This is a genomic window from Shewanella electrica (genome assembly GCF_022321485.1).
GTDB lineage: Bacteria > Pseudomonadota > Gammaproteobacteria > Enterobacterales > Shewanellaceae > Shewanella > Shewanella electrica.
On sequence record NZ_JAKOGG010000004.1, the window covers coordinates 57,672 to 173,014 of the forward strand.

Sequence of the window (115,343 nt, forward strand, 5' to 3'; positions counted from 1 at the left end):
AAAAAACATCACAATAGCCTCCTTGTGGCGGCGAGCGAGTCAACCAATGGTGTTGGTATTTATGCTCAATGCGCTAGTAACTAGCTGCGTGTCAAAGTGAAAGAGAATCAACATGGTCACACCTGCGCCTAAGCGTGCATCTAAACCTACGGCAAAGTCCGCTAACACAAAGGCGACTCAATCCTCTGCTGAGCGAGCAAATAAGCGTGATACAGCGCATCGCAATAACGCTGCTAAAACAGCGGTAACGGCGCTGAAGATGACCACGATAAACAGCGCCGCGGGGCTGCATCAACGTAACCGCCATCGTGGCAGTTATGATTTTACTGCGCTGGTGCAAGCTGAGCCTGCGTTAAAGCGCTTTGTCACGAAAAACCCGCGAGGGCAGGATACCATCCCATTTGCTGATGCTGACGCGGTTAAGTTGCTGAATAAGGCCCTGTTGGCACAGCATTACGGCATTCGCCACTGGGACATTCCAGCAGGGTTCTTGTGTCCACCCATCCCAGGGCGTGCAGATTACATCCACCGTATTGCTGAGCTGCTATATGCTGACTGTCCAGCGCTGCAACAACGGTCGGCGCGGATGCTGGATATCGGCGTGGGCGCTAACTGTATCTATCCGATTATTGCGCGCGTGGAATATGGCTGGCAGGTGGTGGGCAGTGATATCGATCCGCTGTCAGTCAAAAGTGCGCAGACTATTATCAATGCCAATGCCGCGCTTAAGGGCAATATTGAGTGTCGTTTGCAGCAACAACCGCAGCATATTTTTAGCGGCATCATCGCTGCCGATGAGCGTTATATGCTGACCACCTGTAATCCGCCATTCCATAGCTCGTTAGCTGAAGCGCAGCAAGGCGCTCAGCGTAAGCTCAGCAATCTTAGTAAAAACCAACATAAACGTGGCGCTACGGCGGCTCACGATAACGCGAGCGCTAAAGGTAACACTGCACTTAATTTCGGTGGTCAAAAAGCCGAGTTATGGTGCCCCGGTGGTGAGGCGGCGTTTTTGAAAAATATGGCGTTTGAGAGCGCCAAATATGCTGAGCAAGTACTGTGGTTTAGTAGTTTGATCTCCAAGAGCGATAACGTGCGTTGGCTACGCAAGCAGCTTGAAAAGGCGGGCGCGGTGGAAGCAAGAGTCGTTGAGATGGCACAAGGACAAAAGATCAGCCGCTTTGTGATGTGGAGCTTTTTAAATCCCGCGCAGCGGCAGGCATGGGTAATGCAGTAGAGCACATAGCGACTGTGTTTATGGCATAGTCGCTACCGGTTAATTAGCGGCCGCCAGTTTGCTGATCATTATCGTCACTACTATTGCTTGCCGTCATCTGCTCATGTGGTGGAATAGGAGTTTGGCAGGCGAGGGCATCATTGCTTTTCGCCATACGCAATAACATGCGATGACCAATATTGTTGTTCCAGTTAAAGCTGTTTTGCAGCACTACCACGGCGGTTTTTAGGCGTTGATCCATGCCGATATAGCTGGAGAATCCGCCAATAAAGCCGGATTGATACAGAATTTGCTCACCTTCAATCTCATTGCGTAACCAGCCCAACCCTACGGAATCCGCATCTGCAACCTGCAATCTCATGGTGGTTGCATCGGTAAAGGCTTGATTAATTACCTCGTTATCCGTGCCATAGAGATGGGCGCGAGCGTATTGCAGTAGGTCGTTTGCACTGCTCCACAAATTAGCAGCACCGACCATATAACCATGGAATTGCCAATCTGGCACTTGGCTACCGCGAGCAATAAACTTAGGTTGATCCCCCGCATGTCCACGCGCGCGCTGGGCATAACCCGGCAGCAATTCTGGTTGATAGCCGGTGTTTTTTAGTCCCAAAGGTTTAAGCAACAGCTGCTGGGTGAGTTGTTCAACTGGCTCCCCCACACGCTGTTGTATCGCCTCATCTAAAATGCTGTAACCCAAATTAGAATAAATCACGGTTGGCGTGGTGGGTGGCTCAAATGATGCGAGATAGTCGGCAAAGTCGCCGTTATCTAGTTCAGCGTAAAACTGGTTGCCAGTAAACAGATAACCGACAAACTGATGCAGCATGGCGAAGCTGTTTACCTGTCGTGGCAGGCCTGAGGTGTGACTGGCTAACTGCTCTAATGTGACGTGGGATGCGCCATCGCTAAGCGGTGTGTTTGGCAGTAATGCACTGAGTGATTCCTGCCAGCCAAGTTGCTGCTGTGCCACTAACATGGCAACGGTTTCGGCGGTAAAACCTTTGGTCACGGAGCCTACGGCAAACAAGGTATCGCCGGTTAATGGGATCTGCTGTGTTTCGTCGGTATAACCGTAACTGAATACTTGGGTTTGACCTTGTGGAGTCAACACCGCCACCACCATGCCAGCAGAATCTCCTGATTCAATGGATGGCAGCGCCAACGCATCCACTTGCTGCTGTAGTGGTACATGACAATAAGCCAACGGGTTATCTTGATCGACATTGTTGCTGGATAAACTACTACAACCACAAAGTACGCTGCTTATGAGCAGTAAGAGACTGATTCTGTTCAACACTGTTTATTCTTATCGTACGGCAGCACTCTTGTGGAGAGAGCGCTTGATATTAAGAAGACTACAAACGGTACTGTTTATTGTTGTTAACGCTTGCACGATGTCATGATGTCGCTATTAGCAAAGACAAGCCATTTTGTTAAAAGAGGCGTTATTGTCTAGAAACTTTAATCAACAGAGATAACATCATCATTTTTATGGAAAGACACTTCCATGGTCACTGGTCTAATTGCCGCCTTTAATCCATTACTATGCCGCTCGATTTTCCGCTGAGGCGCGCCAGAATATCCTGCATTACACCTTGAAATCTATCTAAATTTGTCTGAGTGATTGTTAATGCTGGAACTATGCGAAATACCTCTAAATTTGGCCGACGCACCACAGAGATTTTTTGCTGTAATAATTGCTGGTGGATTAACGTGGCAAAGGAATATGTGGCATTTGCTTCAAACTGTAGCAAATGCCGCTTTGCATCTCACCGCGATAGTCACGGCTTTTTTGAGTGCGGCAAAAGTCATTTACTCAGCTTAACGGACTGATGACTTTAAACCTAGCGCATGCACTGTCTACGGCAAAAGGTTCTGTAAAACTCATACTCCTCGGCATTTGTTTTGTTTCTTGCACTAATCGCCATGTCATTCACCCTCCTATGGTTGACTCAAATGATGACTGCTGGCAGGTTTAGTTATATCTAAAGTTGAAGCGTGAAATCGTTCGTTGTGTGGTCGAAGGATTAACTGCATCGGAGTTATGCATGAAACTCATTGCCATCATTACTGGCTTGTTACTGGTTATGACCAGTGCAACAGCGTCTGCGACAACGGTTACACCTGCAGCTTTTGCACCGAAGTTGGGGTTAGCAAAATATCAAGTCACATACTTAGATAAGCAGGCACAGCCGATCAGTGTCGGGGATTATCTTGGGCCTTATGATACGCATTTCAGCATGTGGCAGGAGCAAACGACGCGGGCGGTAACGGTTGCGGCTGAACCTTCGAAGCACAACACTCACCCTTTGGCTAACAGCGCAGCGACCTCATTAGCCACAGGTGAGCCTGTTCCTGCCATTCAGGGGAAAAACCTGATGGGGCGTGATGTGAAAGAAGATTGGTCAAGTAAGCAGTTTATATTGCTTAGTACCTTCTCTGTTGATTGCCCCGGTTGTGTAAGAGAGATCCCTGACGTTAAAGCTTTTTCCGAACGGCATGCTAATGTAAAAGTCCTGTATGTCACTTGGGACTCGGTAGAAAACAGCCGCCAGTTTGCTAGTCAGTATGAGTTAGAGGCGCAGGTGATCGCCAACGCCGAACCATGGTTAACGCAAGTAGGTATCAGCACTTATCCCACGTTAATGCTGTTATCTCCCACAGGGCGTCTTCTGTATGCCGATGCGGATTATGATGCCGAAGGGCATGGGCTGCAAAAGATGGCAGAGTTGCTGATCCCCGCGGTGTAGCGCTGCCCGAAGGGTTCATTTAAATGCCTGCTGAACTTGGTTGCGCTAGTTGACTCATTGCCACTGGCTGCGCCTCGCCCATAATGCGGTTGCTTTGAACGAAAATTAAACACTAAAGAGAAGCAGCCTCTAAGGCGGTCAACTGCTCATTCAAATTAGCCCAATGTTGGCAAGCGTCGTAGCATGCTTGGGCCATTTGTGGCAGTTCTTCAAAAGCCGCTGGTAGCCTATCTTCTACCAGATCATGTAATTCACCCGCCCGTTCAGACGCGATACGTTTGGCGCGGCGCACCTCTTTTTGCAGTTGTTCCAATTGTTGTGCCATGATTTGTCCCTTGCTGTTAATCAACTGGTCAATAACGCTTCAAAAAGTAGACCAACGATAATTCCCAATAAATCAGCATATTAATTATCTTATGCACGTAGTAAATGTGACAAACTACCGGCTTTTGGCAGGTTTTCGACAAAGATAACTGAACGTGGCGTATCAGTGAACGACGTGGCATGGTCCGCAAAAGCCCCCGTCAGTTGATATCAATTCGTGGTTGCTAATTGGACATTATTTCACAGCGCCTTACGGCGAACTTTTTTAAAGCCGATACGGCTAAGGATGATACACAGTGGCGTTAAGACGCCATTTATGCCGCTGCGATATGCTGCTAACGGGCTTTTTTCTGCTCACTATTGCAACAATATTTACAATTTGTCGGTGATATTTTGCTAGAGCAAACAGCGTTGATGGGGTAATGTGCGCACCCGTACCGAACTTCAAAATTTTAGCTTGGATTACGGTAGTAGTTGGTCGTGTTTTATCAATCATTGTAGTGAGTTAGCGGGGCCGCGGCGTTGGACGCTGGTGGTGATATTGCAGTGTATTTGCGGCGGTTAAGTCGCGCTTTATCAGCCGCTGAATTGAGTCATGGTGGCTAACCACTGCTCTAGGAGCTGTTGCTGGAGCATAACGACACCGCACACCACCTTCCATGCCTAACTCATGCGCTGCCAGCTGCAACAACAGCCAGCAAAGATAACCATCCCCTAATATCCATAGATTATTTGTTTGAGCTAGTAGACGTTAAAAATGAAGCAATCGATGTGTGGCTGTTGTCATTGGATTGATGCATATGGCGAATGAAGTACTAAAAGTGCTGATGGTTGATAACGCTATGCTGATGTGCGATTTCGTTCACTCTGTGGTGGCGAAAATCGACGGCGTTAGCCTGATTAGGGCAAATAGCTATCGCATGGCTTGCGACATTTTAGCAACGGAATCGGTCGATTTGTTGCTAACGGAAATTAATCTCGATACTCAGGCCTGTCTTGGGTTAGAGCTGGTGGGCCGCCTGCGTTCTGACGAGTTTGAAGCTACGGCTTACAGCATTCCCATTATCGTGTGTTCAAGTGTTGCGCTTCGCAGTGCTGTGCGCGATGCCTTGTTATACGATGTCAGCGACTTTCTTATCAAGCCGATTTCCGCCGATATTGTGAAATCGAAACTGCAATACCATCTCACTCGGCCGAATGAGGTCAAACAAGTGGCGTTTTATGATCGGTTGCATCAATACCGCTTGCAACAGGCAGAAGAGAAGCCAAAGCCAAACAGCGGCTTAAAAGCTTGGATCGTATTGTCTCCTACCAGCGACAGCGAACAAACTCCGTTTGATGACGATGAGAGTGATGATGGGGTGCTCTATCGCATGGAGGAGTTTATTCGCTGGCCAGATGATACTTCTACCGGTAATCAGGCCATTGATAAACATCTGAAAAAACTGGCGTTTCACGTTAATGGTTTATACTTCGCTTATAAACACAATCGTCGCTTGATCGTGCTAGGTAAAGAGCGCGATAACGTCTGCCAAGCTGTGACATTTTTGGTGCAAGTCATCGGCAGAAATTATGTCGAGAATCACACTGATCCGCTATTGCAGCGATTGATGCAGCGCTTGGATAAGCTGGAGCAGATTAACGCTGAGTTGTTGGCGATTGATCTGGTACATCATCGAAAATTAGCGCGGGTGTTACGTGCTATATCGCAATGGTGGATGGCAACTTGTAGTCGGCAATTTATGGAGAAAAAGCCACGCAGGCGTTGATTTAGCCGCTTGTCTCAATTGGCGGTATAACGTTGCATACCATTGTTATCGGCGGCAGCGGGTGAGGTCGATAAGGCCGGTGGTCGATTGTGTTGTCATTCACGGCAATAGCGACTAACGCTGAATAAATTGCCGCCTGAAACGGCATTAAACGCGTGTTTTATGGCGTAGCCTCTGCTTATCTTGTTTGACCAGCGCCACTGGCAGCGCGCTTTTTATCGCGCGGTTAACCTGATTGAATACCCAATATCAACGCTCGATAATCCTTTACTTTTATTAGACAACTCAGCGGCTTATATGTGATTCTTCGCGGTGTTGTTATCCCTCGTTACTGATTGTTGGACTTTTTATGAAGCAGTTACTTATTTTCGTGAGCCTCGTTTGGCTGAGCTGTTCGCCAGTCTATGCCGTAGAGTTAGGTTTTAGCGGTATGACCCAAATTAACGAACATGCGTATCTGGTCGTGCTGGATAAGAAAGTGTTCCACCAAGGGGAACGGGTTGGCATTCTCAATATCGGTAAACACGGCAAACAGAAGTTTAAGCCGGTGACCATTGCTGATTGGCATGATGATGATGGTCAAGCGAGTGACCTCGAATCTGTATGCAAGTTACCGCAAACCGATGATGAATACCTGCTGGCTGAATCGGGTTACTGGCATGGTAAGTTTGGCCGTATTTTTCACATCCAACTAAAGCAACAACAAGCTAAGGTGCTGCATGTTTATCATCTGCCTAACTATGTGAGTAACTCAGAGCAGGTTGACGGTGATAACTTTGAGGGATTGGAGTGTGTGGCTCACGGCCAGCAAACTTATCTGGTACTCGGCGAGCGCGGTGGTAGTGAACTGTACCGTTCCGGCTTACTTAGATTCGGCTTGCTCAATGCTGATAAAACGCAAGTGGATTGGCAATCTTATGCCGACAACGCACTGCCAGTGAGCGCTCCAGGTCAATGGCATAATGTTGATGGCAAGCGCAGTATTGCTGATCTCTATCTCGATCCGCACGGCACCTTATGGGCAGTGGCGACTGAAGATGCTGGTGATCAAGGGCCGTTTCGCTCGGTGATTTACGCCGCCGCCAAATTGGTAGCCCCAACCGCTGAGCAACCATTGCCATTACAACTGACCACGCCAACACAGGCCCAATGGGTTGTTGATGGTTTTAAAGTCGAGGCGTTAGCTGCGCCCACCCAGCGTATTAATAATAGTGTGATGAGCTTTGGTACCGAGGATGAAGACTTCGGTGGCGTCTGGCGCGTGCTATTTGCACCGCTCGAAAATTCAGCGCAGCTGGTTAAATAATATCATTTGTATGACTATATTAGTGATGGCTAAATATCTTTGTTATGTGCTGATATTTAGCTTTTTATATTAAAAAAATCAGCATGTGTTTACTGATGACTTGGTAATCATGCTGATTATGTAGTGAAAACAGCTTGAATATTATTAAGTTACATATCTTTATTTAGTTTTTAATGATATATCGTTGAATTGCCCGCTCACACAATGATGCTAGTCTTCGCAGACGTTTTTTTAACGACCCAGTCACTGGGGGCTTCACCATCCCTTTAAGGGAAATACTAAAAACTCTGCAAGAGCGAGCAATAATAATGAATAGCACTTCTATTTCTGCCAAAGATAAGCGCACGATTAATATCGTGTTCTTTCTCTCAGCGGTGATTATAACGCTGGCCACTCTTCAAAATCAGTTACCGTCAGGGCTCATTGGGGCACTGGGCATCATGGCGGTTGTTGGTTATTTACTTAATCTCATTGGTAACAAGACGCCAATCATCAATCAATTTTTTGGTGGCGGGGCGATCGTGGTTATCTTTGGTTCATCTTACATTTTTCATAGCGGCTGGATGCCACAAGAGACCGTAACCACGGTAACGACCTTCATGAAAGGAGGCGGTTTCTTAGCATTCTTTATCGCCAGTTTGGTCACAGGATCTGTTTTGGGGATGGATTCTAACGTACTGAAAAAGGCCGCACTGAAATATATTCCAGTGATCCTTGGTAGTGTCTTTTTTGCCTTTCTATTTGCCGGTGTTGTGGGGCATTTGTTGGGCGAGGGATTCTTTGAATCCATCATGTTAATTGCGTTGCCGATCATGGGGGGCGGCATGGGCGCTGGCGCGGTGCCGCTAGTGGAAATTATGTCGGGGCAAACTGACATGAGCAGCGAAGCCTTGATGTCTAAAATGGTTCCCGCACTGGCCATTGGTAATGCGATTGCCATTGTCGTCGCTGGGCTGTTGCACAAACTGGGTCAGTACGTGCCATCATTGACGGGTAATGGCCGTCTGATGCGAGATGGCGACGTAAAAGAGCAGATGGAAGAGATACGCGACGCACACACCGTGCAACAACTCGGTCTTGGCGCGCTTTTAGCTATCTCAATGTTTTTTGTTGGCACCTTGTTGGCCTCTGTGATCGACATGCATCCTTATGCATTGATGATCATCTTTGTGGCGCTGATTAAAGTCTCTGGGCTGTTACCACGCGAACTGGAAATTGCTGCACACGGCTGGAGCAAGTTTGTGGTCGATAACCTGACGCCAGCACTGCTGGTGGGCATTGGTGTGGTTTATACCGATTTAGGCCAGATCGCTGCGGCGCTGACGTGGGAAAACTTGCTGATGGTATTTACCACCGTCGTGGGGGCCGTTGTTGGTAGCGCCTTGGTTGGCCGTATGATGGGCTTCTATCCGATTGAAGCGGCTATTACCGGTGGTTTGTGTATGGCAAATATGGGGGGGACCGGCGATGTAGCGGTATTGGCCTCATGCAAACGTATGGAGCTGATGCCATTTGCACAGATCTCCTCTCGCCTTGGCGGTGCGCTGATGTTGATTCTCGCTACGCTGATTTTGCAGCTATTAAGCTCAGTGATGTAACTCCCATTCTTTTGCCCAAACTCCAAGCCTCGGCAGTTGCCGAGGCTTTTTGCTACATAAGGGCTTGCTCAGCCAATATAGACAGATGCTCCCGATGTCATCAACTGCTGTTGCTATGGTCGTTGCGCATCAACTCCGTGTCTGTTCTGTGTCAGCATCCCGTCTTTAGGTGCTAGCGCTGGTTGCTGCCAATGCAGCCCTTAGGCTAAGTGTTCCGCTAATTCACCGTTGCTGCGGGATTGGCGAACGCTTCATCGAATTATGCAAATTGTGCAGCACATTAGCAGCATTCTGTTTTTCGGCTCAAAATTATCAAGTTATAAAAGTGATAAAAATCAGTGTATTAAATATTTACAGTCTGTTGTTTGTTGTTGGCTAGCCGATGTTGTCGCTGCAGAATGAAAAGCGACTCTGAAGAATTAGGCAATAATGGAAGAGGATCAGGCAGAGTAATATCCGCTTGATTTCTGCATAATATCCGCCGTATTTAATACCTGTATTTTTAACTGAAGAGCAATAGGGAATCGATTTTATGAAAACAGTAGGATATGCGGCACACTCAGCCGACTCAGCATTAGTTCCTTATCACTTTGAACGTCGTGACTTACGCGCCAATGACGTGGCTATCGAGATTCTGTATAGCGGCGTATGTCACTCAGATTTGCACACAGTGAACGGTGACTGGGGCCCACAACCCTATCCATTGGTGCCAGGTCACGAAATCGTTGGTGTGGTGAAATCCGTCGGTGCTGACGTTAAAAACTATAAAGTTGGTGACCATGTTGCCGTTGGCTGTATGGTTGATAGCTGCCAAGAGTGTGACCAGTGCCATCACCATGAAGAACAGTATTGCCGCAACGGTATGACTGGCACTTATGGCGCACCTGATCGCCAAACTGGCGATATCACCCAAGGTGGCTACTCCAAGCACATCGTGGTACGTGAAGAGTTTGTCCTGCGCATTCCTGACAACATGGATATCAGCAAAGCTGCGCCAATTCTGTGTGCGGGTATCACTACCTTTTCACCACTGCGTACGTGGAACGTGACTAAAGGCACCCGTGTCGGTGTTATTGGTCTGGGCGGTTTGGGCCACATGGCTGTGAAATTAGCGCATGCTATGGGCGCAGAAGTCACCGCTATCAGCCGTTCTAAAAACAAAGAAAAAGAAGCGATCGCCATGGGCGCTAAAGGCATTTTGGCGTCTACCGATGCTGATGCAATGGCCGCTGCCGCAAACGCATTTGATATCATCATCGATACCGTACCGGTCAAGCACGACGTGACCATGTACGCGCCGCTGTTGGACGTTGACGGAACTATCGTTATCGTCGGCCAAGTCGGTCCGTTGGAAGAGCCGTTGACACTGCCATTGATTCTGGGTCGTCGCCGCATTGCCGGTTCTTTGATCGGTGGCATCAAAGAAACTCAAGAAGTCTTGGATTTCTGTGCCGAGCACAACGTCTATCCAGACTGCGAAATGATCAAAATGGAAGATATCAACAGTGCCTTTGAACGTTTGGCACAAGGTGACTTGGCACACCGCTTCGTTATCGATATGTCTTCGCTGTCTGCTGAGTAAGCAGGATTTAGCACAAAAACGGTAGCCGCGGCTGCCGTTTTTTATGCTTATTTTTGCTGGTGGTTTTTGCAGCTTGCTTAGTTGATGCGTCGCAGGCCGCGCCTCGTTCAGAATGTGTTTAATTTGGATAAAAATTAAACAATAAAAATAAACTGCTCCCAGCAGCATGACGGCCACCAAGGAAAATATTAAGGTAGCAGCGGTATACCTACCCAAAAGCGATAAGGAGTTTTGCTGTGGTAATGGAACAAGTGAATAAGCTGGACCGCGCGCGTGGATGTTTGATTGGCCTTGCAGTAGGCGATGCCATCGGCACTACGGTGGAATTTATGCCGCGCGGCACATTCACCCCAATTGATGATATGCAGGGCGGCGGCCATTTTCAGTTGCAAAAAGGCCAGTGGACCGACGATACCTCAATGGCATTGTGTTTAGGCCACAGTTTGCTGGAACGCAATGGCTTTGATGCCCACGACCAGATGCTGCGTTATTGTGACTGGCATGACAACGGCTACATGAGTAGCACTGGCAGTTGCTTTGATATCGGTAATACCGTACTGGCCGCATTGCAGCGTTTCCAACAAACTGGTGACCCTAACGCCGGGGCCACCAGCCGCTGGAGTTCTGGTAATGGCGCGTTGATGCGAATGGCGCCGATTGCGCTGTATTATCACGATGATGCCAACAAAGCCGCGTTTTATGGCGCCGAAAGCTCACGTACCACGCACGCCTCTGCCTTGTGTCTTGATACCGCACAATACTTCGCCCAGCTGTTAGTCACCTTAATCGACGGCGCTGACAAATCTTGCTGTTTCAGTTTGCACTATCAACCGAAAACCCCTGAGTTAGCCGCCATTATGTCGGCAGAGCTGCTAAGCAAACAGCCTGCGCAATTGCGCGGGAGCGGTTATGTGATGGAATGTTTAGAAGCTGCGTTATGGTGTTTTTTAACGACGGATAGCTTTGCTGCTTGTGTGCTGGCTGCCGCTAATCTCGGTGATGATGCTGATACCACCGCTGCTGTTGCCGGGCAACTTGCTGGCGCGTACTACGGCTATCAAGCGATTCGCGCAGATTGGCGTGCGGCACTTTGCCAACACGATGACATGTTACTGTTGGCCGATGCCTTATGGCATGCTGAAGCCTCACCGTGTGATTAGCCACTATGACCTCAGAGTATGCCGCAGATGCTGCTGAACTACAGCGTTTAACCCAGCTGTGCATTCCCTTTAATCGTTGTAATGTTCCGGCTTGGTTGCTGGCGAGTACCGGCTACCAAGCGCGGCCGATCCCGTTACTGCTAGACAGTATTGTGACTTGGTATCAACCGCTGTTTGATGAGTTAGCCTTATTGCCAGACGCTGGAGCACGTGCCGATGCCTTTGAGCGTTTTATGCAGCAACGGTTTGACTTGAGTACCTTGGCGGATGAACCACCACAACGGGCTAAGCTGCACTATCGACGCATGATCATCGGTTGGCTGTTTGATTCAGACAATGACCAAGGTGCGGCATGGCGGAGCTGGGCCGAATCCCGTTTTGGCTTGCTGACGCAGTTTCATCGTCAGCCGCTGTCAACGCCAGACAGTACCAGTTATGGACGCTATCGCCAGCACAGCTTCGCCGCCACTAACAATAGCAATGAGTTGTTTGAACAACTCGATCTGCTGTATCAATTTTGCCAGCTACAGCTAACGCTGTCACCGCAAGCCCCATCTCACCTGACACTCTATCGCGGTTGTGCTCACTTAGAGGAGTTGAGCGACATCGCCGCTGGCGTGGTGCAGTTTAATAATCTCAGTTCATTTGCGGCAACCGCCGAGAGTGCTGCCCAATTTGGCAGTTGTGTGTATCAAGTTGCGGTACCGCTGAGCAAGATTGTTTGTTACGAGTCGCTATTGCCAAACATCATGACTGGCGAGCAGGAATTTATGGTACTTGGCGGCCTTTATCGCAGTCGCTTATTGCGCGTATAATCTATCATTCACCGCATCTCTAATCTGTAAAATCCATCCATCTAATACGATTTTTAATCCGTGTTACGACTTCATATTGTAAAGCGTCGCTTTTTAGCCAATAGTTATAACTTGTTGAAAGTTTAGGCGGCAAGTTGCTTTTGTTGTGCAACACTTAGGGTCGGTGTAAACAAGTCTTCGCGACGCAGACACGTGCGGGACATTCGCACCCTCCTTAATCGATAGCCAATTGGTGTTCATCACCTTAGGTGTTCATTTGCACGGAGAGCTACAATGCTGAACATTGCTAAATCCCTCGGACGGTTAAACTTTTCGATCCGGGTAACAGTGGTATCAGTATTTATTATCGCTACCTTAATCACTGCATTGGTGGCGTTAACACTGCAATATCATTTTGCCTTCTCGTTAGCCAAAGATAACGTTGAGGATAATTTCCGCGATTTTGGCGAAGAGGTGGGGCAAGCGCTCAAGCAGCTCGATGACTCGGCTGCCAGCACCGTCCGCATCTTAGCCAAGCAACAAACCTATAGCTCCATCGACACTATTCCTGAAAACACCTTAGATCTGTTCGCCGAATTCATGCGCACCAACGCAATGTTTAACGCTATCTACGTTGGTTTTAGCGGTGGCGATATCTATGAAGTGGTGAATCTGGATAGCGCAGCGATTATGCGACGCCAATACGAAGCCGATGCGAACGACCGTTGGTTGATTATCCAAGTGCGCGATATTGATGGTAAGCGTGTGCGACAGATGGCGTTTTTATCTGAGAACTATGAGGTGCGCCATACCCGCGAAGAGCCATCAAACTACTATGCTGATCGACGTTTGTGGTTTCGCCAATCCAACGCGCTAACGGTGAACAAAACCGAGCCTTATCTGTTTCAGAACCTGCAAGCTCCGGGGCAAACCTACTCATTGAAAGTGAATAATGGCCATGCGGTGATCGCGCTCGATATTGCCTTGAGTTCGGTGCTGCAATACTTCGCTACCAATATGAAAAACAGCCATGCCGAGGCGTATATCTATCAGCCCTCGGGGAGTTTGATCGCTGCCGTCAATCAAAAGATAACCGAGAATGATCTGCCGCAGATGCCAAAACTCAATTGGACTGCAGAGCAGCAGCAAATATTGGCGAAATATCCTGAGATCAAAGTGTCCAATGAGACCAATTGGTCGCCAATAGATTTTATGATCTCTGGCGAACCCTCTGGCTACAGCGTCGATTTTCTACGCATGGTGGCGCAGGCGATGGGGGTGCATTTTAATTTTGTGAATGGGGTCAGTTGGTCTGAGTTATTGCAGCTTTACCAGCAAGATGACATCGATATGTTGCAGTCAGTCAATAAGAGTATCGGTAACAGCCATTTGGGAGAGTTCTCCGATGCTTATCTTGACCTGCCATTTGCGCTAGTGACTAGCGATCAACAGCCAGATTTATACAACATCGCCTCCTTGTACGGTAAAACTATCGCCATCCCCCAAGGGTGGACCATAGTGAAATATATTCAGCGCAAATTCCCACAGATCCGCGTGGTTGAATTGCCCACAACTAAAGATGTATTACAAGCGGTGGCGAGTGGCAAAGTATTTGGCGGGATTGATTCTCATGCGGTGCTGAAATATGAAGCCGCTAACTATTTTATCAGTGGCTTACGTTATCAAACGCAGCTCGATCTCAACAGTCTTGGTGTACCCAGTGAGTTACACCTTGTCGTGAAAACCGCCGATGCTGAGCTGTTGCCGCTATTAAACCAAGCAATGAAAGAGGTTAATGCGCGCCACAGCCAACTGCTGAGTAAACATTGGTTAGGTGAGCAATGGCAGCAAGAGCATTCCACCACCGTGCCGTATCAAAAGTTTATTGAGTTTGCTACGGACGCCACTAAGCAAAATCAACTGATTCAGACGGCGGAGCAGGGCAAAGATTTTTTTGTCTACGTCACTCGTGTTGATGAAGCTGAGAGCTACACCCATTATCTGGCGGTATTGCTGCCACGTAATGACTTATTGGAACCAGCAATCAAACGGGTAGCCATTTCGCTGGCGATTACCATCGGCGTGCTGATACTGCTCAGTCCCGCATCGTGGTTATTTTCGGGGCCGATTGTGTCACCCATTCGGCGGTTGGCGATTGAAAACGAAAAAATCCGCAATCGTCAGTATGACAAGTTGGATATTCCCAATAGCAGCATCACTGAAGTGCATAATCTGGGGCAGTCAATTAAAGAGATGGCGAGTGCCATTCAAACACATGAACAGAGCCAGCAAGAGCTGTTAGATGCCTTTATTCAACTGATAGCACAAGCCATTGACTATAAATCGCCTTATACCGCAGGCCATTGTTTACGGGTGCCTGAGCTAGCGTTGATGCTGGCGAAGCAGGCACACGATAGTGATACGCCAGCGTTTGCTGATTTCAAATTCAACACTAACTCGGAGTGGCGTGAATTCCGCGTCGGCGCGTGGTTACACGACTGTGGCAAGATCACCACACCGGAGCATATTGTTGATAAAGGCTCCAAGTTAGAGGTGATTTATAACCGTATCCATGAAGTTCGTATGCGCTTTGAGGTGCTCCTGCGCGATGCCGATATTGAGTACTGGCGAGCATTGAATAAAACACCGGAAAAACAGGCGCTACTGGCGCAGCAGCGCGAAGTTAAGCGCGCACAGATCATGGATGACTTTGCTTTTGTTGCTAAAACCAACGTCGGTGGCGAGCAGCTCAGTGACGCGGATAAGGCGCGCTTAGTCAATATCAGTAAACAAAGTTGGACGCGTCATCTCAGTGATCGCCTCGGTTTGTCGCCATTAGAGGAACGCATGTATCACAGCTTGGAACCGGAAGAGTCGTTACCGGCCACCGAACAGGTGTTGAGTGACAAACCGATCCACGAAGTTCCTCGCTTCCACAGCACGGATTATCCAGAACATCTCGGTATCAAAATGGATATTCCTAAGCTGCTGTATCATCGTGGGGAGTTGCATAACTTAATGATTGAACGCGGCACCTTAACCGCCGAAGATCGCTTCAAAATCAATGAGCATATTGTGAATACGATTCAGATGCTCGACACCTTGCCGTTCCCGCCAGAACTGAGCAAAGTGCCACGTTACGCCTCAACCCACCATGAAACTTTAGACGGCCGCGGTTATCCACGTAAGCTCACCGCCGATGACCTGTCGGTGCCTGAACGCATCATGGTATTGGCCGATATTTTTGAAGCGCTTACCGCGAATGATCGTCCTTATAAAAAGGCCAAACCCGTCAGCGTGTCGCTCAAGATTTTGGCGCAGATGGTCAAAGATGGGCATGTGGATGAAGACGTCTTTAAACTGTTTTTAAGCTCCGGTATCTATCTCGATTATGCGCGCCGTTATTTGGCGCCAGAACAGATTGATGCGGTGGATATTGAGCAGTTTATGGATGTTAAATGGCGCAAAGATTAGCGTGAATTTGGCGCTGAGCAGCAGCTGCAATTTTTACCCGCTTGTCGGCAGATATTGCAGTCTTTAAACGCATAGAAACTACGGGTTTTTATTTATTTTCATAAATATCATATAGATAATAAGTTGGCATGATGTTGGCTCCTGCTTAAGTGACCGCAACAACTTGAGCAAAGGAGTCTCATTATGGCAACTACAACAACTGCTAAGAAAACTACCGCCGCTGCTGAAGATAAAGCACACAGCAACATTGATCGTGCAGCAAACGCGGCGCATAACGGGGTTGATAAAGCGGCAGATGTCGCTCAGTCAGGCCAAGAGAAAGTGCAAGATGTCGCGCAACAGATTTCAGCGCAAGCGCACCATATGGCCGAACAGGCAAAGCAGCAATCTGAGCGAGTCTCTGACGCCGTGTCCAATTACACCAAGGAACATCCAGTGAAATCCGTGGGTATCGCCTTCTTGGCAGGTGCTGTCGCGGCTGGCTTGTTGCTGCGTCGTCACTAATCGGCTTGTCGCTGGAGGCCAGTGATGTCTGAATCAACTTCCACCAACGAGCAACCACTCACGGCATTATGGGCGAGCCATAAACGATGGCTCGCCAAGCTGTTGCAGCTGGGGGCGCTGGAAAGCAAAATTTGGCTGACATCGAGCGCACAGTTACTGGCGCTGATGTGCGGCATGCTGATGTTACTTACCAGCGCGTGGCTGCTGACATTGGCTATGGTGGCAGTGTTGTTGTGGCAGGCTGGCCTACCGCTGGTGGCCGTCATGGCGTTAATGGTGTTGCTGCTGTTACTCAGCGCCGTGCTGGTTTACGGTGTCATTCGGCTAACATTGCAGCGCATGGATATTAGTCGTTCGCTAGAGTTGTTACTGCATAGTCAGGAGGATGAGTGATGGGGCCGATGAAATCGTTACTGCGCCAACGTAAGTTACTGCATGCAGAACTGAACCTAGCCGCTGAGCAGGCTAAGCTGCGACGCCAACAGGCCTATTATGCTGTTGAACAACAGCTAAGTAAGCCGGAATCCTTGTTCGCCAGTTTCGCGCTTGGTTGGTGTTCCTCTGCGGCGGGTCCGCGACTCGGCCGCTTGAATCTACTTACCAAGCTGTCACCACTCCTGTGGCAATTCAGTTTGCAACAGCTATTACAGCAAGACCGTACCACTCAAGTATCAAAGAATGAACCATAACGGCGAACATTACTGTTCAAAAGCTACGCAATGAAATAATTTGCTTTATTTGTTACGCATTGGAGATTATTTTTATCGAAAGCCCCGTCATTGGATGCCGTAATGAAGCTGGATAATACCGATAAAACGCTCCTCAACCTGTTACAACAAGACGCCACCATCTCGCTTAATGAGCTGGCTGAGCAGGTTAACCTCACCACTACACCTTGTTGGAAACGCCTAAAACGGCTAGAAGAAGCGGGCGTTATTGCCAAGCGTGTGGCGCTGCTCGATCCGGAAAAACTCGGTCTAGAACTCACTGCGTTCGTGTTGGTGGTCACCAATAATCACTCGCACGAGTGGTATCAGTGCTTCGTGGATAAGGTCAGCGAATTTGCCGAAGTGATGGAATTTTACCGTATGGCGGGTGAGTACGATTACATGATGAAAGTGCAAGTCGCGGATATGAAAAGCTTTGATGAGTTTTACAAGAAGCTGGTCAACAACGTTGCGGGCATTTCTAAGGTCACCTCGACATTCGCTATGGAGTCGCTCAAATACTCCACAGCGTTGCCAGTGTAAAGATTACAGCGCTTTTTGCACCATGATGTCGAGGATCTGTTGATCGGTGTGCATCATGGCGCCGTTCGCCAATGCCGACAGGTTGCGAATGGAACTATCAACATCGTTAGCCACAATCCCTTCTTCACCTGTCACACAGATGTTATCTATCGCCATCAGGCTCGATTTCATCGCGGCACCTGCAGAAGATGAAACCTTCATGGCGCAGGCGTTTTTAGCGCCGTCACAAATCACTCCCGCCACATCACCAATCATGCTGCTTACGGCATAGCTGATCTGCTGATAGCTGCCGCCCAGCAGGTAAGTGATGCCCGCTGCCGAGCCCATGGCCGCAGTGGTTACCGCACACAACGCCGACAGCTTGTGCTGATGATGTTTGATATAGATGGCGAGCAGGTGCGACAGCATCAATGCACGCAACAATTGCTCATGGGTGGCTTTGAGATATTCAGCGGCGACGACCACCGGCATGGTGGCGGCAATGCCTTGGTTACCTGAGCCTGAGTTGCTCATGGCCGGTAACATGGCACCGCCCATGCGCGCATCAGATGCCGCAGCGGAACGGCTAATCACATCAGTGAGCAGGCCGCCGCTGATCAAACCGCGATCCACGTGACGTTGCAGCGTTGCCCCCACTTGTAAACCGTAGTCGGCGTTAAGCCCTTCCACGGACAACGCTTCGTTCAGCACTTTGGCTTGCTCAATAAAAGCAATCTCTGCCACGGGAACTTGGGTAATAAATTGGTAGATGTCCTGCACCGTGGTGTGCTGCGGCAACTTCACCGGACTTGCAACATCGCTGTGGCGGTCACTGGGTTGTACTAAGAACGTGGTAATACCATTCTCTTCAATCGACACCACGTGGGTGTGTTCATCAGCAATGGTGACGCGCACCGACTTGCCATTGGCAAATACAGTGACTTGCGCGAACAGTACCCGTTGTGTTGTTGCAACACTGACTTTGACCTTACCAATATCCATTAATGCCTTGGCTTGCTGTACATGGATAGGCGTTAAGGCGTGAAACACTTCTAAACCCGCTTCAGCATCACCGCCAAAAGCGCCCACCGCCGCGGCAATGGCGAGGCCATTCATTCCCGTTCCGGGCACTTTTACCCCCATACCATTTTTCATCAAGTTGGGGGATACCTGCGCTTGAATACTTTGCGGTACGGCATTGAGTTTCTGACGCGCGATAGCGGCCGCGAGGCCAACAGAGACCGGTTCGGTACATCCCAATGCAGGCAAAACTTCTGCCTTTACCGTGTTAATAAAAGTGGTCCATTGTGGGTTGGTCATCTACGTGCCTCAGCGTATCAGTTAATGAGCAACAAGATAGCGCGAATAGCAGAGAATTAAATTGCTATGTTTTCTAACTTTCCCGATTTTGGTAGTAAAAAATTCTACTTTTATCCAACAATGTAGGCTCGTGGTTGTTATTTCAGTAGGTGGTGATATTTGCTAGCGCTGGATGATAGCTCGGCCAAACGTCTGTTTAAAAAAACGTCATAAATTTGGCGAGATCGTTATCCCTTTCCTAAACTGCTTATATATCAAACAAAACATGGAACGTTTGGGAGCTAACTCGATGCGTCTACAATCCATCAGAATCAAAATGATCCTTCCGATAGCCTTTCTGGCCGTCATCCTCATTGGTTTGTTCGCATTTATGGCCATTATGGGCACAGTGCAAGCCAACGCCATGAAACGTCAGGCTGAAACCTATTTTGAAGCGATCGCCGTGGTGCTCAATGCCGACCGCGACATCTATCAAGCACGTTTGGCCCAAGAACGTTTACTCAACGGTGAAGGCGAGCGCGAGGCCAATCAAAAAGATTTCAACGACAACGCCGACCAAGTTTATGAGCGCTTTCACAAGTACCTCGATTACCTCGCGGATGAGCCTGAAGTCATTGCACCATTTGGTAACTTTGAAGGGCTATTTCAGCAGTGGGTGCAAGCCAGCGCTACCGTGATGGATACCTCACAAGCATCGGTCTCGTTAGTGCAGGAGATGAAGCTGGGCGATACCGAGTTTATGCAGATGCGTAACATGTTGGATAAAGCTGGCGAAGCGTTGCGCGCTCACGCACAAGATGCGGAAAAGTACCAAACTGCGGATATTTCGGTATATGTGGAAGCGATGGCGGAAGTCTTAAACGCCGACCGCGACATCTATCAAGCTCGGTTAGCATTACAAAAGTTGTTGCATCATGAAGGGGATTTTCAAGCTAACAAAGACTTCTTTGAGGAAAACGCAAAACAAGTGATTCAGCGTTTTCATAACTTTCGCAGTTTTATGGTGCGCAATCCTCAGCTATTAGAGCCGTACGCCAACTTTGATAGCTTATATAACAAGTGGTACGACAACAGTAAAACCTTGATTGCCTCACCAGATACGCTCAAGCAGCAAAGTTTGCCTGCAGATCAAGTGGTGATGGAGCAAAAATTTGCTGCCATCCGTAGCGTACTTGATAAAGCCGGTGAGGCGGTGCGGCTGCATGCGCGTGATGTGAAAGATCAAATAACCGCCAAAGTCGCTGGTTATCAGAAAATTGCTATGGTGGTGATCAGCATCGCTTTCGTCTTAGCTTTGATTGTCGGTTATATCGTGCCATTAAGGTTGACCCGTGAAGTGGAACATATCTCCACACGGATTAAGGAGATCGCCGCGGGCGATGGTGATCTCACCCAACGTATCAACAGTCGTGCTAAAGACGAATTGGGGGATTTAGCGGGAGAATTTGATGGTTTTGTTGAACATTTGCGCCATATCATCGGCAACATCCAGCAACAGTCTAGTGCGCTTGGTGCGACAACGGGTGAACTGAACCGAGCCTCGGAGCAGGCGGGCGGTATCACTGCCGGATTAGTCCAAGCGTCTGAAGCGATTGTCAGCGCCGGTAGTGAAATGAATATGGCGAATCAGCAGATGGCTGAACTGGCGAAAGGCACGGCCGATGAGGCTTACAACTCCAGTAGTTTGACCCAAACCGGTGTGTTAGCGGTCACCGCCTCCAATAAAGCGATCGATAGCCTAGTGAGAGATATTGAGATCGCGCTGGAACGTTCTAATGTGCTGGAGCAAAGTTCGGCCGCGATTGCGTCGGTACTTGAAGTGATCCGCAAAATTGCCGAGCAAACTAACTTATTAGCTTTGAACGCCGCTATTGAAGCGGCCCGCGCGGGCGAACAAGGACGCGGTTTTGCGGTGGTGGCGGACGAAGTGCGTGTACTCGCCACGCGTACCCAAAGCAGTACTGACGAAATTGAAACCATGATTGAACGGCTAAAACTCAGTGTGAAAGAAGCATCTGAAGCGATTCGTAATAGTCGCGTCAACGCCGACAGTACCGTAACCAACTTTGAAGAGGTGATGCGCATTTTTGAAGGCCTGAGTGACTCCTCCGATAAAGTACAAGGCATGGCCGCACAGACCGCCCAAGCGACGCAAGAGCAATCCACTGTCGCTAATCATATCAATCAGAATTTGGTGGAGCTGAAAGACCAAACCGAAGGCGTCAATCAGATGGCTGATCTGGTGCAACAACAGTCTTATCGTATCAATGAGCTGTATCAGTCGCTCAATAAACAAGTCGATAGTTTTAAAGTGTAAGGGCAATTATTGCGGTAGCGGCGCTCGGTCGTTACCGCATTTTGCGTTATGATGACGCATCATTCCTTATCTCATGCAACTCATGGCTTGCGACGCGTGTGTTAGTGACGTATTCAAACAAAAAATCGGCCGCTGCAAAACCTGCATGTGGCAGCTGACCGTACTGTCTGTGGTTTGTTGGCCGAGTTGGTTTTATTTCTTTTACGACCAGCCAACATCGGTAAACTCCATCGCCTTGCTGTTTTTTAGCGGTGCCTTTACTGGCTTACTCACGTTGCACTTGTTGGTCTTGAGTTGGCGCAAGCTAACCGGGCGACAATAGTTGCTCATCAGCGGCCGTTGATGACCGCCGATAACCGATACTGCTGGCCTTCTCATCCGTAATTTTGCCATTCAGCAATCAATAATTTGCAGTGTTTAATGCTTGCAGTTGCTCCCAACGAATCCCGAATTTTGCCAGATACTTTTGCAACCGTGATGAATCATTGCTGCTGGCTTTTTGGGTGCGGCTCACATCAAACAACGCCCGTCCAGCCGCAGCGAGTGATGGCTGCTGCATACAGATGCTCAACACATAGTCGAGCTGATGGCGATCGAATTGATCGAGCTGCGCATCTGCTTCAGCGGTGAGTAACTGCTTACTTAAACTCTCAATTGATGTGCTGCTTTGCTGCCAGTCTTGCGTCAGCCGCGCAGTTTCATCCTGCACATCTTGCTCGGCAATGCGTGATGAATCCGCCAGCGTACACAGCCGCGTAATCGATGACGCTAAGTCGCGAAAGTTGCCGCGCCACTGCGAGCTGGGCGCGTGGGCAAAACGCAAATACTGCTGTTTGGCTTCTTTATTAAAGCGGATGCGATTGCCTTGCTCGCGGCTAAAACGCTCCAGTTCAAAGTCGATATTGGCGTCGATATCTTCGCGACGATCTTTCAGCCCCGGCAGTTGATAACTCCACAGATTGATCCGCGCCAGCAAATCTTCACGAAATTCGCCGTTGGCAACGCTGGCGCGCAGATCGCGATTGGTGCCAGCAATCAGTTGAAAGTTACTCTGCACCTCTTTGTCGCTGCCGACTGGATGGAAGGCACGGTTTTCAATGGCGCGCAGTAGCATAGCTTGTTCTTCTAACCCCAGTTCGCCCACTTCATCGAGAAACAGCAAACCGTTATTGGCGGCGCGCAGGAAACCGTCGCGCGCGCTGGCGGCACCAGTAAAGGCGCCTTTGGTGTGGCCAAACAGCGCCGCCATGGCGTTTTCACCTTTGAGCGTGGCGCAGTTCACCGTGACTAACTCACCGGTAACCGTGCCGCGGCGCTTTTTCAGTTGATAGATCCGCTGTGCCAGTTGGCTTTTACCCGCGCCGGTAGGGCCGGTTAACAGAATCGGCGCAGCGGAGCGAATGGCAACCTTTTCAATTTGGGCGATCATGCGGTTGAAGTGAGTATTTTGGGTGGCGATGCCACCTTTCAAAAACTCGGTGCCTTGCTCGTGCTCGGCATCAAAACGGGTGGCAAGTTGATCGTATTTGGACAGATCTAAATCGATGATCTGTGCATGACCGCGCGCTTTATCTTCTGGTTGGCGGCTGGGTGATGTTTGGATTAAACGACCAGGGAAGTGGCGACTCTCGGTCAGCAAAAAACTACAGATCTGCGCCACGTGGGTGCCGGTGGTGATGTGGAACAGATAATCGTTGTTATCAATATCAAACTGAAACTTGGCACAAAAATCATATAACTTGGCGTACACCTCGCCAAAATCCCACGGGTCGTCCAACTCCAACGTATGCAACTGCACTTGGGTTTCTGGTGACACGGTTTCGATATCCACTGCCACATTATTTGCTAAGCGCCAACTCTGTTGGTTGTGCAGCAAGTGCAGCTCATCAATCACTAACTGCTCTTGGCTCACCAAGCTGATATTTGGCCGCCAGCGCTCCCAACGTTTTTTGCCTTTACCGACCGAGTCGAGCTGCGTTCCGAGCAAACTAATTGCAATAGTCTTTCTCATTGGTCTATCCAAATAGATATTTAACTATCTTAATTTCATCATTTTATCGTTTATGTGGCAATGGGGAATCTATGGTTATTTGTCTTGGTTAAATTTATTGTCATTTAAAATCAATTGCTTGAGATTTTGTTTTACTGTTTATGCAGAAGTTGGCACGTGGGTTGTAATAGTTAAGTCGTGTTTCGATACAACACGCTGGTGCGGCGGGCAATGCCTGAGCCGTATGCCAGAGAGGTTTAAGACTCAGTCGGTGAGCATATTGGGTTCGAGTCCCAGCTTAAACACCAAATGGATAGCTCAACTGGTAGAGCAACGAACAGTTAATTCGTCTGTCGTGGGTTCGATTCCCACTCCAACTATATAAAACCCGGTGCATAAGTCCGTGGTCACCAATGATTTAAGCTCGCTGTTTTACAGCGTGTCACAGCAAACAGGACGCTCCCTGTGACATTAGGTGATTTAGCCAGCTTTAACCAAGTGATTAACCCTTATCACCAACCCTAACGGGCATAAAAGGATAAATAACAATATGTTTAATAAAAAAATTGTAGTAGCTGATAACGAACGCGTATTGGTTTTTAAAGCAAAACAGCTGGTGAATGTACTGCAACCCGGCGAACACAAATTACGTGGTTTTGGCGATATGCCAGAGCTGAAAACTTACGATATCGGCGATCTGTACTTCGCCGAAGAAAACACCGTACGTTGGTTTAACAAATATCCGTTGCTGGCGGAGCACATTGCGCATTTTCATGTGACTGAGCAGCAAACTGGCTTGCTGTATTTGGATGATCAGTTAAAAGGCATTGTGACCCCAGGTTGCCATCTGTACCTGTGGCGCGAAGCGGGTGATATCCGTTTGGATACCTTTGATATCGCCAACAACTTAGTGGTGGATGAAGCCACATTAACCGCGATTAAAAAAGTCGGCGCCAACAGCGCGCAGAAGTTGATTAGAAGCAGCCGCACTCAAGCCATCATACCGGTGAAGGAGTTGACTGTACCGATGGAGCAAGCGGCACTGCTGTATGTTGATGGTAAATATGTGCGTCAGTTGGGCGCCGGTCGTTACGGCTTCTGGCAGTTCCAGCACGATATCGTGGTGAAAACCATCGATTTACGCCATCAATTGCTGGAGGTTTCCGGCCAAGAGATCCTCAGTAAAGATCGCGTCAGCTTGCGCATCAACCTCAACGCCAACGTGCGGGTATTTGATGCCGAATTGGCGTTAATGAGCACTGAGAAAGTGATGGATTACGTCTACAACCAACTGCAATTAGCGCTGCGTGAAGCGGTGGGTGTGAAGACTTTAGATGACTTGCTGTTGGATAAACTGTACGTCAACGAAACCGTGAAAGAGCTGGTGGTTGAACCGCTCAAGCAAGTGGGCGTTGAGTTAATGAGCGTTGGTATGAAAGACATCATTTTGCCGGGCGATATGAAGGCGATTTTGAACCAAGTGGTCGAAGCGCAAAAAGCGGCCGAAGCCAACGTGATCAAACGCCGTGAAGAAACCGCCGCCACCCGCAGCCTGCATAACACCGCCAAAATGATGGAAAACAACCCAACATTGATGCGTTTGAAAGAGCTGGAATCGTTAGAAAAAGTGGCCGAGAAAATCGAAAACTTAACGGTTTACGGTGGCTTAGAAGGTTTGATGAATGGCGTGGTGAAAATCGCCTAAGCGGTAGAAATAAGGAGATATTGTGCGCTGCACCAGCGGCGCGCTGAAAGGAATAATTATGTGTGAACATCACTACAACACGATTACTGCGGCCAACCACACGCCAATTAAAGCGTGGACTAAAGGCGTGCTGTTTGAAGATAAAGCATTACAACAACTCAACAACGTTGCGGCGTTGAACATTGTCCATAGTCATATCGCGGTAATGCCCGATGTGCATTTAGGTAAAGGTGCCACCATCGGCAGCGTGATCCCCTCCGTTAACGCGGTCATTCCCGCCGCGGTTGGCGTGGATATCGGCTGTGGCATGGTGGCGGTGCGTACTACGCTGAAGGCCTCGCAACTGCCGGATAACTTAAGTGCTATTCGTCACGCGTTTGAGGCGGCGGTGCCACACGGGCGAACGTCTGGCCGTGGCAAGACTGACCGCGGTGCGTGGAGCAATATCCCTGATATTGTCGCCAGTGAGTGGCAAACATTGGCGGCACGTTTTGATGCCATTTGCGCCAAACATCCCGCAATTGCCAAGAGTAACCATGTTAATCATCTTGGCACCATGGGTACCGGTAACCACTTTTTGGAGCTGTGTTTGGACGAGTTTGACCATGTGTGGTTGATGTTGCACTCCGGTAGTCGCGGTGTCGGCAATCGTATTGGTAGTTACTTTATTGAGTTGGCGCGTAAAGAGATGGAGCGCCACCAACGCCAATTACCAGATATGAATTTGGCCTATTTGGAAGAGGGCTGTGACTACTTCGACGATTACGTGGAAGCGGTAGAGTGGGCACAAGATTTTGCCGCCAAAAACCGTGAAATTATGATGAATAATGCCATTGCCGCATTGCGCAAGCAGATGCCCATTGCTTTTGCAACGCACGATATTGCGGTCAACTGTCACCATAACTATGTCTCGCGTGAGCACCATTTTGGTAAGGATTGTTATGTTACCCGTAAAGGCGCTGTGCGGGCACGGCAAGGCGAGTTAGGGATTATTCCCGGTAGCATGGGCGCAAAATCATTTATCGTGCGCGGCTTAGGTAACCCGGAAAGCTTTAACAGCTGTAGCCATGGTGCGGGGCGAGTGATGTCGCGTACTGAAGCCAAAAAGGTGTACAGCGTGCAAGACCAAATTGCTGCCACGCAAGGCGTCGAATGCCGTAAGGATGCGGCGGTGATCGATGAGATCCCCCACGCTTACAAAGATATTGAAGCGGTGATGCAAGCGCAAAACGATCTGGTTGAAGTGGTGCACACTCTAAAACAAGTGGTGTGTGTCAAAGGATGAAGCAAAAAATGATAACCATTGATGGCGCCCAAGGTGAGGGCGGCGGGCAGGTATTGCGTTCAGCACTAACGATTGCGCTACTTACCGGTACTCCGCTGGAGGTAATCAATATTCGTGCGGGCCGTCATCAGCCGGGACTATTGCGGCAACATTTAGCTTGTGTGCGAGCGGCGCAGGCGATCAGCAACGGCCACTGTGAAGGGGCCGCACTTGGCTCGCAGCATATTCGCTTTACGCCAAAGGCAGTTAATGCAGGCAACTATCAATTTGCCATTGGCTCAGCGGGCAGTACTGTGCTGGTGTGCCAGACCATTCTGCTGCCGTTGGCGTTAGCGAATGGCGTCTCGCAGGTGCAATTTGCTGGTGGCACCCATAATGGTTGGTCGCCGTCGCTGACTTTTTTTGAGCGCAGCTTTTTACCGCTGCTGCGTACCATGGGGGTACAAGCTGAGGTAACGGTAGAGCAGCTGGGCTTTCATCCCGCAGGCGGTGGTCGCTGGCAATTGACCATTAAGCCTTGTCAGCAGTTACAACCGTTGAGGTTAACTGAGGGAATTGCTGAACGAGCCGCGCGGATGGAATATTGCGCCATTGATGTGATTCAGGCCGAGCTGCCTGCGTCGATTGTTCAGCGTGAAATTGCCACCACTCAGCAGCAACTTAACTGGGCTGATGCCGCGACCAATGTGCAGCGTGTTACCGCAGCATGCCCCGGGAATAGCTTGCACTTGTCGGTGGCATGTGCGGATTATCACTTGATGGTAGAGCAGATTGGTGAGCGTCGCTTGAGCGCTGAAACATTAGCGAAAACTACTGCCACACAGCTACAGGCCTTGATAAAGGCCAATGTGGCGGTGGATGAGTATCTTGCCGATCAGCTGCTATTGCCTATCGCCATTGCTGGTGAAGGCAGTTTTACTACGGTGCAACCGAGTTTGCATACTCAAACCAATATCGCGGTCATTGCGCAAATGCTGGGTAAACAATTTTCCGTGACAGAGTTTGGTGACAACCGCTGGCGAATCGCATTGGCAGCTGATGGCTAACTGAAAGCGTTATCTCTTAAGCACTGTTGTGAGAGCCTTGATGTTTGTGTTGTAAGGAGTGACAGAATGAAACAAGTAGTTGATGCACGATTGCAGCAGGCAATCGATGAGTCGGTGAGGCAAGAGATATTACGCCGTATCGCGGCGGCAGAGCGGGAGCATGATGTCACCGTGTTGTATGCGGTCGAGTCCGGTAGTCGCGCTTGGGGATTTGCCTCTCCCAACAGCGATTATGATGTGCGTTTTATCTACGCCCATAAGCCGGACTGGTACTTGAGTGTCGATTTAGAGGCTAAGCGCGATGTAATCGAGTACCCAATAGTGGATGAAATCGATATCAACGGTTGGGATGTGCGCAAGGCGTTGCAGTTATTCAACAAATCCAATCCTGCCATAGTGGAATGGTTACAGTCGCCACTGGTGTATGGTGATGACGGTTATTTTGCGGCGCAGCTACGGCCGTTGTTAGCCAGCGGTTATTCGCTTAATAAAGGGGTTTATCACTACCTGCATATGGCGAAAACCAACTATCGCGGTTACCTCAAAGGCAGCGAAGTGCGGCTGAAAAAGTACTTTTATGTGCTGCGGCCATTGTTAGCCATCCGTTGGTTGCTGGCGCATCGTACCGTGGCACCGATTGAGTTTGCTCGATTGTTGACCATGCTGACTGAGGAAGCCGTGCGTACTGAAGTCGATAAACTGTTGGCGGTTAAAATGCGCAGCGATGAGCTACAAACTGGCCCGCAAGTGCAAGTGCTGAACCAGTTTATCGAAACTGAATTGGCGCGTTATGAGCAGTTCACCCCTCTTGATAATAACAATCGGCTGGATATGACGGAGTTGAATCGTATCCTGCGTGGATCGATGGCTGTTCGTTGATGCTTGTTGATGAACTTAGGTGGGTACTTGAGCCATACTGAGGTGGTGCCGTCGGCGCCCCTCTGTGGCCGAGTACTAAGTTCTTAGGGGCTGTTTATCTTTGCTGATTGTTTTTACAGCAGGCAGAGCGTGATTTAGGCAAGGCCGATGATGGGCCGTCTCTTCTTGCGGTGCATATCGCCTTGAGCACAGCTATTTTATACAACACCTGCGTAACACCAATATTATTGCCCTCGTCATGGCTGTTATTTAGCTTCCGCCTCGTTGTTTATATTCGGCATCACAATTATTTCAAACTACGCGTGTTAGTCACTGCGTCCGTATATCGAGTGTAGCCAACCGTTTTTTATTGTTGTCCTTATATAAATTATTAATAGAAAGCCATTAATTAGGTTTGCTTGGATCTGTGTTTATATTTAAAAACAGTGGTGTTGTATGTGGTCATCGTGAGAGGTGTTTGTTTTTTGTTCTTATTTGTTAACTTTTTGGATTTCCATGGCGGATGTTTAATTCTTCAGTTGTAACTATTTATTTCGTTTGTAACTGTTTGTTATTATTTGGTTTGTTGAATTTTATCTATTTATTTTCGTGTTGTTCTGTATGTTATTTGTACTATCTTGTTGCCAGCTTGAGTTGTTTTCAATGTCATCATAAAAACATATGTGATAGATATGTAGTCGACTTTGTCATAATTAAACATTAATTTTTCAAAGCAATATGGATATAAAAAACACTAAAGACATTAATAGCAAATTGACTTTGTTATTGGTGCTTTTATTTGCTTAAAGGGAACAAACTGATGCGCAAATCCTTAATTGCACTAAGCGTCACTGCTGCAATGTTGGCGGGATGTGGTGGTGATGGTCATAATAATAGTGCTCCGATTGCTACTGATTTAACGCTCACTGCGATGCAGTCCGTAGCTCTGACTGGACAATTACCTGCAACTGATGCCGATGGCGACACGCTACAATTTGCGATTGTCGATCCGAGCCAAGTGAAATTTGGCACACTCGAAATTACCAATGCCACAACCGGGGCGTTTACTTATCTGTCTGATAGCTTGGAAGGCTCGGAAGCCATTGATTTTCGCGTGAGTGACGGGGAAGACGTTGCAACCGCTACCTTATTTATCAATATCGAAGGCGGGGATCCGCTCTATAGCTACCAATGGCATCTTAAAAACACTGGCCAAAGTGCATTTTCCGCTTCCCATGGTGTGGCAGGTGAAGACATCAACGTTAGCGCCGCTATCGCCGGTGGCACGACTGGGCGTGGCGTAACTGTTGCGGTCGTCGATGATGGTTTAGAGATTACCCATCCGGATTTGGTGGATAATGTTGTATCAGGTGGTTCATTTAACCTCATTACTGGTACTGTTGATCCCACACCTTTTGACGATGGTTCTGCACACGGTACCGCGGTGGGCGGTATTATTGCAGCGAAAGGCTGGAACAATATTGGTGGTCGCGGTGTTGCACCGGATGCACATTTGATTGGTTTCAACTTTCTTGATGCCGATCCTACAGGTGCAGTTGCGTCAGTGCAGACCTTTGAAAATTTTGCACTGTCACACGGTGCGAGTGCGTACAGCGATGTCGCGCGCGTGTTTAACCAAAGTTATGGCTACAGCGCGCCATTCCCTCATGGCTTCGATGAGGATGAAAATGATGTCTATCAAGCCATTGCTACCGGCAGCCATAACAATTTAGGCAGTATCTTTGTTAAATCCGCTGGTAATGGTTTTGAATACTACAATTATGGCGGTGTAATCTGGGTACCTGCGGATTACTTTACCGTTGCTGATGGCGAAACATTTAACCACGGCTTGCCATTCCATAACGCTAACATGTCAACCGACAACGCCAACGTTTACAACTTAGTTGTTTCTGCAATTAATGCGAGCGGTAAACTCTCAAGTTACTCTTCTGTCGGATCAAACATCTTCGTGACCGCACCAGGCGGACAATACGGTACTGCGGCTCCAGCAATTGTCACCACTGATCGTGCTGGCTGTGATAAAGGCTGGGAAGTGACTGAAGAGCGTCCATCAACCCCATTTGGTGGTGGTTTAAATCCTCTTAACCAGCAATGTGATTACACTTCTACCATGAACGGTACGTCTTCCGCTGCACCTAATACTTCAGGTGCTGTTGCGATGATTATGAGTGCTAATCCCAGCTTAACTTGGCGCGATGTTCGCTATATTTTAGCGTCGACCGCAACCAAAGTTGACCCAGACTTTGCCCCAATCACGGTGAAGGTTGGTGAGGGTGATGATGCGCCTGAGTATGAAGCGGTATCTGCTTGGCAAGATAACGCGGCGGGATTCCATTTCAATGAGTTTTATGGTTTTGGTCGTGTAGATGTCAGTGCTGCGGTTGAAATGGCGAAGAACTACTCACAGAATTTAGGTGAGTACGTTGTTACTGAATGGCAATCCGACGACGAGTTGAATAAGCCGATTCCTGATGCCAGCATCACCGGTGCGGCTGATGCAATGACGGTTGAAGATGACTTAATCATTGAAGCCGTACAAATTGAAGTCACTGCTGATCACTTACGTTTACCTGACTTATCTGTCGAGCTGATTTCTCCAGCGGGTACCCGCAGTGTATTGATGACGCCATATAATGGCATGGTATATCAAGGTGTGATGGACCCAACTGATCCTAGCGATTTTGTGCCAGGGTTCGAGAACACACCAATGTTGTCTAACGCATTTTATGGTGAAAGCAGTAAAGGTGAATGGACGCTAAAAGTCATTGATGTGAATGGTGGCGAGTATAGTTTCGTACTATATCCATTGGCGGAAGTACCGATTCCAAACGAAGCACAAGGCGTGCTGAAAGGTTGGTCAATCCGTTTCCATGGGCATAAAGCCGCCTAGCATCTTAAGGAGTGAGAAATGAAAAATTCAATGATGATTTTGGCTATCGGTATGTTCATCGGTTCAACCTCCGCGATGGCTAGCCCTAAATTGCCTACAGTGGCATTGCAAGGGCATGCGCCAACAGGACTGAAGTCCGCATGGGAAGGCAGTGAACTGTTGTATGTCAAAAGTGGCCAGAAAGTTCAACGGGCACAACGTGTGCAAAAGGGGACTGAATTGGTGACTGCAACAGGAAAGCCTCTCGCGGTACTCACTGGAAAAGTGGTGGTTAAGCTGAAGGATAATGCCAATGCCGCTACCGTTGCCGCCGCTCATGATCTTAAAGTTGATTGGACCGGTCCGGCAAATCTGGTGATTTTCACCGGTAATGACAATACCGAATTGCTTGCCTTAGTTGAGCAACTTCAACAAGATCCCCAGATCGAGCGCGTTAAGCTTGATCGAGCCGTAGACAAGCAACAACCGATGTAATCTTTGTTGTGTGCAAGAGCCCCCGCTGGGGGCTCTTTTCAATTACTCTGCTAAATTCCTTTCAAACAGATAGATATCGGCATCCGGTTTCAGTTGATACAGCTGGGCAGGGCGCTTGCCGGTGCTTACCTTTTCATCCACGGCGATAAACATGTCGGAGGCTTCGATGCGGCGCATCAAGCTTTTGCGTTGAATTGGCCGTTCGATAATCGCTTCAATCACCGTCATGAGTTCGGTCACGGTAAACTGAGCTGGCAGGCAATACACCGGCACTAATGAATACAGCGCTTTTTGTTTTAGGCGGGCGACCGCTTCCGCAATGATGGTTTGATGATCAAAGGCGAGCGGATAGTCCTGCAACTGATGCACTGGCAGCCACTGCGCATCATGCACTGTATCGATATGGCTTTGTGCCGCTTGCTCACCCATCAAGGCATAAAACGCTAATGTCACCGCAAAGCCGCGTGGATCGCGTTGATGACCAGAAAACACTTTTAACTGCTCTAAGTAACTCGGTGCCACACCGGTTTTTTCCTGCAGCTTGCGTCGCGCGCAGGCTTCTACGCTGGCATCCAACAGTGGATCAACAAAACCGCCAGGCAGCGACCATTGGTCGATAAACGGCTCGATGGCGCGTTTCACCAACAACACTTTTAGCTCAGCTTGCGCCACAGTAAATAGCACGTTGTCGATGGTAAACAGCGGATTTTGATATTGCTCCATGGCGTTGAACTCTTTTTAAGTGTCCTAATGACATTTATTTTTAATCAAATTTCAATTGCTTACAAGCTTTGCAGTAAAACTCGCCAAAATAGTGCTTTACATTAAATGTCATAGGGACATATATTAAATGTGTCAAAGGGACATTTAATAAGGAGCCACACCATGTTAGGTATTAAATTCTATAAAGCTGACCCTTCAACTTTTGTCATGCTGTTTAAAAACGGCAAAGTCACTAAACAGGGCGCAGGCACCAGTTTCTACTACTACGCCCCGTCATCATCGCTGGTGGCGGTACCGCTAAGCAGCTGTGAAGTGCCATTTGCCTTTCGCATGAAAACTGAGGATTTCCAAGAAATCACCCTGCAAGGGCAAGTCACCTTCCGCATTGCCGAACCACAGCAAGCCGCCACCATGGTGAACTTTACCTTGGATGTTGCCGGGCGTTATGTCAGTGAAGACCCAGAAAAACTGGAAGAGCGCGTGCTACGCAGTGTGCAGGTGGTGATCCGCAACCAGATTGAAACCATGAGCTTGCAACAGGCGCTGCGGGCGAGTCGCTCACTCACCGAGTTGCTGCAGCAAAATCTGCCAGAGCGGCACTCGCTTAAAAACCTTGGCATTGATATTACCGAAGTGTCGTTGACCTCGATTGTGCCCAATCCTGAAACGGCTAAAGCACTGGAAGCGGATGTGCGTGAGCAACTGCTGAAAGATGCCGATTCCGCCATTTATACCCGTCGTTTAGCCAGTATCGACCAAGAGAAACAGGTGCAGGAACGCGAGCTAGAAACTGAAAAAGCCATCAACAAACAACAGCAAGAGTTGGAGCAACAAAAGTTGCAGGCTGAGCAGGAAAAAATGCGCAAGAAGTTCGCTATGGATGAAGAAGCATTAACCGCGAAGACCGAGGCTGAACGCCGTCGCAATGAATTGGTTGAACTGGAAGCGGTGAATACCCGCGCCCGCAGCGACGCCAAAGCGTATGACATTCGCAGCCAGTTGCAAGCTTATGAGGCGATTGATATTGAACGCTTAAAAGTGATGAGCATGAGCGGCATGAAACCGGAAACCTTGATTGCCCAAGCGCTGGAAAACCTCACCAAAGGTGAAAACCGCGTTGGTAACTTAAACATCTCCCCTGAGTTGCTGCAATCATTAGTGCGCTAAGGAGTGACCTATGCTGACCGATAGAAAACTGGTGTTAGTCACCCGTAAAACTCGCTTACAGGAGTTAAAAGAGCGCTACGGTACGCTGGGACAAGCCAAATTTTATCTGGAACATTTGGGCGAGTCGTTCGCCCAATATGAGGATGAACACAATCGCTTTGAGGCCTGCCGCCGCCAAGTGGTGCAACTGCTCGGCAGTATCGGTAAGTTGCAACAGCTAGAACGCGGCGTACTGCCAACCTATCGCTTCGACGCGCAGGATATTATCTGCGTGTTGGGGCAGGACGGTTTAGTGGCTAACACGCTCAAATATCTGCGTGGTCAGCCGGTGATTGGTATCAATCCGTTGCCGGACTTGTTCGACGGTAAATTGCTGCCGTTTAACGTCAATGAGTTAAAAGCGATCCTCCAGCATGTGTTAGCTGCTGAAGCGCAAACACGGGCGGTGACGTTAGCGCAGGTGGATACCAATTTAGGCGAATCACTGTTGGCGGTAAATGATCTGTTTATCGGCCCGCGCAGCCATAGCTCAGCACGTTATTTGCTGAATTATCAGCAACAAATGGAGGAGCAAAGCTCCAGCGGTATTATTGTCTCCACTGGGCTGGGCTCTACTGGTTGGTTCCGCAGTATTATCGCTGGCGCCAGTGGTGTGGCAGGTAAACCGGTGCAGGCAAACATAGCTAACGGTTTTCCATGGGAAGCGCCGTATTTATATTATTCAGTGCGCGAGCCGTTTCCATCTCGCAGCACCTCATGTAAGCAAGTGTTTGGCCGTATTGAGCAGGGCAAAGCATTGAAGTTGACTTCGCGCATGCCCGACAGCGGGGTGATCTTCTCTGACGGTATGGAAAGCGACGCCATCAGCTTTAGTGCTGGCACCATTGCTGATATTCATGTGAGTGATATTCAAGGAGCTTTGGTGAGCGGCTAACGCCGAAAGGTTAGTGTTTACCAACTGCCGCTTTCATCACTTCAGCGGCAAATAAATATCCGTCTGTAAGTCACATTCATCCACTTGATGGACAAAGTTGAGCCAATGGAAAAAACAGGGAAAATCACCCAGCTCCTTGCCACTTTGCGGTAACCAATCGCGGTACAGCTGATACACGCTGTCACTTAAGTTATCGTGGCTGCCGTAATGGCGCAGCACAGCAAAACGACCGCCGGGAATTGTGCCCGTTTGTACGCCAAAATCATTGGCTGGCACATCGCCCTTAATTGTTCCGGCAATATCAAATCGAAATTCATCTGGTGCAACGGTATTGGGATCGGCGTAGGGAATACCGAACGTATCACTGCTGGCGATAGGCGATAACCCCGTTTGTTTACGCCAAGCGATGAATTGCGCTGAGGTGGCTAACACACGCTCAGGCGCACCTAGATGACTGAGATACGCGATTTTCTGATTCGGTTTGGTGACGATGTTGACTTGCATAAGTTCAGCTCCCGCCAAGATATGTGGCAATTGAAAAAGATGTTGCCATTGAGTCCAGTCCGGTTGCTGCCGAAAAGCCGTTGGGGTTTGGCCAACGGTTTTCTTAAAGCTGCGGGCAAATGCTTCTGGGCTGGCAAAGCCCGCAAGCAGCGCAATATCAATCACTTTTAGCGGCTCAAATGCCAGTTGGTAAGAGGCTCGTTTCAACTTAGCCAACTGAATGTAGCGCGTGGCACTCATGCCAGTATGCGCCACAAACAGCCGATGAAAGTGAAACCGCGAGCAAGCCGCAATATTGCTCAATTGCTCTGGCGTTAGCGCTTCATCTAAATGCTGCTGAATATATTCACATACTTGCACAATACGTTGATATGGCGCGGCCATTGGCGGTTGGCTCCTTCGGCGTTTTAGGAATGACTCAATAGCGGCGCTTAGTGTGGCGCGAAGGCCACGGAAAAACCTGATTCAAATTGCGCAGTTATCGAACCAAAACGCGTTACAGCCAGCGATGGCGATAGAAAAACCACAACTGCACCGCCACAATCAGCACTAAACCAGTACAGAATGCAGTGAAAGCCCATGGCGTTTCTGCCCCCGGAATACCGGCGATGTTGACGCCAAGTAAGCCAGTGAGAAAACCTAACGGCAGAAACACCGCACTGATCAAGGACAGGAAATACAAGCGCTGGTTAACCGCTTCCGATTGATGGTTTTGCAACTCTTCTTGCGCTACGGTAGCGCGCTCGCGTACCGAGTCTAGGTCTTCAATGCCGCGGACTAAGGTATCGTTCACTTCGTTAAATGCTAGCCGTTGGTGTTCATCATAAATACCGGCGGAGTCGTTCAGCAGTTTACTGAAGGCATCGCGTTGCGGCGCGAGGTAACGTCGTACCACCACGGTTTGGCGGCGCAATTCGGCAATATCGGTGCGCAGATCGCGGCGATCACCATCAAGCAGTTTGTCTTCCAACTCGTCTAAACGTTCTTCTAATTGATCAATAAAGGTGACATTACGGTCGGTCAAACGCTCACACATACTTAGCAAAAAACCACCACTGTTATCGGGGCCATTACCTGCAACAATATCTTGCGCTAGTCCTTTTACCGACAGCAAGTCGCGGCAGCTGGTAGTGATAATGCGATGTTGCGATACATATAGCCGCAGCGACACCATATCCTCCGGGTCGGCTCCCGGGTTTAAGTTAATGCCGCGCAATGCCAACAGTAAGCCGTCGCCGGAGCGCAAAATACGTGGGCGGGTGTCTTGTGCGAGCAAGGCATCGGTTTCCAACATGGTTAAACCACTTTCTTCAGTTAACCAACGTTCAGTTGCTGGATGTTTGTAGTTGAAGTGCAGCCAAACTAGCCCTTGTTCGGGCGGGAAATCGAGCGCTTGTTGTTTGGACATCTGCATCGGCGCACCATTACCGCTGAGCAGCACTGCATTAACTAATCCATCTGGCATAGTGTTATCTCCTGAGTGAACTGTGAGCGGAGCACATAGTGAGTCTTAACAAAATCGCGCGGCTCCAGCTTGGGTCACGCTAACCTAATATCGCAATATTGAGAAGTGAAGAATGATTCCTGAGGCAATCTATAGCGGCCTAGATTAAACTAGAAATAACCGTACCAAACCAGAGAATCTCCATGGAATATGAATTTAGACGCGATATGCTGAGTGGCACGCCAGGTGCCAGTTTCAGTATGGAACATCAGGTAATGGGGCAGTGGTTTTCTGAAGAATTAGGCAATGATGTTGAGCGTTGTGCGCAAGTGAATCAGGCGATTGTGTCATTGCAGCAAGGCAAGCTGAACGAGTGGCAGTTGGTGGGGGGCGATCTCACCTTGCAGATGGATGCTGAGCAAGTGCGCATTTACGCCAATGTGCTTGATTTTGAAAATGATACTGAACTAGATGAAGACCTGTCGTTATATGATGCAGAGTCAGAAGCCTTTTGTGGATTAGAGGATTTCCAACAAGTGATGGCAAGCTGGCAGCAGTTTATTGCTGAGCATTAATCCTCAATAACAATGCTCCAAAACCAAAGCCCAAATGTTGCCATTTGGGCTTTTTGCTATTCAGCGCTGGTGGTTTCACGTCGGGCAGTGTTGTCGCCAAATGTTAGCGATTCAAATACCTTACTGCCATCTCAGTGCGTGATTTGGCATTGGCTTTGCGCAGGAGATTTTTCACATGCACTTTAACCGTGCCTTCGCTGATATGCAGCACTTCGGAAATCATGCGGTTACTCAATCCTTCGGCAAGATTTTGCAGAATTTGCAGCTCTCTTGGGGTTAACTCTCCCACCCACTCCGTTTCATCCGCCGCACTGGCTAATTCGTCTAGATAGGGCGCGATTTCAGGGCTGATAACGGTTCTGCCCGACATCGCCTGTTTTAACTGAGTCAGTAATAAATCGGGTTCAGTATCTTTCAGCAGGTAACCATCGGCGCCCGCTTTGAGCAGACGCAGCACATCTTGTTTAGCGTCAGATACGGTTAAGATAATGATTTTACAGGTAACGTCTTCTTGGCGCAGCGCATTGAGTGTATCCAGACCCGACATGCCTTTCATATTGAGGTCGAGTAAGACGATATCTGGTTCATCTTCTGCTAACGCAGATAGAGCTTCAATGCCACTGCCCGCTTCACCAAATAGGCGGAACTGCTGATCGGATTCAAGTAGTTGACAGATCCCCCGTCGCAGCAGCGGATGATCATCCACTACTAATACCGAATACACATCACCCATTGTCTGACTCCTGTTGTGGTGGAAACTCTAATGTCACGCAAGCCCCACCATTGGGGTTAGCTGAGAAGGTCACTTTCCCTGATAATCGATTGGCACGTTCGTGCATAATTCCTAAGCCAAAATGCTGTTCGCGTTCTTGGATATGGTCAAGGCCGATGCCGTCATCACAGATGCGGATCACCGCCATGTTAGCAGCATTCTTTTCACAAGACACATCGATATGACGCGCTTTTGCGTGCTTAATCGCATTGAGCGTGGCTTCTCTAGTGAGTTGTAAAATATGGATATGTTGGTGGGCTGCCAATAGGTGTGATGGTAAACGGTAATTTAGGCTGATCTCAACATCGGTTTGCGATCTGAGCTGTTCTAACATGCTTTCAAGGGCGATACGCAGGTTAGGTTCTTTTACCGTGAGGCGGAAAGTCGACAGTAGCTCGCGCAGCTGTGAATAGGCTAAATTGACACCTTGATTGAGTTCGGTGAGCTGTTGGTCAACTTTGTCAGCGTAACCTTGTTCGTCCAATGCTTTGCGTAGCAAGCTGATCTGAATTTTTAGAAATGACAGTAATTGTCCGAGTGAGTCATGCAGCTCGCGGGCAATCACTGCGCGCTCCTCTAACAGTGCCAACTGCTGGCGCTCCTCCGAGGCGTTATGAATGATGATCGAGCGAGCCAGCATCAGAGCATAGTTTAAAAACAGTGCCTCGTTAACGCCGTTATCGCAGATCACTTCCAAATAGCCTAAGCGCTGCTGTTCAAACGTCACCGGAAAACAGGTACTACTGGCATTTGCGGGCCAGTCTTCAGTGGCGGAGATCACCTCCATCTCTTCATCATCTTGTTGAATGATGAGCCGTAGATAACTCAATTGTTGGTAATCTTTTAACTGTATCAGCGACTCTTGCAGCAGTTTTAAGTTGAGTTGCCCCGAGTTGAGCATAATCGCTTTGTCGTACAGAAAGGTTAGCTCGTTATTGGCTTTAGTCAGCGCCAGTGTTTTCTCTTTGACTTGCGACTCTAGATCGCCATATATCGATGCGAGCTGTTTTACTGTGTAAGTTAGCGCTTCAGAGAGAGTGCTTAGTTCATTGTATTCCGAGGTGGGAATCGCCACGTCAAAGCGGCCTTGGGCGATGATATTGGCGGACTGCATCATCTCGCCCAGTGGTTGGGCGACTTTTCGACGCATAAAACGCACGGTAACAAAGGCGATGACAATCATCATGCTTAAGCCGATAACTTGCAGGATCACTAACAGCCGTAGTTTAAAGGCAGCATGGTGTTCCATCTCCAGCACCAGCTTATCAATGGTATCAACAAAATCTTTGACCGAGGCGGCGTAAGCGCGGGAGTTCTCCTGCTCGGCGTAAGTTTTCATCTGCTGCCACTTTTCGATGACCAGTTGATACTGTGCTTTTAGTGCTTGCGGTGATGACCAATCGAGTGAGCGAGTGAGGGCATCCGAATGCAACGTTTGCTCGAACTCTTGGATCTTGTCATCGGTAGCCTCACTGCCACTGTTGGCATAAAACAGTAAACGATAACTCTGCATCCGCAGTGAGCCCGAAGCATTAATCGCCCGGGCATCTCCCACGCTGTAGGACAGGTTCACAATCGAGAATGTGGCCAGACCGCTCGATAACAAAATTAACAGCATCATCATGCCCAGTATCGTGGCGGTTAAACTCCTTTTTATCATTAAAATAAAACCTTTTAGTCTTTATGGTTATATTACATCTTTATGAAAATAAAAGATTATCTGTATCGTTGGCTATACTTTTCTTGCTTGGCGCTTAGCTTGTTGTGCTTCCGTTTTATCAGTGGTTGCTAAACTTACTTAACATTTCGTTAAAATTGTGAGCTGGGTCGTGTGAGCAATTTGATCTCACGCAAGTTTACGTTTGTATATTCCCTAAGAGGTATATATCCGACCATAGCAAAGGACTACTTTTCATGGCGAAGTCGTCGCTCATGCAGCGCCACAATGAACATAACACGGAGATGAAATGGTGAAAAACTTCAGCAGAAAATCTATCGCGGCTAGCTTGCTCATGGCTACCTCAGTGATGGCTGCCGGCACCTTCGCCAGCGATAAAACTGAACCTCGTAGTGAGGTTTATCAAAACAAATTTAAACAGCAGTATGCCTCTTGGCATGCCACAGAGGAAAGCAAAGACAACACCGATTTACTGGCAGCAGATCCTAACTTGGTCGTGTTGTGGGCGGGTTATGGTTTTGCCAAAGATTACCGTGCGCCTCGCGGCCATATGTATGCGGTGACAGATGTGCGTGCAACATTGCGTACTGGTGCACCACATGCGGCAGGAGAAGGTCCAATGCCGATGGCCTGCTGGAGCTGTAAAAGCCCTGACGTGCCACGTGTGATTGAAGAGCAAGGTGAAGACGGTTATTTCACTGGTAAATGGTACAAAGGCGGTGAAGAGATCAGCAACACTATCGGCTGCTCTGATTGCCACGAAAAAGGCACCGCGAAACTGCGTATTAGCCGCCCATTCGCGGAGCGTGCTTTTGACACCATTGGTAAGCCATTTGATAAGGCATCACGTAACGAGAAACAATCGTTAGTCTGTTCACAATGCCACGTCGAGTACTACTTCGAAAAGACCGAAGATCGTAATGGCTTCGTGAAGTTTCCATGGGATGACGGTACCTCCGTTGAAGCGATGGAGAACTACTATGACAACATCCATTTTGCAGACTGGACGCACAAAATCTCCAAAACGCCGATGTTAAAAGCACAGCATCCGGGATATGAAACATGGTCAACCAGTGTCCATGGGGTTAACAATGTCTCTTGCGTCGATTGCCATATGCCTAAAGTGACCAATGCGGAAGGCCGTAAATTCACCGATCATAAAGTCGGTAACCCATTTGATCGGTTTGAAGATACCTGCGCTCGCTGCCATACCCAAAGCAAAGAGTTCATGGTCGGGCAATATGAGAAAGGCAAAGCAAAAGTGCTGGAATTGAAAGCGGCGGCTGAAACCCAGTTGGTGCATGCTCACTTTGAAGCCGGTGCAGCTTGGCAAGCGGGAGCGACTGAAGCTGAAATGACACCGATTCTCGAAGATATCCGTCACGCACAATGGCGTTGGGATTTTTCAATCGCATCGCATGGTGTTTATGCTCATAACCCAACTGAAGCGTTGCGTATTCTGGGGACCGCGGTAGATAAAGCGGCTTCAGCCCGCATCAAGCTGGCGCAGTTACTGGCGCAAAAAGGGGTTAAACAACCGGTAGCCATTCCAGATATTTCTACCAAGGCGAAAGCGCAGGCGGCTATCGGCCTAGATATGGATCAGCTAAACGCAGAGAAAGAGAAATTTAAGCAGGAAGTCTTGCCTAAATGGGATGCTGCCGCGAAAAAACGTGAAGCAACGTATTAATTCAGTCGACCAGCATATCCAGTGCACAATAGTTGCTTGGTTTGAGTAACGACTCAACTTTAATACGTTAATTTAGTGATAAAAGCCCTCAGAATGTTGAGGGCTTTTTGCTATTAATCGGTAGCGTTTTAAGTGAGCACCATCGATGTGCAAATGTTCATAAATGGTGATCTATTGTTATTATCATCAACTAACAGTGTGGGTTATCGCTCCGTAATCTCTATGCCTCAACATCCTCTATACGCACTCGCTAATCTATTGATTTAGCCTATATCAACTGAATTGATTGACTCACGCTTCGCCATCGTCTCCGACATGATTGCTTGGTAAATGTTGCGGAAAATTTACCAAGCAATCACCGTCATTACTCGTGCTCGCTTGTGGTGCATTTCTCGCGGTTGTGACCACTAATGGTGCAAATGTTTTGAACCAAATTGGTATGTTTGTATGTAAGCCTTTGTAAAACAAAAAATTAACATTTTGGCCTAATGCTTGAATTACAAAACAACAAAACACTACTTATTAAGGCGATTGGAGGTCTGGATGAAACTAGTCAGCGCAATCATCAAGCCATTTAAACTTGATGATGTCCGCGAGGCAATTGCGGCTATCGGGATTGAAGGCATGACTGTCACAGAGGTTAAAGGGTTTGGTCGTCAAAAAGGCCACACTGAACTTTACCGTGGTGCGGAATATCAGGTTGATTTTCTCCCTAAAGTAAAACTGGAGATCGCAACCAAGGCTGAAAATCTTGATCATTTATTAGAAGCAATAACCAACGCCGCCCACACCGGCAAAATTGGCGATGGCAAGATTTTCGTAACCGATCTGGAGCAAGTCATCCGTATCCGTACGGGTGAAACTGACTCCGAAGCGCTTTAAAGGGGATAATAATAATGGAAGAGTTAACCAAATTGGGGACTTCAGTATCAGAGCTGAGTTTTGCACTGAATACTTTCTATTTTTTAGTGTCTGGGGCGTTGGTCATGTGGATGGCCGCCGGATTTGCCATGCTGGAAGCTGGCCTAGTACGCGCTAAAAATACCACCGAAATTTTGACAAAAAACTTTGTGTTGTACGCCATCGCTTGTGTGACTTTCTTGCTGGTGGGTTACAACATTATGTATGTCGATAACGTTGCCGGTGGTTGGTTGCCATCGTTTGGTGCCTTAATTGGTTCCCAAGCGGCTGATGCTAATCATGCACTGGAATCTGACTTTTTCTTCCAAGTAGTGTTTGTGGCAACCGCCATGTCAGTCGTCTCTGGTGCCGTTGCTGAACGTATGAAACTGTGGGCGTTCCTGATCTTCGCTGTAGTGTTGACCGCAGTACTGTACCCAGTTGAAGGTTACTGGACGTGGGGTGCTGGCTTCTTGAATGCGGCAGGTTTCTCTGACTTTGCTGGTAGTGGCATTGTGCACATGGCAGGGGCTTCAGCAGCATTGGCTGGCGTATTGTTACTTGGCCCACGCAAAGGTAAATATGGCCCTAACGGTCAAGTTAACCCAATTCAAGGTTGTAACTTGCCTTTGGCAACATTAGGTACCTTTATTTTGTGGTTCGGTTGGTTCGGCTTCAACGGCGGTTCACAGCTGGCTGTTGCCGATGCAGAAAATGCGTCTGCCGTAGCTAAAGTGTTCGTAAACACTAACTCAGCAGCAGCGTTTGGTGCCGTATCAGCGCTGATTGTTTGTAAAATGGTTTGGGGTAAAGCCGACTTAACCATGGTACTGAATGGTGCTTTAGCTGGTCTGGTTGCTATCACCGCTGATCCTGCCAGCCCTTCACTGGTGATGGCTGGTATCATCGGCTTGATCGCTGGTGCTCTGGTGGTGTTCTCAATTGTTGGCTTTGACCGCATTAAGATTGACGACCCAGTGGGTGCTTGTTCGGTACACGGCGTTGCGGGCTTGTTTGGTGTAATGGTTGTGCCGGTATCAAATGCTGAAGCCACCTTTGGTGCACAAGCATTAGGTGCAGTTACTATCTTCGCTTGGATGTTTGGTACTTCATTGATTGTATGGGGCATCCTCAAAGTCACTATGGGTATTCGCGTCACCGAAGAAGAAGAATATAACGGTGTTGATGCATACGATTGTGGCGTTGATGCTTATCCTGAGTTTGTTACCGTTAAAAACGCGTAATTACAACGCATTAGCAATAAAAACAGGGCGCAAGCCCTGTTTTTTTATGCTTAAAAAATAACCTAAAAAATCACCATTATTTAGCTATGGTGCTTATGATTTTTTAATAAAAAAGCGGTTTTTATTGGTGGATTTACTTGTGTGAACTGTGATTTAATAAATTTTATTCAATATATTCACTGAATCGCTTGAAAGCCTAATTTTAGCTTTCGTTTGTGTTGAATGTCAGAGGCTCACAAAAACATGTTGTACCAGAATGATGATATAAGAATTAATGAAGTTAAAGAGTTATTACCACCTATTGCCATTCTGGAGCGATTTCCGGCGACTGCTGCAGCATCTGAAACGGTGTTTAATTCCCGTAAGAGTATTCACAATATTCTGAAAGGGGTTGATGACCGTTTATTAGTGATTATTGGGCCGTGTTCAATCCATGATCCAGCATCTGCATTGGAATACGGGCGTCGTCTGAGTGTGTTGCGCGAGAAGTACCAAGATCAGCTAGAAGTGGTGATGCGAGTCTATTTTGAAAAACCACGTACTACGGTGGGTTGGAAAGGGCTGATCAACGACCCCTACATGGATAAGAGCTTCGACATCAACGATGGCTTACGCAAAGCTCGCCGCTTGCTGTTAGAAGTGAACGATGCCGGCATGCCAACTGCGGGTGAATTTCTCGATATGATTACACCGCAATACTTAGCGGACTTAATGTGTTGGGGAGCCATTGGTGCGAGAACGACTGAGTCGCAAGTGCATCGCGAGCTGGCATCTGGTTTATCTTGCCCCGTAGGCTTTAAAAATGGCACCGACGGCAATGTAAAAATTGCGATTGACGCGATTGGCGCTGCGAGTGCGTCACACTATTTCTTGTCAGTGACTAAGTTTGGTCACTCAGCGATTGTTTCGACGAAAGGTAATCAAGACTGCCACATTATTTTACGTGGTGGCAAAGCGCCTAACTACAGTGAGACTCATGTACAAGAAACCAGTGCTAAGCTGAAAAAGGCGGGGTTACGGCCGAATATTATGATTGATTTCAGCCACGCTAATTCGAACAAAGATTACAAACGTCAGCTCGTGGTTGCCGAAGATATTCAGCAACAGATGGCGAAAGGTGAAACAGCCATTTTCGGCATCATGGTTGAGAGTCATTTGATCGAAGGTCGGCAAGATATGCAGCCGGGTGAGCCGTTACGTTATGGTCAAAGTATTACTGATGCGTGTCTTGGCTGGGAAGATACCGAAACGTTATTGGCGATGATGAATGATGCGGTGCTTGCTCGTCGACAAGCGACCAAGTAAATCAAGCTGAAGATAAAAAAGCAAAGGCGCCTTTAAGGTGCCTTTGTTGTTTGTAGCTGTTGGTGAACATAATCATTTGCTTTGGCGAGGCTGCCAAAGCAGTTTATAAGATTATTTTTACCTTTCTCGCGGATCTCGGGTGTATTGGATTCCACCATCATCCAAACCCATGTTTGTACGAGCGGGAGAGGTGGGTATTTTGTTTGCGTATCCGGCATATAAGAACCTTGTTAACTTTTATTGTTACAGACTCACGCCCAGTTTCCTCGTTCGTGTTATCACTCCATTGTCTCGTCTGCGGCGATAGATTAGCAAAGAATTTGCGCCACGATAACCCAGAGAATGGCGTTATATTCAAAAAATATGACAGTTTATTTCGATTGGGGATCAACAACAGCAGCATCTCTAAAATAACCTATTGTTGAAAGAATGTTATCACGAGTTAGATTCAGTACTGATTCAGCATCGGCTATTTAGTATGAATTCGTGGTAAATGGTGAATATCAGGAGGATACACATGGAAAACATCTCTTTGTTAGTGAGCCTAGAAGGAACACAACATCAGGTCACTACCGACTGGCGTAGTTTGGCGGCTACGTTGGAAAAGCGCGGCGTTGATGTTCTTGCACTGAATAAACTGCACACAGAACTTCGGGCTGGGTTAATTGTTACAACACGTGGTTTAACGTTAGCGATGAAATCTGAGAAGAAGTTGGGTGGGATTAATTATGAAGCACTCTACGCATCGCTGAGTAAAGAAAAGAAATTCGAAAACCATCCGCAATAATAGCGGATGGTTTTTTATTTGCCTTGAGAAGGTTCTTTCTCCCAGCCGTCACAAAGTAAGTGTTTGCAGTTGTCTGCCTCATTCATCGGCGTTAGAGCTGTTATTTTGCCGCCGCGATAACACAACAGTTCACCTTCAATTTCAATCATACGATTGCAGCTTCTGCAGCTAAAGGATGTCTCTTTGACGTGCTCTGCGTTGGGCGTCTGACTCGCGTATGTAGGCTTCATTCTCGTTCCTTGAATACTTCGTCACGTGACTTTAGACGTGCATAGTATCATTTTTGTGAGGTGGCGCACAATGTAGAGCGGCGTCAGATATTGCTAACGCTCCAGATGTCTATAACTGTCATCTAACGCTTGGGTGAATCCCGTCTCAGTAACGATGCGAATATGCCTTGGCGATAGCTCTCGAGGATCATGAATGCCACACGTGTGTGCCAACATGCCCAAGTCATGATGCAGTGCATGATGATAGTTGGCGACTCGTACCGACTTATCGCGCGGATCGAGCCCTTGTTGTAAGCGCTTATTGTGCGTTGTTATCCCTGTTGGACAGGTGTCTTTATTACATTGCATTGCTTGAATACAGCCTAAAGCGAACAAATTACCTCGTGCAGATGCGATAAAATCGGCGCCTAAGGCGAGTGCCCAAGCGATACGAGAAGGTGTGATCAATTTGCCTGAGGCGATGACTTTTATACGATGCTTGAGCCCATTCTGTTTTAACAGTGCGACCACAATCGGCAGACTCTCCTTGAGTGGCAGGCCAACGTAATCCATCAAAGGTTGTGGTGCCGCACCGGTACCGCCCTCGGCACCATCAATGGTGATGAAATCAGGTGCAGATGCTTCGCCGCGATGGTTTATTTCGGCAAAGAATGATTGCAGCCATTGCTGTTCGCCCAGCACGAACTTAATGCCAACAGGTTTTCCTGTGACTTTGCGTACCGTATTGATCATATCGACAATATCGCTGACGCTCTGAAACTCGATATGTCCATTAGGACTGATCGAATCCTCACCTACGGGGATCCCACGGATCTGCGCAATCTCTTCGGTCACTTTCACTCCCGGAAGAATGCCGCCTTTACCGGGTTTCGCCCCTTGGCTCATCTTTATTTCAAACATTTTTACTTGCGGGTAGTTCGCCAACTGTTTCAGCTTGGCATGATCGAGATGGCCTTTGCTATTTCTAACGCCGTATTTAGCGGTGCCAATTTGAAACACTAAATCGCAGTTGCCTTTTAAATGGTATGGGCTGAGACCACCTTCACCGGTATTTAGCCAGCAGCCCGCCATGGCGGCACCGTGAGATAAGGCGGTGATGGCTGGGCGAGACAGGGCGCCGAAGCTCATGGCTGAAATATGGCAGATGCGGTCGGTACTGTAAGGCTGTGGGCAATCAGGGCCGATGGTCAGCGTTGATGGCGGCACACTCTCTTCGTCGACATTGGGAAATGCTGTATTGAGAAAAATGATACTGCCATTAGCTTCAAGTGGTCGTGTCGAGCCAAAGGCAATAGTGCGGTCGACATTTTTGGCGGCGCGATATACCCAACTTCTTTCTGAACGATTAAATGGTAGCTCCTCACGATCCATGGCGAAGAAATACTGCCTGAAGAATTCGCCCTGTTTTTCGAAAAAATAGCGAAATCGACCAACAATCGGGTAGTTGTGTCTTACTGCTTGTTTGGTCTGCCAGCGGTCGGCGATATACATGTAAACCAATAGCAGCAATACACAGCCAATTACGATCAAGAATAAACTTGAAAACAGCTCCAACCCCAAGATGAACCAGTTGCTATCTGCCATGCGGCTTCCTTCTATTATGCTATCGACGAAAAATTGTTCTCTGCCATCATACGCATGCCATGCTGCTTTACTAAACTGGATATAAGGCTAAAGTTGTGCAAAAAATGGCCGATAACGAATTGGGTATGAGTCATTGGGTGCTTATTATGGATATTCAAAATCACGGCTATCAGGTGTCACAAGTAGCAAAAGATAAGACGGCAACGGTGGATGGCAACCACGGTAAGGCGGTGTCGGAGGTCGCAAGCAACAAAAGTAGCTACGCGCAGGGGCAGCAACTGAAAAATGCGGCAATTCTTGCGGCACAGGAAGATGTGGCGATCAGCTCTGGCGATCAGTCGCTGGCCTTGCTGTACCGTACCGCGTTGGAGGCGATCAATGAAGAGTTAGCGCCTTATATGGGTAATAACGCTGTACAAAATAGCGTTGCTACTGGCATGGATTATTCGCCGGAAGCGACGGCAGGCCGAATTGTCGATTTCGCCACCCAGTTTTTTTCAGTTTATCAGCAACAGAACCGCGGTTTAGCATTTGAAGATCAGCTTAATGGTTTTATGAATATCATTGGCGGTGCAATTGACCAAGGTTTTGGCGAGGCCAAAGATATTCTCGACCGATTACAGGTACTCAACGGGGATGTTGCCGCTGGCGTCGATGAAACCTATCAACATGTGCAATCTGGGCTACAAGCGTTTTACGAGCGAATGTTGCCGCCGAAGGACAGCGAAACCGAGGCGACTAGCTCCACAGATGCACAATAGCGTTGCTCCTTGCTTAACCCTCTGGTCGCCAATCACCACCGCTATCTTTGGATACAGTGGTCGGGATTGGCGATATCGCCTTATTGCTTGCCTAATTTTGGTCGATATTGATAACAGCTTTACAGCAACAGAGTTGAATTTTTGAGCAAATTGCCAGATGCTCCATTAATCAACATTCATCGCCTTCGAGATTATGGCCGACATGCATGATGTTATGAGCGTGCCGTTTGCTTATGTGGTGATCATTAATGTCACCGCCTTACCGATAAATTTATGCTAACTTGTTTATAAATTTATAATTAATCTGCAGTGATCGATTAACTTTTTGCTCAAGAAGCGGATAATGTTGCCGAATTAAGTTCAGATTAAAAGGTAGCTTGATGGATATGCTCGATATGCCACGTGAACAACTGGGAGTGTGTGCCGAAGGAAATCTGCACAGCGTCTATTTAATGTTTAATGCCGTAGAAGGTGCCGAAGCTCAGCTACGGCCATGTTTGGCTAGTATTGCTCAACACATCTATGACCTTGCCGATCAATACGCTGACAGCGCATTTAATGGCTTTATTGCCATCGGTGCTAACTTCTGGGACAGCTTATATGCTGGCGAACGTCCAGCGCTGTTACGACCATTTCCAGCAATGGAAGAGGGCAATCGTGATGCACCCGCGATTGAATATGATCTGTTCGTGCAGTTGCGTTGTGATCGTTTAGATATCCTCCATCTGGTTGCCAACGAAGTCTACGATATGTTGGAAGATGTGGCAGAGTTGCAGGATGAAGAACGCGGCTTCCGTTACATGGACAGCCGAGATTTGACTGGGTTTGTCGATGGCACTGAAAATCCTAAAGGCCGCCATCGTCAAGAGGTTGCCTTGGTTGGTGATGAAGACTATGCGTTTCGCAGCGGTAGTTATATTCACGTGCAAAAGTACGTGCATAATCTGCGCAAGTGGCAACGTGTACCGATGAAAAAGCAGGAAGATATTATTGGCCGCACCAAGCTAGATAATATTGAATATGCTTCTGCAGATAAGCCGTTAACCAGTCATATCAAGCGGGTGAATCTTAAAGATGAACAGGGCGCATCAATGGAGATCCTGCGGCAAAGCATGCCGTATGGCTCGTTGAAACAGCAAGGTTTGATGTTTATCTCTACCTGCAAAACGCCGGTGCATTTTGAAAAAATGCTGGCGAGCATGATCCATAGTGATAGCGCGGGCAATCATGATCACATGCTGCATTTTACCCAAGCGGTGAGTGGCTCCTCCTTTTTTGCGCCATCGTTGGATTTTCTTATCCAGTATGATGATTAACAGCGGCTGATATGCAGTTGCATGTTTTGCCGCTGACAGCGGGGCGTTAAAAGGGAGATGCCGTTACTCGCTACTCATTGCCTTTAAATAAAAAACGCACTTGAAGTGCGTTTTTTATTAGGCGTTTCGTAATTACTCAGAGTAATTGAATAGCGATTTTACCGTCTCCAGCGTGTCATCAATGCTTTTGATATTCGCCGGGCAGATGAAAATCGTGTCATCCCCGGCAATGGTACCGAGAATGCCTTCAGGTTTGCCGATAGAATCGAGCAGACGTGCAATCAACTGAGCGGCGCCGGGGCTGGTACGCACCACAATCATGGCTTGGTTATGGTCAACATCCAATACCAAATTCTTAAGTGGGCTACCGGCGGTTGGCACGCCTAATTCAGCGGGCAAGCAGTAAACCATCTCTTGTTTAGCATTGCGGGTACGCACTGCGCCAAACTTGCTCAGCATACGTGATACTTTGGATTGGTTCACGTTGCCGAAACCTTCGGTTTGAAGTGCGTTAACTATTTCACCCTGAGAACCGAACCGCTCTTCTTTGAGTAGTGCTTTGAATGTCTTAATCAGATCATCCTGGCTTTTTGCTGTTTTCATTATATCTGTTCCAGGTATTCATTAAATCGCGCCAATACTGCATACAGCTGGAAGCTAAGTCAACTTCCACGCATTCACAGTGAATAAAAATGCATTATGCCACTGTAAGCTTTTATAAACATCCTGATTTGTAACTATTGAACTTTTAAATTCATGGAGCCAATCATGTGACTAAGGGATAATTGATATTTTTGTGATCGTAGCCTAAATTTTCTCCTGCCTAAAGTTGGATCTGGCTCACAAAAAAGTCCGATAATTGACGGAGTAAGACATATGAAAGTTGCTGTTCTTGGTGCTGCCGGTGGAATTGGTCAGGCGCTCGCCCTTTTACTGAAAACTCAATTGCCTGCTGGTTCTCAGTTATCTCTATATGATATTGCGCCAGTGACTCCAGGTGTTGCGGTTGATCTTAGCCATATCCCAACCGCTGTGGATGTAAAAGGCTTTGCTGGGGAAGATCCTACTCCTGCACTAGAAGGCGCTGATGTTGTTTTGATTTCTGCCGGGGTAGCACGTAAGCCGGGAATGGATCGTTCCGATCTATTTAATATTAATGCAGGGATTGTGCGTAACCTTATCGAAAAGGTTGCCGTGACTTGTCCGAAAGCGCTCGTTGGTGTGATTACCAACCCAGTAAATACCACTGTTGCTATTGCTGCCGAAGTACTGAAAAAAGCCGGTGTGTATGACAAGAATCGTTTATTTGGGGTAACCACCCTAGATGTGATCCGTTCAGAAACCTTTGTGGCTGAATTAAAAGGTAAGAACGTTGCCGACGTTAAAGTGAACGTGATTGGTGGTCACAGTGGCGTGACGATTTTACCGCTGTTATCACAAATTGACGGCGTGTCCTTTACCGAAGACGAAGTGGCTGCGTTAACGAAACGTATTCAAAATGCCGGTACTGAAGTGGTAGAAGCGAAAGCCGGTGGCGGCAGTGCAACATTGTCGATGGGCCAAGCGGCGTGTCGTTTTGGATTATCGTTGGTGCGCGCGCTTAATGGCGAAAGCAATGTGGTTGAATGTGCCTATGTTGATGGTGGTAGCGAGCATGCGGCGCTGTTTGCTCAGCCAGTGCTGCTTGGCAAGAATGGTATCGAAAAAGTGCTGCCTTATGGTGAGCTGAGTGCCTTTGAAGCCCAAGCTCGTGACAGTATGTTAGATACGCTGAAGGCAGATATCCAATTGGGTGTGGACTTCGTTAAATAGACGGACAGTTTACTAACCATAGATACAAAAATGCGGAGCTAGGCTCCGCATTTTTTATGGGTATCATGCAACGATTAGTGGGTGCGAGATACTGAGATTTTCGCCAGTGCGATCAGTGCTTGTTTGAAGTCACTTTCGGGGATTGGTGCTAATGCAGCAATCGCTCGCTCAGATTCTTCAAGGGCACGTTGGTAGGTATAATCCAACGCACCACAATCATGCAGCGCTGCAACGATGGTATCGATTTGGTCAGTACCGTCACCTTGCTCAATCGCGGTGCGGATAATCTGCTGCGCAGTCGCATCACCATGAGATATGGCATAAATCAGTGGCAGCGTTGGTTTGCCTTCTGCTAAGTCATCACCGATATTTTTACCTAGCTCTTCAGTATCGGCAGTGTAATCGAGAAGATCATCGATTAGCTGGAAGGCGGTACCAAGGTATTTACCGTAATCAGCCATGGCTTGTTCGATTTTACTGTCACATCCCGCTACAACAGCAGCGAGTTGGGTAGCAGCTTCAAACAACTTAGCGGTTTTACAGTAGATAACCCGCATGTAGGTTTCTTCTTTGGTATCTGGGTCGTTGCAGTTCATTAACTGCAATACTTCCCCTTCGGCCAGCACGTTGGTAGTGTCGGCCAGTACCCGTAATACTTTCATTGACTCGAGTTCGGTCATCATTTGAAAGGAGCGGGTATAAAGGAAGTCACCTACTAATACACTGGCACTATTACCAAACAAGGCATTAGCGGTTTCTCGCCCGCGGCGCAGGGTTGATTCATCAACCACATCATCATGTAGTAAAGATGCGGTATGAATGAACTCGACAATAGCAGCGAGCTTAACGTGTAAATCACCTTGGTAATCAACCGCACGCGCCGCTAGTACCGACAGCAGCGGGCGCATGCGTTTTCCACCACCATTGATGATGTAAAAACCGAGTTGATTAATTAAGGCAACATCTGATTCAAGTTGTTTATAAATCAGTTGATTGACTGCTTGCATGTCAGCGTCGGCTAACTGACGAATTGCGGTTAAATCCATATCAGACTCTAAGTTTGACGGATAACTAGCTATCCGGATTGCTTGTTTGGCTGTGTATCTGCTGCGGGATTTTACCTAAAATCGACTGTTAAGACAGTACTTAAGCAACAGATGTGTGTAATTAACTACTGTTTTTAATATCTGTGCTAATTAGGGCTTGCCTGTGTAGGATTCTTCGCGTAGAATCCGCGCCCATTGTCATTAAAGTTTTTATGGCGCCTAGTGGTATTATATTTGCCTGGGTGCTGAGAATTTCGGAGTAAAATAGCTATGTACGCTGTTTTTCAAAGTGGTGGTAAGCAACACCGTGTTGCTGAAGGTCACACTGTACGATTAGAAAAAATTGAAGTTGCTACAGGCGAAACCATTGAGTTTGATCAGGTTCTGCTGGTTGCTAACGGTGAAGACGTTAAAGTAGGTACTCCTTTGGTTGCTGGCGGTAAAGTGGTTGCTACTGTTGTTAGCCACGGTCGCGGTGAAAAGGTTACTATCCAAAAGTTCAACCGTCGTAAACACCACGAAAAGAAAACTGGCCATCGCCAGTGGTTCACTGAAGTTAAAATCACTGCTATCAACGCTTAATAGGAGTCTGACTCATGGCACACAAAAAAGCTGGCGGTTCTACTCGTAACGGCCGCGATTCAGAAAGTAAACGTCTTGGTGTTAAGCGCTTTGGCGGTGAATCTGTACTTGCTGGTAACATCATCGTTCGTCAACGTGGTACTAAATTCCACGCTGGTGTAAACGTAGGTATTGGTCGTGACCATACCCTGTTTGCCCTGACTGACGGCAAAGTGAAGTTCGAAGTTAAAGGTCCTAACAACCGTAAATTCGTAAGCATCGAAGATTAAGGTTTAGTTCCTTTAGTACTTAAGCCCCGCCATTGGTGGGGCTTTTGTTTTATAAGAATGGTTGTTTTGGCAGCTACTCACAGGGCACTATATAATTTGTCCGGTACAACGGCGGCCAGGAGAATGTATGAAGTTTGTTGATGAGGCAGTGATCCGCGTTGAAGCGGGTGACGGCGGTAACGGTTGTGTCAGCTTCCGTCGCGAGAAATATCTTCCAGATGGTGGCCCAGATGGTGGTGACGGTGGCGACGGCGGTAGCGTCTACCTGCTTGCCGATGAAAACCTAAACACCTTGATTGACTATCGCTTTGAGCGTTTTCATGCTGCTGAGCGTGGTGAGAATGGTCGTAGCCGCGACTGTACTGGCCATAGTGGTGGCGACTTGGTTCTACGTGTACCTGTTGGTACGCGCGCCGTTGATGAAGATACGGATGAAGTGCTGGGTGACTTAACCACTCACGGCCAAAAGATGTTGGTGGCTAAAGGTGGTTTTCATGGTCTAGGTAATACTCGTTTTAAGAGTAGTACCAACCGAGCGCCACGCCAAAAAACCATGGGCACACCAGGTGAAGTACGCAGCTTGCGCTTAGAGCTGTTACTGTTGGCTGACGTAGGTTTGTTAGGCATGCCAAACGCCGGTAAGTCGACCTTTATTCGTGCGGTATCTCGTGCTACGCCAAAAGTGGCTGATTATCCGTTTACGACCTTAGTGCCTAACCTCGGGGTGGCTAACCCTCGTCCGGGGCAGAGCTTCGTCGTTGCCGATATTCCTGGGCTAATTGAAGGCGCTGCCGAAGGCGCTGGCCTTGGTATCCGCTTCCTCAAGCACTTAGAGCGTTGTCGTATTCTGTTGCACGTGGTGGATATTGAACCTATTGATGGTTCAAATCCGGCTGAAGCAGCAACAGCAATTGTGGCTGAACTTGAGAAATATTCACCAAAACTGGCAGCTAAGCCACGCTGGTTGGTATTTAACAAATCTGATCTGCTGCTCAAAGAAGAGCTGAACGAGAAGATTGCTCAGGTCGTCAAAGAGATCGGCTGGGAAGGTGACGTGTATACCATGTCTGCCTATACTCGCGAAGGCACCGCCGAACTGGCTGAAAAACTGTACGATTTCATCTCTAGTTTGCCAGATGATGAAATTGAGAAGGATGGCGAAGACGAGGTTGAATTCAAGTGGGATAATTACCACAAAGAAAGTGTTGAAGACCTCAACCCTGACTATGATGATGAGTTTGACGACGACTTCGACGACGACGATTACGATGTTGAGGTTATTTATCAACGCTGATAACTAAGTGAGAGCCTGACTTCCTGTGTACGCTGATACCCAAAATGATATCACCCGGCAGGTCGTCCGGGCTGCGCAGTTATTATTGGCCTATGGGGCCGAGTCTGATCTGGTTGAGGAACTCAGCCAGCGACTTGGCCGAGCCCTTGGGCTTGCCAGTGTTGAGTTATCCATTTCAGCTAACGCTTTGGTCATGACCAGCTTGGTGCATGGCCGTTGCGTTACTACCACCCGTCGTATCCGTGAACACGGTATCAATATGGCGGTGGTCTGCGAGTTACAGCGTATCTGTTTACTGGCAGAAAAAGGGCTCTACGGCCCGAATGAAGTACGCAAACGGCTTGCCCGCATTCACCCGCGTACTTATCCTCGCTGGGCACTTATTCCCACCATTGCTTTATCCTGTGCCAGCTTTTGTCACCTTTCTGGTGGCGATCTATTTGCCTGCTTAATTACTTTTCTTGCGTCGAGTGTCGGCATGTATGTGCGCTTGCTGTTGGCGGCGAGACATTTCAATGTGCTGATTAACTTTGCGGTGACGGCGTTTGTGACCACCCTCATTGCGCAATTGGGTTACTTTCAACCGATCACGGAAACACCACGTTTGGCAATGGCGGCTGCGGTGTTGATGTTGGTGCCTGGCTTTCCGATGATCAACGCTATCTCCGATATGGTGAAAGGCCATTTGAATGTGGGCATTTCGCGCTGGGGCCAGGCGACGTTAATGACGGTATCTTCTGTCATCGGTATGACCATTGCGATGCAGCTGGGAGGTTTATTGTGATGGAGCTGCTGCTGGTTTTATTGAATGATGCGTTTTTTTCAGCGATCCCTGCGGTTGGCTTTGCCATGTTGTTTAATGTGCCGCGCCGTTTTTTAGTGTTTTGTGCTATCGCTGGCTCAATCGGCCATTGCGCACGTACCATTATGATGCGAGGCGGATTACCGATCGAATGGTCCACCTTTGCCGCCGCTGCGATCATTGGCGTTATTACTATCGCCTTTGCTAAGCGCCATTTAGCGCCGCCACTGTTATACGCAGTAGCGGCGATTATCCCGATGATCCCCGGTTCATATGCCTACAATACGGTTATCGCCATTGTGCAATTAACCGCGAGCCAGTCGTTGCAGCCAGAATTACTCAATAGTGCAGTTACTAACGGATTGAAAACTATTTTTATTTTGGGAGCCTTGTCTGTTGGCTTGGCAATGCCCGCCTTAGTGTATTACCGTACACGCCCTATTATTTAACAGGATAAGCTAATGCATATCGCGATGATTGCCGCCATGGCACATAACCGAGTGATTGGAAAAGATAATCAAATGCCATGGCATCTGCCGGAAGATTTACGGCACTTTAAGGCGATGACATTGGGTAAGCCGATTATTATGGGACGTCGTACTTTTGAGTCTATTGGGCGTCCACTGCCGGGCAGAGTCAATATTGTTATCAGTCGGCAAACTGACTATCACGCTGACGGTATTACGCTGGTGTCATCGTTAAATGATGCATTGTTAGCGGCAGGGGAGGTGGAAGAGGTTGTCATCATTGGTGGCGGTCAACTTTATCGCGAAGCGTTGCCACTGGCGCAGCGTTTGTATATCACAGAAATCGATTTAGTGGTGGAGGGTGATACGACATTTCCGGAATGGGATGACGGAACTTGGACCTTAGAAAGTGAAGTGCCCGGAAAAAGTGTATCAGGATTAGTATTTTGCTTTAAAAGCTTACATAAGAAGTGTTAAATTCTGCAGGGTTTGAAAACCCTGATTAACAAAGGCTTAGGCTTTTAATAACGACAAATACATTTAAGGAGTGAATGATGCGCTTGTTTCCAGTTGCATTAGCGCTAGTTGTTGTATCCTCATCTATACTGCCTGTCTCCAAAGCTGTTGCTGAAGATTCTATTGCCGTCGGCATTTGCACCGAAGTTCAGGCCGATAATAAAATGCGTTTACGCAAAGAATTGAAAGACAATCGTTTAAAACTACGCAATATCTACGGTTCTGTTGCTTGTAACGGCGAAAGTATCTTACGTTTTGCTTATCATTCTAACGCGAACGATACCGGTGAATTCATTGCTCAACGTCTGCTGACCGATCAATTACAAGCCGCAGAAAGCGATGGTAAATCTATCCTTGATTGGGCCAATGCGAACGGTTTTGGTGATAGCCCTATTACTAAAGCAATCAAAGAACGCTTGGGTGGCTAACGCTAACTTTTAGTATCAAAATGAACGGGCTAATAGTGCAATCTATCAGCCCGTTTTTTGTGCGCTCATTTGAGGGCTGCTTCCGACGCAGCTAGCGACTGCTGTAAACGTTTACGATTGCGCTTTATGCGGGTTCGTCGGCGATCAGTGGCGGCGCGTTTGAACGATAACGCACGCGAAAGTAACAGACCGATAATCCCCGCGACGACCAGCATAATCTGTTGCTGACGCATGTTTTGCTCATGTGCGGCTTGGATTTCGTTAAAGAACAGTCGTGGATTGAGCCGAACTTCGACAAATCCTAAGTTATCGTTACCTTGAATAATTGCCTCTACATAAGGTGGGTACGGCGCTAACAGTGCCGTTAGCTGTGGATCGTCGGGGGCAAGTTCCTCTTTATTGATATCCTGCGCAAAGGATACCCGCACACCTTCTGCGTTATAAATAGTGGCCGCCATCACCTTAGGGTCTTGCACTAACGCAGATGTGAGCCACTGTAGTTGCTCATCATTTTGCAATTGTAACGCTGGCGCGGCGCCATAAGCGGTTTGCTGCACCATTAATCGCGCCATCTTTTCCGTTTGATTCTTTAGAAGCTGCTGGCCTTGTAGTAGGCTGGTCTGCCACAATTGCACCAAGGCGACAATTAACACAATTGCCAGTGCTATTTGCAGCAAACGTATGATGGTTTGCGTCGCTTTAAGGCCTTTAAATAATAACACTTTGTACCTTAGTTAACTGCTGGTGGTTTGTTAATCATAATGGATAATCACGCCAGCGCACAGCCGGAGATATTTAGAGTATGGTCGCAGCATTTTCCCACTTAACACGGATATCCCACGAAGGGCTTGATTGCTTTGCAGCAGAAGGCCATCAATGGCGTATTCATGATGAAGGAGAGTTTGCTACCGCTGCTCGATTACGCTTAGTGTTCGAGGCCGCATCTGAGCCTGCTGTGGTAAAGCTGTTGGCGACATTACCTATTGCCAGTATGGCGCAATTAGTGCGTCAGCAATCGCTGCTGGGGTTGGAGTTAGTGCTAGTGAATCCCCTTTCCGCGGCACAGCAACAAAGTGTTACTGCATTAAGCAACGTTGAAGTGTTGCCGATTGCAGAACATCAGCATTTGCCCTTGTTACGCACGCCGGGACTGTTGGTGATGGATATGGACTCCACCGCGATCCAGATTGAGTGTATCGACGAGTTAGCCGCTGCTGCGGGTGTGGGACAAGAGGTTGCTGCTGTCACCGAGCGAGCGATGCAAGGCGAGCTAGATTTTGAGCAAAGCTTACGGGCGCGTGTGGCAAAGTTAGCTGGTGCGCCAAGCCGTATTATCGACGAACTCTGTGAACGCCTGCCATTAAGCCCAGGGCTGGAGCCCATGATTGCTGAACTGCAACAGTACCAGTGGCGCACAGTGGTGGCCTCTGGCGGATTCACGCCGTTTGTCGGCCATCTCAAGCAGCTACTCACTTTAGATGCTGCCTACGCTAATGAATTGGTACTGAAAGATGAGCAGTTCACCGGTGAGGTGACTGGGACGATTGTCGATGCACAATTTAAAGCTGATACCGTGACTCACTGTGCTAAACAGTGGCAAATCGCAGCGCCGCAAACCGTAGCCATTGGCGATGGCGCTAATGATATTCCGATGGTTGCCACCGCCGCTTTTGGTATTGCCTATCATGCAAAACCTAAATTGGCGGCTGCGGCTGATGCGAGCATCAAACAACTGAACTTAGCGGTGTTGCCTTATTTTCTGCAAGCCTAGCCGCTCTAGGTGGGGGTTATGAGTGTAGCTCGGGGTAGCGCCACGGGACTTCGGCGGAAATATCGGTGATCTCGCCAATGCCGATAATACGCCACAACATCTGCTCAAGTTGTTTTTCACGATGAGCAGCATGAATGCGTATATAGGCTAATTCGCGTTGTAGATATGACATATCGGGCTTGCCTGTGGCGGCTCGATAGATCTTAAATGCGACAAACTCGCCGATAAGTTGTGCCTGCTTAATGTAGGCAATCTCTTCATCAATGCTGCTAAACTCGTGAGCATATTTGCAGCGGATAAGTTGTGGCTGTTGATTCATGTTGACCGCTACGGCAAACAACTCAACATGCTTGGTATTCTGCTGCGGTGTCATCTGCCGAATAGGGGCAACGATCTCTTGTCTGAGGTGACCGCCGCTGAATAATGGCGACAGATCAAACAGCAGTTTACGCTCGCGGTCACAGGCAAATCTGTCACTGATAGGGTCACGTTGCATGCCAATACCGATACAGGCTATTTGAAACGAACTACTGGTTTTCTCTACCATAAATGGCACTGAATTTAAGTGTCTCACCAGTTGGTTCTTCAACCCGTCAGCCAGTTCTTTCGCTTCAATATTGTGCTCGGCTAATTGGGATAATTTTTCACGATTGTGAATAATCAGACGGTTAAGAAAATCCACGCCAGTATGGATATCATGACCAATCACCGCACATAGATGTAAGGTTTTGCCCTCTTTGCGCTGTTTAACCAGTCGATAGGCCAAGGCCTGCAGCTTAGTTTTAGGCGATAGTTCCTGTAATTTCGGAAAACTGACGGTAAACTCTTTTGTGCTTTCAAAGTCGTTCAGGTCATTCAGATCGAGTTGTAAGCCACGGCTCGAAATGTCATGAGTTATTCCGCTGATCTCCTTTCCATCCTGCAATAAGGTCACCTGTGTTTTGAATGCGTAACGCGGTTCTTGGCGCCGTTCACTGAATTGTAGTGATACCGGATGCACACAAGTGCGAGTTAATTTGGTTTGCCCGAAGCGCTTTAACTCGTTGACCTTATCGTTTGTTTGCCAGCGTTGATAACGCTGTTGGGCGCTAGCAGAGGTGCAATCAAACAGCTGCACGATATGGCTGTAGTGCGCTAGTTGCTGCTCAGTAAGTGCTGAGTAGGTGAGATCATCCCCCGGTAAAATCGATGCTTTGTAGCTTTGGTTGTGATCAATCGGATTGACATATAAACGATAAACATGCCAATTGGATTTACTGGCGCCGTAGCTAAGAAATAGCGCGAGCAGATCGTGTTGCTGTAGCTCTGCCAGTGATGCTGAGTAAAAAAATACACTGTTATTAATCTGGTAGGTAAAGCTGAAAAACAGCGTGTGCGCCAGTTCATCAGGATGATTGATTGCCGCTTGCAACCGCTCGCTGGTTAGCATAGCAGGCAGTTGGTTGATCTCTTGTTCGTCCACAAAATGGTGCAGCAAACGTTGGTTGTCGCGTGTGAGTAGCAAGGTATTGATACGATATTGCTGTTCATCATCGCGTTCAACAAACAGTGGCAAGTGGGGATAATGGGGCAGATAATGGCGCTCAAAGCCCATGCCACTGGCATTGACTAGCACATCGTTAATATCCACTTTGTAGCGAAATTTAAAGCCGCGAATGAGGTTTGCCAACATCTCCGCCAGTTTTTGGCTGCCACTGATACGCTTCAAACGCAAAATGCAGTCATCGCCTTTGGTTTGCGCATCGGCGACCTGATATTCCACCCCTTGTTGCAGATCTTCAAAATAGAACTCATCCCCCAGCTCACTGAGTTTGACTAACAATGGTTGGTTGAGATTAAAGTTATGCTCTGCAGGCAGTTTAATGCGCGCACCGCTGACGGACAGATCTAAGGTGGAACCGACTAATTCGCGCCGCTGCGGCTGCGACACCAAAATCTTGATGCTGTAGTTCATGCGTTCTTCGGTGCGGCGAATGTAATTGCCCAGAATGACGCCGGGGACTTTGAACTGCTCGTCTACTTGTTCAACTTCATTGGGGAGCGAACGTTGTCTACGTCGGCGTTCTTGATGCATGTTGATCACATGCTCATACACGCCCATCGTGTAGTTGTTGCGATAGAGGGCAAGGGCCGTTTCAAAGTCTTGTCTGGCGGCTTCATCGAGAAAATGGCGTTGTTCGCCAAAATTCACTTCAAAGCAGGGACTGTCGGACTTATCACGTAGATCGATGAGGCGCAGGCACGGGGAAGCGAGACGATTAACTTCCATCTTAAGCAGAAAACGGGTCGAGTTAGATTCTTTAGCCGTGAGTTTGCTAAAAATCTCGTCAAAATTCGGCTCCATCATCATGGGCTTAAGTTGTTCAATCAGATTCGCGTTCGCTTCCGAATTCATCGAGTGATCCTAAAAGAATGTTACACTGGCCCGGCTTATTATATTTTGTCGGCGGATCTCAAGGTAACTAAAGTCGTTTTTGTAGATTTCCTGCCGCTAACTTAACGTTATTTCATGTTTTTTTCACCCAATTGATCAAGCTGATGCTCTATGGCCAAAAATAAGACTGCCTACGTCTGCAATGAGTGCGGACAAGATTTCCCCCGCTGGCAAGGACAGTGTAGCGCTTGCCACGAATGGAACACGATTACTGAGGTACGACTCGGTGCGGTAACTGCGGCTAAAAGCCAGAAATTTAGCGGCTATGCTGGTAACACTGGCAGTACGGTGCAAACCTTAGATCAGATTGATTTGAACGAGTTACCACGTATTGCCACTAGCTTTACTGAGTTTGACCGAGTACTGGGTGGCGGTATTGTTCCGGGTAGCGCTATCTTGATTGGTGGGCATCCAGGGGCTGGTAAAAGTACGCTGCTGCTGCAAACATTATGTGCTTTGGCGCAAACCATGCCAGCGTTGTACGTCACCGGTGAGGAATCGCTACAGCAAGTGGCGATGCGGGCGCATCGATTGGGATTACCGACCGACAAACTGAAAATGTTGTCGGAAACGAGTGTCGATGTCATCTGCGAAATCGCGTTGCGCGAGAAGCCAAAAATCATCGTTATCGACTCCATTCAAGTCATGCATATCAGCGATGTACAATCGTCCCCCGGTAGTGTGGCGCAAGTGCGTGAATCCGCAGCGTTTTTAACGCGCTTTGCCAAGCAGAATGATATCGCCATCATCATGGTGGGCCATGTCACCAAAGACGGTAGCTTGGCTGGCCCCAAAGTGCTAGAGCACTGTATCGACTGTTCGGTGATGTTTGAAGGCGACTCGGATAACCGCTACCGCACACTGCGTTCTCACAAAAACCGTTTCGGGGCAATTAACGAGTTAGGCGTGTTCGCCATGACCGAGCGTGGCCTGCGCGAAGTGGCAAACCCATCGGCCATCTTTTTATCACGGGCGGATGACGCTGCGCCCGGTTCAGTAGTGATGGTCGTTTGGGAAGGCACTCGACCATTGCTGGTCGAATTGCAGGTGCTGGTGGATCAATCGATGGTGGGTCATCCTCGCCGTATCGCCGTGGGAACTGATGGTAACCGCCTAGCCATGTTGCTGGCGGTGATGCATCGTCATGGCGGCTTGCAGATGTCAGATCAAGACGTGTTTGTTAACGTGGTGGGTGGCGTCAAAGTGACTGAAACCAGTGCCGATTTAACTTTGTTATTGTCGATGGTTTCGAGTTTTCGTTCTATCGTTCTACCACGTGATCTGGTGGTGTTTGGTGAGGTCGGTTTGTCTGGAGAGATCCGCCCAGTCCCCAACGGCACTGAGCGGTTAATTGAAGCGGCTAAGCACGGTTTTACTCGAGCCATTGTCCCGAAAGCCAATGTGCCGAAGAAGCCCCCTCAAGGCATGACCGTTATCGGGGTGACTAAGCTGAGCGAGGCGCTTGAAGCATTAGTTGATTAACGTCGACCCGCGCGACCATGCTAGGGGCGGCTGCTGGAGAATAACTAAATGGCACATCACCTGCCTTGTCTAAATCACGCTTTGCCAGTTGCAAAAACAACCAGCAAAGATCAACAGCCGCTAGGGATTTGCTTGGTCGTGCTCTGCAATAAATTGGCTCAATTCGCGGTTTAACAAAGAGGAATCGCCAGTATTGAGTTCAAGTAAACGGCGTAAATGGGTGATGCTATCAACATCAATAAAGGCGCATTTTAGACCGAGAAAACCGCCGCGTTGATACATCACATCTGCTGGCATACGCACTTCAATGTCAGAGCCTGGCAAGGTAAAGACCAACTCCAACGGATCGGTACTGGTAAAACCTGCGGGTTGTTCCACCATGGCGCCATTTAGGCATAAATCGTGTAACCGTGTGTGCCACTCGCCGTTGGAGGTGTGAAGATGGGCCTTAGCGTCGAATAGGATCCGCGAGAATTTGCGCTTTTCTTCCATTGGTAATGTCTGCCTGTTCCTCTGCAATGATTAAATTGTAGACATAAATTGCCAAGAGAAACATAGCGGTGAAGAAGTTTTGTTTGGTGTGGTTGATGACTCGGGGACTAACTACCACAGGTTTGATCATCATCACCGTAACGGATCATGCCACTGCTGCTGACATTAATACTGCGTGAGCCGCTGCGTTCGCCGTTAGGACAATAGATGAAGCTGACTTGAGCGGTATTGCTGGTCAGCCCGTCAGGACGAAATACGATTTTCCCTCCAGCGATACGATCACTGCTATTGAAGCCTTCCACGACTTTAAGCACTTTGCTCACCGTTGCGGTATCGGCCGTGGTGGTGGCGTAAATCAGTAAGCCAGATTGCCAGTCGCTGCCACAGCTTGTGCCATTGTTATTGGGACATACGGCGACCGGTGCACCATAGCTGATGGCTTGGTTTCTGGCAAAAGACAGCGCTTGCTGAATGCGGCTGATTTCGGAATTCCCGCGGTAGGCATCGTATAGTGACTTCAATGACGGCACGCCCACGGTGAGCAAAATAGCGGCAACCGCAATAGTGACCATGAGTTCCACTAAGGTGAAGCCATTGGGCATTTTGCGCATACCACTCTCCATAACTTACCAATATCTTGGCTAAGTATAGGGAGAGCTGTGGGGCAATGAAATATAAAACTAACAATCTGTGATGTCGCTAAGATGAATGCGTCCCGCTTGGTTCACCTTAATGGACTGCGGCGCTATTCCATCGTCATGGGGGCAATAGCTTAACGTGCCATTCATGCCACTGGCTAATCCTGTGGGTAAAAAGCGAATTGCTTGGCGATTGAAGAAGATATCCGCCGGTGCGCTAAATTCGCCAGACTCATATAACATTGGCTCGCCCTCATCGTGCTGGTAATTGCCGTTGATATCGACAAATACCGTCACGCCTTGCTGCCACTGGGTAGGAATACAACTATTATTATCCAAATGGCAGAGCGTGGTGCGCGCGCCATAGCTGATTGCTTGATTGCGTGCCAGCCAGATGGCATGACGTAACTGTTGTAGCGTGGTGGCGGATTGATAATGAACCATTAAGGTTTTTAGCGAGGGCACGCCAATACCTAAGATGATGCTGGCAACACTAATAGTGACCATCAGCTCCACTAAGGTGAAGCCGTCGTGGGTGTGTTTCATAGACAAATCCTTTGTCGTTGCGGTCTGCATCCTGCAAACTCGGCTACCAGTCTAGGGGCTATCAGTGGCAATGAAAACGGTATTTTTAGACGATTATCTAATAACCAAAAGCGTGCGTTATAGTTAAATTTACGCTTAGGCTGGCAGCTTTCCTCATTAGCTGCGTGTTAAGCTAGTGAAAAATTGAAATAAAGGCTTAAGGAGTACCTGATGAAAAAAGTGGAAGCGATAATCAAGCCATTCAAACTTGACGATGTGCGTGAAGCGCTGGCTGAGATCGGTATTACCGGCATGACAGTGGTAGAAGTAAAAGGCTTCGGACGTCAAAAAGGGCACACTGAACTCTATCGCGGTGCTGAATATATGGTAGATTTTTTGCCAAAAGTAAAAATCGAAGTAGTGATTAAAGAAGAGTTGGTAGAGCAAACCGTTGATGTGATTGTTGATGTCGCGCGCACCGGCAAAATTGGTGATGGCAAGATCTTTGTAACGGATGTGGAACGTGTGATCCGCATTCGTACCGGCGAAGAAAACGAAGAAGCGGTTTAAGCGGTAACTGCATGAATACAAAAGGGCTGGTCAGTGACCAGCCCTTCTTTTTTATTCGGTGCTTGCGCTACCATCATGAAGATGCGGTGCCGCTATTACTCCCACTTGGTGTTCAGATACTCTGTCTCCATATGTTCGTCATAGTAACGGCGTTTAGTGTCGCGACGACGCTGCTTTACTTTCTTGCTGCGTTGTTTGCCGCGCAGCTGTTCATCATCATCGTTCCATGAAGTGTCATCTTCATCAAAATAGTATTCGCGTGACATGTTACAGGTCCAATCAATAGTGCAAATATTGCACCTGATCTTTTTACCCAAAGCTGTTGCTAAGCTAAAGCGAAATATTTAACGCTTATCGGTAAGAATTTTTTGCCGTTGCAAATTGACCTGTATGGCAACCCGGATTTGGATGATTACGCTACCCGTCGCAGTCGCGCAACAAACATCCCATCACTATCTGCTTCAAAAGGCCAGATAGTCAGGTATTGTGTGGCGCTCTTTGTGAAAGGATGTATCACAGTTTCTAACGTAAACTCAGGGTGTTGTTGCAAAAAATTTTCAACAATCTGCTGGTTTTCGGTCACGGTGATAGAGCAGGTGGCATAGACCAACACGCCCGCTGGTTTAACTGCTGCCGCTGCGCGCTGTAGGATCTGTTGTTGCAGTTCGGCACTATGGTTGACGACTGTTTCCTCATCCAACCAACGCTGATCTGGGTTACGGCGCCATGTGCCGATGCAGCTGCAGGGCGCATCAACTAACACACCATCAAAACTGTCTGCATCAACCGGCAGCTGTTCATTCTGCCAAGGCGCGCTGCTGATGTTGTTAAAACCAGCACGTTGTGCCCGTTTTTGTAGCTCGGCCATGGCGGCGGGCCGCACATCGGATACCACAATTTCACTCGCCACCGGGCCCGCTTGTTCCATGAGTGACGCCAGTTGCAGTGTTTTCCCCCCCGCACCACAGCAAGCATCCCACCAACGTTCTCCCGCTTTAGGTGCGCAGATCTGTCCGATCACTTGTGAGGCAAGATCTTGCACTTCCAAATGTCCATCGCGATACAACGGCACCTGCTGCAAGTTAATGCTTTTGTGGCCTAAATTAATGGTGTCGTCAAAGTGGCCAGCCGTTGCGGCAATCTCATTGGCATGCAGCTGCGCCATGGCGTCGGTTCGGTGCATGCGTTGAATACGTGCCCAAATCGGCGGCCGCTGGCACAGTGATTCGATTAACGCCTCTTTCGCGCTGAATTCCGCGGGCAAGTATTGCCATAACCAATCAGGCACTAACTGCTCTAAGGTAAATAGTCGAGGGGCAAAACTGTTATTGAGCCATTGGCAGGCAGCCTGCGGACTGTCGATCTCTGCTGCGTAATATTGGCTGTCGGCCAGAGTGGCCCAGGCTTCGGCAATATCTGGCCAAGGATGCTGCTCAATTTGGCTGGTAAGATAGAGCAATAGGGTGCGAGCTGAACTATCGGTTTGCTCCGCTTGCAACTGCTGTAGCCAACCCCACCAGCGGAATAGCCCAAACAGTGTTTCGCGAATAATGCGGCGGTCTTTAGCACCATGTTTTTTGGTGGCACGAAAATACTCCGCAATGACACGGTCAGCATTCTTCTTTGAAGTGAAGATCTCATCAAATAAGCCATTGATGGTGGTGGCGTAACTTAAGGCGCGCTTTTCTACTGGAGTCATCACGGGTTCCGGCTTGGGCTGAAATTTTAGGGCGCGGAGTATAGCAAACTTCCTGCCCCGCCACTTAATAATCGAGTTCGAGCGCAAAACAGAGATAGCCCATCAGTTTTTGCACCGCTTGAAACTCTTGGGCGCAAAATTCGACGAAGTCTGGGCTACACACTTGTTGCGGGCTCAAACTTTTAATGGCGATAAAGTCTTTGCGTTTAAGTTCTTCAATTAATGGGTGTTGTTTATCAAAGCCTTTGGGCGGCCGTTGCAGTGAATCACCGTCCAAGTTAAATCCACCTGCTGTGAGCTGTTCAACTGCTTTAAGGTAACTGTTGGGATTATCATCGATACATTGGCGGATTTTATTCAGCTCTGGCCCTGCGGGATGCCAACAACCTGCAGCTAGAAAACATTCCTCCTCAGCAATATGCACATACATACCGGGCGCATGCACATCACCAGCTTGAAAGTGGCGGAACTGGATACCCACATTGAGTTTGTAAGGTGATTTATTATGGCTAAACCGGGTGTCGCGCTGTGGCCGCATTAAACTGCCACCGACTTTTTTAGCAACGGCAGTCATGCGTGGTGACATTGCCTGAATATGTGGCTGCATCTGCTCAATAAATTGCAGTGCTGGGGTGCGCACATTGTCTTCGTAGGTTTGTTGGTGTTCTTTAAACCAGCTACGTTCGTTGTTGTGTTTCAGCGCTCGAAGAAATGCAAAACTTTGGTCGGAAAACATCTTTATCCCTTGCTGATGACGGCACTATTTCACGGCGATATCGGCTTCCAGTTCGATATCGGTACAGCCTTTAACGCAGCTAATTTTGCCAAGTATGTCGCCCTTGCTATTGGGTAACTTAGCGCTAAGCGCTTTACCACAGTGTTCGCAAAGCATGGTTTTGCCTGCTAACAACGCTTTGATCATGCGCTGCTGCTGTTTAAAGGACAGGCTGGTGCGTTGGTTGAGTTCGCTAAAATTTGGCTCGGTCATTGAATTGATCATCGTTAAACGTCAGTTACCGATGATTATACGGGGCAGGTGCTAGCCTCGGCAAACCGAGAACTCATTCTGTTGCTGCTTGGGTGGGGGGGGCGAATCTTTGCTTACAAATCCGACTAGAGCGCATACCCAACTTATTGGTACCTTCCTTGGGCTGTTGGTGGCGAATAACTACACGGCACATCACCTGCCTTGCCTAAATCGTGCTCTGCCAGCTGCAAAAAATAATCAGCAAAGATAAACCGTCCCTAAGGAAGGTGCGAACAAGTCTTCGCGACGCTCTGGATTTGTAAGCCATAGCAGTTCAAGGCAGCTAACTGCGGGCATGCTGGAGCATGGCAAAGTTAGCTAACGAAGAAATGCATGAGCTTACAAATCCCCGTAGGGCGTGGCCTACAGCTTCATCTGCTACGTTGCAGTTTTTGCAAAGGGCTCACCATTCGCGGCAAACTGCGCCTTGCATCTGAAAGCTGTATGCTTACGCAGAGCTCGCACGGGACTTATTCGCACCTTCCCTAGCACCATGGGATGGTTGCTTCTTGTTTATGGCTCACATTTTTAGATTGTTTTTTTGATGGGTTTTAGATAGTTTTCACACGATTTTTCAGAGTGTTGAGTGAAATTCTTATCGCTTTTACCGTATGCCGACCAAATTAATTCAGTCACTCATTAATTAACTGGGGTGATTTGGTCGCTTTTCAATAAAGGCGTCTTAATTTCTAGCACGCTTTTTCCTCAGCTATTGTTTAAGGATAGTTATGCTAACGATGTTTAAGAATTGGTCGCTGAAAGTGAAAATTACCGTCACTTCGGCGTTACTGTTGGCACTACTCAGCGTATTGCTGATTTGGCAGAGCCTGACGGCACTAAATAGTACGATTAACACGACGTTGGATGCAGACATTGATGGTTTTGCGCAGTCGTTGTCGGTCAATTTAGGCAACTGGATGAATGACCGTATTCAAGCTATTGAAGGAACTGCTGATTCACTTGCCTTAAACAAGGACATTGCGCCGCATATTTTGCTGCAACAAACTAATCAGGCGATGCGTTTTCGTATCACTTATCTTGGTACGGTAGACGGCCAGATGTTGCAAAATGACCCTAACGTGATCCTTAAAGATTATGATCCGCGCACGCGCAGCTGGTACAAAGGTGCAGTTGCTAATAACGATGTGTTTATTAGTGATCCTTACACCTCGTTGACCTCGGGTAAATATGTGGTAACCATCGCTTATCCGGTGAAGCGTAACGGCCAACTGATCGGTGTCATCGGTGGCAACTTAACCTTAGATGCTCTGACGGAAACCATTGGGCAATTGAGTATCGCAGGTAATGGCTATGCTTTACTGATTGATGATAGTGACCAGTTGATCGCTCACCCGGAAGAGCGTTGGCGCCGTAAAGCCGCCTCGGAGTTTTCCGCCAATCTGGCACCTGCCAAACTGCAACAATTGGCGGCACAACGTAACATCGAATCCGCAGATATTGCTGGGCAAGATAGCTTAATCTATGCGGTGAAAATTCCGCACACGCGTTGGACCTTTGTGATGGTGATGGATCGCGCTACAGTCATGGCACCGCTGCATCACCAGCTTTGGGTACAACTCGGGATTGGCGCCATCATCTTGCTCGCTGCCACGCTGTTACTGGCGTTTATGGCAAGTATTCTTTTCCGTGATTTAGAGCAGATTCGTAAAAATCTTAACGCCATTGCCTCAGGCAACGGTGACCTTACACAAAGACTGCCGATCACCAGCAAAGATGAAATTGGCCAACTGGCCAGTAGTTTCAACCGTTTTATTGAACAGTTGCATGGCATTATCTCTACCCTGAAAGTAACTTCACAATCGTTACAACAGGAATCGGAGTCTTCCGCGGCTTCGGCACAGTTGCAACATAGTCGGTTGCAGAAACATCAGTCTGAGCTGCATATGGTGGCGACCGCCGTGACCGAGATGGCGTCCGCAACCCAAGAGATTTCCGCTAATGCTGAAACCACCTCGCAGCAGGCGATGGATGCGGTTGCTTTGGGTGAGCACGGCCGTGAACAGGTGGGGCGTAGCCGTCAATCCGTCTCTGAATTGGCGACCGAACTGAATCAAGCCAGTGCGATTATCGATAAGTTGCACCAACATTCTCAGGCGATCAGTTCGATTCTTGCCACCATTGCGGGGATCGCCGACCAAACCAATTTGCTGGCACTCAATGCGGCTATTGAAGCGGCGAGAGCAGGCGAGCACGGCCGTGGTTTTGCGGTGGTTGCTGACGAAGTGCGGGTGTTGTCACAACGCACGCATCAATCCACCCAAGAGATTGAAGCGATGATTGCGGAACTGCAACAAGCCACCGTTGCGGCGGTCACTGCGATGACTGAGGCCAGTGAAAAAGCCGATGGCAGTGTGGCTGATGCGGAAGCCGCTAGCCAAATTTTGCAGCAGATCAGCGATGCGGTAAGCAGTATCAATGACATGGCGGCGCAGATTGCTTCGGCAGCGGAAGAACAAGCCTCAGTGACGATTGAGATCAACCAAAATACTGAAACCATTCGTGAAGTGGGCGATGAGATGTCTCGCAGTAGTGAAGCGGCATCGGCGGGCGCGATCACCTTAAAAGAACTCGGCAGTGATATCAGCCGTGAAGTAAATAAGTTTGTGCTGTAACGATAAATCGCATAAAAAAATGGCCTCGCATGAGGCCATTTTTGTGGGCGTTGGTGCGGGATGTTATCCCATCACTGCGCCGTAATTACATCGCATTTTTGAAGATTTGGCAGATCTCTTCATGTGTTGCTTGTTTAGGGTTGGTTAGACCGCAAGCATCTTTCAGCGCGTTAGTTGCCAGTGTTGGAATATCTTCCGCTTTTACCCCAATAGTGGTCAGGTTAGCTGGAATATTGATATCTTTTGCCAGTGCTTTAATGGTGTTGATTGCTGCTTGAGCGCCTTCTGCATCGCTCATCGCGGTAACATCGACCCCCAGCGCTTTGGCGACGTCTTTCAGACGAGGCGCCGCCACCTGTGCGTTGTACTCTTGTACAAATGGCAACAGCAGTGCGTTACATACACCGTGCGGTAAGTCGTAGAAACCACCGAGTTGGTGCGCCATTGCATGTACATAGCCCAAGCTGGCGTTGTTGAATGCCATACCTGCCAAGAACTGGGCATACGCCATCTGTTCACGTGCTTCGATATTGCTACCTTCGTTTACGGCGGTGCGCAGGTTGTCACGAATAATTTCAATCGCCTTAATCGCGCATGCATCAGTAATTGGGGTGGCAGCAGTAGACACGTACGCTTCTACTGCGTGAGTCAGTGCGTCCATACCGGTTGCAGCGGTCAAACCTTTTGGTTTTTTCAGCATCAACTCAGGGTCATTCACTGACAGAATTGGGGTAACGTGCTTGTCCACAATCGCCATTTTGATATGACGTTTTTCATCGGTGATGATGCAAAAACGGGTCATTTCACTGGCGGTACCCGCGGTAGTGTTAATCGAAATCAATGGCAGTTGTGGTTTTGCTGATTGGTCTAGGCCTTCATAGTCAGCAATATTGCCGCCGTTAGAAGCGACTAAGGCAATACCTTTGGCACAATCGTGAGGAGAACCACCACCAAGAGAAATCACACAATCGCATTTGTTGGCGTGCAGCAGTTTTAAACCAGCTTCAACGTTAGATACCGTGGGATTAGGATGTACGCCATCATAAACGGTGGCAGCTAAGCCCGCATTGCCTAATTTTTCTGCAACGCTGCCAACGATCCCGATATCAACCAATGGCTTATCAGTAACGATCAGCGCGTGCTTGAAGCCAAATGATTTGATATCACTGACAGCCTCGTCTAGTGAACCTTTACCAAGAACGTTTACAGATGGAATGAAGAATTTTGTAGCCATGATTACACCTCCTAGTGTTTGGGCTTTCTCCGCTCTCGCGTGGCAGTTGGTTTAGCAAAAAGTTTAATACACGCAAACTTTATGAAATGTGCTCTGGTTATCAGATAATCGCAAAGCACTGCCTGAGAGCATTTACCTATATCTCGTTTAACTTGTTCAATTTTATGAAAATAACGCAAGATAAGACGGAATGGGTGGACGATATCCTTGTGGCGCAAGGCTAACGGAGTTTTTTACCAAGCGGTTATTAGATTTTGGTATAATCGCGATCCACTGCTCGTTACTATGAGTTTTCTTCACTAATTCAAGCCAGAGTTGTCGCTGTTCATGGAAAAACATCAATTACTGTTAATTTCACTGCGCAAAATTATTCGTGCCATCGACTTACATAGCCGACAGTTGAGTAAGCATTCGGGGTTAACGGGGCCACAGTTGATGGTGATGCAGCAGATTAGCTCGTTGGGTAATCCGTTGCTGAAACAGATTGCCGCGGAGATCAATCTCAGCCCAGCTACCGTGACCTCCATCATTGATCGTCTAGAGGCGAAAGGTTTTGTCAGCCGTGAACGTTCGCTAACGGATAAACGTAAGGTGCATCTGCTGCTAAGCGAGACTGGTAAAGCATTACTCGCGAATGCACCGTTGCCACTACAAGAGCATTTTATTAAGCATTATCAATCGCTCGAAGCGTGGGAGCAAAGTCAGTTGCTGTCGGCTGTCGAACGTATCGCCTCGATGATGAATGCCGAGGCACTTGATGCCGCGCCGATGTTGCTGGTGGGGCAAATTGCTGATGAGAAATCTGATGTAAAATAGCTGCCGACCAACTGCTAGCTTATCTTTTTCGTCAGAGTGTGTCATTGGGCGCACTCGTCATGATCCCGTGCTGTTACGAAAGCTAATACGTTGCTTCGTTCAGCAAGGTTGCCACTTTCCCTCTTATCCATTGCTGGCGGTTTTGGACTGCTAAATCCTGAGCATCGCGCAGACTTGCGCGCCTTCCGTTGCTAATCACTAAATTAATGGCTTGTGCTACAAGTAGTTAACTTATCTCCGCCGTGCTTGCACTTGAATGGTGATCTGTTGCACAGTTTTATGTCATTTTTTGCACCACGTGTTACCGTCATAGTGTCATAAATTGGTGCAATTATGCTTTATAAAACGGCTAATGCGCTGATTTGTAATGGTTAGTATTGAAGAGATTGTTGCAAGGTAACTATTTGGCAAAATTGAGATTTGCTTATGGCATGTAACCTGCTCAATAATTGTCTTTCGACTTTGTCACGGAGAACTATGGATGGATCTGGACAAGCTGCTCTACCTGCAAGGTGTTGGCAACGGTTTTACGGACTGTAATGGCGTCTATCACGAGACGCCCACGTCTGAGCGTGAATATTTGCTTAGAACGATGTGTTATGAGCAACTGGCTCAAGTGAGTGCAGCTGATTACCCGCAATGGGTTGCTTCCAGAATTGACGAATTGGATGCCCAACCGTGGACCAAGTTACTGCGTCCATTACAGTGGGCAGATGTTGAACATCCCGTGGTTACCTTTCAAGTTCCTGCCCAGTTTTCAGGTAAGTTAACCTTAACGTTGAGCGCCGAGCAGCAAGCGCCCATCGTGCTGACTTTTGATGTACAAGCCGCGCATGTGAGCGGTGATTACTTCACCCGAGGTCAAAGTTATTTAGAAAGAAAACTCTCGTTAGCGCCCTTGTTGGCTGCTATCGATGAGGCGTCACCGAGCATGGGCTACCATCAACTGAATTTGGCCTACGCCGATGATGCATCCTCTGCCGAACAAGGTGTGCTGTTGCTTGCTCCCGCTCAAGTTTATGGCGCTGATTTGGCCCGTATCGCGCCGCAAAAACGTCCGTGGGGCGTGAGCTTACAAGTCTTTTCTTTATGGAATGCAGCGGCTAATGATGCAATACCAACGGCTTTTGGCGATTTTGCCGCATTAGCCGATACCATCAAGATCTTGGCTGCTCAAGGCGCAGATTTCTTGCTGCTTAATCCATTGCACGCATTGCCGCTTCATGAACCGGAAGCGGCCAGTCCATACAGTCCCTATGACCGCCGCCGATTACATTGTTTGTACATTAGCCCCAGTTTGTCGGCCGAAGGGCAAAACCCGCTGTGGCACGAGTTGCTACCGAAGCGGATGCCCAAAGCGGATAAAGGTGATTGGTGGGTTGATTACACGCAAGCAGCGCACTACAAAGCTGCCGAGTTAAAGGCGATGTTTAAGGTGTTTGATAGCTATCCAGCGGATCATCCTCGTCGCCTCGCTTTTACCGAATTTTTGGATGTTGAAGGGGCGGCGCTGCAACACTATGCGATACAGCAAGCGGCGGAAGCTAAAACCCCATGGCTAAAAAATAGCGAATTTTACTGTTACCTGCAGTTTGTCGCCGAAGAGCAACTGGCGCAGTGTCAGCAGTTAGCGAGTGACAGCGGTATGGCGATTGGCTTAATCCGCGATCTTGCGGTCGGGGCGGTGGGCAGTGGCGTAGAAGTGTCACAAGAGACAGAACAGTTTTGCACTCGAGCCAGCATCGGTGCGCCACCCGATCCGTTTGCACCGCAAGGGCAAAACTGGGGGCTGACGCCATTAGATCCTATCGGTTTGAAACAGCATAACTTCCAACATTTTATTGAGATGCTGCGCTGTAATATGCGCCATTGTGGTGCATTGCGTATCGACCATTTTATGGGGCTATTTCGTTTGTGGTGGTGGCCGATTGCTGAATCTGGTCAGCCGCAACCCGCTGGCGCCTATATCTATTATCCATTTGAATTGATGATGGCGATTTTGCGACTCGAGAGCCACCGTGCCGCCTGTATGGTGATCGGTGAAGATCTCGGTATTGTACCGCCAGAAATCAAAGCGCCTATGACCGATGCGGGCATCTATTCCAACGAGTTATTCTACTTTTGCAGCGATGGTTATCGTTATCCGCAATACGCCGGTTTTAAAGCGCCCCACGACTATAAGTCACACGCTTTAATGATGCTGGCAAACCACGATGTACCAACCATGGCGGCTTGGTGGCAGGGGCAAGATCTGCTCAAGCGCCATGAGCTAAACCTATTAAGCCAACAAGAGTTACAGCAAGCGCAAATCGAGCGCGAACAACAACGGCAAGGCGTATTGCACTGGCTCAAAGATATGGCGGGATGGGCGGAGTCTGACACCACGCTGGACGCTATTTTGCCCGCTTGGGCTAAAACCGTTGCCTCCGGTAATTCGCAGCTTTATAGCATTGCGCTAGCTGATTTATTGGCTGAGGTCGACGCGATTAATATCCCAGGTACCAGCAGTGAATATCCCAATTGGCGACGGCGTTATTCCGTCCCCGTTTCCCAATTTGCGGCCAAGAATTTATTCGTAGACGTGCTGACCGCGGTGAGGTCAGTGCGTAACACTCATAATTAATGACGTTTTGACAGGAGGAGCAGGAGATGAAGCAGGAGATGTCTGAACCAGTTACCGAAAACGCTGTGTCTGGCGAGTCCATCGGCAACACTCCAAACGATGTCTGTCCGGAATATGGTTGTGCTCGGGCGTTAGCGGAAGGCCGTCACGGAGATCCGTTCAGTTGGCTAGGTATGCACGTTGTTGGTAGTGAAAAGCCAACTCTGGTGGTGCGGGCGGTATTACCCGGCGCCACCAAGGTGGATGTATTAGATAAGAAGACGGGCAAAAAAGTGGCCTCTCTAGCGGCGGTATCTGGCGCTGAGCCGCTATTTGTCGGCAAAATGCCGCGGCGCGTGAAGCCGTTTCCCTATCTGCTGCAAGTGAGCTATCCCGCAGCGGAGCATACTGTCAGCGACCCTTACGCATTCTCATCTTTACTCAATGACGATGATACCTATCTGTTTAATGAGGGGCGCCAACAACAAGCGTGGCACTTTCTTGGTGCTAACTGGCATGAGGTGGATGGTGAACTTGGCATCCAATTTTGTGTTTGGGCGCCCAATGCGCAATCGGTATCGGTGGTGGCGGATTTTAACTGCTGGGACAAACGCCGCCATAGTATGCGCAAACATCCCGCTTCGGGGATTTGGGAGATTTTTATCCCCGGCTTAGTCGGGCTTGAACACTACAAATTTGCCATTCAAACCGCCGGTGGCGGTTGGCATGAAAAAGCCGACCCCTATGCGCGCAGCATGGAGCCACCACCATATAACGCCTCCATTGTACCGCCACGTGAGCAATGGCAGTGGCACGACAGCCAATGGATGAAACGTCGCGCCAAAACCGCATGGCACCAAGCACCGGTGAGTATCTATGAGGTGCATCTTGGTTCGTGGCGGCGTAAAGGTGATGACGGCCGCGACTATATCAGCTATCAAGATGCGGTGAGCCACCTCATTCCTTATGTTAAGGAGTTGGGCTTTACCCATGTCGAATTTATGCCGCTGAGCGAGTTTCCATTTGATGGCTCTTGGGGTTATCAACCAGTGGGTATGTATGCGCCAACTTACCGTTTTGGTGATGCAGCTGGGCTGAAGATGATGATCGATGCCTTTCACCAAGAGGGCATTGGCGTGCTGCTTGATTGGGTGCCAGCGCACTTTCCTAAAGATCCGCACGGCTTGGGCAATTTTGATGGCACCTGCCTGTATGAGCACCAAGACCCGCAACGCGGTAGCCATCCCGACTGGGATACGCTGATTTACAACTACGGCCGTAAAGAGGTGCAAAGCTTCCTGTTGAGTAATGCCTGTTACTGGTTACAGGAGTTCCATATCGATGGCCTGCGGCTTGATGCGGTGTCATCTATGTTGTATCTCGATTACAGCCGTAAAGCGGGTGAGTGGTCGCCTAACAAGTTTGGTGGCCGCGAAAACTTAGAAGCTATTGAACTACTGCAAGAACTGAATACGCGCCTGTATGCCAGTTATCCCGGCATCATGATGATTGCTGAAGAGTCGACCGCGTGGGGCGGTGTCAGCCGTGCCGTCAGTGCTGGTGGTCTGGGCTTCGGTTTCAAATGGAATATGGGCTGGATGCACGACACCTTGTGTTATCTCGGCCGCGATCCGGTGCACCGGAGCTTTCATCATCACGAGATGACCTTCTCGATGGTGTATGCCTACACCGAGCAGTTCATTCTATCGCTGAGCCACGATGAAGTGGTGCATGGCAAACGGGCGCTGCTGGAAAAAATCCCCGGTGACGACTGGCAAAAGTTTGCCACCTTGCGCGCTTATTACGGTTTTATGTGGGCACATCCCGGCAAGAAACTGCTGTTTATGGGCAATGAATTTGCCCAGCGACGCGAGTGGCAGCATGACTACAGCTTAGATTGGCATCTGCTGCAATACGCTCCACACCAACAGATGAAACAGTGGGTGGCGGATCTCAACCATGCTTACACTGAATTACCACCGTTGTGGCAATGCGATATGGAAGGCAGTGGTTTTGCTTGGCTCGATTGTACTGACGTTGGTAATAGTGTGCTGGCCTTCTGTCGCTTTGATGCCAAAGGTCGCCCTGTAGTGGTGGTGTGTAACTTCACCCCAACGGTACGCGAAGGTTATCGCATCGGCTTGCCGCAAGGCGGGCATTATCGTGAACGGCTCAACAGTGATAGCCACTTTTATGGTGGTGCCGATGTCGGTAATAGCGGCACTATCGTCAGTGAATATCAGCCATGGCAGGGCATGAAACATTCTGCCGTGATCACCTTGCCGCCGTTAGCGACCTTGTACTTCACATTGGAGAACTAATCATGTTCATGCGTCCGGGACAACCCTATCCGTTGGGCAGTTCGGTGGTGAAAGATGAACAAGGCCAAGTGTTAGGGGTAAATTTTGCACTGTTCTCTGCCAATGCCACTGAAGTGGAGTTGTGTTGCTACGAGCAGGATGGCAGCGGCCATTGGCGTGAATTAGGCCGCTTTGTCTTGCCTGAATATCGGCAACAAATCTGGTGTGGTTTTCTCGCTGGCGCCGAAGCCGGCTTGTGTTATGGCTATCGGGTCAAAGGGCCATATCAACCGCACTTGGGGCATCGATTTAATCCCAAAAAATTGCTGATGGATCCGTATGCACGTTGGCTTAAAGGCTCGTTACAACCGGGACCGTGGATGCTCGGCTATGCACGCATTGATGAGAACGGCAAGCCACTGGATGTTGAGTGTTTACTGGAATCGCCAGAGTTTGAAAGCGAGTTAGCGCAAACGCAGGGCGTATCGGCGGATGGCAATATCGGCGACGACACGTTACTCAACTGTGTCGATAACGCTTGGGCGGTGCCGCGTTCGGTGGTGGTGGACGAACAACCATTTAGCGGTAAACGCTTAGCGCCACAGCCATTAAGTGCTGAGGTGATCCTTGAACTACACGTTAAAGGTTTTACCCAGCAGTTTCCCGATTTAGCCGATGAATTACGTGGCACCTATGCTGGGCTAGGTAGCCCACAAGTGATTGAATATCTGCAATCATTGGGCGTTACCAGCGTAGAATTGCTGCCCGTTCATAGTTTTTTTTCTGAACCATTTCTCGATGACAAGGGCATGAGTAACTACTGGGGCTACAACAGTGTGGCTTTCTTCTGCCCGCATCGCAGTTACTGCGCCACCGACGATGGTATTGCTGAGTTTCAACAGATGGTGGACAACTTCCACCAAGCGGGCATTCGCGTGCTGTTGGATGTGGTGTACAACCACACCGCCGAAGGCAATCGTCTTGGCCCCTGTTACAACTTCCGCGGTATCGATAACCTCAGCTATTACCGGCTGCATCCCAACGATAAACGTTTCTATATCAACGACACCGGCTGCGGCAACTGCCTCGATATCAGTCATCCGCGAGTGTTGCAGTTAGTGATGGACTCGCTGCGTTATTGGGTGTCGGTGATGGGCGTTGATGGCTTCCGCTTTGATTTGGCTAGTTGTCTTGGCCGGGAACCCAAAGGGTTTGACGCTGGCGCTGGCTTTTTTGATGCGCTGCTGCAAGACCCGATTTTAAGTGGCGCAGCGATGATTGCCGAGCCTTGGGATATCGGCCCCGGCGGCTATCAGTTAGGGCAGTTTCCGTTGCCATTTTCTGAGTGGAATGACCGCTATCGCGATACGGTGCGCCGTTTCTGGCGCGGCGACCATGGCATGTTGCCAGAACTGGCGAAGCGGTTACACGGTTCTGGCGATCTGTTTGAGCATTCCGGTCGTGGTCCATGCAGTTCGGTCAACTTCATCACCAGCCATGACGGCTTCACCTTGAACGATGTGGTCAGTTATGAGCAGCGTCACAACGAGGCCAACGGTGAAGAAAATCGTGATGGTCACCACGAGAATTTTAGCGCCAATTATGGCGTGGAAGGTGACACAGACGACCCGGAAATTGTCGCCATTCGTCAGCAGCAACAACGCAACATTATGGCGACGTTATTGCTGTCTCAAGGCGTGCCGATGTTGCTCGCCGGTGATGAGCAAGGCAACAGTCAGCGCGGTAACAACAACGCTTATTGCCAAGACAGCGACATCGGCTGGCTAGATTGGCGCCAAGATGACGCGGCGCAGAATATGCGCAGTTTTTGCCAGCGTTTGATCAGCCTGCGACGTCAGTCGGCGGTGTTTCAAACCCGCGAGTTTATTCACTCTGCTAACCCCAAAGATGAGCATGCCTTGGGCTGGTATGACCGCCATGGCGATGAAATGACGTGGAAACATTGGGCCGAAGGTAACTGCCGTAGCCTACAGTTATTAATGAAAACCACTGAGCCAGATGGTCATGTGGAGATGTTGCTCATCATGATGCACGCCAGCGAAGAGGAGAGTGAGTTCGTTATTCCACAGATTGTCGAGGGTTGCCGTTGGCAGGCACTGCTAACCACCAGTTCGGCAATTGGATTACCCGATGACATTGAAAGCTGCTTTGATGCAGGCACAACGTTGTCGGTATCAGCAAGATCGTTAACTTTATTCGGGGCGGTAATGCCCGGAAAACAGGGATATGGAAGAAGGAGTAATGCATGACTGAAGCGTCAAAGAAAGCCCCGGCCAAACGTCCGGCCAAGCGCGCCACACCTGCAAAAACGACTGCTGCCAAAGGAGAAACACCGGTTGTTAGCTCGGGCTGCGAGCCTTGCGACTCATTGAAAGACGCCTTTGAACGTCAGTTGAGATACGACTTAACGCGGGATGACCAATCGGAATCAGGGATGTTTCACGCCTTGGCAATCGCCGTTAAGGAGCAGTTGCTCGATAACTGGCGCGATACTCGCAAAGCCGATATTGAACAGCAGAAAAAACACGTGTCCTATCTGTCATTGGAGTTTTTGATGGGGCGCGCATTGGGCAATGCGTTACTCAATATGGATATGACCGATGAATGTCGCACCGTGTTAAACAACTATGCGGTGTCACTCGAAGCACTGGAGCAGCAAGAGCACGATGCTGGCCTCGGTAACGGTGGTTTGGGGCGTCTAGCGGCGTGTTTCTTGGATAGCTGCGCGACGTTAGATCTGGCGGTCACCGGTTACGGTATCCGCTACGAATACGGCATGTTCCTGCAAAAAATTGTTGATGGTTATCAGGTGGAGCAGCCGGACCGCTGGCTACGTGATGGCAACCCGTGGGAAGTACGTGTACCGCAGCACAATGTCACGGTGAAGTTTTTTGGTCATACCCACAGCTATGTAGATGCCACAGGCCGCCGTCACATGTTGTGGAGTGATACCCAAGACGTCGCCGCCGTTGCCTACGATATGCCGGTACCGGGTTATCGCAATGGTCGCGTCAACACGCTGCGATTGTGGAAAGCAGAAGCGACCAACGAGTTTGATTTGGCCGAGTTTAACCAAGGTGATTACACCGAAGCGGTGGCGGCGAAAAACTTGGCTGAACAGATCACTATGGTGCTCTATCCCAACGACAGCAGTGAAAACGGCAAAGAGCTGCGTCTCAGACAGCAGTACTTCTTGTCATCCGCCAGTCTGCAAGATTTGCTGCGTAACTGGGTACTCAATCATGGCATGGATTTCAGCAAGTTCGCCGAGCTGAATGCGATTCAATTGAATGACACACATCCCGCCATTGCCGTACCTGAGTTGATGCGTTTGCTGGTGGATGTCTATGAAATGGATTGGGAGCCATCTTGGGCGATTGTTAGCAAATGTATGGCTTATACCAACCACACACTGTTGCCCGAAGCGCTGGAGCGTTGGCCGGTCCGCATGTTCAAACACATGTTGCCGCGCATCATGGAGATCATCTACGAAATCAACGCGCGTTACCTCGATGAAGTGGCGCATCGCTGGCCGGGAAATACCAGCAAACTGCGCGATATGTCGATCATCGAAGAGGGGCCAGATCCGCACGTGCGTATGGCTTACTTGGCGATTGTGGCCTCGTTCTCGGTCAATGGCGTCGCGGCGCTGCACACTGAGTTGCTGATGAGTGGCTTGTTCCGTGACTTCTACGAATTGTGGCCGCATAAATTCAATAACCGCACCAATGGTGTCACACCTCGACGTTGGCTGGCCTACTGCAACCCCAAACTGTCGGCGCTGATTTCTAGCAAATTAGGCGACGGCTGGGTGACCGACTTAACCAAGCTCGAAGGGCTGAAAAAGCTGGCAGATAACAAGACCTTTGCCGATGCTTGGTATCAAGTGAAGCAAGAGAATAAAGCCGCGTTGGCTGAATTGGTGGCGCAGCGCTGCCATGTGCAGTTTGATACCTCAATGCTGTTTGATGTGCAGGTGAAACGTATTCATGAATACAAACGCCAACTGCTCAACGTATTGCATGTGATTCATCTGTATCAGCGCATCATCAATGGCGACACCCAAGGCATGCAACCGCGGTGTGTGTTGATTGGTGGTAAAGCCGCGCCGGGGTATGCCATTGCCAAGTTGATCATTAAGTTAGCTAACAACGTGGCCCATATGATCAACTGCGATCCTAAGGTGAATAAATGGCTGCGCTTTGCATTCCTGCCGGATTACAACGTATCGGCGATGGAAGTTATCTGCCCGGGGACGGATCTATCTGAGCAGATTTCTACCGCAGGTAAGGAAGCCTCTGGCACCGGTAACATGAAGTTTATGATGAATGGCGCAATGACGATTGGCACCTTAGACGGCGCCAATATTGAGATGCTAGAGCAGGTGGGCGATGAAAACTTCTTTCTGTTTGGGCTGAACGCTAAACAGGTGGATGAACTGCGTCGCCATTACCGCCCATGGGAATATATCGCAGCCTCTGAGGCGTTATCTGGCGTGATGTCACTACTGAAAAGTGGTCATTTCAATCTGCAGGAACCCGGTATTTTTGATCCGTTGATGATGGCGATTGAGTCTCCTACCGATCCGTGGATGTTAGCCGCGGACTTTGAAGCGTTCAGAATTGCGCAACTTGATGCGGCTAACGCCTATCAAGATCGCCAACGCTGGACTGCCATGAGTATTCGCAATACTGCCGCAAGTGGACGATTCTCAAGCGATTTCACCATCGCTGGATATAGGGACAATATCTGGAACGCCTAGTGGGCGTTCCGTCAAATTTTTGGGGAGACCGAGCTATATGCCAAATTCCAGTCCGCGTTATATTAGTAATTTAACTCGCGATACTTATGCGTTGATTCTCGCAGGCGGCCGGGGGAGCCGTCTGCATGAATTAACCGACTGGCGTGCGAAACCCGCGTTATATTTTGGTGGCAAATTCCGCATTATCGATTTTCCACTGTCAAACTGCATCAACTCAGGTATTCGCCGAGTTGGAGTGGTGACGCAGTATAAGTCCCACTCACTTATCCGCCACATCATGCGTGGTTGGGGGCATTTCAAGAAAGAGTTAGGCGAGTCGGTTGAGGTGCTGCCAGCATCGCAGCGTTTCTCCGACAACTGGTATCAAGGCACTGCCGATGCCGTATTTCAAAACATCGATATTATTCGCCATGAATTACCACGTTATGTGATGGTGCTGTCGGGCGACCACGTTTATCGCATGGATTACGCTGGCTTGCTGGCGGCACATGCTGAATCTGGTGCCGATATGACCTGCTGCTGCATGGAAGTGCCGATTGAAGAAGCGGCTAACTCCTTTGGGGTGATGGAGGTTGACCAGAACAACCGCATTTTAGGCTTTCAAGAAAAACCCGCCCATCCTAAACCTGTGCCTGATAATCCTGAGTTGTGCCTCGCGTCGATGGGCAACTATGTGTTCAATACCGAGTTTTTGTTCGAGCAGTTGAAGAAAGACGCCAAAAACGAAGCCTCTCGCCGAGACTTCGGCATGGATATTATTCCGTCGATCATTGAACATCATAATGTGTTTGCTTATCCGTTCCGCAGTGCCTTCCCCAATGAACCCGCTTATTGGCGCGATGTGGGCACCTTGGATTCGTTCTGGTTAGCCAATATGGAACTACTCTATCCAACGCCAGCGCTGAATCTATACGATGCCAAATGGCCTATTTGGACTTATCAAGAGCAGTTGCCACCCGCCAAATTTGTCTTTGACGATGATGGCCGCCGTGGTATGGCGGTGGATTCAGTCGTTTCCAGCGGCTGTATTATTTCCGGAGCGACCGTGCGTCACTGTGTATTGTTTAACGAAGTGCGCGTGTGCTCTTACTCCATTGTCGAGGATTCCGTTATTCTGCCAGACGTGGTGGTGTTGCGTAACTGTCGCATTAAAAAGGCAATTATTGATCGTGGCTGTATTATTCCCGAAGGGATGGAAATCGGTTATAACCATGATCATGACCGCGCCAAAGGCTTCAGGGTTTCCAAAGACGGCGTAGTCCTAGTCACACGAGATATGCTTGGTTTGCCGGTAGGATATGAATAATGCAGCAATCGCCTAAAGCGCGTGAAGTTTTGATGTTGGCGGCAGAAAATGCCGCCTTAAAAGGTGGCAAAGTGGGTGGCATGGCGGATGTGATTCGGGATCTCCCCGCCGCCTTAGCCAAGCAAGGAGTAACCGCGCATATCATCATGCCGGATTACGGTTTTCTCGCCAGAGAGCAGCAAGCCGAGTTTATGTGTGAGTTTCCAGTGCATTTTGACAGTGGCCACTTTCTGATCAAAATGTTCCGTTTACCTAACCCGCTGCAACCGCTGGCGTGGATTTATCTGTTAGCCCATCAGCAGTTTATTTCACCCGGTCACGGCATCTACACCCAAGATGCCGCTGGTCGGCCATTTGCTACCGATGCTGGCAAGTTCGCGCTGTTTTGTACGGCGGTTGCCACGGCGTTATGCGGTGGCTTATTGCCGTTGCCTGAGCGGTTACATCTGCACGATTGGCATTGCGGTTTTTTTACCATGCTGCGCCATTACATGCAGGAGTACGCCACGCTTAAACAGATCCCGGTGATCCTCACCATCCACAATCTCGCCATGCAAGGTATTCGCCCCTTGCACGGCGATATTTCTTCGCTAGAAGCGTGGTTTCCAGAACTCTCAAAAAAGACGCCGCATCAGTTAGCTAACATTATTGATCCGCGTTATCCCGAATGTGTTAACCCACTCAGAGCGGCGATTAACCTGTCGGATTCGGTGCATCTGGTGTCGCCCGGTTACGCTGAAGAGGTACTGCAACCATCGCAACATGAGCAGGGTTTTTTCGGCGGTGAAGGGTTGGAGTATGACCTGCAGCAAGTGCAGCGCCGTGGCAAGCTGTACGGCATTCTTAATGGCTGTGAATATCCGCCATTGCGCGAAGACTCGCCCAGTCGTGATGAGTTAAAGCGTCAACTGGTGTCGTTAGCCAACGAGGCTTTGTTGTACAAATTGGGTTTTAGCGAAAACGTGCATCCATCAGAGTTGATTGCGCAAATTCGTTTGTTCCAACAAGGACGGCCGAAAGCATTTTTGCTGACGTCTGTCGGTCGCTTAACCGATCAAAAGATGTTGCTGCTACGTCAGCCATGGCAAGGCAAAATTGTGCTCGACGGCATTTTAGCGCGGTTAAAAGCGTGGAACCCCAAGGCCCGCTTTTGGTTGTTGGGCAGCGGCGATGATGCCATTGCGCGCCAGTTCAGTGAGGTGGCGGCGAGGCACGATAACTTCCTATTTGTGAATGGCTATCACGAAGAGTTATCTGACGCGCTGTACGCTTGCGGCGATCTATTTTTAATGCCGAGTTCGTTTGAGCCTTGTGGTATCAGCCAGATGTTGGCGCTGCGCGGGGCGCAACCTTGTTTAGTGCATAGCATCGGCGGTCTGCGCGATACCGTGGTGGACGGTAAAAATGGCTTTAGCTTTAGTGGTGATAACCTACAAGAACAAGCCAATGAACTGCTGAACACCTTAGATCGCGCACTGGCGTTATATGGTAGTGAGCCGTGGCTGGTGATGGTGAAAAATGCGGTGAGTTGTCGCTTTGATTGGCAAACCAGTGCGAAACGTTATGTCACTGAGCTTTACGGCATGGTTGAATAACATCATACGATTCAATGCTATGCTAAACTGAAGTATTCCTCCTTAAACTTTCAGTTAGTGAGCCACCAATGACACAAGGGATCTTGTTGGCACTTGTCCAAAACGCCGCATTGTTATTGGTGCTCGCTATTGTCTATGAAGCGGTTCCGCTACGAAAATCCCGTCAATATAAACTGGCATGGCGCGTACTTGCTGGTGCGTTAATCGGCGGTCTCGCCATGGCGATGATGCTCACGCCGTGGAACGTACAACCCGGTATTATCTATGATGCCCGCAGCATTTTGCTGTGCATGACTGGCTTGTTTTTTGGTGTTATTCCCACGGTTGTTGCTGCGGTTATTGCCACCTTGTATCGGCTGTATTTAGGTGGTCTAGGCATGTGGATCGGCGTGATGGTGATTTGGTCCGCCGCCTTGTTTGGGCTAGGCTGGCGCTTTTGGCGACACTGGCGCCAAGTACCATTGCAGGATATTTCTGTTGCCGAAATGCTGCTGGTGTCTTTTGCGGTACAAGTGCCGATTATTCTATGTAATTTGATACTGCCGCTCGAACTCGCCATGAATGTAATGTTCGATTTGGCGGTGCCATTTTTTACACTCTTTCCGTTAGCGAATGCGGGGCTGGGCTATCTACTCGCGCAGCGCTTGCAGCATGAGCAAGACCAACGCATCAAGTTACAAGATGACTTTCTGTTCCGTTCCCAATTTGATAGCGGCAATATCGGCATTTCTATTGCTTCGGTCGATATGCATTGGCTAAAAGTTAACCCCAGCTTATGCAAGATCCTCGGGTATCGTGAAGCGGAACTGCTGCAAATGACATGGGCCGAATTGACCCACCCGGAAGATCTCGCTACCGATTTACAGCACTATCACCAGATGATGTGCGGCACTATTGATGGCTATGAGTTAGAAAAACGTTTTATCCATAAAAATGGTGACGCTGTGTACTGCAAAATTACCGTGTCCTGTAAGCGCGTGCATGGCGCAGTGCAGTTGGTGATTGCTGGGTATATCAATGTGACCGACGCTAAGCTGGCCGAACAGCAGCTCAAAAACAGCTACCAACAATTAGAACTGGTATTAGCTAGCTCTGGGCAAGGCTATTGGGTGTGGGATATCCCCACCGATAAACTGATGTTAGATGCGCGTTCTGCTGAGATGTTGGGTTGCTCGGAGCAAGCCTTGGCAGAGGGCGGGCGGCAACTTTGGTATAGCGCGATTGAGCGCGCAGATCTGCCCCATGTACTCGCTGAGCTGGAGCGCCATTTTGCTGGTGACAGCGCCAGTTTCCACTGTGAATATCGCTTTAACCGACTCGATGGCGTGCAACGTTGGTTTCGAGTACATGGCAAGGTGATCGAGCGCAATGAGCAAGGCTCGGCAATCAAAATGTGCGGTGTACATGAAGATATTACTGAGCATAAGCAGCGGGAAAGCTCGTTAAAACTGGCGGCTTCGGTATACAAAAATAGCACGGAAGCAATGGCGGTGGTGAACGACAAGGGCCGCATCATTACCATCAATCCGGCGTTTAGTCAGATCACGGGGTATCGTGAAACCGATATTTTGGGGCACAGTATTCGGCTGTTGCGTAGCGTGCAACATGCGGCTATCGATTATCGGCATATCCGCGCGGAGCTGAAGCGGGAGAAATGTTGGCAGGGCGAACTGTGGCTCAAGTGCCGCAACAACCGTGAAATTGTCGTCTGGCTGTCAATCAATTTACTCGCCGATGATGGGGCTCAGGCGCACCGCTGGGTGATGTTGTTCTCTGATATCACTGAGAAGAAAAACACTGAGCAGGTCATTTGGCAGCAGGCCAATTACGACCCACTTACTGGTCTGCCTAATCGGCGCATGTTCATTGAACAGCTAAATCAGGAGATCCGCCAAGCGCAGCGGCGCCATGCGAAATTTGCGCTGCTGTTTTTGGACCTAGATTTCTTCAAAGAGGTTAACGATACATTGGGCCATGATATGGGCGATCTGCTGCTGCGTGACACCGCCGAGCGGCTGCGCAGTTGTGTGCGTGAAACTGACTTTGTCGCGCGTCTTGGCGGTGACGAATTTACCTTGCTGTTACTCAATGCGCAAAGTAGCAAAGATGTGGAGCGCGTGGCACAACAGATTTTGAAACGCCTCGCTGAACCATTCCAGTTAGGTGAAGAAAATGCCTATATCAGCGGTAGCATCGGCATCACTATGTTTCCTGATGATGGCCACAATGAAGAGCTATTGCTGAAACATGCCGACCAAGCAATGTATGCCGCCAAATCTCAAGGACGTAACCGTTTCAATTACTTTACCTCGTCGATGCAGTTGCAAGCCAAGTACCGCATGAAGTTAATTCAGGATTTGCGTGCTGCGGTACAAGCGGACAGTTTTGAATTGTGCTATCAACCGATCGTTAATCTCACCACTAATCAGGTCGACAAAGTGGAAGGTCTACTGCGCTGGTCAACGGCCGAACGTGGCCCCGTATCGCCGGCGGAGTTTATTCCTGTGGCAGAAGATACTGGCATGATCCTCGATATTGGCGACTGGGTATTTCGCCAAGCGGTAGATCAATGCGCTCGCTGGCAACAGCGCTATCAGATCGATATGCAGATCAGCATTAACAAATCGCCGATCCAGTTTCGCGATGAGGGCGCCCGCTTTGAACAGTGGCTGGATTACCTCAAGCAAAAATCGGTGGCGGGATGTTGTATCTGTATCGAAATCACCGAAGGCTTGCTGCTGGAGGCCAATGAAACTATCTCTAACAAGCTACTTACTTATCGCGATATTGGTATTCAAGTATCACTGGATGATTTTGGCACTGGCTATTCATCACTGGCGTATTTGAAACGGTTTGATATTGATTACCTGAAAATTGACCGCTCCTTTACCAACCAAATCGACGTGGACGAAAACAACGTCACTCTCTGCGAAGCCATCATAGTGATGGCGCATAAATTGGGGATCAAAGTGATTGCGGAAGGGGTCGAGAATGCCGAGCAAGCGGCGATTCTCCAACGCATGGGTTGCGATTATGCGCAAGGCTATTTTTACTCACAAGCGGTGACGGCTAGCCAGTTTGAGCAGCAGTATCTACACCGTAACAGCAGCATCTCCTCGTCATAGTTAATGCAAGTGAATAGGTAGCGGCGGTGGCTTGCGCACAATATTAGCATCCGGTAAATCTTGGTATATCATCGCTGCGGCCTCCGCGAGGTTTTCAGCATAAAACCCGCCACAGCAATGCTCTTGCGATGAAATCAGGTTACACTTGCGCCTGCTTAAATTGAGGGGCGCATTATGATTCAAGCCAATATTCCTACCCATGTGATCACCGGTTTTCTCGGTGCCGGCAAAACCACGTTTATTCAAGCGTTATTACAGGCAAAACCCACTAACGAAACGTGGGCGGTATTGGTTAATGAGTTTGGCGAAATAGGTATTGATGCCGAATTGCTGCCGCAAACCGAGGGCATAGTGATCCGCGAAGTTGCTGGCGGTTGTTTGTGCTGCGCCGCGGGTGTGCCGTTACAAGTTGCAGTGACACAACTTGTTGCTAAGGCCAAACCGCAGCGGCTGTTGATTGAACCAACTGGCTTAGGTCACCCGCAACAGATTTTACGCTTGTTAAGTTCAGCGCAATTTGCCCATATTTTATCGCTGCGTGGCAGTTGTTGTGTGCTTGACCCACGCAAGCTAGCGGATGCCAAGTACCTTGAACACGATACCTTTTTACAGCAACTGCACAGCAGTGATCTGTTGCTGCTGTCTAAAGCCGATTTGTGGCGTGACGCGGTCAACCTGCCCGAGTTACTCGCCAAGCTGCCTGTTGCCGTGCAGCAAAAACCACAGTTTCACTGGTCTCGTGGTGATGCCATTCCTGCGGCCTTAATGACCGCCATGGCGCAGCCGCGTGCCGTAGCAAGTCGTCCAAACATGATGTCAGCGGCCAACGGCTTGCTACAACCGCCGCTAAGTGATGAGGCGGTGTTGCCTGAGGATGAGTATGACGCGCAAGGCATTATCTTTAAGCAGCAACACAGCGACGGTTATTACAGCTATGGTTGGCGCTTTGATGCCAATTGGGTGTTTGCATGTGATGCACTATTTGCGTGGTTGGCGTCGGTCAATAGCGAGCGCCTCAAAGCGGTAATGATCACCGATGAAGGTATTGCCGCTATCAATCGCCTCGGGCAAGAGCAAACGGTCACTGAATTAGATGATGCGATGGAATCCCGCATCGAATTTATCTCACAGACCGCCCTAGATGCTGATGCATTGCAGCACGCATTGGGCCTGTGCCGTTGGCAGGAAGATTACCGCTGATATGAGTCACACATCCCACGCTGTTGATATGGCGCAGCAGCCAATTGGCAAACTGTTTTGGCGTTACGCCGTGCCGACCATTGTCTCTATGTTAGCCACTGGCGTGTATGTCACCGTCGATGGCATGTTTATCGGCCATTTTCTGGGGGAGCAGGGGCTGGCGGCAATCACGCTGGCTTATCCCGTCGGCGCAGTGATTTATGCCATTGGCGCGCTTATCGGCATGGGCGGCGCCGCGCTAGCGTCACTGCAACTGGGTAAAGGACAGCTGCAGGCCGCTAAGCAGATTGTGGCGAATACCTTACTCCTCGGGCTGGTAGCAGGACTGTTAGTTGCGGTGCTGGGTATTAGCTTACGAGAACCGGTGCTGCGGTTGCTGGGCGTGAGCGGCGATATTCTCAACTATGCCAAAACTTATCTGTTTTGGTATTTCCTGTGTGGTGTGCTGCCGATTCTGTCGATGTCATTCTCCGCCATGCTACGCAATGATGGCTTTCCCGGCCGCGTGACGTGGATTCAGATTGGCTGTGGCGTACTCAATATCGTGCTCGATTGGCTGTTGATTGTGGTCATTCCGCTGGAGTTTGCCGGGGTGGCGATTGCCACGATGTTGTGCCAAGGCGTGGCGGCATGGTTGTGTTTACGGCATTTCTTTAGTGAGAAAACGCAATTACGACTGACTCGCGCCCAGCTCAAATTTAGCTGGTTGTGGGTCAAGTCGATTTTACGCTTGGGCTTGCCGAGCATGATGATGAGCTTGTATTTGTCGGTAGTATTGACGCTGCATAACATCGCTTTTTTATGGCAGGGCGAGCCCATTCACATTGCCGCCTATGGTGTGGTGAGTTACACCGAGGCGATGTTCTACCTGATTTTTGAAGGCATCGCTCTCGGCGCACAACCGATTATGAGTTTTAATGCTGGTGCAGGGCTGATGCAGCGCGTACGGCAGATTGCATTGTTGGCTTTTGGCGTGACAGCGACGATTGCGCTGTTAGGCATGTTGTTGATCTACAGCAAACCCGAGTGGATGGTGTATCTGTTTGCTGGTGATAACCCCACGTTGGCACCGTACGCCATCGAGGGGCTGTATCTCTACTTTTGGGGCTTAGCCTTTGAAGGCTTACTGTTGGTGGGCGCGAGTTTATTTCAGGCGATGGATCGACCGAAAGAAGCCAACATGCTTACGGGCAGCAAGCTGGTGTTGATTGGCATCTTAATCTTCTCGCTCGGCAAGTTATTTGGCGTGACTGGCGTATGGTTGGCGATGTCCTGTTGCAGCAGTGTGTTAGTCATCTGGATGCTGCGGCGTTTTATCAGGCTTAATCGGCGCCTGTTGGCAAGCTAGCTGTCCAACTGATCATCTGTTCGTAGAATTAAATGTAGCTATCATGCTTATCTGATAGGTCATTCGACTAGCAAAATGTGATATAAGTAACATAATTTTTGAGTGATTCATGGGGTAAAAAAGTCGTGACCGCTAACAGAATCGTTATTGTCGGAGGTGGCGCTGGTGGCCTAGCGTTAGCCTCTAAACTTGGTCGTAAGCTTGGCTTGTCTGGCGAGGCGGAAATTTGTTTGGTTGATAAAAGCCCAGTGCACATTTGGAAACCCAAATTACATGAGGTGGCGGTGGGGGTTATCGACCAATCGGTTGAAGGCTTGCTCTATCGCGACCATGGATTGAAAAATGGCTATCGCTTTTTACGTGGCGAGCTGGCGGGTTGCGATCCGCAAAACAAATCTATCACCCTGTCGAGTGTATTAAATGACGACGGTGAAGAGCTAATTGGTCAGCGTGAAATTGAATATGATTATTTAGTGCTGGCAATTGGTGGTATCTCCAACAGCTTTAATACGCCTGGGGCGGAAGAACACTGCATCTTCTTGGACAACTTGGAAAGCGCTAACCGTTTTCACCAGAAGTTGCTCGACGATCTGTTACTGCTGGACGAAACCAATGAAAAACTCAGCATCGGTATTGTCGGCGCTGGCGCGACTGGGGTTGAACTGGCGGCTGAGCTGCATCACGTGCTGGAGTCGGTGAAAGATTTTGGTTATCTCAATATCGATAAGTCGCACTTAGAGATCCATCTGATTGAGGCGGCACAAAAAATTCTGCCTGCGTTGCCGGATAAAGTCAGTGCGCGGGCACAAACCGTGTTAGACCATATCGGCGTGCGCCTGCATATTGGCGTGCAGGTAAAAGAAGTGGTTAAAGAGGGGTTTGTGACCCAAGATGGCGTGTTGATTGCCTCTGGCCTGAAAGTCTGGGCTGCTGGCGTTAAAGGCCCTGATGCTCTGGCACGATTAACCGAGTTGCCAATTAGCAAGCGTAACCAAGTGGAAGTGGATGCGTGTATGCGCGTGAAAGGCCAAGAACATATCTACGCCATAGGCGATTGCGCCATGTTGATCCAAGATAGCGGTCGTCCAGTGCCACCACGGGCACAAGCAGCGTCGCAGATGGCAGAAACCTTGTATAAAAATCTGCTTAACCGATTGAAAGGAAAGGCGGAAAAACCATTTGTCTACCAAGATTATGGCTCTTTGGTATCACTAAGCCGCTTCTCCGCCGTGGGTAACTTGATGGGCAACTTGCGGTCACGCTCGCTGTTTATTGAAGGTTACTTAGCCCGCATGATGTATATGTCGCTCTATCAGCGTCATTTAGCCAGCCTCTACGGCTGGTTCTCGGCGGCAATTTACAGCTTAGCGCAGCGGTTACTCAAGTGGCAGCGGCCTAAGTTGAAGCTGCATTAATACCGTGAAGGGGAGCATCAGTTCCCCTTTTTTATGGGCAAAGCACACCATCTCCCCTTGTTGACCTTGAGACGTGCGGTTTGCGCAACACCTCCTCGTTGGTGGTAATAAACATCGGTTAAGGTCAATCTGTCGCAGTGTTTGCTTAAAAAAACTGCAGTTGACGAATAAATGACAATCTGGTGTCTGGTTAATCACAGTTGTTACGGTTTTGTATTTTTATTCGTGAATGAAACAGGGTATAACTACGGGCAAGGGAAAAGCGCTTCCTGATTTTTGATGACATAAAACTTAGAGAAAAAAGCCCTCAAGGAGCTTGAAATGACCCAAGCAATTGCATTGTTAGATCCAGCAAAACATGCCGATCTTAAATTTAAGAAACCTTCTTTTGAGCATGTGGCTGATCAGCATTTGATGCCAGTGAGCCTGCACGAAGTAATGTACGCAGCCACCGATGTACCTGTCGTATTTGTTAAGTCCAACGAAGAAGCTAACGAGTTCCAAGCGGTGATGATGTTGGGCCTGAAGCCACAACAAAACCTGCGCGTAAAAGACGGCGAGTGGACCGGGACTTATGTACCTAACGTACTGCGTGATTATCCGCTGACCGTGGTGTTGGACCCTGAGCAAACTGACCGTGTATGGTTTGGTGTTCGTGAAGGTAGCGACCAACTGAGCAAGGAAGAAGGCGTGGCGCTGTTTGAAAACGGCGAAGAAACGCCAGCGCTGAAAGAGCGCCGCGAACAACTTCTGCGTCACTTCGAGCAAGATCAACAATCACGTAATGTGTTGAAATTCTTGGCTGAAAAAGAGCTGCTGATCCAACAAACACTGACCGTGGAAGTGAAAGGCGAAAAACGCAACATCAATGGTATTTTCCTGATCGATGAGCGTAAGCTGGCTGAGCTGAGCGATGAAGATTATTTGGATCTGCGTAAGAAAGGCCTGTTAGGTCCGATCTACAGCCACCTGACTTCACTGAACCAAATCCCACGTTTGGTTCTGGCTGAAACTGCGCTGTAATTATTTATCGCAGTTTGCAAAAAGGCGGTATTTACCGCCTTTTTTACTGCCTGAGGCAGGCTACTGTGCTTTGTCGAAATAGTAAAATGTGGGCGCCGACCAACTAAAGCGAATCGCTAACAAACGTAAGCTAAAGCCTAGCCACAGGCTCACGCCTAAACTGATCCATGCATTGGTGTCCGTCATCTGCAATATCACGTAACAGCTGGCGGTGACGATGGAGACAATGCCATACAATTCCTTATGGAAGATCAGCGGAATTTCATTACAAAGAATATCGCGGATCACCCCACCAAATACGCCAGTAATCACGCCCATCACAATCGCCACCGATGGACCAAAACCTAATGCTAAGGTTTTTTGCGCGCCAATGACCGAAAACACCGCCAGTCCCAGCGCATCAATGGTGAGGAACAAACGCGTCAGATAACGCATCAGCGGTGCCACCACCACGGTAACCAATGAGGCGAAGATGATGGCTAACAAAAACTGCGAGTGCTGGATCCAGATTAGCGGATAGTTGCCCAGCAGCACGTCACGCAGCGTGCCACCGCCAATAGCTGTAGCGCAGCCGACAATCATCACGCCAAACAGATCCATGCGTTTGCGGCCTGCGGCGAGGGCGCCAGTCATCGCTTCTGCGATAATACCGACAAACCATAACACCATGACAAATTGAGTCTCTTGCATTGCATCAATCCGCAAAATTAAAGGGGCGCATTTTGGCGTAATCAGCGGTGAATGAACAATGAAAAGTTTTAATTTAGTGATAAGAAAATCTAATCTGATGTCGCACGCTGCAACGGCTGGATTCGTGCGCTTGAAAGTTAACCGGTGAGTGCAAACACCGCCGCTGACTGTACAGCGTTTCCACTGCAAGGTAGAGTGTTGCTTTTCGCCCGCATTAGTTAATTGAAATGATTGATTTAAGAAGTGATACCGTTACCCAGCCCACCAGTGACATGCGTAAAGCGATGGCTGCGGCTGAGGTTGGCGATGATGTATATGGTGATGACCCAAGTGTTAACCGCTTGCAGCATCTGGCGGCAGAAATGCTCGGGTTTGAAGATGCGCTGTTTACTAGCTCAGGCACCCAAGCCAACTTGTTGGCGTTGATGTCGCATTGTGGTCGCGGTGATGAATATATTTGCGGCCAGCAAGCGCATAACTACAAGTTTGAAGCGGGCGGCGCGGCGGTGCTCGGCAGTATTCAGCCGCAACCGCTGGCGAACCAAGCTGATGGCACTATCGCGTTAACGGAAGTGGTAGCTGCTATTAAACCGGATGATATTCACTTTGCTCGCACTAAGTTGCTCAGTTTAGAGAACACCATTGGCGGTAAAGTGCTGCCGCAGCATTATTTGGCGGAAGCACAGCAACTGGCGTTTTATCACGGTCTGAAAATCCATCTGGATGGTGCGCGTATTGCGAACGCTGCGGTAGCGCAAGGACTCAAAATCGCCGATATCGCGCAGCATTTTGATTCGGTGTCGGTGTGTTTATCTAAAGGCTTGTGTGCGCCAGTTGGCTCGCTGTTGCTCGGTGATGAACACTTTATTGCGCGGGCGCGTCGCTGGCGTAAAATGCTCGGTGGCGGTATGCGTCAGGTGGGAATTCTCGCCGCAGCGGCCGAGATTGCGTTGACGCAGCAGGTAGAGCGTTTGGCGGATGACCATGCCAACGCGCAAACTCTGGCGGCCGGCTTAGCACAAATTGATGAGTTGGCCGGCAGCGTTGAAGTGCATACCAACATGGTGTTTGCCAACTTGCCCGCGGCGTTAGTACCGCAGCTTTTGGTGGAAACCTTAGCCGAGCAGGGCATTCGCATCTCAGCCGCGAAACGGCTGCGTTTGGTGACCCATAACGATGTTACAGCGGCAGACGTTACCAAGGTGATTGCTGCGGTTAAGCAGTTCTTTGCGGCGCAACCTAAATAGTGTCGTACTACAAATAACCATGAAAAAAGCCATCGACAACGATGGCTTTTTGTTATCCGCAAGTGCGGCAGCTATTCCAGCTCTTCTTTGACCGATTTCACCGCATCGCGCGATGCATGACCAATCTCGCGCGTAGCATCACGGGTGGCGTGACCAATGGCGGTGGTGGTCTTTTTGGTCGCATGGCCAATATCTTGGCCGGCATGTTTTAAATCGGCGCAGCCACTCAATACTAACAAGGCAAACAGGGGAACTAACTTACTCATGTTGGTCTCCTTAGTTACTGTGGGCCGCGTGCGACTTACAAACGGCCGGTCAGTTTGGCGTATTTTACCAGCAATTCGTCTTGCGATTCGACTTGCTCTGGATCGTTATCGATACAGTCGATCGGACATACCGACACGCAGGTTGGTTTGTCGTAATGACCAACACACTCAGTGCAGCGCTCAGGATCAATTTCATAGATCTCGTCGCCCATGCTGATGGCCTGATTAGGACACTCAGGCTCACACATATCGCAATTGATGCAGCTATCGTCGATTAACAGCGCCATTTACTGAGTCTCAGCCTGCCTGATGCGGATTGCGAGTATCTTGACCTTCGGTCAGATTACGCAGCAGAATCGCATGAGTTACATCCACTTCTGCTGGTACTGGCAGATACACAGTGTGGCCGTTACCTGGGCCGCAATCAATCTGCTCACCTTTACGGTTTTCTAGGGTGTCGATGGTCAAGCTGATATTGCCTTGTGGCGTCATCAGTTCCACGCTATCGCCCACGCCAAATTTGTTTTTCACGTCGATTTCAGCCATACCCGCCGCGTTGCGTTTGCCGGTCAGTTCACCACAGAACTGTTGGCTGTCACTGACAGAATAGCCGTAATCGTAGTTTTGGTATTCATCATGTACGTGGCGACGCAAGAAACCTTCGGTGTAACCACGGTGCGCCAAGCCTTCCAGCTGCAGCATCAGGTTCGGGTCAAAACCACGGCCTGAAGCGGCGTCATCAATCGCTTTACGATACAGCTGCGCAGTACGCGCCACGTAATAGAAGGATTTAGTGCGGCCTTCAATTTTCAGTGAGTTAACGCCCATCTTGGCTAAGCGTTCTACGTGTTGAATGGCGCGCAGATCTTTAGAGTTCATGATGTAGGTGCCGTGCTCATCTTCAAACGCAGGCATATATTCGCCTGGGCGATTGCCTTCTTGCAGCAGGAAGATGCGGTCAGTGGCTGGGCCATCACCTAAGGTTGGTTGTGGTTGTTCAATCTGCACCGGATTGGCGGCAACAACGTCGCCAGTTTCGTTTTCTTTGGCTTCGTGTACGTCGTACTTCCAACGGCAAGCATTGGTGCAAGTACCTTGGTTCGGGTCACGTTTGTTGATGTAACCAGACAGCAGACAACGGCCTGAGTACGCCATACACAGTGCGCCGTGGACAAACACTTCCAGCTCGATATCAGGGCAACGTTGGCGGATCTCTTCGATTTCATCCAGTGACAGTTCGCGTGACAAAATCACCCGTTTGATGCCTTGAGACTCCCAAAACTTCACTGACGCCCAGTTAATGGCGTTCGCTTGTACAGAAAGGTGTACCACTTGCTCAGGAAATGCTTCACGCACCATCATGATCAAACCTGGGTCAGACATGATCAGCGCATCTGGCTTCATGTTCACCACAGGTTCCATGTCTTTAATATAGGTTTTCAACTTGGCGTTATGCGGCGCAATGTTGCTTACTACATACAGTTTCTTGCCCAGCGCGTGCGCTTCTTCGATACCGGTAGCCAAGTTTTCCATCTTGAAATCGTTGTTACGTACCCGCAAGCTGTAGCGCGGCTGACCGGCATAAACCGCATCGGCACCGTAAGCAAAGGCATAGCGCATATTTTTTAAGGTCCCAGCAGGGGACAACAGCTCAGGTTTGAACATAACACTCTCTCAATGATGTGAATTAGGCAGCGACGACATGTCAGTATTAGTGCTTAGCACCGCAGGCGCGGCATTTTACTTAACATTGGTCAAGTGATGCAAATCAAAAAGTTGATTAAATTAGTCTGGTTTATAGCTGGCGGTTACTAGCGTGGTAAAAAGCGCGGTTGCCCACTTCGTTCGTCCGATCACAATGTTAATAGATAGCATCGCGATAGATGAAATCGATCAAAGTCTACTTAACAGTTTATAAAGCTAGATGTGGTTCAAATCCTTAATAATTATGGTTGGATTAGCACCATGATTGGATTATCTTTCCGTTGATTATTTTTAGAACTGATATACTTGATAAACGAATTTTAACAATTGGGGTGTGCATGTCTACTGAACACCAGCTGTTGGTCGGCCTACTTAAAAAACTAAAAAGCGATACGCTGGTTTTACCCACTTTGCCGGAAGTGGCGATTCGAGTACAAGAAGTGGTTGGACAATCAAAATCCGGCCTCAAAGATGTCGCTGAAGTGATTGGGCAAGATGCCGCGATTTCTGCACGTCTGATCAAAGTTGCCAACAGTGCGTTATATAGTCGCGGCGTCAAAGCGGAAAACATTAACAACGCGGTCACGCGCATCGGCTTGACGCAGATTAAGTCGATCGTGACTTCGATTGCGATGGAGCAACTGTTTATCTCTACTAATGAGATGGTGTGGGAGGTGATGGATGAAGTGTGGACCACCTCGATTGAAGTGACGTCAGCCGCCTGCGCCATGTTGCAAATCTATAAAGTGCAACACCCTAAATCCCCACTGAATTACGATACGCTCACCTTGGCGGGCTTAGTGCATAACATCGGCGCCTTGCCAGTATTGACCGAAGCTGAGTCGCATCCCGAGCTGTTCTCTAGCGTTGAGCAGTTGCGTGCGCTGGTGAGAAAACTGCAAGGGCCGATTGGCCGTGCGGTGCTTAACAGTTGGGACTTTGCACCAGACGTGACCGAAGTGGTTGAACGCTGGGCGGATTTGCACTATCTGCCGGAACATGTCACTTATCTCGACTTTATTCGGGCGGCAGCATTTTATGTTGGCGAGTTACGCGCGGGGAACGAACTGGAACAGCGCTTAGATGTGTTTGCCAGTAAAGGTTTGCCCGTTACGCCAGATGAACTTGCGGATGAGCAATTTTTAGAACAGTACCATTCAATTAAAGCGAGTTACCATTAGCCACAATCATCGGTATGCTGTCTTGGTTAATTGATGACTGCATTTGGCTTAGCAAGGGGCGCGTAAGTTGAGCCTGTTGCCGAGCATAAACGGCGACGCACCGTCATACGCTAAGTCGCCCAGAGGACTTGATGATATACCTGCTAATTGGCGTGTTAGTGTTATTGAGCTTAGTGATGGCTGTCAGTATTTGGCGGCACTACCGGCTCAAGCGTTTTATCCATCGTCTTGCCAACCATGTACGTGAGCAGACCGAACACACGTTACCACTCGATTTTACCGATGTGCCAGCGCTGATGTTACCGCTGTATACCGCGTTCAAAGCTTTGCTACGGCAACTGCCCGCCAATATTGGTCGTGACCCACTGACAGGCTTACCAAACCGCGCCAATTTGAAAAAGACCTTAGCGCCGTTAATGCCGCTCACTCACGGTGCGCTGGTGCTGCTCAATATTGAGCAGTTCCGTTTCGTCAACGATCTGTTTGGTTTTCATACCGGTGACAAAGTGCTGCAAGCGTTTGCACTGCGCTTGCGTCAGTTTTCGTCGCAACCAAGGTTTATTGCCCGTATGGGCGGTGACGAGTTTTTACTATTTTTTGACACAGTGGTGGAGCAAACACAGCTGCTGACGTTGCAGCAACTGTTGCAGCAGCCGTATTTAGTCGGCAATGCGCCGATTGGTTTGAAAGTGAAAATAGGTGTGTTGCAGTTAGCCACTGACCACGCCGACGTATCACAGATGTTGCGCCGAGTGGATTTGGCGCTGAAAAAGGCAACGCAACCACCGTTTATCGCCCAGTATCAGCACGGTGATGACCAAGCTAATCAGCGTGAAATGAGCATCATCAATAGCTTGCCCAAAGCATTACAGCAGCAACAACTTTATCTGGTATATCAACCTAAACAAGCGTTGGTGAGCGGTCAGTGCGTACAGGCAGAAGCGCTGATGCGCTGGGAACATCCTGAGCTTGGCCGTATCTCACCGGCGGAGTTTATTCCACTAGCGGAATGCGCTGGTATGTTGGGGGTAGTCAGCGATTGGGTGTTAGATGCCGCAGTTGCACAATTGGCGCGTTGGCAACAGCAGGGCATACGCTTGCCACTGGCGATTAATCTCAGTAGCAGTGACTTTGAGCAAGATGTGGTCGGTAAAATCAGCGCGAAATTAGCCGAATATCAAGTGGATGCGAGTTTGTTAGCACTGGAGCTGACCGAGCGTACCTTAGTGGCTAACCTGCCAGATACTCAGCAAAAATTACGCGAATTACGCGCCTTGGGTATCAAGGTGGCGATTGATGATTTTGGTACGGGTCATTCGTCGTTGGCGTATCTCAAAGATCTGCCAGTGGATGAAATCAAGATTGATAAAGCGTTTTTGGATGATCTACTGATCAACCCTAATGCGCTAAAAATAATGCGTTGTAGTATTCAACTGGCACACCAATTAGGCTTTAGCGTCACCGTTGAAGGCGTGGAAACCGCAGCGCAGCGTCAGTTATTGGTGAAACTCGGCGTTGATGTGATCCAAGGTCTTATCTTCGCCAAGCCGATGCGTGCTGCTGAGTTGGTTTGTCATGCGGAAAAACTACACCTGTTCTCAAATATGGACGGTGATATTTAACCGTTAGCCATTATTCCAATCTATAGCACTTACCTTGCCAGCAGGCATTGTTGGCCGCTAACTGTACAGAAATTATATAAAAGCAGCGGTTTTTTGCTATTCAGTCGCCGCTAAGTGGTCCGCTCTGTGGCGAAATTGTATGACTTTATCAAACATATTACTGAATAACGCTATACATAGCTGTTCTGTTATGCGTATAATCTTTGTCCATGATGTTGAGGCAACTTGGACGAGCTTTAATATCGCTGAATGTCAGTGACGTTTGTAACTCAAGTGTCAGAGTTACCGGCTATTGGCGCTGCATTCTGTTGGTTGCCATGGCGACCAACTTCCCCGATGAGATTGTCGGTTTTTTTACCCTGAGTGAAAAAAAGGGATGCCTAACGGCATCCCTTTTCTTTTAGGCAAACAATCCGTTTAGGCGTCGTTTGTGGGCGTTGTGGTACTTGGCTTTTGTTGCTCCAGCGCCTGCTGTAACTGCTGCTCCACCCAACCCGGTGATTTGGTGTTATAGGATAACAAGCGGTACATCGCGGGGATGACAAACAGGGTAATCACGGTGGCGAACGCCATACCGAAGAACACCACAGTACCGACTGCGATGCGGCTTTCCGCCCCTGCGCCAGTCGAGAGAATCAACGGAATTGCACCTACCAAGGTGGTAAATGCTGTCATCAGGATTGGCCGTAATCGACGCGCAGCGGCATCGATAATTGCTTGTTCAAACGGCAAACCACGGTCGCGCAGTTGGTTAGCAAATTCCACAATCAAAATACCGTTCTTGGTCACCATACCAATCAACATGATCATGCCAATTTGGCTGTAGATGTTCATGCCTTGATGGGTAAACCACAAACCTAAGAAGCCACCAAACACGCCCATCGGCACGGTAAACATCACCACCAGCGGGTTGATAAAGCTTTCAAACTGTGCTGCCAGAACCAAATACGCCACCAACAGCGCTAAGCCAAACACAATCAAAATACTGCTTTGGTTTTCTTTGTAGTCTTTTGACTCACCTGAGTAACTGACGCTGATGTCGCCGGGCAGTTTCTCAATCACCAGGTTGTCCAAGAAATTGAGCGCTTCCCCTAAGGTGTGACCGTCAGCAACGTTGGCGGCGAGGGTGATCGATTTTTTCTTGTCGGTATGTGCCAGACGTTGTGCCGAGGCTTCTTCGCGGATTTGTGCCACGGAGTCGAGCGTGACCAACGCGCCACTGCGAGTACGCACGTAGATTTGGCTCATATCGGTCATGCTGTTGAAGTGCTCTTCGTCACCACGCAAATAGACATCGTATTCTTCACCGCGTTCCACATAAGTGGTTTGGCGGCGACCACCGAGCATCACTTCCAAGGTGTTGGCGATATCGGCGACGCTGACGCCTAGTTCAGCTGCGCGTTCGCGATTGATGCGCACCATCAACTCTGGGGTGGTTTCAGCGTAGTTGAGGTCGGCGCCAGTCATAATGCCGCTTTGTGTCGCTTCGGCTTGCAGCAGTTGCGCCCATTTAAACAGCTCGCTGTAATCTGAGCCGCCAATCACAAACTGTACTGATTCATTTGAACTACCACGGAAGCCCGGCAGCATCGGCCGTACCATGATGTCTGGAATATCTTTAAGTGCCGTTTGGATCTGGCTTAGTGCTTGCGCAGCAGATACCGAGCGGGTTTTCCAATCTTCCAAGCGCATGATGATAAAGCCCGTTTGGTCACCGGCTGCACCACCAAACGCTGGGGTTTCGAGGCTGAATGAACGCAACACACCTTGGCCCAACATTGGCATTAACCGCTGTTGGATGATGTCCATGTTGGCTGACATGCGGTTGTAACTGGTACCTTCAGCGCCTTTGATGAAAGCGTAGATAACGCCGCGGTCTTCCGGTGGTGCCAACTGCGCTGGCACGTTATTCATCAAGGAAAAGCTGCCACCAATACAGGCCAGAATCACAATCGGTGCGGCGTATTTATGCTTCACACAATATTGCACGCCACGGCGATAATGGCGCTCTAAGCGACCAAAAATGCTGTCCAACACTCGGTTGAGTGCACTGTGCTGTTGGTGGGGTTTTAACAGTTTGCTGCCGAGCACTGGCGTGAGCGTCAGTGCCACAATCGAGGAGAAGATCACCGATACCGCCAGCAATACCGAGAATTCGGTAAACAGCAGCCCCACCATGCCTTCCATAAAGGAGATTGGCAGAAACACCATCACCAGTACGGCGGTGGTGGCGATAACCGCAAAGCCGACTTCACGAGTACCTTTGTAGGCGGCCACTAATGGCGGCTCACCTTGCTCAATATGGTGGAAGATGTTTTCCACCACCACAATGGCGTCATCCACCACCAAGCCGATGGCGAGGATCAGTGCCATCAAGGTCAGCAGGTTGATAGAAAAGCCAAAGAAGTAGGCGGCCATAAAGGCGGAGATCAGCGATACCGGCACGGTTACGGCGGGGATTAGCGTAGCGCGTACTTGGCCGATGAACACATACAGCACCAAAATCACCAAAATACCGGTGACATACAAAGTGCTGTAAACCTCATCAATCGCTTGATCGATAAAAATGGTTGAGTCGTAGTCGATGGCTAAGCTAGTGCCTTTGGGCAGAAACTTCTGCATCGCAGCCACTTGCTCGCGCACGCCTTTGGCGACTTCCAGCGGGTTGGCATCGGATTGCGGCACGATACCTAAACTCACGTTAGACACACCATTGCTGCGGTAGGTGGAGTTTTCGTTCTGCGCGCCAATGTACACCTCGGCAATATCTTTCAGATACACCGGCGTACCGTCACTGGCGGCGCGCACTTGCAGGTAATCAAAATCATCCGGTTGCATGTACAGCCGGGCGGTACGCACGGTCATGGTGGTGGCATCGTTACGGATTTGGCCGCCGGGTGATTCTAAGTTTTCGTTATTCAGCGCGGTAATCACATCGCTCACGGTGATCTGGCGGCCCGCCATCTCTTCCGGTTTGAGCTTGATATACATTACTTGCGTTAAACCACCGGAGATGTTGATCGAACTGACACCGCTGATCAGGTTGAACTTATCTTCCAGCACGCGGCGCGAGTAGTCGGTTAACTGGGTACGGTCCATCTCACTGGAGCGCAAGCGGATGTAAATAGCAGGACGGCCAGAACCGTTATCTTTGTAGACGATCGGTTCATCGGCTTCTTCTGGTAGACGACGTTGGGCGCGTGATACCGCATCGCGCACGTCACTGACGCCTTCCATGATGTCCCAACCGATTTTGAAGTTCACCGTGATACGTGACGAGCCGTTGCGGCTGACCGAAGTGATCTGGTCGATGCCGCTAATGCCGGTTAATTGATCTTCAATATTTTTAGTAACTTGGCTCTCCATAATCGCAGCAGAGGCGCCGCTGTAGGAGGTGCGAATACTGACCACCGGATTTTCTACATCCGGCATCTCGCGCACTGACAACTTACTAAACGACACAATGCCAAACACACACAGCAGCAAGCTCAGTACAATGGCCACAATTGGCCGTTTGACTGATACATCAGACAGCAACATCGCTTGGCTCCTGCGTTTCAGTTTTGCCAGTTTCGGTCACAGGCTTGGTGGGCTTGAGTGGTTTTACCAGCATGCCATCGCGAATATTGACTAAGCCTTGCACCACAATGGTGTCGCCAACTTGCACGCCGTCGGTGATCAGCACTTCGTTGTTAACGCGGGTGCCAAGGTGTACTTCGGTGCGATGGGCGATATTTTTGCCGTCCAGCTTATAGACATAACGTTTGGTACCTGAGTATTCCAACGCTTGTACGGGAATCACCGGCATAGAAACCGGTGGAAATTGAATGGTGGTATTGAGCATCATGCCCGGGCGCAGTTTGTGCGACAGGTTAGGGAACTTCACACGCGTACGCACGTTGAGGGTTTCTTCGTTAATGCGCGGGTCGATGGCGGTGACTTTGCCGTCAAAGTTTTCACTCGGCCACGCGGCGCTTTCTGCCGCAACGTCCATGCCTAAACTCAGTTGCGCTAGGCGCGATTCAGGAATTTGCAGGTCAACACGTAATTCACTCAGGTCATCCAGTGTGAGCAGCTCATCACCTTGTGACACCATCTTGCCGCGGCTAAAGCTGACTAAGCCAATCACGCCATCAAACGGTGCTTTGATGTAGTGGTAATCCAGATCGGCTTTGACTGAGGCTAAACGGGCAGCAGCGATATCTACGCTGGCGCGCTGTGCGTCAATTTCGGTTTGGGTGATGGCGTCACTGTGCGCCAGTTTTTCATATTCGCGCAGTTTACGGGCTTCATCGGCCAGATAGGCTTCGGCTTCCATCACCGCGGCTTTGGCTTTGGCATCATCCAGCACAATCAATGTTTGCCCAGCTTTCACTTGTTCATTAGAACGCACCGCGACTTTTTCAATTTTGCCAGCCACTTGTGGCGCAATAAAGACGGAATGCTCGGCGGTGAGTTTGCCGATCAAACGTAGATCGGCTGACAGTGGATGCTCACTGACAGTGTCGGTCACCACTGGAATGGTGTGTTCTTCCGGCCCTTGCGCATTGCCACTGGCTGGGGCTTGAAGCGTTCGATAAATGGCGGCGCCGCCTAGCGCACAAATGATAAGTGCGATGATGAGTTTTTTCATAAAAGCCGTCTTGAGATCTTCCCCCGGGATCGATGGCGATATTCTATGGAAGCGGCGGCTAAAAGCTAAGTGACTTAGGTGGGAAAAGTGTAAATAAATACTCTGTAAAACTGCATTTATTTACATTTGTCGCAAAGGTGCACCGTAGCGCAGCCTGTGTGGGCATTAAGGTGTGACAGCGGCCAAGAAAAACGGGAGCTGGCGCTCCCGTTCATATGCTGAATTATTTTGACATACGTTTGTATTTCAAACGGTGTGGTTCAATCACATCCGCGCCAAAATGTTCTTTCAACCACGTTGAGTATTCGGTGTAGTTACCTTCGTAGAAGTTCACTTTACCTTCGTCACGGTAGTCGAGAATATGGGTACAGATACGGTCGAGGAACCAACGGTCGTGCGAGATCACCATGGCGCAGCCTGGGAACTCAACTAACGCTTCTTCCAGCGCGCGCAGGGTTTCTACGTCGAGGTCGTTGGTCGGTTCGTCAAGCAGCAACACGTTACCGCCAGATTGCAGCAATTTGGCCAAGTGGACACGGTTACGTTCACCGCCTGACAGGCTGCCGATAATCTTTTGCTGGTCGCCACCACGGAAGTTAAAGCGGCCTACATAAGCGCGGCTTGGGATTTCAGTGCCGTGAATACGGATGATATCTTGGCCGCCGGAGATCTCTTGCCAGACAGTGTTTTTGTCGTTCATCTCGTCGCGGAACTGGTCCACCGACGCGATCTGTACCGTGTCACCTACATCAACTTCACCGCTATCAGGTTGTTCGGCACCGGTCAGCATACGGAACAGAGTAGATTTACCCGCACCGTTCGGGCCGATAATCCCCACGATAGCGCCTTTCGGCATGGAGAAGCTCAAGTCGTCAATCAATACGCGGTCGCCATAACTCTTGGTCAGGTTACGCACTTCAATCACCTTGTCGCCCAAACGTGGGCCAGGTGGAATGAACAGTTCGTTGGTTTCGTTACGGCGTTGGTAATCTTGGCTGCTCAACTCTTCAAAGCGAGACAGACGCGCCTTACCTTTTGACTGACGGCCTTTGCTACCTTGGCGTACCCATTCCAACTCTTTGGCGATGGTTTTCTGGCGGGCGCTTTCAGTGGCGGCTTCATGTTGCAGACGTTGGTCTTTCTGCTCCAACCAAGAGGAGTAGTTACCTTCCCATGGAATACCTTCGCCACGGTCAAGTTCCAAAATCCAGCCAGCGGCGTTATCGAGGAAGTAACGGTCGTGGGTAATCGCTACCACGGTGCCTGCATATTCATGCAGGAAGTTCTCCAGCCACGCCACGGATTCGGCATCCAAGTGGTTGGTCGGTTCGTCGAGCAGCAGCATCTCTGGCTTTTCTAGCAGCAGACGACACAGTGCCACACGGCGGCGCTCACCACCTGATAACACGCCAATTTTGGCATCCCACTCAGGTAAACGCAGCGCATCGGCCGCGCGTTCCAAAATGTGGTCAAGGTTGTGGGCGTCAGTGGTTTGAATAATTGCTTCCAGCTTGGCTTGCTCAGCGGCTAACGCATCAAAGTCGGCATCGGGCTCGGCATAAGCGGCGTACACTTCATCCAAACGTGTTAACGCACCTTTGGCTTCGCCCACGGCTTCTTCAATCGCTTCACGTACGGTTTGGTTGACGTCCAGTTGCGGTTCCTGTGGCAGATAACCGATTTTCAAGCCCGGCATTGGCCGTGCTTCACCTTCGATTTCAGTATCGATGCCCGCCATAATGCGCAGCAAGGTGGATTTACCGGAGCCGTTCAGACCCAGCACACCAATCTTGGCGCCGGGGAAGAAACTTAACGAAATATCTTTCAAAATCTGCTTTTTAGGCGGAACGATTTTTCCCACCCGCAGCATGCTGTAGACAAACTGTGCCATAAACATTCCTAGGTTTTTTCTGCTGGCGGAAGTTTACTAAATTGCGTCAAAGGCTGCCAACGACATTAGTCATCCAAAGGTCTATCCGCTGCGTATTTGTTAGTGTGGTGTGTCCGCTTGAGGCTCGGAGTTGCACGCTGATGGGGTAACCCGCGCCGATGAAGCTTTATATCTCGCCAAAACTCAAGGACGTAACCGGATTCTCTGGTCGCAGCAACCTGATTGAATTAGCCCTCAATAAAACAGCCCGCGACTGCGGGCTGCTTACTTTCAAGCGTTGAGCAACAAACCTTAGAGTGGTTTTAGCATCTCAGACAGATAATCTTTGCTACCTTCAATGCGTACCAAGTGCGGATATTTCAGCCCTTGGTGATAATCGATTTTGATGGTGCGGTACTGATCAAAATCTTTTACCAGCAGTTCGATGGGCGCTTTGCTGTCTTTGGCGTCGGTGACCGCATCTTGCAAACGTTCGGCTTGATAGCTTTCACCGTTGACGGCAATCAGCGTCATGCTGGGCGAAAGACCAGCGTTAAACGCTGGGCTATCCCACAATACATCGCTGAGTTCACCTTTTTTGTTGGTGCTAAAGCCCAGCGAATAGGTGAAGTCGATACGTTTGTAACGATCTTCCATCGCTTTGACTGCCGCAGATGGCTGGTCGTTATACACCAGTTGCCAACCTTGGTCTTTGAGCGAGTCAGACAAGTTCACATGGCCTTTCAAACGGGCGTTGATGAACTCGGCCCAGTCGAATTTTTGCAGGCCGTTTAGCGTCGCAACCACATCATCAAAGGTATAAGTGTTGATGTCCCACGCGCCGGGATGCACACCAAAGAAGGCTTTAGCAAAGTCGTTGACTGACACTTTGTTGTCGGTCAGATTACGCAGTTTGGCATCAATCGCGTACCAAATAAGCTGACCACCTTGATAGTAATCTTCGCTCATTTGATAGTTGCGGAACGCCAATGGCGCACGCTGAGCAATGGTCGGATCGTTGGTGGTATCGAGCACATTGCGCCATTGCATGCCGGGACGACCTTTATCGTAGGTCGCGCCGAGCAGCGCCAGCATATCCATGGTGTTGTCATGGCTCATCAAGCCTGAACGGGCAGACACAATGTAACCCCAGAATTGGGTTTGGCCTTCATAGACCCACAAGCCCATGTTGCGTTTGACTTGGTTGTAAGTTGGCGTCCATAACTCAGCTGGACGGCGATATTTACCATCCCACGAGTGGTTAAATTCGTGCGCCAGCAGATCGCGGCCTAACCAAGATTTGTCCCACTTAGTGAAATAATCTTGCTTGGCGCTGTTTTCGCTAGAGCGGTGATGCTCCAACCCGATGCCGCCGAGTTTATCGGTCAACGCTAGCAAGAAGTCATAATGGTTGTAGTGATGCGCGCCGTACAGTTTGTACATCTGCTGCACCAGCTCGCGGTGTGCTTTTAAGCCTTCGTCGCTGATGTCGAGATCTTTAGCGCGGTCAGCAAATACGTTCAGGTGGACTGGCGTATCGGCACCGGGATTCAAATCCACGCGTTTGTAGTATTTGCCGGCAAACATTGGCGAATCGACCAAGTTTTCAAAATCGATGGTGTTAAAGCAGTAGCTGTTGCCTTTGCTGCTTTTGTTTTCCAATGCGGTGGCGTAATGCCAATCTTGCGGCAGCGTCACACAGGCATCGACCGGAATTTGGCGGGTGTAATACCCAGCAGGGTAGAGCGCGACGGTGTTCCATTGCAGGTTAAGCATTTCTGGCGTCATCACTACGCGGCCTTGGCCGGGATTTTGTGGTGACAGGAACTTAAAGCTCACTTCAACTTTATTAGCGCCTTTTGGCACATTGATGTGGAAGGCGTTGACGTTGCCCGCATCGCGTTCCCATGTCAGCACTTTGCCATTGGCTTTAAATTCAAAGCCAGCGGCTTTATCAATCGGGCCGGTAGGCGAGTGGTGGCCAGGGATCCATGAAGGATACAACAAGGTCAGTGGACCCGCTTTGGCAGGAATAACTTCAGTAATGTTGAAAATGCGATGGGATAAATCAGTGGCATCTACATGCAGTTGAATATTGCCAGCGTAAGGGGTATCTACCGGTGCAGGGACTTCAGCGTTTGCTGAAAATTGCACGCCAGATAATACCGTCCCTACCGCGAGGGCGATGGCAGCATTTTTCACAAGGGCTCCTAATTTTTAAGCTAGAGGACGTTCATTGACGCCTTTTATTTTTTGGTTGAGCACAACAAGACAAATAGTGCTCGCTGGTTAGTTTAATGGTTGCTAATGCAACGCATCACAGCGCTGACACAATAGCGCCGACGCCCATCGATTGAAAGCCGCAAGCCGTTAGCATGTGTTGCTGTATGTTTCGATACTTAGCATCAAGGGAAACGTGTGTTGGCGGTGAAACGGTGGAATCTAATACCGTTGTCGCAATAAAAAAACGCCAGCCGAAGCTGACGTTTTCTATAGGGGCTGTTTATCTTTATGGTTTAATTTTTGTTCAAATTGAACACCTTATGAACGAGGCGCGGCCTGCGACGCTTAGTCAACTAAGCAAGCTGGGGGCAACAAAGTTCAAGAGGCGTTTAAATGAACCCTTCGGGCAGCGACAGAGCGAAATTTATTCAGCGTTAGGTGCTGTTTGTGGAGAATAACTACACGGCACATCACCTGCCTTGCCTAAATCACGCTCTGTCTGCCGCAAAAACAATCAGCAAATGTAAATAGCCCCTAGGGATGACCTTAGTCTTTGATTTTACCCGGCAGCATAGATTGCAGGCTTTTATCTTTGTCGATGAAATAGTGTTTCAAAGCAAAGAATACGTGCCCGGCAATGACCAGCAGCAACCCGTAGGTCAGCACTTCATGGATTTCCGCAAAAACCGCTTGTAGCTCAGGAGATTTGCCCAGCAGCGGTGGCAGATAAAACAGCCCCGCGACAGGGATTGGATAACCAGCGGCAGAACTAAACGCCCAGCCTGAAATTGGCACCAATACCATCAGCAGATACAGCAGATGGTGCCCACCATGGGCGGCCTTTTGCATAAATTTGCTCATACCGACGAGTTCTGGTGGACGATGTGTCGCACGCCAGATGATACGCAGCACAATCAGAAAGATACTGACGGTAGCAATCTGCTTATGCAGCGTGATCATCTCGCCTTTGGCGGCGTCATGAGCGGCATCAATACCGTAGCTCATAAACAATGCCGCATAAGCCCCAATCGCCATAGCGACCAGAATCACTGCGGCCATTGTCCAGTGCAATAGCTTAGCAATGCCAGTATAAGAACGTTGAGTAGTCATTGATTAACATCCTGTAACATTAAGTTGGCGGCATATTACCTTCGAATAAGCCGTAAGAATACAGCATTAAATTGAAGTAATAGGTGTATTTTTTCGATGATATCTGCGTATAACGAATACTGCTGCTGCGCGGGATAGCGGCTGCGTAGAACTCATGAACCGCTTGGTGGCGATCGCGCGCCTGCGCACCAGTCATTCATCAGTTTAGCTGCTTATTGGTTATGCAGTCGTCCTTGAACAATGCGGCGGCCAATCGCTGCACAAGGTGCTCATGCGCCACAATGATAGGAATTCGCGACAGATTAGGTCACAATGTCCGCCGCCATTTTTTCAGTGATTTATTGCATGGAACATTTCAACGCATTATTTGTTTGGTATCCCTTCTTTGGGCTGCCTACCGCCATTGTTGGTTTAGCTATTTGGTGGCGTAATCAGCGCCGCGCGGAACTGTTTGTTTGGGATTGGGGCTTACTGTTCGTGCCGTTCCTGATTTGGGCGTTGCTGTCCGCCGTTGATATGCGCGGTAAATCGTTGGCTAACTTGGTGGAGTTGGCGTACATGAGCGGCTTTACTATGCTGGTGATGTTGCTACGGGTACGCTTGGCGTTGCAACAACCGGCCAAGGCCATGTTTTACAGCAAGCTGGCGTTGTTAGTTGCCAGCGCGTCAGCCGTATTACTGTGGGGCATAGTGCCTCCGTTAGCGGAGTAAATCAGTCGATGCATATTTGGGTAGATGCCGACGCATGTCCGGTGGTGATTAAAGAGGTGTTGTTTCGCGCCGCCGAGCGTTGCCAAGTGATGGTGACCTTAGTCGCTAACCAGTCGCTGCGTATTCCTAAATCCAAGTTCATCAGCACACTGCAAGTGATGAAGGGCTTTGATGTGGCCGACAACGAGATTGTCGCGCGGGCGCAAGCGGGCGATTTAGTGATCACCAGTGATATCCCGCTGGCCGCCGATGTGCTTGCCAAAGGCGCACTGGCGCTGACGCCACGTGGTGAGCAATACACCGATGACAACATAAAATCTCGCCTGACGATGCGCGATTTTATGGATACCTTGCGCGCCAGTGGCATTGAGTCTGGCGGCCCGCCAGCGTTGAGTCAGGCAGATCGCCAAGCGTTTGCCAATAAGCTCGATACCATTTTGGCGAAGCAGGCACGACCAAAAAGCTAAATTGCATTGCGTCTTGTGGTGTGTCGGCAGTTGTTGCAAAACACACTACAAGAGCTTGCACCGCTAGCGACTTCGCATTTGATTTGCTGCCGCAACCCGCAACCCGCAACCCGCAACCCGCAACCCGCAACCCGCAACCCGCAACCCGCAACCCGCAACCCGCAACCCGCTTGTCATATTTCGAAACGGTTAAGTTTTTGTATAAATTATGCGGTTATGGAAAGGTATAGCCATTCCGCCGCAATGCCGCGCATTGCATCGCCAACCATAACGACGCGACTCATCGATGAAATTATTCCAGCCACTTATTTTAACCTGTTGTCTCTCTGCTATTTTTGCTGTCTCTCACGCCACCGCGGTGCAGGCTGCCGCAAGCGCTCAGGCGGATAACACCGCGGTATCGGCGGCGCAGTTGCAAGCTAGTGTGAACTTGCGAAAAAACTGGCAAGGGCTTACGCGGGATATTGCTTTCCCGGCGCGTTGGCTGCCAGATTCCCATGTGTTCTATTACCGTAAAACCGTGGCCGGTGGTTTTGCGTTTATTAAAGAAAATGTCGACAGCGGCGTAACAGCTGCCGCGTTTGATCAAGCGTTAGTCGCCAAGGGCATGACGGCAGCAACGGGGGCGCAAGTCACGCAATGGCAACTGCCATTTGATGACTTTTGGTATCAAGACGATGGCATCCGTTTTTATCTCAACTATGAACCGTGGCATTGCAGCTTAGCTGAGCCTAGTTGCGCCGCGCTGGCAGATCCATCACGGCCGATTGCTGACGGTGAAGTGCGCGACCTGCGCGTGCCGGCTGATAATCCGCTGCGGCCATCGCCCGATGGGAAATTCAGCGCCCACGTGCAAGATAATAATCTTGAACTTTTAGACAGTTCTGGCAAACAACGCCTGCTTAGCCAAGATGGCAGCGCGGCACAGTTTTATGATGCCGAGTCGCTGCAATGGTCACCAGACTCACGCTACTTGCTGGCGTTGAAAGTGACCCCGGGCCAAGCACGTTACGTGACGCGGGTGTTGTCATCGCCCGACGATCAACTACAACCGAAAACCATTGAACAGCTGTATCCCAAACCCGGTGATGTGATTGATGTGGAGCAGCCAGTACTGTTTGATACTAAGACCGGCAAGCAGTTGGCGATTGCGCGCGATAGTTTCCCCAACGGTTATTTGCTGGAAAACCTGCATTGGCGCAGCGACAGCCAAAGTTTTGCCTTTACCTATACCGAACGCGGCCATCAACGCAGCAAGTTGATTGCGGTGGATGTGGCGACTGGCCAGCCACGCACAGTGGTTGATGAACAAACTGACACCTTTATCAACCAGTGGGGCGGCAGCTATGCCCATGAAGTGAACGGCTTAGGTCATGAGATTATCTGGTTGTCGGAGCGAGAGGGTTGGGCGCAGCTGTACTTGATTGATGGTACCAGCGGCAAGGTCAAACATAAGATTACCCACGGTGAATGGCCGGTGCGTAACGTGGTGCATGTGGATGATGCCAAACGGCAAATTTGGTTTGCGGCCAGTGGTGTTAATGCCGGTGAAGATCCGTATTTTATCCATTACTATCGCATTAATTTTGATGGCAGCGATTTGACCGCGCTCACCGCCGCGCCTGCTAATCATCATGTTAGTTTCTCCAGCGACATGCAGTATTTTGTCGACAGTTACTCACGGGTCGATTTACCCAACGTGATGACACTCAATCATGCCGATGGTCGCCAAATCCGCACCGTTGCCAAAGGCGATATCAGCTTACTGACTCAAGCAGGCTTTAAAGCACCAGAAACCTTTGTCGCCAAAGGGCGGGACGGCAAGAGTGACATTTGGGGCTTAATTGTCAAGCCGCAAAACTTTGACCCCAACAAGCGCTATCCGGTGATTGAAAATATCTACGCAGGGCCGCACGACAGCTTCGTTCCCAAAGACTTTTGGCCGTTTGGTTATCATTCTGGTGGTGACAAAGTGATTGGCATGCAAGCGTTGGCGGATTTGGGTTTTATCGTGGTGCAGATGGATGGTATGGGCACCAAGAATCGCTCCAAGGCGTTCCATGATGTGGCGTGGAAAAACTTAGGTGATTCGGGCTTTGCCGACCGCATTTTGTGGCACCAAGCCGCCGCTAAAAAATACCCATGGTACGACATCGCTGATGGCGTTGGCATTTATGGTGCTTCAGCGGGGGGCCAAAGCACCTTAAGCGCGTTGTTATTCCACCCTGAGTTTTACACTGTGGGTGTCGCTTATGCTGGGTGTTACGACAACCGCATGGACAAAATGAGCTGGAACGAACAATGGATGGGCTGGCCCGTTGATGACAGTTACTTGCGTGCCTCGGCGGTGGTTAATGCCGCCAAGTTACAAGGCAAACTGCTGATCATCTTTGGCGAGCAGGATAGCAACGTTGACCCGTCATCGTCGCTGCAACTGGTCAACGCGTTGATTAAAGCAGATAAGGATTTTGACTTACTGCAAGTACCGGGCGGCGAGCACAGTGTTGGCCGTTCTACCGGACCGATTGACTACGTGCAACGGCGCCAGTTTATGTTTTTCGTCGAGCAGCTAAAGCAGCGGAAAACCCCCAATTGGAATGTTGCGCCGTAAAAATTAACGCAAATCACCAAAAGCTAATGGTTTGAATTTACAAGAATGTCGGTCAAACCCCGCTACGACGGGGCTTACCGCCACGCTCACGACATGGCGCTATGGTGATATTCCGCTAAACTTTAGCGATGAATTAAACTGAATCGGAATGGTGTGGCTAAGTCTTGGCGATATGTTGGCAAAGCAGTTCTAGGCTGTTAACGGCCGCGCAAGATAACGCAGAGCCCACGCGGGACTGATTCGCACCTTTCCAAGAGGTGACTATGGAACTGTTAATCATCGCATTGATCGCGGGCCTTTTCCTATTAATGCTGAACGTTTGGCGTAGCTCGCATGTTTCTTCTAAACGTAAAACGCGCGAGCTAGGTTCGGCACGCGGGCCGTATCATGCTGTGGCTATCGTCGGTAATGAAAGCTGTTGCCAAGCGGCGAAGGACATCAACAGCAAACGCTACTTGGTGCGGCATGCCCCAGCGCTACCGCTGGCAGGGTGTTGTAATCAGGAGTGTCATTGCCGTTATTTGCACTTTGAAGATCGTCGCCGTCCGGGCAGTGATCGCCGCTTGGATTACGGCGTCAGCCAAGAGATGTTTGGTCTGTTTGGTGAAGTGAACCGGCGGCAACGTAGCGGCGGTCGACGGGCAACAGATTATCAATAAGCGGTACCGCGTCACGGCCGTAATCGTGTAATTCTCACTGATTTTTCAATGTTTTTGCCGTGGTTCGTGTCAATACGAGCCTCGGCAAAATGCGTTATCGCTCAAACTCTACTCAAGTTTAATTGTATTACTAATGCTGTTTGCTTCACCATAAGCGCTGGTGGATGAAGCTGCTTTGGCCGCAGTGTTGTTAGCGCCAAGCAAAACACACGTAAATACAAGGAAGCATGATGAAGTTAACTCGCGTCAGATATCCGTTGTGGCACCTGTTATGGGTGCTCGTCAGCTTGGGCTTAAGCGCCTGTGCCAACCAAACTGCCTCGGTCAGTACGCCAACGCCGCAGCAGAGTACCCAAATTCAAATGCTCAGTGGCACAGGCAGTGATGATGCAGTGCAGTGGGATTTTTACTGCACCAAAGGCCGCAACTGCGGCACATGGAGCAAAATTGCGGTGCCGTCCAACTGGGAGTTGCAAGGCTTTGGCGGTTATGACTACGGCCATGTGGTCGATAAACACGATGAGCAGGGCATCTACCGCCGAGATTTTACCATCCCCGCCGACTGGCAAGGCAAAACCGTCAACATCGTCTTTGATGGGGTGATGACCGATGCCACGGTGTTTGTTAACGGTCAGCAAGTGGGCGCCAAACATCAAGGGGGTTTTTATCGCTTTAGTTACAACATCACGCCGTTTTTAAAGGCAGGGCAAAGCAACGAACTGAAAGTGGTGGTCGATAAGATCTCCGCCAACAAGCACATTGAAGCCGCTGAGCGCCAAGCTGACTATTGGGTATTTGGCGGCATCTTCCGCCAAGTGTTTCTGCAAGCGGTGCCTAAGGCGCATATCGATTGGGTTAGTTTAGACGCCCAAGCCAACGGCCAATTTAACTTAGATGCTTATCTTGCGGGTGATGCGTTGCCCGCAGACAGCTATCTGGTGGGGCAGATCCTCGATATGGCGGGCAATGCCGTGGGTCAGCCGTTCCGCTCAGCTAATGTGAATGATGCCAAGGCACATTTGACAGGCAAGATTACCGCGCCAGCGCTGTGGAGCGCGGAAACACCGAATCTGTACCAAGTGCGCTTACAGCTAAAACACGGCGCCACCACCTTGCACAGCATTGATAAAACCTTTGGCTTTCGAACCTTTGAAGTACGGCCGCACGATGGTTTGTACCTCAATGGCACCAAGATCACGCTGAAGGGCGTCAACCGCCACAGTTTTCGACCTGAAACCGGCCGCACCTTGACCAAGCAGATCAGCATTGATGACATCAACTTGATGAAAAGCATGAACATGAATGCGGTGCGGATGTCGCACTATCCGCCGGACGTACACTTTTTAGCAGCGGCTGACCGCATGGGCATCTATGTGATTGACGAGCTGACCACCTGGCAGCAGCCAGTGTTAGATACACCGACCGCGCAGCGGTTAGTGGGTGAGTTGGTGCGGCGCGACCAAGTTCACCCCAGTATTTTGATGTGGGCCAACGGCAATGAAGGCGGTTGGAATAACGATGTGAACGACGATTACGCCAAATACGATATTCAGCAGCGGCCAGTGATCCATCCGTGGGAGCTGTTCCGTCATATCGATACCGATCACTATCCCACTTATGCCGAATTGCTGGCGAAAACTGAGCAAAACGAAATTCTGATGCCCACTGAGTTTCTGCACGGCTTGTACGATGGTGGCCACGGCGCAGGGCTACGGGATTTTTGGAACTACATCAGTAACGCGCCGTTTGGGGCGGGTGGCTTTCTGTGGGTTTTGGCCGATGAAGGCGTAGTGCGCACCGATGACAACAACCGCATCGACACTGACGGCAATCACGCGCCCGATGGCATTGTTGGCCCACATCAT

Annotated in this window: 98 protein-coding genes and 1 tRNA gene (1 of these 99 only partly in view); 65 read left to right on the forward strand and 34 right to left on the reverse strand. The window is 49.2% G+C overall.

Annotated features, from left to right (window positions below; all coding sequences use genetic code 11):
* Nucleotides 1-259 precede the first annotated feature (259 nt).
* A complete protein-coding gene (gene rlmF, locus L9G74_RS07250) occupies nt 260-1,237 on the forward strand; it encodes a 23S rRNA (adenine(1618)-N(6))-methyltransferase RlmF (RefSeq protein WP_238895633.1) in 978 nt (325 codons plus the stop codon).
* Nucleotides 1,238-1,280: 43 nt separating this feature from the next.
* Here rlmF and L9G74_RS07255 read toward each other — a convergent pair whose 3' ends face one another.
* Nucleotides 1,281-2,537 (reverse strand): serine hydrolase domain-containing protein, encoded by a 1,257-nt coding sequence (locus L9G74_RS07255; protein ID WP_238895634.1) that lies wholly within the window; start codon nt 2,535-2,537, stop codon nt 1,281-1,283.
* A gap of 751 nt (nt 2,538-3,288) precedes the next feature.
* Here L9G74_RS07255 and L9G74_RS07260 point away from each other — a divergent pair.
* Nucleotides 3,289-3,990, forward strand: a complete 702-nt coding sequence (locus tag L9G74_RS07260; RefSeq protein WP_238895635.1) for a TlpA family protein disulfide reductase — start codon at nt 3,289-3,291, stop codon at nt 3,988-3,990.
* Nucleotides 3,991-4,102: 112 nt separating this feature from the next.
* Here the strand turns inward: L9G74_RS07260 and L9G74_RS07265 are convergent, their stop codons facing one another.
* On the reverse strand, nt 4,103-4,315 hold the full coding sequence (locus L9G74_RS07265; RefSeq protein ID WP_238895636.1) for a CCE_0567 family metalloprotein: 213 nt from the start codon (nt 4,313-4,315) through the stop codon (nt 4,103-4,105).
* Nucleotides 4,316-5,114: 799 nt separating this feature from the next.
* Between L9G74_RS07265 and L9G74_RS07270 the strand changes: the two genes are divergently transcribed.
* The 11 genes from L9G74_RS07270 to L9G74_RS07320 all read left to right on the forward strand — a co-directional run bounded on the left by L9G74_RS07270 (nt 5,115) and on the right by L9G74_RS07320 (nt 17,751).
* On the forward strand, nt 5,115-6,083 hold the full coding sequence (locus L9G74_RS07270) for a response regulator (RefSeq protein ID WP_238895637.1): 969 nt from the start codon (nt 5,115-5,117) through the stop codon (nt 6,081-6,083).
* Nucleotides 6,084-6,432: 349 nt separating this feature from the next.
* Nucleotides 6,433-7,389, forward strand: a complete 957-nt coding sequence (locus L9G74_RS07275; protein WP_238895638.1) for a hypothetical protein — start codon at nt 6,433-6,435, stop codon at nt 7,387-7,389.
* 308 nt (nt 7,390-7,697) lie between these two features.
* Nucleotides 7,698-8,987, forward strand: a complete 1,290-nt coding sequence (locus L9G74_RS07280) for a 2-hydroxycarboxylate transporter family protein (protein ID WP_238895639.1) — start codon at nt 7,698-7,700, stop codon at nt 8,985-8,987.
* A 532-nt stretch (nt 8,988-9,519) separates the two neighbouring features.
* Nucleotides 9,520-10,569, forward strand: a complete 1,050-nt coding sequence (locus L9G74_RS07285) for an NAD(P)-dependent alcohol dehydrogenase (RefSeq protein ID WP_238895640.1) — start codon at nt 9,520-9,522, stop codon at nt 10,567-10,569.
* 242 nt (nt 10,570-10,811) lie between these two features.
* Complete coding sequence (locus L9G74_RS07290) at nt 10,812-11,729, forward strand: ADP-ribosylglycohydrolase family protein (protein WP_238895641.1); 918 nt, start codon at nt 10,812-10,814, stop codon at nt 11,727-11,729.
* Between the two features lie 5 nt (nt 11,730-11,734).
* A complete protein-coding gene (locus tag L9G74_RS07295; RefSeq protein WP_238895642.1) occupies nt 11,735-12,544 on the forward strand; it encodes an NAD(+)--dinitrogen-reductase ADP-D-ribosyltransferase in 810 nt (269 codons plus the stop codon).
* A gap of 273 nt (nt 12,545-12,817) precedes the next feature.
* The gene (locus L9G74_RS07300) at nt 12,818-15,997 is read left to right on the forward strand and encodes an HD domain-containing phosphohydrolase (protein ID WP_238895643.1); all 3,180 of its coding nucleotides are present in this window, start codon (nt 12,818-12,820) and stop codon (nt 15,995-15,997) included.
* A gap of 183 nt (nt 15,998-16,180) precedes the next feature.
* On the forward strand, nt 16,181-16,501 hold the full coding sequence (locus L9G74_RS07305; RefSeq protein WP_238895644.1) for a DUF883 domain-containing protein: 321 nt from the start codon (nt 16,181-16,183) through the stop codon (nt 16,499-16,501).
* A gap of 24 nt (nt 16,502-16,525) precedes the next feature.
* Entirely contained in the window at nt 16,526-16,894 is a 369-nt protein-coding gene (locus tag L9G74_RS07310; protein WP_238895645.1) for a hypothetical protein, read from the forward strand.
* Nucleotides 16,895-16,902: 8 nt separating this feature from the next.
* Nucleotides 16,903-17,190, forward strand: a complete 288-nt coding sequence (locus L9G74_RS07315) for a hypothetical protein (RefSeq protein ID WP_238895646.1) — start codon at nt 16,903-16,905, stop codon at nt 17,188-17,190.
* Between the two features lie 102 nt (nt 17,191-17,292).
* Nucleotides 17,293-17,751, forward strand: a complete 459-nt coding sequence (locus L9G74_RS07320) for an Lrp/AsnC family transcriptional regulator (RefSeq protein WP_238895647.1) — start codon at nt 17,293-17,295, stop codon at nt 17,749-17,751.
* A gap of 3 nt (nt 17,752-17,754) precedes the next feature.
* Here L9G74_RS07320 and L9G74_RS07325 read toward each other — a convergent pair whose 3' ends face one another.
* The gene (locus tag L9G74_RS07325) at nt 17,755-19,050 is read right to left on the reverse strand and encodes an L-cysteine desulfidase family protein (RefSeq protein ID WP_238895648.1); all 1,296 of its coding nucleotides are present in this window, start codon (nt 19,048-19,050) and stop codon (nt 17,755-17,757) included.
* Between the two features lie 316 nt (nt 19,051-19,366).
* Between L9G74_RS07325 and L9G74_RS07330 the strand changes: the two genes are divergently transcribed.
* Nucleotides 19,367-21,367: a methyl-accepting chemotaxis protein gene (locus tag L9G74_RS07330; RefSeq protein WP_238895649.1), complete on the forward strand. Its 2,001-nt coding sequence runs from the start codon at nt 19,367-19,369 to the stop codon at nt 21,365-21,367.
* Nucleotides 21,368-21,449: 82 nt separating this feature from the next.
* Nucleotides 21,450-21,689 (forward strand): DUF3624 domain-containing protein, encoded by a 240-nt coding sequence (locus tag L9G74_RS07335; RefSeq protein ID WP_238895650.1) that lies wholly within the window; start codon nt 21,450-21,452, stop codon nt 21,687-21,689.
* 78 nt (nt 21,690-21,767) lie between these two features.
* Here the strand turns inward: L9G74_RS07335 and rtcR are convergent, their stop codons facing one another.
* On the reverse strand, nt 21,768-23,378 hold the full coding sequence (rtcR, locus tag L9G74_RS07340; RefSeq protein ID WP_238895651.1) for an RNA repair transcriptional activator RtcR: 1,611 nt from the start codon (nt 23,376-23,378) through the stop codon (nt 21,768-21,770).
* Nucleotides 23,379-23,664: 286 nt separating this feature from the next.
* On the opposite strand from rtcR, the gene L9G74_RS07345 reads away from it, so the two are divergent.
* The 7 genes from L9G74_RS07345 (at nt 23,665) to L9G74_RS07375 (ending at nt 31,636) form a co-directional block, all read left to right on the forward strand.
* Nucleotides 23,665-23,733 (forward strand) — tRNA-Asn (locus L9G74_RS07345).
* Between the two features lie 174 nt (nt 23,734-23,907).
* Nucleotides 23,908-25,062 (forward strand): slipin family protein, encoded by a 1,155-nt coding sequence (locus tag L9G74_RS07350; RefSeq protein ID WP_238895652.1) that lies wholly within the window; start codon nt 23,908-23,910, stop codon nt 25,060-25,062.
* Nucleotides 25,063-25,120: 58 nt separating this feature from the next.
* The gene (locus tag L9G74_RS07355; RefSeq protein ID WP_238895653.1) at nt 25,121-26,347 is read left to right on the forward strand and encodes an RtcB family protein; all 1,227 of its coding nucleotides are present in this window, start codon (nt 25,121-25,123) and stop codon (nt 26,345-26,347) included.
* 8 nt (nt 26,348-26,355) lie between these two features.
* On the forward strand, nt 26,356-27,393 hold the full coding sequence (rtcA, locus tag L9G74_RS07360; RefSeq protein ID WP_238895654.1) for an RNA 3'-terminal phosphate cyclase: 1,038 nt from the start codon (nt 26,356-26,358) through the stop codon (nt 27,391-27,393).
* A 66-nt stretch (nt 27,394-27,459) separates the two neighbouring features.
* A complete protein-coding gene (locus L9G74_RS07365) occupies nt 27,460-28,272 on the forward strand; it encodes a nucleotidyltransferase domain-containing protein (protein WP_238895655.1) in 813 nt (270 codons plus the stop codon).
* A 799-nt stretch (nt 28,273-29,071) separates the two neighbouring features.
* Nucleotides 29,072-31,162: a S8 family serine peptidase gene (locus L9G74_RS07370; protein WP_238895656.1), complete on the forward strand. Its 2,091-nt coding sequence runs from the start codon at nt 29,072-29,074 to the stop codon at nt 31,160-31,162.
* An 18-nt stretch (nt 31,163-31,180) separates the two neighbouring features.
* Nucleotides 31,181-31,636: a serine protease external chaperone gene (locus L9G74_RS07375; RefSeq protein WP_238895657.1), complete on the forward strand. Its 456-nt coding sequence runs from the start codon at nt 31,181-31,183 to the stop codon at nt 31,634-31,636.
* Nucleotides 31,637-31,678: 42 nt separating this feature from the next.
* Here the strand turns inward: L9G74_RS07375 and L9G74_RS07380 are convergent, their stop codons facing one another.
* A complete protein-coding gene (locus L9G74_RS07380) occupies nt 31,679-32,359 on the reverse strand; it encodes an NUDIX hydrolase (RefSeq protein WP_238895658.1) in 681 nt (226 codons plus the stop codon).
* A 162-nt stretch (nt 32,360-32,521) separates the two neighbouring features.
* On the opposite strand from L9G74_RS07380, the gene L9G74_RS07385 reads away from it, so the two are divergent.
* Together L9G74_RS07385 and L9G74_RS07390 are read left to right on the forward strand one after the other, a co-directional pair.
* Nucleotides 32,522-33,526: an SPFH domain-containing protein gene (locus tag L9G74_RS07385; RefSeq protein ID WP_238895659.1), complete on the forward strand. Its 1,005-nt coding sequence runs from the start codon at nt 32,522-32,524 to the stop codon at nt 33,524-33,526.
* A 10-nt stretch (nt 33,527-33,536) separates the two neighbouring features.
* A complete protein-coding gene (locus L9G74_RS07390) occupies nt 33,537-34,460 on the forward strand; it encodes a diacylglycerol kinase catalytic domain-containing protein (protein WP_238895660.1) in 924 nt (307 codons plus the stop codon).
* Nucleotides 34,461-34,496: 36 nt separating this feature from the next.
* On the opposite strand, the gene L9G74_RS07395 is transcribed toward L9G74_RS07390, so the two are convergent.
* Together L9G74_RS07395 and L9G74_RS07400 are read right to left on the reverse strand one after the other, a co-directional pair.
* Nucleotides 34,497-35,348 (reverse strand): AraC family transcriptional regulator, encoded by an 852-nt coding sequence (locus tag L9G74_RS07395; RefSeq protein WP_238895661.1) that lies wholly within the window; start codon nt 35,346-35,348, stop codon nt 34,497-34,499.
* A 112-nt stretch (nt 35,349-35,460) separates the two neighbouring features.
* Nucleotides 35,461-36,429: a zinc transporter ZntB gene (locus L9G74_RS07400; protein WP_238895662.1), complete on the reverse strand. Its 969-nt coding sequence runs from the start codon at nt 36,427-36,429 to the stop codon at nt 35,461-35,463.
* A gap of 182 nt (nt 36,430-36,611) precedes the next feature.
* Between L9G74_RS07400 and L9G74_RS07405 the strand changes: the two genes are divergently transcribed.
* Nucleotides 36,612-36,983: a YacL family protein gene (locus L9G74_RS07405; RefSeq protein WP_238895663.1), complete on the forward strand. Its 372-nt coding sequence runs from the start codon at nt 36,612-36,614 to the stop codon at nt 36,981-36,983.
* Between the two features lie 103 nt (nt 36,984-37,086).
* Here L9G74_RS07405 and L9G74_RS07410 read toward each other — a convergent pair whose 3' ends face one another.
* Nucleotides 37,087-37,716 carry a response regulator gene (locus L9G74_RS07410; RefSeq protein WP_238895664.1) on the reverse strand — a complete coding sequence of 210 codons (630 nt, stop codon included), beginning with the start codon at nt 37,714-37,716 and terminating at the stop codon, nt 37,087-37,089.
* Nucleotides 37,709-39,415: a nitrate/nitrite two-component system sensor histidine kinase NarQ gene (gene narQ / locus L9G74_RS07415; RefSeq protein ID WP_238895665.1), complete on the reverse strand. Its 1,707-nt coding sequence runs from the start codon at nt 39,413-39,415 to the stop codon at nt 37,709-37,711. Before narQ ends, L9G74_RS07410 begins: the two co-directional genes overlap by 8 nt.
* A 307-nt stretch (nt 39,416-39,722) precedes the next feature.
* On the opposite strand from narQ, the gene nrfA reads away from it, so the two are divergent.
* From nrfA to aroG, 4 genes are all read left to right on the forward strand, one after another.
* Nucleotides 39,723-41,123: an ammonia-forming nitrite reductase cytochrome c552 subunit gene (nrfA, locus tag L9G74_RS07420; protein WP_238895666.1), complete on the forward strand. Its 1,401-nt coding sequence runs from the start codon at nt 39,723-39,725 to the stop codon at nt 41,121-41,123.
* Nucleotides 41,124-41,666: 543 nt separating this feature from the next.
* Complete coding sequence (gene glnK / locus L9G74_RS07425; protein ID WP_037439174.1) at nt 41,667-42,005, forward strand: P-II family nitrogen regulator; 339 nt, start codon at nt 41,667-41,669, stop codon at nt 42,003-42,005.
* A gap of 14 nt (nt 42,006-42,019) precedes the next feature.
* Nucleotides 42,020-43,267, forward strand: a complete 1,248-nt coding sequence (locus L9G74_RS07430; protein ID WP_238895667.1) for an ammonium transporter — start codon at nt 42,020-42,022, stop codon at nt 43,265-43,267.
* Between the two features lie 243 nt (nt 43,268-43,510).
* Entirely contained in the window at nt 43,511-44,572 is a 1,062-nt protein-coding gene (gene aroG / locus L9G74_RS07435) for a 3-deoxy-7-phosphoheptulonate synthase AroG (protein WP_238895668.1), read from the forward strand.
* A 32-nt stretch (nt 44,573-44,604) separates the two neighbouring features.
* Here aroG and L9G74_RS07440 read toward each other — a convergent pair whose 3' ends face one another.
* Nucleotides 44,605-44,790 (reverse strand): hypothetical protein, encoded by a 186-nt coding sequence (locus tag L9G74_RS07440; RefSeq protein WP_238895669.1) that lies wholly within the window; start codon nt 44,788-44,790, stop codon nt 44,605-44,607.
* Between the two features lie 299 nt (nt 44,791-45,089).
* Here L9G74_RS07440 and L9G74_RS07445 point away from each other — a divergent pair, with 299 nt between their 5' ends.
* On the forward strand, nt 45,090-45,359 hold the full coding sequence (locus tag L9G74_RS07445; RefSeq protein WP_238895670.1) for a hypothetical protein: 270 nt from the start codon (nt 45,090-45,092) through the stop codon (nt 45,357-45,359).
* Between the two features lie 14 nt (nt 45,360-45,373).
* Here L9G74_RS07445 and L9G74_RS22385 read toward each other — a convergent pair whose 3' ends face one another.
* Both L9G74_RS22385 and L9G74_RS07455 read right to left on the reverse strand, forming a co-directional pair.
* Nucleotides 45,374-45,508, reverse strand: coding sequence for a hypothetical protein (locus L9G74_RS22385; RefSeq protein WP_326521507.1), 135 nt, complete (start codon nt 45,506-45,508; stop codon nt 45,374-45,376).
* Nucleotides 45,509-45,682: 174 nt separating this feature from the next.
* A complete protein-coding gene (locus tag L9G74_RS07455) occupies nt 45,683-47,173 on the reverse strand; it encodes an FMN-binding glutamate synthase family protein (protein WP_238895672.1) in 1,491 nt (496 codons plus the stop codon).
* 146 nt (nt 47,174-47,319) lie between these two features.
* Between L9G74_RS07455 and L9G74_RS07460 the strand changes: the two genes are divergently transcribed.
* Together L9G74_RS07460 and L9G74_RS07465 are read left to right on the forward strand one after the other, a co-directional pair.
* Nucleotides 47,320-47,934 carry a DUF5610 domain-containing protein gene (locus tag L9G74_RS07460; protein ID WP_238895673.1) on the forward strand — a complete coding sequence of 205 codons (615 nt, stop codon included), beginning with the start codon at nt 47,320-47,322 and terminating at the stop codon, nt 47,932-47,934.
* Nucleotides 47,935-48,314: 380 nt separating this feature from the next.
* The gene (locus tag L9G74_RS07465; RefSeq protein ID WP_238895674.1) at nt 48,315-49,250 is read left to right on the forward strand and encodes a Dyp-type peroxidase; all 936 of its coding nucleotides are present in this window, start codon (nt 48,315-48,317) and stop codon (nt 49,248-49,250) included.
* A gap of 132 nt (nt 49,251-49,382) precedes the next feature.
* Here L9G74_RS07465 and argR read toward each other — a convergent pair whose 3' ends face one another.
* Nucleotides 49,383-49,853, reverse strand: coding sequence for a transcriptional regulator ArgR (gene argR, locus L9G74_RS07470; RefSeq protein WP_238895675.1), 471 nt, complete (start codon nt 49,851-49,853; stop codon nt 49,383-49,385).
* A 273-nt stretch (nt 49,854-50,126) separates the two neighbouring features.
* On the opposite strand from argR, the gene mdh reads away from it, so the two are divergent.
* Entirely contained in the window at nt 50,127-51,062 is a 936-nt protein-coding gene (mdh, locus tag L9G74_RS07475; RefSeq protein WP_238895676.1) for a malate dehydrogenase, read from the forward strand.
* Between the two features lie 74 nt (nt 51,063-51,136).
* Here mdh and ispB read toward each other — a convergent pair whose 3' ends face one another.
* Nucleotides 51,137-52,108 carry an octaprenyl diphosphate synthase gene (gene ispB, locus L9G74_RS07480; protein ID WP_238895677.1) on the reverse strand — a complete coding sequence of 324 codons (972 nt, stop codon included), beginning with the start codon at nt 52,106-52,108 and terminating at the stop codon, nt 51,137-51,139.
* Nucleotides 52,109-52,378: 270 nt separating this feature from the next.
* Between ispB and rplU the strand changes: the two genes are divergently transcribed.
* The 7 genes from rplU (at nt 52,379) to L9G74_RS07515 (ending at nt 56,466) form a co-directional block, all read left to right on the forward strand.
* Entirely contained in the window at nt 52,379-52,690 is a 312-nt protein-coding gene (gene rplU, locus L9G74_RS07485; RefSeq protein WP_238895678.1) for a 50S ribosomal protein L21, read from the forward strand.
* Nucleotides 52,691-52,704: 14 nt separating this feature from the next.
* Entirely contained in the window at nt 52,705-52,959 is a 255-nt protein-coding gene (rpmA, locus tag L9G74_RS07490) for a 50S ribosomal protein L27 (RefSeq protein WP_011760936.1), read from the forward strand.
* 127 nt (nt 52,960-53,086) lie between these two features.
* Nucleotides 53,087-54,253: an Obg family GTPase CgtA gene (gene cgtA, locus L9G74_RS07495; RefSeq protein WP_238895679.1), complete on the forward strand. Its 1,167-nt coding sequence runs from the start codon at nt 53,087-53,089 to the stop codon at nt 54,251-54,253.
* A gap of 25 nt (nt 54,254-54,278) precedes the next feature.
* Nucleotides 54,279-55,037, forward strand: coding sequence for a threonine/serine exporter family protein (locus tag L9G74_RS07500; protein WP_238895680.1), 759 nt, complete (start codon nt 54,279-54,281; stop codon nt 55,035-55,037).
* Nucleotides 55,034-55,504 (forward strand): threonine/serine exporter family protein, encoded by a 471-nt coding sequence (locus L9G74_RS07505; protein ID WP_238895681.1) that lies wholly within the window; start codon nt 55,034-55,036, stop codon nt 55,502-55,504. The genes L9G74_RS07500 and L9G74_RS07505 overlap by 4 nt, the downstream gene beginning before the upstream one ends.
* A 12-nt stretch (nt 55,505-55,516) precedes the next feature.
* Nucleotides 55,517-55,999 (forward strand): type 3 dihydrofolate reductase, encoded by a 483-nt coding sequence (folA, locus tag L9G74_RS07510; protein ID WP_238895682.1) that lies wholly within the window; start codon nt 55,517-55,519, stop codon nt 55,997-55,999.
* A gap of 77 nt (nt 56,000-56,076) precedes the next feature.
* Nucleotides 56,077-56,466: a DUF3718 domain-containing protein gene (locus L9G74_RS07515; protein ID WP_238895955.1), complete on the forward strand. Its 390-nt coding sequence runs from the start codon at nt 56,077-56,079 to the stop codon at nt 56,464-56,466.
* A 65-nt stretch (nt 56,467-56,531) separates the two neighbouring features.
* On the opposite strand, the gene L9G74_RS07520 is transcribed toward L9G74_RS07515, so the two are convergent.
* A complete protein-coding gene (locus L9G74_RS07520; protein WP_238895683.1) occupies nt 56,532-57,188 on the reverse strand; it encodes an AhpA/YtjB family protein in 657 nt (218 codons plus the stop codon).
* Between the two features lie 80 nt (nt 57,189-57,268).
* Between L9G74_RS07520 and serB the strand changes: the two genes are divergently transcribed.
* Nucleotides 57,269-58,237 (forward strand): phosphoserine phosphatase SerB, encoded by a 969-nt coding sequence (gene serB / locus L9G74_RS07525; protein WP_238895684.1) that lies wholly within the window; start codon nt 57,269-57,271, stop codon nt 58,235-58,237.
* A 16-nt stretch (nt 58,238-58,253) separates the two neighbouring features.
* On the opposite strand, the gene L9G74_RS07530 is transcribed toward serB, so the two are convergent.
* Nucleotides 58,254-60,632 carry a PilZ domain-containing protein gene (locus L9G74_RS07530; RefSeq protein ID WP_238895685.1) on the reverse strand — a complete coding sequence of 793 codons (2,379 nt, stop codon included), beginning with the start codon at nt 60,630-60,632 and terminating at the stop codon, nt 58,254-58,256.
* Between the two features lie 150 nt (nt 60,633-60,782).
* Between L9G74_RS07530 and radA the strand changes: the two genes are divergently transcribed.
* Nucleotides 60,783-62,153, forward strand: a complete 1,371-nt coding sequence (gene radA, locus L9G74_RS07535) for a DNA repair protein RadA (RefSeq protein ID WP_238895686.1) — start codon at nt 60,783-60,785, stop codon at nt 62,151-62,153.
* Between the two features lie 120 nt (nt 62,154-62,273).
* Here the strand turns inward: radA and L9G74_RS07540 are convergent, their stop codons facing one another.
* The 3 genes from L9G74_RS07540 to L9G74_RS07550 form a co-directional block, all read right to left on the reverse strand.
* Entirely contained in the window at nt 62,274-62,645 is a 372-nt protein-coding gene (locus tag L9G74_RS07540; protein WP_238895687.1) for a PilZ domain-containing protein, read from the reverse strand.
* Between the two features lie 107 nt (nt 62,646-62,752).
* Complete coding sequence (locus tag L9G74_RS07545; RefSeq protein ID WP_238895688.1) at nt 62,753-63,256, reverse strand: GspH/FimT family pseudopilin; 504 nt, start codon at nt 63,254-63,256, stop codon at nt 62,753-62,755.
* Nucleotides 63,257-63,325: 69 nt separating this feature from the next.
* Nucleotides 63,326-63,829, reverse strand: a complete 504-nt coding sequence (locus tag L9G74_RS07550) for a GspH/FimT family pseudopilin (RefSeq protein ID WP_238895689.1) — start codon at nt 63,827-63,829, stop codon at nt 63,326-63,328.
* Nucleotides 63,830-64,039: 210 nt separating this feature from the next.
* On the opposite strand from L9G74_RS07550, the gene L9G74_RS07555 reads away from it, so the two are divergent.
* Nucleotides 64,040-64,378: a P-II family nitrogen regulator gene (locus L9G74_RS07555; protein ID WP_238895690.1), complete on the forward strand. Its 339-nt coding sequence runs from the start codon at nt 64,040-64,042 to the stop codon at nt 64,376-64,378.
* A gap of 95 nt (nt 64,379-64,473) precedes the next feature.
* Here L9G74_RS07555 and L9G74_RS07560 read toward each other — a convergent pair whose 3' ends face one another.
* The 4 genes from L9G74_RS07560 to L9G74_RS07575 all read right to left on the reverse strand — a co-directional run bounded on the left by L9G74_RS07560 (nt 64,474) and on the right by L9G74_RS07575 (nt 67,065).
* Nucleotides 64,474-64,644: a small highly charged protein gene (locus tag L9G74_RS07560; RefSeq protein ID WP_238895691.1), complete on the reverse strand. Its 171-nt coding sequence runs from the start codon at nt 64,642-64,644 to the stop codon at nt 64,474-64,476.
* Between the two features lie 146 nt (nt 64,645-64,790).
* The gene (locus L9G74_RS07565) at nt 64,791-66,077 is read right to left on the reverse strand and encodes an RsmB/NOP family class I SAM-dependent RNA methyltransferase (protein ID WP_238895692.1); all 1,287 of its coding nucleotides are present in this window, start codon (nt 66,075-66,077) and stop codon (nt 64,791-64,793) included.
* 64 nt (nt 66,078-66,141) lie between these two features.
* A complete protein-coding gene (locus tag L9G74_RS07570) occupies nt 66,142-66,813 on the reverse strand; it encodes a DUF2461 domain-containing protein (RefSeq protein WP_238895693.1) in 672 nt (223 codons plus the stop codon).
* A 24-nt stretch (nt 66,814-66,837) separates the two neighbouring features.
* On the reverse strand, nt 66,838-67,065 hold the full coding sequence (locus L9G74_RS07575; protein ID WP_238895694.1) for a hypothetical protein: 228 nt from the start codon (nt 67,063-67,065) through the stop codon (nt 66,838-66,840).
* Nucleotides 67,066-67,841: 776 nt separating this feature from the next.
* Here L9G74_RS07575 and L9G74_RS07580 point away from each other — a divergent pair.
* Entirely contained in the window at nt 67,842-69,737 is a 1,896-nt protein-coding gene (locus L9G74_RS07580) for a methyl-accepting chemotaxis protein (RefSeq protein ID WP_238895695.1), read from the forward strand.
* Nucleotides 69,738-69,822: 85 nt separating this feature from the next.
* On the opposite strand, the gene yiaY is transcribed toward L9G74_RS07580, so the two are convergent.
* Nucleotides 69,823-70,971 carry an L-threonine dehydrogenase gene (yiaY, locus tag L9G74_RS07585; protein WP_238895696.1) on the reverse strand — a complete coding sequence of 383 codons (1,149 nt, stop codon included), beginning with the start codon at nt 70,969-70,971 and terminating at the stop codon, nt 69,823-69,825.
* A gap of 327 nt (nt 70,972-71,298) precedes the next feature.
* Here yiaY and L9G74_RS07590 point away from each other — a divergent pair, with 327 nt between their 5' ends.
* From L9G74_RS07590 to L9G74_RS07645, 12 genes are all read left to right on the forward strand, one after another.
* On the forward strand, nt 71,299-71,787 hold the full coding sequence (locus L9G74_RS07590) for a MarR family winged helix-turn-helix transcriptional regulator (RefSeq protein WP_238895697.1): 489 nt from the start codon (nt 71,299-71,301) through the stop codon (nt 71,785-71,787).
* Nucleotides 71,788-72,268: 481 nt separating this feature from the next.
* Nucleotides 72,269-74,410: a 4-alpha-glucanotransferase gene (gene malQ, locus L9G74_RS07595; RefSeq protein WP_238895698.1), complete on the forward strand. Its 2,142-nt coding sequence runs from the start codon at nt 72,269-72,271 to the stop codon at nt 74,408-74,410.
* Nucleotides 74,411-74,436: 26 nt separating this feature from the next.
* Nucleotides 74,437-76,710 (forward strand): 1,4-alpha-glucan branching protein GlgB, encoded by a 2,274-nt coding sequence (gene glgB / locus L9G74_RS07600; RefSeq protein WP_238895699.1) that lies wholly within the window; start codon nt 74,437-74,439, stop codon nt 76,708-76,710.
* A gap of 2 nt (nt 76,711-76,712) precedes the next feature.
* On the forward strand, nt 76,713-78,959 hold the full coding sequence (gene glgX / locus L9G74_RS07605) for a glycogen debranching protein GlgX (protein WP_238895700.1): 2,247 nt from the start codon (nt 76,713-76,715) through the stop codon (nt 78,957-78,959).
* A complete protein-coding gene (locus tag L9G74_RS07610) occupies nt 78,956-81,472 on the forward strand; it encodes a glycogen/starch/alpha-glucan phosphorylase (RefSeq protein WP_238895701.1) in 2,517 nt (838 codons plus the stop codon). Before glgX ends, L9G74_RS07610 begins: the two co-directional genes overlap by 4 nt.
* A gap of 37 nt (nt 81,473-81,509) precedes the next feature.
* A complete protein-coding gene (gene glgC / locus L9G74_RS07615; protein WP_238895702.1) occupies nt 81,510-82,778 on the forward strand; it encodes a glucose-1-phosphate adenylyltransferase in 1,269 nt (422 codons plus the stop codon).
* Nucleotides 82,778-84,373 (forward strand): glycogen synthase, encoded by a 1,596-nt coding sequence (locus tag L9G74_RS07620; protein ID WP_238895703.1) that lies wholly within the window; start codon nt 82,778-82,780, stop codon nt 84,371-84,373. Before glgC ends, L9G74_RS07620 begins: the two co-directional genes overlap by 1 nt.
* Before the next feature lie 68 nt (nt 84,374-84,441).
* Nucleotides 84,442-87,498 (forward strand): EAL domain-containing protein, encoded by a 3,057-nt coding sequence (locus L9G74_RS07625; RefSeq protein ID WP_238895704.1) that lies wholly within the window; start codon nt 84,442-84,444, stop codon nt 87,496-87,498.
* 174 nt (nt 87,499-87,672) lie between these two features.
* Nucleotides 87,673-88,698, forward strand: a complete 1,026-nt coding sequence (locus tag L9G74_RS07630; RefSeq protein WP_238895705.1) for a CobW family GTP-binding protein — start codon at nt 87,673-87,675, stop codon at nt 88,696-88,698.
* Nucleotide 88,699: 1 nt separating this feature from the next.
* Nucleotides 88,700-90,046, forward strand: a complete 1,347-nt coding sequence (locus L9G74_RS07635) for an MATE family efflux transporter (protein ID WP_238895706.1) — start codon at nt 88,700-88,702, stop codon at nt 90,044-90,046.
* A 125-nt stretch (nt 90,047-90,171) separates the two neighbouring features.
* Nucleotides 90,172-91,461: an NAD(P)/FAD-dependent oxidoreductase gene (locus L9G74_RS07640; protein WP_238895956.1), complete on the forward strand. Its 1,290-nt coding sequence runs from the start codon at nt 90,172-90,174 to the stop codon at nt 91,459-91,461.
* A gap of 321 nt (nt 91,462-91,782) precedes the next feature.
* Nucleotides 91,783-92,484, forward strand: a complete 702-nt coding sequence (locus L9G74_RS07645) for a SapC family protein (RefSeq protein WP_238895707.1) — start codon at nt 91,783-91,785, stop codon at nt 92,482-92,484.
* A gap of 60 nt (nt 92,485-92,544) precedes the next feature.
* On the opposite strand, the gene L9G74_RS07650 is transcribed toward L9G74_RS07645, so the two are convergent.
* Nucleotides 92,545-93,174 carry a trimeric intracellular cation channel family protein gene (locus tag L9G74_RS07650; RefSeq protein ID WP_238895708.1) on the reverse strand — a complete coding sequence of 210 codons (630 nt, stop codon included), beginning with the start codon at nt 93,172-93,174 and terminating at the stop codon, nt 92,545-92,547.
* A gap of 227 nt (nt 93,175-93,401) precedes the next feature.
* Between L9G74_RS07650 and ltaE the strand changes: the two genes are divergently transcribed.
* Nucleotides 93,402-94,421: a low-specificity L-threonine aldolase gene (gene ltaE / locus L9G74_RS07655; protein WP_238895709.1), complete on the forward strand. Its 1,020-nt coding sequence runs from the start codon at nt 93,402-93,404 to the stop codon at nt 94,419-94,421.
* 71 nt (nt 94,422-94,492) lie between these two features.
* Here the strand turns inward: ltaE and L9G74_RS07660 are convergent, their stop codons facing one another.
* From L9G74_RS07660 to trhP, 3 genes are read right to left on the reverse strand one after another with little or no spacing between them, the layout of a single operon-like run.
* Complete coding sequence (locus L9G74_RS07660; RefSeq protein WP_238895710.1) at nt 94,493-94,687, reverse strand: hypothetical protein; 195 nt, start codon at nt 94,685-94,687, stop codon at nt 94,493-94,495.
* Nucleotides 94,688-94,722: 35 nt separating this feature from the next.
* Entirely contained in the window at nt 94,723-94,974 is a 252-nt protein-coding gene (locus L9G74_RS07665; protein ID WP_238895711.1) for a YfhL family 4Fe-4S dicluster ferredoxin, read from the reverse strand.
* A 10-nt stretch (nt 94,975-94,984) separates the two neighbouring features.
* Nucleotides 94,985-96,352, reverse strand: coding sequence for a prephenate-dependent tRNA uridine(34) hydroxylase TrhP (gene trhP / locus L9G74_RS07670; protein ID WP_238895712.1), 1,368 nt, complete (start codon nt 96,350-96,352; stop codon nt 94,985-94,987).
* A gap of 377 nt (nt 96,353-96,729) precedes the next feature.
* On the opposite strand from trhP, the gene L9G74_RS07675 reads away from it, so the two are divergent.
* Together L9G74_RS07675 and L9G74_RS07680 are read left to right on the forward strand one after the other, a co-directional pair.
* Nucleotides 96,730-97,572, forward strand: a complete 843-nt coding sequence (locus tag L9G74_RS07675) for an HDOD domain-containing protein (protein ID WP_238895713.1) — start codon at nt 96,730-96,732, stop codon at nt 97,570-97,572.
* A gap of 131 nt (nt 97,573-97,703) precedes the next feature.
* The gene (locus L9G74_RS07680; protein WP_238895714.1) at nt 97,704-99,194 is read left to right on the forward strand and encodes a putative bifunctional diguanylate cyclase/phosphodiesterase; all 1,491 of its coding nucleotides are present in this window, start codon (nt 97,704-97,706) and stop codon (nt 99,192-99,194) included.
* Between the two features lie 417 nt (nt 99,195-99,611).
* Here the strand turns inward: L9G74_RS07680 and L9G74_RS07685 are convergent, their stop codons facing one another.
* The 4 genes from L9G74_RS07685 to L9G74_RS07700 all read right to left on the reverse strand — a co-directional run bounded on the left by L9G74_RS07685 (nt 99,612) and on the right by L9G74_RS07700 (nt 107,899).
* A complete protein-coding gene (locus L9G74_RS07685; protein ID WP_238895715.1) occupies nt 99,612-102,734 on the reverse strand; it encodes a multidrug efflux RND transporter permease subunit in 3,123 nt (1,040 codons plus the stop codon).
* Nucleotides 102,721-103,827 carry an efflux RND transporter periplasmic adaptor subunit gene (locus tag L9G74_RS07690; protein WP_238895716.1) on the reverse strand — a complete coding sequence of 369 codons (1,107 nt, stop codon included), beginning with the start codon at nt 103,825-103,827 and terminating at the stop codon, nt 102,721-102,723. The genes L9G74_RS07685 and L9G74_RS07690 overlap by 14 nt, the downstream gene beginning before the upstream one ends.
* A gap of 223 nt (nt 103,828-104,050) precedes the next feature.
* Nucleotides 104,051-105,718 carry an energy-dependent translational throttle protein EttA gene (gene ettA, locus L9G74_RS07695; RefSeq protein ID WP_238895717.1) on the reverse strand — a complete coding sequence of 556 codons (1,668 nt, stop codon included), beginning with the start codon at nt 105,716-105,718 and terminating at the stop codon, nt 104,051-104,053.
* 291 nt (nt 105,719-106,009) lie between these two features.
* On the reverse strand, nt 106,010-107,899 hold the full coding sequence (locus L9G74_RS07700; protein WP_238895718.1) for a M61 family metallopeptidase: 1,890 nt from the start codon (nt 107,897-107,899) through the stop codon (nt 106,010-106,012).
* 233 nt (nt 107,900-108,132) lie between these two features.
* On the opposite strand from L9G74_RS07700, the gene L9G74_RS07705 reads away from it, so the two are divergent.
* Entirely contained in the window at nt 108,133-108,378 is a 246-nt protein-coding gene (locus tag L9G74_RS07705) for a hypothetical protein (RefSeq protein WP_238895719.1), read from the forward strand.
* An 88-nt stretch (nt 108,379-108,466) separates the two neighbouring features.
* Here the strand turns inward: L9G74_RS07705 and L9G74_RS07710 are convergent, their stop codons facing one another.
* Entirely contained in the window at nt 108,467-109,030 is a 564-nt protein-coding gene (locus L9G74_RS07710; protein ID WP_238895720.1) for a cytochrome b, read from the reverse strand.
* 19 nt (nt 109,031-109,049) lie between these two features.
* Nucleotides 109,050-109,226, reverse strand: a complete 177-nt coding sequence (locus L9G74_RS07715) for a hypothetical protein (protein WP_238895721.1) — start codon at nt 109,224-109,226, stop codon at nt 109,050-109,052.
* A gap of 149 nt (nt 109,227-109,375) precedes the next feature.
* Here L9G74_RS07715 and L9G74_RS07720 point away from each other — a divergent pair, with 149 nt between their 5' ends.
* The 5 genes from L9G74_RS07720 to L9G74_RS07740 form a co-directional block, all read left to right on the forward strand.
* Nucleotides 109,376-109,741, forward strand: coding sequence for a hypothetical protein (locus L9G74_RS07720; protein WP_238895722.1), 366 nt, complete (start codon nt 109,376-109,378; stop codon nt 109,739-109,741).
* An 8-nt stretch (nt 109,742-109,749) separates the two neighbouring features.
* The gene (locus L9G74_RS07725) at nt 109,750-110,208 is read left to right on the forward strand and encodes a YaiI/YqxD family protein (RefSeq protein WP_238895723.1); all 459 of its coding nucleotides are present in this window, start codon (nt 109,750-109,752) and stop codon (nt 110,206-110,208) included.
* Nucleotides 110,209-110,494: 286 nt separating this feature from the next.
* Nucleotides 110,495-112,819: a S9 family peptidase gene (locus L9G74_RS07730; protein ID WP_238895724.1), complete on the forward strand. Its 2,325-nt coding sequence runs from the start codon at nt 110,495-110,497 to the stop codon at nt 112,817-112,819.
* A gap of 263 nt (nt 112,820-113,082) precedes the next feature.
* On the forward strand, nt 113,083-113,478 hold the full coding sequence (locus tag L9G74_RS07735) for a hypothetical protein (RefSeq protein ID WP_238895725.1): 396 nt from the start codon (nt 113,083-113,085) through the stop codon (nt 113,476-113,478).
* A gap of 230 nt (nt 113,479-113,708) precedes the next feature.
* Nucleotides 113,709-115,343, forward strand: partial view of a glycoside hydrolase family 2 protein gene (locus tag L9G74_RS07740; RefSeq protein ID WP_238895726.1) — the 5' portion only. Its footprint extends 1,272 nt past the window's final position; the window shows 1,635 of its 2,907 coding nt (coding positions 1-1,635); the start codon lies at nt 113,709-113,711; the stop codon falls past the right edge of the window.

Coding starts and splice junctions, on each gene's coding strand:
- rlmF (WP_238895633.1), top strand. CDS start 260: ATGACCACGATAAACAGCGCCGCGGGGCTGCATCAACGTAACCGCCAT.
- L9G74_RS07260 (WP_238895635.1), top strand. CDS start 3,289: ATGAAACTCATTGCCATCATTACTGGCTTGTTACTGGTTATGACCAGT.
- L9G74_RS07265 (WP_238895636.1), bottom strand. CDS start 4,315: ATGGCACAACAATTGGAACAACTGCAAAAAGAGGTGCGCCGCGCCAAA.
- L9G74_RS07270 (WP_238895637.1), top strand. CDS start 5,115: ATGGCGAATGAAGTACTAAAAGTGCTGATGGTTGATAACGCTATGCTG.
- L9G74_RS07275 (WP_238895638.1), top strand. CDS start 6,433: ATGAAGCAGTTACTTATTTTCGTGAGCCTCGTTTGGCTGAGCTGTTCG.
- L9G74_RS07280 (WP_238895639.1), top strand. CDS start 7,698: ATGAATAGCACTTCTATTTCTGCCAAAGATAAGCGCACGATTAATATC.
- L9G74_RS07285 (WP_238895640.1), top strand. CDS start 9,520: ATGAAAACAGTAGGATATGCGGCACACTCAGCCGACTCAGCATTAGTT.
- L9G74_RS07290 (WP_238895641.1), top strand. CDS start 10,812: ATGGAACAAGTGAATAAGCTGGACCGCGCGCGTGGATGTTTGATTGGC.
- L9G74_RS07295 (WP_238895642.1), top strand. CDS start 11,735: ATGACCTCAGAGTATGCCGCAGATGCTGCTGAACTACAGCGTTTAACC.
- L9G74_RS07300 (WP_238895643.1), top strand. CDS start 12,818: ATGCTGAACATTGCTAAATCCCTCGGACGGTTAAACTTTTCGATCCGG.
- L9G74_RS07305 (WP_238895644.1), top strand. CDS start 16,181: ATGGCAACTACAACAACTGCTAAGAAAACTACCGCCGCTGCTGAAGAT.
- L9G74_RS07310 (WP_238895645.1), top strand. CDS start 16,526: ATGTCTGAATCAACTTCCACCAACGAGCAACCACTCACGGCATTATGG.
- L9G74_RS07315 (WP_238895646.1), top strand. CDS start 16,903: ATGAAATCGTTACTGCGCCAACGTAAGTTACTGCATGCAGAACTGAAC.
- L9G74_RS07320 (WP_238895647.1), top strand. CDS start 17,293: ATGAAGCTGGATAATACCGATAAAACGCTCCTCAACCTGTTACAACAA.
- L9G74_RS07325 (WP_238895648.1), bottom strand. CDS start 19,050: ATGACCAACCCACAATGGACCACTTTTATTAACACGGTAAAGGCAGAA.
- L9G74_RS07330 (WP_238895649.1), top strand. CDS start 19,367: ATGATCCTTCCGATAGCCTTTCTGGCCGTCATCCTCATTGGTTTGTTC.
- L9G74_RS07335 (WP_238895650.1), top strand. CDS start 21,450: ATGGCTTGCGACGCGTGTGTTAGTGACGTATTCAAACAAAAAATCGGC.
- rtcR (WP_238895651.1), bottom strand. CDS start 23,378: ATGAGAAAGACTATTGCAATTAGTTTGCTCGGAACGCAGCTCGACTCG.
- L9G74_RS07350 (WP_238895652.1), top strand. CDS start 23,908: ATGTTTAATAAAAAAATTGTAGTAGCTGATAACGAACGCGTATTGGTT.
- L9G74_RS07355 (WP_238895653.1), top strand. CDS start 25,121: ATGTGTGAACATCACTACAACACGATTACTGCGGCCAACCACACGCCA.
- rtcA (WP_238895654.1), top strand. CDS start 26,356: ATGATAACCATTGATGGCGCCCAAGGTGAGGGCGGCGGGCAGGTATTG.
- L9G74_RS07365 (WP_238895655.1), top strand. CDS start 27,460: ATGAAACAAGTAGTTGATGCACGATTGCAGCAGGCAATCGATGAGTCG.
- L9G74_RS07370 (WP_238895656.1), top strand. CDS start 29,072: ATGCGCAAATCCTTAATTGCACTAAGCGTCACTGCTGCAATGTTGGCG.
- L9G74_RS07375 (WP_238895657.1), top strand. CDS start 31,181: ATGAAAAATTCAATGATGATTTTGGCTATCGGTATGTTCATCGGTTCA.
- L9G74_RS07380 (WP_238895658.1), bottom strand. CDS start 32,359: ATGGAGCAATATCAAAATCCGCTGTTTACCATCGACAACGTGCTATTT.
- L9G74_RS07385 (WP_238895659.1), top strand. CDS start 32,522: ATGTTAGGTATTAAATTCTATAAAGCTGACCCTTCAACTTTTGTCATG.
- L9G74_RS07390 (WP_238895660.1), top strand. CDS start 33,537: ATGCTGACCGATAGAAAACTGGTGTTAGTCACCCGTAAAACTCGCTTA.
- L9G74_RS07395 (WP_238895661.1), bottom strand. CDS start 35,348: ATGGCCGCGCCATATCAACGTATTGTGCAAGTATGTGAATATATTCAG.
- L9G74_RS07400 (WP_238895662.1), bottom strand. CDS start 36,429: ATGCCAGATGGATTAGTTAATGCAGTGCTGCTCAGCGGTAATGGTGCG.
- L9G74_RS07405 (WP_238895663.1), top strand. CDS start 36,612: ATGGAATATGAATTTAGACGCGATATGCTGAGTGGCACGCCAGGTGCC.
- L9G74_RS07410 (WP_238895664.1), bottom strand. CDS start 37,716: ATGGGTGATGTGTATTCGGTATTAGTAGTGGATGATCATCCGCTGCTG.
- narQ (WP_238895665.1), bottom strand. CDS start 39,415: ATGATAAAAAGGAGTTTAACCGCCACGATACTGGGCATGATGATGCTG.
- nrfA (WP_238895666.1), top strand. CDS start 39,723: ATGGTGAAAAACTTCAGCAGAAAATCTATCGCGGCTAGCTTGCTCATG.
- glnK (WP_037439174.1), top strand. CDS start 41,667: ATGAAACTAGTCAGCGCAATCATCAAGCCATTTAAACTTGATGATGTC.
- L9G74_RS07430 (WP_238895667.1), top strand. CDS start 42,020: ATGGAAGAGTTAACCAAATTGGGGACTTCAGTATCAGAGCTGAGTTTT.
- aroG (WP_238895668.1), top strand. CDS start 43,511: ATGTTGTACCAGAATGATGATATAAGAATTAATGAAGTTAAAGAGTTA.
- L9G74_RS07440 (WP_238895669.1), bottom strand. CDS start 44,790: ATGCCGGATACGCAAACAAAATACCCACCTCTCCCGCTCGTACAAACA.
- L9G74_RS07445 (WP_238895670.1), top strand. CDS start 45,090: ATGGAAAACATCTCTTTGTTAGTGAGCCTAGAAGGAACACAACATCAG.
- L9G74_RS22385 (WP_326521507.1), bottom strand. CDS start 45,508: ATGATTGAAATTGAAGGTGAACTGTTGTGTTATCGCGGCGGCAAAATA.
- L9G74_RS07455 (WP_238895672.1), bottom strand. CDS start 47,173: ATGGCAGATAGCAACTGGTTCATCTTGGGGTTGGAGCTGTTTTCAAGT.
- L9G74_RS07460 (WP_238895673.1), top strand. CDS start 47,320: ATGGATATTCAAAATCACGGCTATCAGGTGTCACAAGTAGCAAAAGAT.
- L9G74_RS07465 (WP_238895674.1), top strand. CDS start 48,315: ATGGATATGCTCGATATGCCACGTGAACAACTGGGAGTGTGTGCCGAA.
- argR (WP_238895675.1), bottom strand. CDS start 49,853: ATGAAAACAGCAAAAAGCCAGGATGATCTGATTAAGACATTCAAAGCA.
- mdh (WP_238895676.1), top strand. CDS start 50,127: ATGAAAGTTGCTGTTCTTGGTGCTGCCGGTGGAATTGGTCAGGCGCTC.
- ispB (WP_238895677.1), bottom strand. CDS start 52,108: ATGGATTTAACCGCAATTCGTCAGTTAGCCGACGCTGACATGCAAGCA.
- rplU (WP_238895678.1), top strand. CDS start 52,379: ATGTACGCTGTTTTTCAAAGTGGTGGTAAGCAACACCGTGTTGCTGAA.
- rpmA (WP_011760936.1), top strand. CDS start 52,705: ATGGCACACAAAAAAGCTGGCGGTTCTACTCGTAACGGCCGCGATTCA.
- cgtA (WP_238895679.1), top strand. CDS start 53,087: ATGAAGTTTGTTGATGAGGCAGTGATCCGCGTTGAAGCGGGTGACGGC.
- folA (WP_238895682.1), top strand. CDS start 55,517: ATGCATATCGCGATGATTGCCGCCATGGCACATAACCGAGTGATTGGA.
- L9G74_RS07515 (WP_238895955.1), top strand. CDS start 56,077: ATGCGCTTGTTTCCAGTTGCATTAGCGCTAGTTGTTGTATCCTCATCT.
- serB (WP_238895684.1), top strand. CDS start 57,269: ATGGTCGCAGCATTTTCCCACTTAACACGGATATCCCACGAAGGGCTT.
- L9G74_RS07530 (WP_238895685.1), bottom strand. CDS start 60,632: ATGAATTCGGAAGCGAACGCGAATCTGATTGAACAACTTAAGCCCATG.
- radA (WP_238895686.1), top strand. CDS start 60,783: ATGGCCAAAAATAAGACTGCCTACGTCTGCAATGAGTGCGGACAAGAT.
- L9G74_RS07540 (WP_238895687.1), bottom strand. CDS start 62,645: ATGGAAGAAAAGCGCAAATTCTCGCGGATCCTATTCGACGCTAAGGCC.
- L9G74_RS07545 (WP_238895688.1), bottom strand. CDS start 63,256: ATGCGCAAAATGCCCAATGGCTTCACCTTAGTGGAACTCATGGTCACT.
- L9G74_RS07550 (WP_238895689.1), bottom strand. CDS start 63,829: ATGAAACACACCCACGACGGCTTCACCTTAGTGGAGCTGATGGTCACT.
- L9G74_RS07555 (WP_238895690.1), top strand. CDS start 64,040: ATGAAAAAAGTGGAAGCGATAATCAAGCCATTCAAACTTGACGATGTG.
- L9G74_RS07560 (WP_238895691.1), bottom strand. CDS start 64,644: ATGTCACGCGAATACTATTTTGATGAAGATGACACTTCATGGAACGAT.
- L9G74_RS07565 (WP_238895692.1), bottom strand. CDS start 66,077: ATGACTCCAGTAGAAAAGCGCGCCTTAAGTTACGCCACCACCATCAAT.
- L9G74_RS07570 (WP_238895693.1), bottom strand. CDS start 66,813: ATGTTTTCCGACCAAAGTTTTGCATTTCTTCGAGCGCTGAAACACAAC.
- L9G74_RS07575 (WP_238895694.1), bottom strand. CDS start 67,065: ATGACCGAGCCAAATTTTAGCGAACTCAACCAACGCACCAGCCTGTCC.
- L9G74_RS07580 (WP_238895695.1), top strand. CDS start 67,842: ATGTTTAAGAATTGGTCGCTGAAAGTGAAAATTACCGTCACTTCGGCG.
- yiaY (WP_238895696.1), bottom strand. CDS start 70,971: ATGGCTACAAAATTCTTCATTCCATCTGTAAACGTTCTTGGTAAAGGT.
- L9G74_RS07590 (WP_238895697.1), top strand. CDS start 71,299: ATGGAAAAACATCAATTACTGTTAATTTCACTGCGCAAAATTATTCGT.
- malQ (WP_238895698.1), top strand. CDS start 72,269: ATGGATCTGGACAAGCTGCTCTACCTGCAAGGTGTTGGCAACGGTTTT.
- glgB (WP_238895699.1), top strand. CDS start 74,437: ATGAAGCAGGAGATGTCTGAACCAGTTACCGAAAACGCTGTGTCTGGC.
- glgX (WP_238895700.1), top strand. CDS start 76,713: ATGTTCATGCGTCCGGGACAACCCTATCCGTTGGGCAGTTCGGTGGTG.
- L9G74_RS07610 (WP_238895701.1), top strand. CDS start 78,956: ATGACTGAAGCGTCAAAGAAAGCCCCGGCCAAACGTCCGGCCAAGCGC.
- glgC (WP_238895702.1), top strand. CDS start 81,510: ATGCCAAATTCCAGTCCGCGTTATATTAGTAATTTAACTCGCGATACT.
- L9G74_RS07620 (WP_238895703.1), top strand. CDS start 82,778: ATGCAGCAATCGCCTAAAGCGCGTGAAGTTTTGATGTTGGCGGCAGAA.
- L9G74_RS07625 (WP_238895704.1), top strand. CDS start 84,442: ATGACACAAGGGATCTTGTTGGCACTTGTCCAAAACGCCGCATTGTTA.
- L9G74_RS07630 (WP_238895705.1), top strand. CDS start 87,673: ATGATTCAAGCCAATATTCCTACCCATGTGATCACCGGTTTTCTCGGT.
- L9G74_RS07635 (WP_238895706.1), top strand. CDS start 88,700: ATGAGTCACACATCCCACGCTGTTGATATGGCGCAGCAGCCAATTGGC.
- L9G74_RS07645 (WP_238895707.1), top strand. CDS start 91,783: ATGACCCAAGCAATTGCATTGTTAGATCCAGCAAAACATGCCGATCTT.
- L9G74_RS07650 (WP_238895708.1), bottom strand. CDS start 93,174: ATGCAAGAGACTCAATTTGTCATGGTGTTATGGTTTGTCGGTATTATC.
- ltaE (WP_238895709.1), top strand. CDS start 93,402: ATGATTGATTTAAGAAGTGATACCGTTACCCAGCCCACCAGTGACATG.
- L9G74_RS07660 (WP_238895710.1), bottom strand. CDS start 94,687: ATGAGTAAGTTAGTTCCCCTGTTTGCCTTGTTAGTATTGAGTGGCTGC.
- L9G74_RS07665 (WP_238895711.1), bottom strand. CDS start 94,974: ATGGCGCTGTTAATCGACGATAGCTGCATCAATTGCGATATGTGTGAG.
- trhP (WP_238895712.1), bottom strand. CDS start 96,352: ATGTTCAAACCTGAGCTGTTGTCCCCTGCTGGGACCTTAAAAAATATG.
- L9G74_RS07675 (WP_238895713.1), top strand. CDS start 96,730: ATGTCTACTGAACACCAGCTGTTGGTCGGCCTACTTAAAAAACTAAAA.
- L9G74_RS07680 (WP_238895714.1), top strand. CDS start 97,704: ATGATATACCTGCTAATTGGCGTGTTAGTGTTATTGAGCTTAGTGATG.
- L9G74_RS07685 (WP_238895715.1), bottom strand. CDS start 102,734: ATGTTGCTGTCTGATGTATCAGTCAAACGGCCAATTGTGGCCATTGTA.
- L9G74_RS07690 (WP_238895716.1), bottom strand. CDS start 103,827: ATGAAAAAACTCATCATCGCACTTATCATTTGTGCGCTAGGCGGCGCC.
- ettA (WP_238895717.1), bottom strand. CDS start 105,718: ATGGCACAGTTTGTCTACAGCATGCTGCGGGTGGGAAAAATCGTTCCG.
- L9G74_RS07710 (WP_238895720.1), bottom strand. CDS start 109,030: ATGACTACTCAACGTTCTTATACTGGCATTGCTAAGCTATTGCACTGG.
- L9G74_RS07715 (WP_238895721.1), bottom strand. CDS start 109,226: ATGACTGGTGCGCAGGCGCGCGATCGCCACCAAGCGGTTCATGAGTTC.
- L9G74_RS07720 (WP_238895722.1), top strand. CDS start 109,376: ATGGAACATTTCAACGCATTATTTGTTTGGTATCCCTTCTTTGGGCTG.
- L9G74_RS07725 (WP_238895723.1), top strand. CDS start 109,750: ATGCATATTTGGGTAGATGCCGACGCATGTCCGGTGGTGATTAAAGAG.
- L9G74_RS07730 (WP_238895724.1), top strand. CDS start 110,495: ATGAAATTATTCCAGCCACTTATTTTAACCTGTTGTCTCTCTGCTATT.
- L9G74_RS07735 (WP_238895725.1), top strand. CDS start 113,083: ATGGAACTGTTAATCATCGCATTGATCGCGGGCCTTTTCCTATTAATG.